Here is a 115,343-nt window from a genome sequence, read left to right as displayed (position 1 = left end):
GGAGCTACCGGAAGATTTGATACCGACTCGAGACTACCGGAACAAAACAATACGTTTTTCTACCCATCAGTTGGTTTAAGTGCCGTTATAAGTGAAATTATAGATATTCCTTTAGTCGATTTATTGAAAATCAGAACCTCGTATGCCAAAGTAGGTGGTTCTTTAGACATCTACAGCAATCTGGATACCTACCGTTTAAGAGATCCTTTTACTATTGGAGGAACAACTTATAATGCTGCTTATGTGGGTGAAATTCTGAACAATGCAAAACTGGAACCTGCTTTCAACTCTTCAAAAGAAATAGGAATAGAAACCAGAATGTTTAAAAACAGATTTGGTTTTGATGTTACCTATTATCAAAATACAAATGGTCCTCAAATTTTTGACTTAAAATATTCTGAAACTACAGGTTATCAGGGAAGCAAACAAAATGGTATTACAACACAGACAAAAGGTATTGAGGTAGCGCTGTTTGTGAAAGCTGTGAAGACGACCAATTTCAATTGGGATTTCAATGTGAACTGGTCTACTTATAAAGAATACTTAAAAGAGGTTTACGCCGGCATTCAAAATAATGGCTTAATTAAAATCGGAGATCGTGTTGATGCTTTTTATATCAATGATTTTATGAGAACCAATGACGGAAAATTAATTGTAGGTAAAGACGGAAAACCGCTTGTTAATTCGTACCAGACCAAAGTAGGGTACAAAGCACCGGACTGGTCTATGGGAATCACGAATAATTTGAGGTATAAAAATGTGGCTTTGAATTTTACATTTGATGGTCGCTATGGTGGGAAAATCGAGAACTACGTGAATCAGAAAATGTGGCAGAGTGGAAGACATGTTGATAGTAATACACCAGAAAGAGCCAATGATGTAAAAGGAATAAAATCTTATGTTACCGATGCTGTAGTGATTACAAGCGGACAATTGATCACAGACGGTCAGGGGAATGTGATTACAGATACCAGAACTTTTGCGCCAAACACGACAAAAATGTTTTATCAGGATTATGCAAAATCGTATCACGGTAATTATGCAGCGAATATTATTGACAAGACGTTTTTTAAACTAAGAGAAGTGAGTCTGACTTACAGTTTGCCAAATTCTTTCCTGAAAAAATCATTTATGAGTGCAGCTTCTATTTCATTGATTGGTCGTGACTTGTTTTATTTCTCAAAAAATAAAAATATCGACTTAGATCAGTTTTTAGACGAGAGTGCTTCTCCGCTGCAAACACCAACAGTAAAAAGTTACGGTATCAACTTAGACCTTAAATTTTAATCACAAACAAAAATGAAAACAATACAACACTATAAAAGCGTACTACTTCTTGCAATGGTTTTTATGCTGGGAGGTTGCACCAATTTTGAAGATCTGGCAGACGATCCCAATCGTGCGACAAGTGTACCACCTTCGATGTTATTGACCGAAGTTTTAAGAGTCATGAATAATGTAGATGACGAAGGTCCGTGGTCAGGTGCTCAGAGAGACAACCAGTTTTGGGCCATCTCTTTTGATTATTATGGAAATCAGGATTACAACTGGGGTTCAGCATCCTTACGTTACACCACACTGTCTAATGTTCAGGCCATGGAAAAAGAAGCCGGAAAATTGGATTCAAGAAACAAATACGGAGCATTGGCTAAATTTTTCAACGCCTACTTTTTAGATTATATGTCTAAAAGAATGGGGGATATTCCAATGTCTGAGGCTTTACAGGCCAAAAACAACAACCCGATTACAAAACCAAAGTACGACACCCAAAAAGAAGTGTACACTGAGGTTTTAAGACTTTTGGATGCTGCAAACGATCAAATCACTGTAGCAAAAGCAGAAATTGGAACGACAGCCGTGCAAGGAGATTTTTTATTCAAAGGAGATTTAGACAAATGGCAAAGAACGATCAATACTTTTCGTCTGAGAGTACTAATCAGTCTAAGTAAAAAAACAGGAGAATTAGATGTTGCCAGTCAATTCAATAAAATAATAAGCAATCCGTCAAAATATCCGTTGATGGAAGGAATCAAAGACAATATGACCCGTTATTTTTCAGATGAAACGGGGAATAATTACAAGATAAATCCCGGTAACTATGGTTTTAACAGAAACAGAAATATAATGGGAGGGACGTATTTGAATATTCTAAAACAAAATAATGACCCTAGAATTTATAAAGTTGCCGATCCTGCCTCTTTTTATTATAAAGCCAATGACCCTCTGAATTTGAATGCTTACATCGCCGCCAATACAGGTGATGAGCAGGGTTCTATGCAAGTAGCTTCCGATCAGGGGAAATTATCGTACCCAAATGAAAAGAGATATTACAGCAATTATATTGGTGAAGCCTACATTCTAATCGGTTATTCCGAGCAACAATTTGCAATTGCGGAAGCGATCAACAGAGGATGGATTAATGGTGATGCGGCAGCGTATTACAATCAGGGGATTAAAGCTTCCATGGAATTTTATGGAGTTGCCGCTGCCGATGTCACTACTTTTTTAAACCAGAGCATTGTAGTGTATCAAGGCAATAATGCAACAGGTTTGGAACAGATTTTAACGCAAAAGTATGTAGCGTTTTTTCAAAACTCAGAGAGAGAATCCTATTTCAATTACAGAAGAACAGGTATTCCGAAATTTGATGTTGGACCGGCAAATAAAAATGGCGGTAAGATTCCGACACGTTGGAAATATCCGCAAAGCGAATTCGAAACAAATTCCGAAAATGTAACGGCAGCTTTAAAGAGTCAATACGGAGGAACAGATGATATTAATGCTGTAATGTGGCTTATTAAATAGAAATTCTGATAAAAAATTGTTTAACACATAGAAACATAGAGTCATAGAATTGAAATCGTAAAAGGGAAGATATTTAAAGAAAATCATGATTTTTTTCACATAGTCTTATGTGATTTATGTAGAGTGAAACGTCTTTTTCCAGCGGTTTAAAACTATGTCTCTATGTGTTAAAAAAAAGCAATAAAAAGTTATTTACCACATAGAAACATAGAGATATAGAATTGAAATTGTAAATGGGAAGGTATTTCAATAAAATCATGATTTTTTCACATGGTCTTATGTGATTTATGTAGAGTGAAACGTCTTTTTTCAGCGGTTTAAAACTATGTCTCTATGTGTTAAAAAAAAACTAACCGCCAACGAGTTAAGTTCTATAAAAACAAAATCAATAATAATGAAAAAATCAATAATAATTTCGAGTGTCGCTTTTCTAAGTTTTTTTAGCGGAAACGCGCAACAAAAAGAAGCCGTAAAAAATCCAAAAGTAGTAGTAATCACTTTAGACGGATTTCGCTGGCAGGAATTGTTTACCGGCGCAGACCAGAAATTGGTAGCCGAGAAGAAGTATGTAGAAGACACAACCCATTTAAAAGAAAAATTCTGGAGAGCTACACCCGAAGAACGAAGAACCGCATTAATGCCTTTTTTCTGGAATGAAGTAACCAAAATGGGACAATTGCACGGTAACAGAAATCAGGGAAGCGATGTAAATTTAACCAATACCATGTGGTTTTCGTATCCGGGGTATAACGAAATATTAAGCGGAGTTGCCGATGATGTGCGCATTAAAAGCAACGATAAATTCAACAATCCCAATACAACGGTTTTAGAGAAAATAAACAGACTACCGAAATACAAAGGTAAAGTAGCCGCTTTTGGAAGCTGGGATGTGTTTCCGTTTATTGTGAACGAAGAACGTTCGGGAATTCCCGTAAATGCAGGTTTTGAGGAGGCTAAAGGAAAAAATCTTTCTGCAAGAGAAACTTTCTTAAACGAATTACAGTCCAAAGTACCTTCTCCTTGGGATTCTGTTCGATTTGATGCTTTTACTTCTAACTACGCCTTAGAATACATGAAAAAAGAACATCCGGAATTGATCTACATTTCTTACGGAGAAACAGATGATTTTGCACACGATGGGAATTATCAAGCCTACTTAAATTCAGCTCACGCCACAGATGGATTGATCAAACAACTTTGGAATTATACTCAGAGTGATCCTTTTTATAAAAACAATACCATTTTTATCCTTTCAACAGATCATGGTCGTGGTTCTGAACCATTGGACACCTGGAGAAGTCATGGTTCTAAAATAAATGGTGCCGATCAGGTTTGGCTGGTTGTTTTTGGTAATGGCGTTCAGGTTTTGGGAGAAGTAAGATCAAAAGAACAATTGTACAGCAACCAAATCGCACCTACTGTTTTGCAACTTTTAGACAGCAAAGCAAAAGACACTGAAATGAAAGGGAGCGCTTTACCGATCCTTAAAAAATAGTAGGAATGAGTAAGAAAAAATCAGATATTTCTTTTGTACTTACGGCTTCACTGGCTGCTTTCGGAGCGTACTTTTGCATGTATGCTTTTAGAAAACCCTTCAGTGTAGCCACTTTTGAAGGACTGGAAGTATTTCATATTGATTACAAAATCCTGTTGATTATTGCTCAGGTTTTAGGTTATGTGCTTTCAAAATTTATCGGTATAAAGGTTATTTCAGAACTAAAAGCGAAAAACAGAGTGTTTTATCTTTTAGGTTTAATAGGAATTGCAGAAGCAGCTTTAGTATTATTTGCGCTAGTTCCCAAACCGTATAATATTTTGTGCATGTTTATCAACGGTATTCCATTGGGGATGATTTGGGGCATTGTTTTTTCTTATTTAGAAGGAAGAAAATTTACCGAAATACTGGGAGTAGCGTTAAGCACAAGTTTTATCGTTTCCAGCGGAGTAGTAAAGTCGACCGGTTTTTTTGTAATGGAGTCCTGGGGGTTTTCACCCTTTTGGATGCCGGCCATAACGGGTTTAATTTTTATACCGCCCTTGTTGTTTTTTGCCTGGTTGTTAGAGAGAATTCCAAAACCAACAGCAGAAGATATAACGTTGCGATCAAAACGCATTCCGATGAGCAGTAAGGATCGCAAAAAAGTAGTCCTGAAGTTTTTGTTCCCGATCACCCTTTGGATTTTGTTTTATACGTATCTAACGGCTTTTAGAGATTTTAGAGACAATTTCGCAAGAGAATTGTGGGACAGTATCGGTTATAAGGGAGATACATCGGTTTATGCCAGTTCAGAAGTAATTGTGGCGGTGATCGTATTGTTGGTTTTGGGCGCTGCTTTTTATTTTAAAGACAATATGAAAGCCTTGTTTTTCTATCATATATTATTGATAATTGGCTCATTGTCTATTGGGTTTTCGACGCTTTTGTTTCACTTCGGAACTATAGGCCCTTATTATTGGATGGTGGTCTCCGGCTTCGGATTGTACATTTGTTACGTACCTTTTAACAGCCTTTTTTTCGATAGATTTATAGCTGCTTTCAAAATAAAAGGAAATGCAGGATTTCTAATTTATCTGGCCGATGCTTTTGGCTATTTGGGGAGTGTTTCGGTATTGTTGTATAAAAATTTCGGACAATCAACTTTGTCCTGGTTGAATTTCTTTATAGACGGAGCCTATATAGTGGCCGCTATGGGAGTGTTAGTTAGCATTGGTTCTATGGTGTACCTCACTAAAAAAAAGAACAAGAAGAAAAAAGAAAATGTAAAATACAACCCGTTAGGCGTGATTCAAAAGTCGACTAACGAGTTCGAAAATAATTTATTTTTAAATGAAAACAAGATATGATTTAATAGTTGTGGGAGGAGGGGTTTTAGGAACTTTTCATGCTTATCACGCTTTAAAAAAAGGATTAAAAGTGGCGGTTATCGAAAAAGATAAAATGCCTAAAAGTGCTACTATTCAGAATTTTGGACAAGTAGTACCGTCGGGTATGGATTCAAAATGGCAAGCTTATGGACGAGAAAGTCTATTGATTTACAAAGAAATTCAAAGCCAATTTGATATTTCAATCAGACAAAACGGCTCAGTTTATCTGGCTTCCAACGATGAGGAAGTGCAACTTATAGAAGAGCTGGCTGAAATAAATAAAGGGAATGATTATCAGTCCAATTTGTTGACTAAAGAGGAATGTCTGAGTAAATATCAGGGTTTACGCTCGGATTATGTAAAAGCAGGTTTGTTTTTTCCTGATGAAGTAACGGTAGAGCCAAGAACTATGATTTACCGACTTCAGGAATATATGCAGCAATTTTTGGGTTTAGAATTAATTACCAATACAGCAATTGTAAACTGCGAAAACACCGATGCCGGTGTAACAGTAGAAAGTGCCGCAAACGAAACTTTTTTGGCCAAAAAGGTGATTATTTGTAATGGCAGTGAGTTTAAAACGTTATATCCGGATTTGTTTTTCAAAAGTGATATTGAAGTTTCAAAATTGCAAATGTTGCAAACCAAACCACAAGCCAATTACAAGTTAGACAGCTCCATTTTAACCGGATTATCGATTAGAAGATATGAAGCTTTTTATGAATGTCCTTCGTTTAAAGCCATTAAATCCAAAGAAGATGCAGATTCTTTAGAAAAAAAATGGGGCGTTCATATTCTCTTCAAACAGGCAATGGATGGTTCTGTGATTTTGGGAGATTCACACCAATACGCTACCGCAGCAAACAGTGATGATCTGGGGTTTAATCTGGATATGGATATTGATAATTTTATGATACAGGAGGCAAAAAAGATTATCGATTTGCCGACTTACGAAATTCAAAACAGATGGTTCGGAACCTATTCTCAATGCAAAACCAAAGATGTTTTTGAGCACACTGTCGGTGACAATATTCATATCATTACCGGAATTGGAGGAAAAGGAATGACGGGGAGCGCCGGATTTTCAAAAGAGAATATTACTAAAATTTTTAACGTATAATAATGAAACAAAGAATAGAATTGGTGGTCTTTGATATGGCCGGAACAACTGTTGATGAAGGAAATGTAGTCTACAAAACAGTGCAAAAAGTAATTAATGAAGAGGGATTTATAATGTCATTGGAAGACGTTTTAAAACACGGTGCAGGTAAGGAAAAATACCAGGCGATAAGAGATATTTTAACAACCTGTACAAGTATAACAAATGTGAAGAGTGTGGCTGAAAAAGCATTCGCTAATTTTAAGATTGCTTTAGAAAAAGCATACAATGAACTGGACGTAAAAACTTTTGAAGGCACAGAAGAGCTGTTCAAAGATTTACAGGCCAATGATATAAAAGTGGTTTTAAATACAGGCTATGATAGCATTACAGCTAATAAATTACTGGATAAACTCGGCTGGAAAGTAGGAGTGACCATTGATGCATTAGTAACTGCCGACGATGTTAAAAACGGACGACCTGACGGCGATATGATTCTAAAAGCGATGGAGCTTATGGGGGTAAATGATCCTTTGAAAGTCCTAAAAGTAGGCGATTCGGCTATTGATATTGAAGAAGGAAAAAGTGCCCATTGTGGCATGACAGCGGGAGTTTTGACTGGCGCACAGACCCGTGAGCAAATTCAGGAAGCTGCTCCTACTTATATCGTTGAAAGTTTAAAAGAATTAAGAGTTATACTCTTATAATATATTGTGTTTATTTTTTTTTGAACTCTTCCTTTATTTCAGGTAAAGGAGGAGTTTTTTTGTTTTTACTTAAAAGTTGTTGTGATGACTCTGATAAATACTTTTTGGAGAGTATGAAAATTTTTATAAAGTTTTTCCTGGTTTTATGATTGTATTGTAAGAAAATTTATATTTTTGTTCAAAACAAATAACGGAAGAAGTAATTAAACGGTACGGACTGATTTCAATCTGTAGTGTATCCTGTTGTTTTGTTTTTTCCGTTGTGTAAATTTTTTAAATTATTATTTAGAACTTATGATCACAGTAGAAAAAACAATTTGCGAAGGGCAAAAAATAAGCCTTGTTCGTATACTTAGAGACATAAAGAAGAAAAACCAGGTTCAGGCTTTAGAAACAGTACTATCAGCTATAGAAAATGATGTACCAATAGAGAAAGAAAAACATCTTGAGAGTGTTAAATCTTTTGGCGTAAGTATAGAAACGATAGAGTTTGTCGAAGAGAAAACCACAATGAACCACAACATCACTTTTGCTGAAGCGGTTGAAATCGCTTTAATCATGATAGCGGTAATCGGATTATATCTATTTGCCGTTTTAATTCTTTTGATAAAATAATTTAGGCACTAGAATGAAATCGCACGCAGATTTAGCAGATTTAGCGGATTTGCGCCGTCTGTTCGCGATTGTTCTGGTAACGAATTTTTTTATCAGTTCTATTGTAAAAATCTGCCAGATCTGCTAAATCTGCGTGATAAAAAAGAACAATAAACCAAGAATGCGAAATAGAAATAACTCTTTACCAGTAGCCTAAAAAAGTATTACATAGAATTAAATTGACCCCTACAGATCAAATCCTTTTAATATGTGACAAAAAATAATTAGAGTCAATTGACGAAATACTAAACGAAAATAGCACGCAGATTTAGCGGATTTTGCGGATTTGCGCTGTCTGTTTGTTATTGTTCGGGTAACGGATTTTCTTATCAGTTCAATTGCAAAAATCTGCCTAATCTGCTAAATCTGCGTGATAAAAAAGATAAAAATAATCATGAACATGAAACATAAAATAGTTTTTACCAGTAACCTAAAAAATTATTAGATAGAATTAAATTGCCCCTACAGATTAGATCCTTTTAATCTTTTTAATCTGTGGCAAAAAATAATTAGAGCCAATTCGTGAAATTCGTGGCAAAAAAAGATCAAGAAAACTTAAGACTTGATTCCGTTTTTAATCTCTCTGGGTATTAAAAAAGAAGTATAATACCAACATTTTGGCAGTTGTTGTACTGCGATTTACAGGAACATGCGGAATTCTACCGTCAAAAAAGATCGAATCTCCTTCTTTTATCAATACTTCATCATCGCCTATGATATACACACATTCGCCCGAAAGCATGTATTTGTATTCGTAAGCATCCGTTTCGACTTTTTCTCTTTGTGAGTTTGGTTTTACTTCTAATAAAACAGCTTCAAATCCGATAGAGGAAAGTTGTTTACCAAAGATATATTGATAAGTAAAACCTTTTGCATCATCTTCTTTTTCGATAATGGAATTTTCCTCGGCACGGGATACCATATAATTTTGCCCCGAGGGTTTAGGCATTCCTTCAAAAAAGGCCGAAACTTCAATTTCTAATGCACTAATGATATTTAATAAAACAGGAAGGGAAGGAATTGTTCTTCCGTTTTCAATGCGCGATATTAGTCCATTACTAACTTCGGCAGCATTGGCAACGGTGCTAATTGTTTTTTTACTGTTCTTGCGAATGTCTTTTATTCGTTTACCAATTCCAATTAAATAATCATCCATTCTTTTTGTATTTCTTACGAATATGCAAATTTAACTTGAATTAAAAAAAAATAATTCGTGCTAGTTGGTGCAGGATGACTATATTTTATTCTTAAGAGTTTACTATTTGTAATTTTTGTATTGAATCTTAGTGGAACTGTTTTACCGGATCAAATGCAAAACCTGTGGCGTAGTAAAAAAGGAATGCGAAAATTTAGTTTGTCTAAAACATACATACCTCGTTTATACAATTACACTCTCCAGTTTGTCCTTTCGACGAAGGAGAAATCGCATCCAACATTCGACAAAGATTAGCGTTTTTCTTTGCGGAATTTCTTGTGTGATTTCTCCTTCGTCGAAATTGACAAGACTACAGAAAATAAGGCATGAGATTTCGATGATATAACTAGTTAAGCTTTTATTTTTTTTACCGCAAAATAGCAGATCAGAACAAATACAAGCCACAGCAGATAAACGGTAGCTAAAGAGTAGCCATAATTAAGTAATGGACTTTTAGCACCATACGAAGCAGTTGTTATGACCATATTTTGCAATGGTTTTCCATTAAAAAACAACCAAGCCATAGCCGCTAGATGTATAATAAGTGTACTGAAGAGATAAGTAAACAAAGGAAACTGTCCTAAAGTAAAAAAGAATTGAGCGACTCTGTTTTTCCAGTTTTCGGCATAGGCCAGAAACAGAAAAATTGGACCAAGTGTAATTGCGAGAAATTCCAGTGAAGCCGGATACTTTGTAAGATTGAAAAACGATAACACGCTCAGGAGTGAAGAACTTCCTGTTTTCCAGGGGATAGATTCTCCGTAGCCATTTAGGCCTCGCAACACAAAGAATACCGCTATCAGAATAAAACCACTGTACAACAATACCTTTTTTCGAAGTACAGGAGAACTTTCGGATCTGCAAAAGAACCCCCAAAAATACCCCAATAATAAAACACCCAACCAAGGAAGTAAGGTATAATTTACGATGTATAAACTCTGATTATGAGGTATAAATTTTTGTTGGTGTAACAAATACCAAAGGATAGCATTTGGCGAATCTCCTTTCATTTGTATAGAATCTAATACATGATGACCGATTAGAATAATTAAACTGATCCCTAAGATCCAATTTCTGTTTAAGTATTGCAAACCCGCCATAAAGTATAAGCATAACCCTAATGAACCGATGATAAAAACACCAATCGTGCGGTAATAAGGGTCAAACGTATACAAGAAATTGTTTATGAAAATTTCAATAAGGATCAGCACACTGCCCAACTGGAATAAAGGCCATATATTTTGTTTTTTTGTCTTTTTACCCATCCACTGGAATAATTCGATACCGGCTATAAAAAATACTGCCGGCGCAAAATAATGGGATATAAATCGCGTAAAAAACAAAGAGAAAGTAGTATGATCCAAATCTGCCGGATTGGTGTTCCAGTAATGGAAAAACAATCGGGTATGATCCAGAATGGCAAAAGTCATAATTACCCCCAACAGTATTCTACGGGATTGGAAAGTGCGCTGATCGATAGAATCCATTTAATTAAAATTTATAGGTAAAGTTGATCATAAAATTGCTCGGCTTTTGCGGACGTGCATAATAACCGTCACTTACCCAATATTGTCTGTCCAGAATATTGTTGGCTTTAATACCAATTCGATACTTCGGACGGTTGTAAAACAAGGTTGCGTCAAGAAGATTATAAGAAGAAAGGGTAAAGGTATTGGTATTGTCAATAAAGGCATCTGAAACATAAGAATTTCCTATTCCCATTCCTAAGCCCTGAGCCTTACCTTTCACAATAGTGTAACTTGCCCAAAGATTAACGACATTTTTTGGAGTACCTGCCGCTCTTTTACCCGGTGCACTAGCAGTTGATTTTGTTAACTCATTGTCATTATAACCGTAACTGGCTACATAGTTGAAACCTGAAAAAGGTCTTCCTATAACTTCAATTTCAACTCCCTTGCTTTTTTGTGTTCCGTCTTGTATAACAAAAGTTCCTTGTGGAGTAACTTCATTTCTCAAACTATTAGTGACATCAATCTGGTAATAACTTACAGTCGCATTGATTTTATCGGAGAAATCTAATTTAACACCACCTTCCAGTTGTGCGGCTTCCTGAGGTTTGAAAACAGAAACTGTTTTGTCTACCTGAATTTTTGGAGCTATGTTTTTAAAACCATTCATATAATTTCCAAAAACAGATAGTTTGTCTTCCAGAATTTGATACACCAGACCGAATTTAGGAGAGAACGCAGTTTGATTGTAGTTACCAAGAGTTACACGAGATTTTGTATTTGTTGTACCATCTCCAATATAACGATCGACACGTAAACTGGCCATAACTAAAAGTTGGTCTGTTACGTTGAAAACATCTGAAGCATAAACACTATAAGTAGATTCTTTTGTCTGGTTCTGACCTGTGTTTCTTTTGGCTAAAATAGATTCAACATCCTCTATTCTAATTACAGGTGTTGCACCTAGATCATCCAAATTTGCCGGTTCAAAAACCTTTCCTGCATAACCTAGTCCGTCGTATCGGGTAGATCTAAAGCTGGATAAATAGTCAAAACCAACTACAAGTCTGTTTCTGAAATTACCGATTTTAAAATCTCCTGTAAAATTTTGCTGGAAGTTTTTTCTAACATCCTTTTCGTCGGTGAATGTTCTAAGGATACGATCGACAGAGGATTTATTTTGCCAGATGAAGTCAAAAATATAGAGGTCGTCGTAATTCCCCGCACCGTAAGCATATCTGGATTGAGAAGTCCATTGATCAGAAATTTTATATTCTGCGTCAAGTAATACATTGGTAGAACCTTGTTTACTTACGAGAGAGTTATCGTTAAGTGAGATACGGTAATCGAGATTAAGATGGTTGAAACTGTTTACGCCTAATGTTGGTGAAACCATCCATCCAGCCGGAGTAATTCCCTGCATACTTTGGAAATCAGCATTCAACGTAAATTTTAAACGATCGGATACCTGATAGGTAATGCTTGGTGCAATAAGTAATGTAGTACTATTGCCCTGATCCTGAAAAGTGTTTTCGGTCTGACGGGCAACGTTTAACCTCACGAATAAACCTTCCGCATCTTTAACCGGAGTATTGATGTCTAAGGTCATACGACTCAGGTCCCAACTTCCCATTGTATAGGCAATTTCACCTCCGAAATGGTCATAAGGTCTTTTGGTGATATAATTTACAAGCCCTCCAAATGAGGTCATTTGTGCCCCGAAAAGTGTAGAACTTGGTCCTTTATAGGTTTCCACACGTTCTACAGCGGCAAGATCTACACCTGTACGCAGATAAGTCGCCATCCCGTTACGGAAATTTTCACTCGTTTGAAAACCTCTCGAGAAAAAAGAAGGCATTCCCGCTCCGGTTTTTGCAGGGGCAGCTCCCGGAACATTTCTAAAAGATTCTTCGACCGTTAAAGCCATTTGTTCTTTAATAAGTTCCTTGTCTACCACACTATAAACCTGTGAATTTTCCAGATTTTTGATTGGAAGTCGCGACACATATTCACTGTTCTTTTTAGAAGTGATTTTGTATTTGTTTCCGACAATAAAAACCTCATTTAAGGATTCAGCATCAGCGGTAAGGGTAAAGTCCAGAATAATTTCTTCTCCTGTATTTAGGGTTACCGTTTTTGTCTGAGAGGCTAATCCCATAATACTTGCTGTAACGGTATTTGTTTTAGAAGTAAGCTTATCAAATACATACCAACCGTCCTTATCTAATTTAACACTGTATTTTCCATTTAGGCTAACGGTGCCGTACAGCACTTTTTTTCCATCTTCGGTCATAACCTGACCTTTGATGGTGCCGGATTGGCTTTGTTGCGCTTGTGTATGTAAGGACAATAAAAAGAACACAGCAGTAAAGAGTAGGGTGGGTATGTATTTGTTTAATGTTGTAAAATAATTCACGAAAATTGATTTTTTATTTATTAGTGTAAAATGGAGTTACAGGGTTTTTTACAATACCTATATAAGGCAGGTTTTCAAATGGATTGGCACGATTTCTTAACTGTCTGTTATTATTCAGTTGTAACTTATTTAAGGCATCAGGGCTGAATTCATCAACAAACAAGTCGAATTTCTTGAAAGATTCACTGAATTCAGGATGTGCCGCTTGATAATCTAAGATACATTCTGCTACAAGTTTCCAAAACTCATCTTCCGGGAAATCGGCATGTTCAACAAGTATTGCAGCAATAAATCGGAAGATAGAATCGAATACTTGTGTAAATAAAGGCAATGTTTTGCGTTCGTCAGGAACAGTTACAGCAAGTCTTAAAGCTTCTTCAGGAATTTCTAAACTGCAGTTTAGTAACGAAACTTCCTCACCAATATCTTTCATAATAGCATTAACGACTTTATGATCTTCCAGAATCAGGATTAGATTTTCTCCATGAGGCATAAAGACCATGTCCCATTTGTAGAAACAGTGAAGTAATGGACTCAAATAACAGCTAAAGTATTGACGCAACCAATTAGAAATGGTCAAACCCGATGCTTGTATCAATTCTGGAAGATAGGCTTTCCCTTCATTATCAATGTGAAGCAGCGACGCCATGGTAACTAAACGTTGGTTACCGCTAATTTTGTCTGCCGGGCTTTCTCTCCACAAACAGGCAAACATTTTTTTGTAAGGCGTGTCACCCGGGACTGCTGTTTCATAATACTGATGAGCAAAACTTAAACTGGCAATCTCTCTTAAGATGATAAAACCTTTTGACTGTAAATAATGGTCATCCTTTACCAGGTTATAAATCCACTCGTTGATTGGCGGATTAGACAACATAAATTTAGGCGATAACCCACGTACATAGCCCATGTTCAGTACAGCGATTGCCGTTTTAACATAGAATTTTTCGGGATGTGTGATATTATAAAAAGTTCGTATAGATTGTTGTGGTTGGTATTTGTCTTCATTGTATCCCATACAAACCAAACGATTCGTAGCAATGTCGGCTGAGAAGATATTAGATAATTTATTAAACCATTGCCATGGATGCACCGGCATAAAGAAATAATCTTTTGGATTTAGCCCTTTTCCAAGGAGTTGATCGTTAAAGTTTTTTAAGGTTTCTTCGCCAAGTTCCTGTAGCATTACTTTATCATAATCTAAAGGTAATACGGCAGTAAAAACAGCAGTAGAGCGATGACCCGCAAGCCATACCAGAGAGAACGGCGCTGCTGCTTCGGGAGCGTATTCTCTATGATCACTGGAAGTAAAACCGATTCTTCCGTTATTGGCAATAAAACGTGGATGACCGGTCATCGTAGATTCCGTTTGCTGATAGCCGGCACTTAATAACTCTTTTGAGTTTGGTTTGCCATAATAATGCAAGTAAGCACTTCCGGCCAATGTACTGCAGACCTCTTCCAGGTAAACCGGTAAAGATTCCTCAGGAATTCCCAGCTCTGCCTTAAATTCGATGATAAAACTAAGCGCGTCTAATGCAGCAGTTTCACCCTCAGTAAATTTTTCAATAGAATCAGTATCAATATACCAATGGTTTAAAGCCAGTATTTTAGCATTAAATTGATAAGTGTTTTTTTCATCTGAACTGCTAAGTTGATAGATTCCCCAGCCGTCTTTGCTTTCGATTAAATTAGGAATTACAAGACGTTCATGAGAGAACTCGGCAAGTATTTTTCTAAGGTGCAGACGGGTTACTTTGTTCCAAACGGATTTTTCTAAATGTTCGGATGCTTGTATTGGAGAGATTAGCGTATCTATATTCATGGTTTTAGCGTATTATAGTTTTTAAAGAGGGACTAGATTAATTTGGTCTGATAAACAGAAAGTGGATTTTTTAAGGTACCGGCAAATTTTTGATTCTTGAAAGGATTGGTCGCATCAAGCATCTTTGAACTGTTTTGCATTTGCAGTCTGTTAGAGCAGGTTTTAATAATCTCTGAATCAAATAAATCATACTTTCTGAATTTATCCTCCAGTTCAGGATATTCGGATTGGTATTCGGTAATACAGTCCGCTACAAGACTCCAAAAATCTTCTTCCGGCAGATTAACATGTTCTACCAATACGTGGTTCAGGTATCGGAAAAAAGAGTCAAATATCTGTGTAAAAATAGTCAGGATTTTAAGGTCCTCAGGAACATTGATGATGATTCGTTTTACCGTTTCAGGCAATTCTTTTTCCTGATTTACAACGGCTACTTCTTCACCGATATCTTTCATAATGGCTCTGACCGGAACATTATCGCGGAATACCAAAATCAGATTTTCACCATGTGGCATAAAACGCATATCATGGTAGTAAAAACAATGTAAAAGTGGACTTAGATAAGCTTGCAAATAACTTTGAATCCATCCTTTTGCATCCAAAGGAGAAGATTTGATTAATTCAGCCAACAATGAGTTTCCTTCTGTATCGATATGCAGTAAAGCGGCCATAGTCATCAGACGTTCTCCGTTTGCTATTTTATCCATCGGGCTTTCTCTCCAAAGCGTAGACAGCATTTTTTTATAAGGAGAATCAATTTTTATTGCTTCTTCAATATAAGTATTGGTATAACCGACTGTAGCAATCTCTTTTAATGTAGTGAACCCTTTTTTCTGAAGGTAAGCATCATTCTCAACAAGGTTCGCAACCCATTCGCTAATCGGTGGGTTTGTTCGCATATAATAAGGAGATAACCCTCTCATAAAGCCCATGTTCAGAATAGAAAGTGCCGATTTAACATAAAAGCGTTTGTTATCGCTTACATTAAAAAAGGTACGCACCGATTGTTGTGGCATGTACAAATCTTTACTATCACCTAAACAAACTAATTTTGATGTGGCAATATCGGGAGCAAATAAATAAATCAGTTTATTGTGCCATTGCCATGGATGAATCGGGAAGTAAATATAATCTTGCGGATCAAGTTCTTTTTCTTTAAGCAACAAATCGAAAGATGCTTTTAGATCTGTATCTAATTCCTGTTCCATCACCTGATGGTAACTAAGGGGAGGGATGCTGGTAAATTCAGTGTGGCTTTTATGACCAGCAACCCAAACTAAAGAAAGTGGTTTTGCAGCTTCAGGGCTATAATTTTGATAATCTATTGCATCAAAACCTATCCTGGCGCTGTTGGCTATAAAACAAGGATGTCCGGCAGTCATGGCATGTTCAACATCGGCATAACTTGCTGTTGTCAAATCTTTGGCTGTAAGTTCGCTGTTGGTTTGCATATAAGCGCTGCCGTATAGACAACTGATTACTTCTTCCAGGTAAGTAGGCAGATTTGATTCAGAAAAGCCTAATTCTTCTGTAAATTCAAGTAAAAATGCTATAGCGTCAAGAGGCTCGGTTTGTTCGTTTGTTGTTTTAGAAATAGAGTTGTTGTCAATATACCAATGATCTAAAGCCAGTAGTTGTGCTTTAAACTGATATTCGGTTACTCCATCTTGGGTACTAAGGCTGTAAAGCCCCCATATTCCTTGAGTATCTTTTAATTCAGGGATAAGTAATAATTCATGTGAAAACTCGCATAACATTTTTCTTAGTTGGAGTCTGTTTACTTTTTCCCATATTTCCGGTTGAAGATGTGATGCGGCAAGTTGAGGATTTAATTGACCATTTTCATGTCTTTGTATTGTGGATTTTTCTTGCATTGTGGTGTAGTTTAATTGATATAATTGACTTTTCTGTGATGCTCTTTTTAGAGGAGAAAAGGTTTTTTTAAGTGGTATATCGGTTGGGGTTTACAGATTGTAGTTTGTTGGTGATCGACACTGTTGATAAGTAGGATCGGGCGGTTTTATTTTTCATAACTATAAAATAATTATTGACTATTTGACACTTGTTTTTTTAGGTGTTTAGCCTTTTTTTGGGTTAAGGAAACGGGTAGTTTTTTATTTCTGAGATAATTTCATTTCTATTGTTTTTATGAAAATTACTACATACATTTGTTTTATTCTTATTTATTCTAATTATAAATAACTAATTTTGCTCAGCAAAGCTATTTATAATAAATTTAAATAGCAAAATATATTTACATATTTTTCGTACTTAATTTATCTAATTATTGTTTTAATCCTCACAACATTCATGGAAAAAAGTGAAATAGCGGCTTCATCTGAAGTGGCAACCCAAATAATTCGTTCCAGAAAAAGTATTTATGCAGATTCCTATATAGGGGGTAGTCTGCCCGAAGTTGTATTGAATGAGATACTGACCAACGCCACATGGGCACCTACCCATAAAATGACTGAGCCTTGGAGGTTTATTGTGCTTACCGATAGCCAACTTGAAAAATATGGAGATTATATGGTTACTTATTACAAGCATCTGTATGAAGAACTCTCTGATGCCGACAAAAGAACGGCAAAGTATAATTATCTGAAAGGATACCCGCTTAAAGCAGCTTGTTTAATTGGGGTGGTACTTTCTAAAAGTACCAAAGTTACTATCCCGGAATGGGAGGAAGTGGCTGCAGTTTCCTGTGCCGTGCAAAACATGGCCCTAAGTGCCACTTCATTTGAGTTGGGTTCCTATTGGGATTCAAGTGGCGCTGCAGTAGAATACGTGAAAAGCTTTGGTTTGGAGACTAATGAGCAGTCGTTAGGACTCTTTTTTATCGGTTACCCGGATGCTTCGGCACTTTCTGTAACAAAGAGAAGAACCACGATAGACAAAAAAGTTTCGAGGTTCAGATAAGATCGGTTTCAAAGCGTCTTAAAAAACGGCCGAAACTTATCTTATACAGCTGTAACAGTACTGAAAGTGTCACAGATACTCACATTCAACAATAAATAAATTTTAATATTTTCTTTTAAACCCATAATTGTGCTAGTAAAAATACGTTCAATAGTTACTTTATTCAGGATTGCATTGCAAGGAACTGAAAAGAATTTTACTTCAGGAAATGTCAACAGAGCAACTTTCCTGTTATCAGTACCCACCATGTTAGAGCTCAGTATGGAGTCTTTATTCGTTTTAGTAGATCTTCTTTTTGTAAGTAGTCTTGGTGAAAATGCCATAACGGTGGTTGGAATTACCAATTCTGTCGTGATTCTGATCCAATCGGTGGCGATGGGTTTGAGTATTGCAGCCACAGCAATGATTTCAAGAAGAGTTGGGGAGCAGAAACCGCGCAGAGCGGGACAGGCAGCAATGCAGGTCATTTATCTTGGAATTTTTCTTTCCGTCATCTGTAGTGTTCTGGCCGTAATTTTTAATCAGGAGATTATGCGTTTTGCTGGTGGATCGGAACATCTGGTTACCTATGGCAATACTTTTTCTAAAACGATGTTCGCAGGACTGATCTTTATGATTATGCGTATCCTGATTAACGGGGTTTTTAGAGGATCAGGTGACGCTTCTATGGCGATGCGAACGCTGGCCTTTTCAAATATTCTAAACGGATTTTTGTGTGCCGTACTGATTTTTGGATTAGGGCCCTTTCCTAAATTAGGTTTACTAGGAGCTGCCGTGGCTATGGTGATTGCAAATGTCTTTAGCGTGGCCTATCAGCTGTGGTATCTTTTTAGAAACAATACCACAATTAGCATTGGAAAACGACAGTTAAAGATGGTTCCTGCCTTGATGAAACGCATATTAAAATTAGCAACAGCAGGGATGATTCAAAACCTGGTACCTTCTTCAAGCCGATTTTTAATGATTGTGATTGTCGCAAAACTGGGCGAGAATGTACTGGCGGGGTATATCATTGCTAACCGCATCATCATGTTTAGTGTTTTACCGGCATATGGTATTGCAAATGCTGCGGGTGTATTAACGGGACAAAATCTTGGAGCAAAACAACCGGAAAGGGCGGAAGCCTCGGTATGGAAAACAGGAACATTTAATATGTGTTTCCTTGGACTGATTGCTATTTTCTTACTGTTTTACGCTAAAGCGCTGGCCGGTTTTTTTACACATGATGAAGAAATTCTTTCCTATGCAAGTACCTACCTGCAATACATGGCTATTGCTTACTTTTTCTTCGGTTATACCATGGTGATTTCGCGTGCTTTAAATGCGGCGGGTAGTGTAAATACGGTAACGATGCTTTACATCCTGATGTTTTACATGATCCAGCTTCCTTTGTCTTATCTACTGGGTATGTATTACGAATGGGGACCAAAAGGAATATTTATTGCGATTCTGATCTCCGAAATTATACTCGCAACCAGTAGTATTCTTGTTTTTAGAACCGGAAAATGGAAAACGGTAGAGTTGTAAAATAGTTTGATCAATTAAAGGGGAGCGGGTGTTTGTGGTTGTTTTGCCACGAATTTCACGAATTGGCACGAATTATTTTTGCCACTGATTGAAAAGATTTACACAGATTATCTAATTGTTTTAATCTTATCACGCACTATTTTTAAGTTATTTATTAATAGGTTGTTTGTGGTTGTTTTGCCACGAATTTCACGAATTGGCACGAATTATTTTTGCCACTGATTGAAAAGATTTACACAGATTATCTAATTGTTTTAATCTTATCACGCACTATTTTTAAGTTATTTATTAATAGGTTGTTTGTGGTTGTTTTGCCACGAATTTCACGAATTTGCACGAATTATTTTTACTACTGATTGAAAAGATTTTCAGAGATTATTTAATTATTTTGATCTTGTCTTGCTCTGTTTTTAAGTTATTGATTAATAGGTTGTTTTACCATGAGTTACACGAATTTTCACGAATTATTTATTTGCCACCGATTAAAGGTTTAAAATGATTTCATCCATTTTGCGACGCAAAAAAAAAATAATTCGTGAAAATTCGTGTAATTCGTGGCGAAAAAATTCTATCCGTCTCCAAAACTTTTGAACTTGATCCATAACCATACGTTTACTTAATTTTACTGGACCTGATGAATTCTGAAAAGGCATTGGCATGCCCATTAAATACATCAAAATCATTTAATTGACCCTGCAACTTGTAGCTTGCAGATTTTTGCCAAAGTATCCAGCCTGTTGATCTCCATATAGTCGGTAAGGCTAAAGAGTCGCTGTAATCTGCAATCCATAAGTAGAAATTGGCAAATTCAGGATTAGTCAGGTATTTATTTGCGGTATTGTTGGTGGTGTATAAAATAGGTTTTCTCCCTGTTTTTTGCTGTAGTAAGGTTAAGAATTGTAATAAGTTGGGTTGGATATTTTCGCTATTAATTCCGGGATCGATACTTACCCCTTCAAAATCGACAATAGGAGGGAAGTCAGTATCCAAAATAGGTCCCACGGTTTGCAGATAATGAGCGGCTTGTTTTGCCGGATCGTCATTGCAATGATAAAAATGATAAGCGCCGCGAACATAACCTTTTGTTTGAATGGCCTGCCAATTGGTGCTGAAATTTGAATCTGTGTAGGTTATCCCTTCTGTTGCTTTACAAATTACAAAAGTGAGTTTATCGGTTTGTTTAGTAAGAAAACTGATTTCATTTCCTTGGTATCTTGAAATATCAATACCAAATACGGTAAAGTTATTGTTTACTGGCTCAGCTGTGCTCATTGTTATTGCTTTTATGGGTTTATTCTTTCTTCTCTAATAACAAGATGTGATGCATCATGATTACTTGTTCTAGGGTCGATTTGAACGGATTAAAAGTAATTAATAGTAAAATTATATTGGCAAAACGTATAAAGGTTAAAGAGAGTTAAACTATTAAAAATGAATGTATTTATGCAAGAGATCTTAACCTTTTTTTATTGTTTTGAATGTTTTTGTAAATAAAAGACTAATAACAGCAAGGTGAGTAAAGAGATGAATAATCGAAAGGATTTAATTTATAATTATGGAAGGGTCTCCTGAAAATTTTTATAAATAGCAAAGATGAGATCGCAGAACTATCGAAAGCATGTTCCTAATGATGAAATTGGGTATGATCTAACGAGAAGAAATTATAAAAAACATTTTGTTTTTTGATGTGAGACGCTGGATTCAATAGGTTTTTTAGGGTTAAGGTTTCTATTAAAATTCGAAGTATTTTCTGGGAATAAAAAGAAAAAATCCTTTGACAGTCTTACTTGCCAAAGGATGCTATAAAGTGTTTTTGTATTGGAGTTTACTTAATTGTAACAGGGCTATAGGTCTCTGTAGGATCAGAGTTCCCTCTTTTGTACCTCATCGCAAAGTATTCGCCAGGGGGTGTATTGGCAGGTACTTTAAAAACAGCTTTATAGGAAGTAACGTTTACAATTTCCAGTGGATAAACCACATTTGGATCCTCATAATTAAAAAGCTCTACTGCCGTAATGGTGTTCAATTGACTCCCTCTGACTTCAATAGTTTCTCCCTTATTTTTAGTGGCAGGAAAACCATATCTTTCGACGTTAAAATCCGGAGAATCTGCAATTTCAATTTTAAATCTGTTTTCGACAATTGAATTTTGCAACGTATAGGCTCCATTTTTTATACGAAGATCGTACTTACCATTAGGCATGTTTTCGGGAAGAAAGTAATAGACACCATAATTTAAAAATGGTGAAGTACCAGTTCCTTTACCTACATAAACGGTTTCTGCAGTATATTCTTTTTGGTCAGTGGTCGCAACGAAGTAAACTTTAGTTTCTTTTTGGCTTAGCCATAAATTGTCTATATGATCGGTCTGACCATTGTTTACCTGGCTTTGCAAAAGACCTTTATACAGTGTTTCGGGATGATGTGCTGTCCAGGCTCTGGGTTGTTTTTGTCTTAAGTCTATTTTTAGCGTATATTGTTTTTTTGTTCCGGCTTTTGAAGTAACGGTAAACAGAGTCCCTTCTTTAAAAGGAATTTCTGTACCTGACGCAGGAGCAATAGCAGCTTCCTGACCAAGAATAATAGTCGGTTTAATAGTTTCCGGAAGGGTCATATAATTGCTCCAGGTAATCACGATCTCGTTTTCTGTCAGCGCAGCACTCAAAGTATTGTTTTCTGCATCTTTTATGATGAAGGATTCAATTTGGTTGTATCCCGGAACTTTTATCACATCGCCCGGAATATCATTTACTTTATCTACGTATTCGGTGTCACAAGAGAAAAATAACAGTGCTGAAAAAAGTGTCGCAGCCTTACATAAAAGGAGGTTGGCAGTATTTCTTTTATTCATGATGGTATTGTTTATTTAATTTTTTAAATAATTTTATTAATTTTGCAGCTTATTGATTAAGTCTGTGTATTTTTTTAAATGCCTGCACTTACAATGTTTGCGGTAACTTTATAAAGCCGTTTTTAAGCCATGGGGGAATAAGTCGTTAAAGTAATTATGCAATGGATAGCCGGTCAGCTTTTATTACAATTTTCTCTAGCAGTTTTATGATCCCATGTTTTTTTATATTGTTATTAATTATTTTACTTGTGTCCAGTTATAAGTTACAACACTGTTTGAAGCTCCCGGAGTAACAGCAGTTACTTTAACAAGGTATGCTTCTGTTGCAGTTGAAGGACTTGTAACAGATTGTGAATTTGTACCTGAAGTCGTTTTCCAGATCACAATTGCTTTTGAAGGTGTCATAACGTGTGTAAGTATGTTATAAGAATAATATCCTAAACCGTAGTTAAATCCTGAAATAGTTCCGTTGTATCCTAATACATTGTATGGATCAGCTGGTGATGTACCAACATTTGTAGAAACGTTTTTAACCACAATACTTGAATTCCAGCTATTCCAGTTTGCACAAGTTTGGTTTAAAGCTACAGTACCTACATACCATCTGTCTGTATTACCTACAGGACGGATAGAACCTCCGTAGATACCTTCCCACTGTACATTTACGCCACCGATTGTAGCGGCAACAGGAGTCCAGTTGGTGTAAGTAGACGATGGTGCTGCCGTTCTGGTAACCGTAACAGTTGCATTAGTAACGGTACAAAGTGCTGCTATTTTAGACGTTTTATTAGTCGCTTCTTTTTGAGCACTTGCTTGTGATTGTAAATCAGTAGTTTGGTCGTCAGAGCTACAAGATGTAAGTGAAATAGCAGCCAATGCTATAATTGAAAAGATTATTTTTTTCATAATATATTTAATTTTAATAGGGTTAATTGGCTTATTTTTGTACCACTTGTAGTAAGGACAGGCATTTTTTATTTTAAAAAGTTTTAATTGGTTATCCTGAACGGAAGTTTCATTGTTTTCGTCGTTTGATAACTTTCCATCATAAACCAATAATCGGTATTGGGCTGAAGCGTTGGTAAATTGTTGAGATCGTCAAAGAAAACATACCATGCATAATAACTGCCAATGTCGACTCCATCATTATACTGTTTCATTTGCCACTTTTTGTTTCCCTGTGCATCTACTACAAATAATTTGGTTACCTGATAAGACGGAAGGAAATTTTCTCCAAGTACCGTTACCGAAGTATTCGTATTTATAGTAAAATCCGGGGATCCATCTGATACTTCCTCTACGATTAGCTTAGGTTGTTGTATTACAATTTTGACTGTGTAGACCGCTGTTGTACCATCTGCCGCTTTTGTGGTGTAGGTAACAGGCTCTTTACTAAAAACAGGAAGAAGCTCAGTGGTAGCCGGTGAAATAGTAGTTTTTGAAGGTAATGTTACCGCTACTTCAAGGTATTGATATTCGTAATAGGCCGGTAAATATACCGTAATGGTTTTTTCAAGGTTATTTACGGCGCTATGTATGGCTTGAGCTTCGCCGGGATTGGTAATGCGAAAAGATACAATTCGCCTGGCGTCAAGATCGGTTATAATTTCGGTTTTAGTTTCTCCTTTAACATCTGTCCATCGCTCTTCCTCATTATCACATGCGGTTAATAATGCGAGCAAGGTAAAAGACATCAAAAATAAAACTCCTTTAAAATGGTCAACTTTGGTTTTCATAGTAATTGGGTAGCTTATTTAATTTCAAATTTGGTACTTCCGGCCGGCACTAATACGTAATCGAAAGTGTAGAACATATGAGGGGTATCTTTAAACCATTCCGCCGGATTATAGACATCTTTATACACCGAAATCATTTTAATTTTTGCATAATTGCCATTTGCAGTTTTAAGGATAATGGTTCTTGCAGGAATCACGGTCCCTTTGGTTGTTTTAAGCGATTCTCCAAGGGCATAAGCCACGTGTGCTTTCTTTGGATCGTTGTTACCCAAAACATCGCCACCAAAATCATATAGATACCAGCCAATTCCATTACCAAAGGAGCCGGCATCATCTGTACCAATAAGGTCTACACCCGTTTTAAACTGACTGTCTGCCGGTATATCAACGACTTGATCGAAGTGTTTGGCAACGATCATAATTCCACCGGAACCGCCTGCCTGAAATCCATTGTTTTTGGTATCGCTGCCATTATTTCCAGACAAAAAACTGGCGTAAAGCCCACCAAAGGCTAAATCCCATTTGCGTGTTTTTACATAAGATCCATCTATCGCTTTGTTGTCCTCAAGGCTGTAATACAAAGTCGCTGAAGGTTTCGTTGGATTCTCATCGGAAGTACTACCCTGATAATTTTTTACTCGGGTTACTTTATAAAACAGGGCATTATTAGCAGGGGGTGTTCCCGGATTTCCTCCGGTTTCTTTTCCCGGTACTTCTGTTTTGTTTTCATCAGAGGAACAGGCCGCAAATAGGGAAGTAATCAGTAAGAGTGTCAGTATGCTTTTGGTGAATTTCTTTGTTGGAACTTCAAATTTTTTCATGGGATATTATTTTGTGTTTAAATTTTTGCTACCATCATTTTGCACGAAGTACTTGAAGGTAAAATAGGGGGCAGGCCAGTTAAGATCGGTCACTGCAGGGGGATTACCTTTATAGGCGTTTATAAGCTGCAATTTTGCATATTTGCCGTCCGGCAGTCTAATGGCATAGGTACGATTTGGTATCGCCTGCATGATGTGAGTACTTAGACTGTAGTAAAACCAGCCAAGTGAACTTTCTGAGGATGCCCATCCTATTTTAGTGATATCACTGTTGTTAAAATCAGCATCGGCAGGTGCTTTATCTACGTTTTGATACGCTTCGTTGATCAGTACTACTGCTGTATTTGCTGCTGGTCCTTCAAAACCGGGATTGTATTGATACTTCGCATTATTGATAAAGACCTCGCTATTGTAGGGTCCGGTGAATGCAAGATCCCAGTCGTTTGTTTTCATAAATTTTAAGGAGTCTGCTTTGGTATGCAACCAGATTTGTTTTTGGTCGCTAAAACGGAACAGAAACGTGTGAAAGTTTCGATTCTCTTTTCCTTTTGTACCATCGCCCATTGCAGCTCCGGTATCACCTGCAAGATCTTTTATTACGATGCTTTTACCATCTTCAAGACCGGAAGTTGTATTTTCTTCGTTACTACTGCACGAAGTCAAGCTTAGGACGGAGAGCATTAGGAGCGCAAAAGAGCATTTTTTTATAGTTCGGATTGTTGTCATTATAATTTTATTTAAAGTTGTGGAATTATTTTTATTACTCTTTAAAGAAACGATACGTTACGCCGGCGAGGATTATGCGTCCCGGTTGTCCCGGCATTAGCGGATCTGTATAGTTGAAAATATTATCGGCTGTAAGTCTGATTCTCAAATGATCTTTTAACAGCTGTTTTTCGAGACTGGCATTGGTGAGAAAGTAGTCCTTCACAAAAATGTCATATTTGTCTATGAACTGGTTTCCGTTGCGATCACCAAAAGGATATTTACCTCTGAAGTTTACTCTCACGTTGGCATTAAGCTTCCACGGGGCATGATTGTAAAAAAGAGTAGCATTAGCCATATGACGGGAACGGTTCTCAATTCCCCAATAGTCAGAAGGCCTTGGTTTATAAGATCTTCCCGTGGCAGGATCGTGTATGTTTTGACTATAAGGCCATTTTCCGGAGCTAATACTATCTTTAATACTCAGATCTTTGGCTATTAAATATTGATAACCTGCACTTATTTCCAGATTTTTTATTGGACTGGCTTTAAAGGAAAGTTCAAACCCTTTATTAACAGCTTCCGGGAGGTTTTGATACGTGTAAATAATGCGGTTGTTACTTCCGGTAGCTACTTGTATGCTGTTAATCTGATTAGTTATTTTATGATAAAATAAATTCCCTTCGGCCTTAAATCCTTTCGAAAGTTGCAGCGTTAATCCCGTATTGTAAGAAGTGCTTTTCTCGGCCTGCAGATTTCCCGCGGTCTGATTTAGTATATATTGTCTGATTTCGCTAATTTGCCCATCTTGCTGTAATTGTTGTAAGGTGGGTGCCAGTACGGCATTACCAATTACAAGATAGTTACCGGTAGAGTTATAAAAAACCAGATAATTGGTCTTGAAATCCGGAGCTTTAAAACCAGTACCGATACCTGCCTTAAAAGTTATTTTCGGACTGATAAAATACTGCAAACCAAAACTAGGATTTATCCTTCCTCCAAAATTATTAGTATGATCGTATCGCAGACCACCAACTGCTTTTAGTTTTTCAAATGGAGTCCATTCACCCTGAACATAAGAAAAGAAGGTGTTTAACGAATTTACGTTGGTAAGTGCATCGTCGTTCATATTTTCTGTACTACCACCAATTCCTGCCACGATTTGGTATGAATTAGTTGTACTGTATGAAAATTGCTGCTCAAAACGATGTAAGGTCTGTTTAAAGACGTCCTGACTGGCGGTAGAATTACTTTGTTGCCAGGCAACACTCATGTCTGCCCTGTAATTGGTGAGATAATAACGGGTATTACTTCTAAGATTTGGGCTAAATTTATGGTCTAACGAGACAGAAAGATTAATATCCTGCTCGTCTTGGTAATCTCCGGAGACATGCCCCAGTCCGAAGTCTTTCTGCATGTAGGAACGACGAAGTCCATAACGACCGCTTAAATTTAAAAAGCTGTTTTCATTTAACTCATAGCGGGATCTTCCCTGAAGACTGTAATTCTCATAGGGTGGGGAAGTAGTGCCTTTGATGTATTTTGAATTGGTATTAAAACCGTCTGTTCTGTAATAATTGGCGGCCATATTTGCGGTAGCCTTGTTTTTGAGAAATGGTGTTTCCCCCTCTAAAGTAGCATCTACTATATTTAGACTTCCATAACTAATGCCGGCCTGTAGCTGAGGATCAAGCACACCATTTCTTGTAATAATATTGATTGTTCCGCCAAGCGCTTCGCTTCCGTAAAGACTGGAGGAGGCTCCTTTTATGATTTCGATACGTTCAATATTAGAAACACTGATTCGCGAAAGATCAAAATTCCCGTTGTTGCGACCTACCATAGGCTGGCCATCAATAAGCACCATAATATACTCGCTGCCAAAGCCCTGCATTTGAACACCCACAGATCTTGCACCGCCACCAATATTATTGACGATAGCAATTCCGGTCTGCTCTTTCAGAATTTCATCCAATCTTCGACTGCCCATAAGTTCTATGGTTCTGCGGTCGATTACGGTTACGGGCATGGCACTATATTTTGCATTGATCAGGTTTTCCGGGTTACTTTTTGTTTTGTTACCAATTACATTTACTTCTTTTAAATCAATCGCAGCTTCCATTTTTATCTGCAGTGGTTTAATTGCTTGTCCGTTTAGTATAAGCTCTTGAACATGGTCTTTATAGCCTGCATTTGCAATTCTGATGGTATAAACCCCATTGGGCAATTCTGTAAACGAAAAAGAACCGTTAGTAGCAGACGTGGTGGACTTACCGATAGGCTGCAATTCCACGAAAGCGTCTGAAATCGGAGCACCATTATGCTGAATTATACCACTTATTGCTGTTTTGTTTTGTGCATGTGTTATACTGGTAAACAGTAGTACAAAAACATGGAGGGCTGCGTTTTTTAGGAACGTTGTAATTTTGTTGCTTTTCATTTCAATTATTGTTGTAGGAAAATAATCCTCCTACTATCTTTATTTAGACTGTGTAAAAATAATAATTAAAATAGTATTGATAGTCTTTTTTTTACATGTTTAATAAAATAGCGTTAAATTGTTAAATATTGAGCTTAAGTTAATAAATGAGATAAGATTGTTTTAATTGTTTAAAATCAATTTATTAGTTGTGTTGTTTCAAAATAGATAGAAAAATGTTTTTAAGAAAAAATTAACATAAATAGCTAAGGTCTAAAATCATTTTTCTAAGTTTGAAAGCGTCGAATTAATTATAGGATGTATTCAAAAATTAAATTTAGTGTAGCATCTAATCTTTAATTCTTCAGAAAACAGGAAGTTTTATTGCTTTTTCTTTATTCGAATAGCTGTGAAAGGGAGTAGAATATTGTAAGAATTTGAATTTTCAGAAGTACAAACCGGAACATCTTATATTATAGTTTAACCAGCGACATTGTTGCCTCGTCAAGCCCGATTTCTTGTAATTCTGTCATTTCGACGAAGGAGAAATCACATCCAATATTCGACAAAGATTGACGCTTTTCTTTATGGAATTTCTTGTGTGATTTCTCATTCTTCGAAATGACAAACTGGTTGTGTTTTTTAGATAACCTAAATTTTGAGATTCGTTTTTTTACCGCTTCAAAGGTTTTACACCTAATACCCCAAAACCCAAATCTGACAGGTTTCAAAAACCTGTCAGATTTACTTCAAAGAGAGGCTTTTCTCCAATCTAATTTCTTGTAATTTGTCATTTCGACGAAGGAGAAATCACATCCAATATTCGACAAAGATTGGCACTTTTCTTTATGGAATTTCTTGCGTGATTTCTCGACTTCGCTCGAAATGACAAACTGATGTTTTTTTTAGATAACCTAAATTTTGAGATTCGTTTTTTTACCGCTTCAAAGGTTGTAGACCTAATACCCCAAAAACCAAATCTGACAGGTTTCAAAAACCTGTCAGATTTACTTCAAAGAGAAACCTTTTCTTCTAATCTCAAAAACAGATTTACTTAATCCAAATCTCTTTAAAACTCGAATTATTCAGTAGGGAATAGTATTTTTTTGAAGGCATGTGCAGCAAGATGCACCTGTACAGTCCAGTCCTCAGCAGCGTTGTCTCCGGCATCATCTGAAATATACTTTAGACACAGAAAAGGGATGTTTTCCATTTTTGCGATTAAAGCCAGCGGATAAGCTTCCATATCGATTACATTGTAGGCATCATTGAGGTGATTCATCTCGAAACTGTCTCCTGTTCCGCAAATTCCTTCCTGCAGACCACCCATAGAATGACCGTGTTCAAGTACGACAGGAATACCCGAGAGTGGCGTTTCGTACTCCAAAAAACCAAGACCTCTAACATCCATATCACGCTGAATAAAATTTCTACAGCATATTACTTCACCTTTGTTAAAACGACTACTTCCGGCAGAGCCCAGATTAATGATCAATTTTGGCTTTTGATGGATTATAGCTTTGGTCAATGCTATCGAAGCATTTACTTTTCCAATACCGGTTATCAATTTATTCATTCCGTCAAAAACATTTCCAGCTTCTGACTCCAATGCAAAAACAAAAAGAGTTTCTGAAACATTAAAACGGTCGTTGTTATCTAGTAGTATCATTAATTTTTATTTCATTGGTTTTAGCGATGTGCTAAAAAAGTATCAGCCAAAGATATTAAAAAATGCAGCAGCACTCCATTTGATTCTACAGTATCAAAAGATATCTTAAAAAGGAGAAGTGCCAGACAAATAACAGGGAAGTGATTCTTGTATTTTAATCCAAAGACCACCTATTAAGATCGTTGTTTTTTAAAGTTGAAGTATAAAAATCAAACCCATTCCTCAAGTGTGATAAAATCATCAGGCAGATAAGTGAGATATTGTACCATTCGGGGGCTTTTTCCTTTGTTTGGTGTAGCACAGTGTGGCAAAGTATTGTTCCAGATTATAAAATCGCCGGCATCGCCAAGTATGGGTTCTGGCTTCAAGGTTTTAAATGCCTTTTCTCTTGGGTTTTCACCGGCTTTAAGGGTATTCAGCCAGTTATTTATATGATTATGAAACTCCGGCACACAATGAAAAGCACCATCATTTGCACCACAATCGGTGAGATAAAGCAGTCCCTGAAGTCCAAACGGAATGGGTTGTTTTAAATTAGTATCCCAATGAAGAGGACTTCCGATAAAAGTAAAATCTTCGGTCTCAGGAGGGTTAAAACTTACTTTATCAATGGTTTTGTATATTTTGGTTGTATTATAAAGTTGTTCGTAAGCCTTTTTAATTCTTGGAGATAATCGATTTCTGTTTAAGGTCTCATGATCCGAAAAATTAAGCATTAGTCCCTTCTGATTCTCATGCCTTTTGTACCAGGTTTCTTTAGTGTCGGGGTCCATTTTTAAAAAATCCCAAATGGCCTGCTGCGTAGCTTCACAATCCTTTTTTGAAATCGCATTTTTTACAATGACGTAACCGTTTTTGTTCCAAAACTGCAGATCTTCATCTGAAAGTACTTTGGTTGCCAAGTCTTCAAACTCGGAATTTTCGTTTTTCCGATTGGTGTTAATCCAAACTTTAAAAATTTCGAAATCAGGTTTTTCAAAGTATAAAAACTGTAGTACATCTTCGATACTAATGCCTAGCTGGTATAAGGTTTTAATTTCATCATCCCAGGTTTGCTTAGTATTTGTAGCAGAAGAACCGGATGGGTTTAAAGTGCGCTTCCATAGTTTTTCAAGAATAGTCCAAGGCATATTTTTTTAGCGTTTATGGTTTTGCAGATTTAAATTTACTTCGAATTTTAACCATTTTGAAATCTTATTTCACAGCACATAAATGAATTCTTCTTTTTAGGGTAAGATAGTTTTGATGCCGTAGTTGGATAAAGATTTTAGGCAGATTCAAAAATAGTTTTTTTTAAGTTTCCGATCTAAAGTATAAATACCTGTTTTATATGAAAGCAATGTAGCTTTATAGCGCTTTACGGCAAGTAAATTGACAAGTAGAAGTTTTTGTAAGTAACCGTTTGAGAGCAAAAACAATAATATTCTCTTCACTATCTTATCCCAAATGTAAGATAGGTGACAATCTCCTTTGTTTATAGTGTTTAATTTTGAAATATAAAGTATACGCTATGAAAAATACAATCTATCTATTGTTTCTAATTTCAGTATTGAGTTCCTGTGAATCAGAAGGAGAGCTCACCCGCAAACCGGTTGGCTCTGTAGAAATTCCGGAGACAGCTGTGGTTACTTCGTCAGGAAATTTTGCTCCCACATCAGGTCATTCCGTTTCCGGAAGCGCTAAAATTTATAGCGATGGTACACATCGCAATTTAGCTCTCGAGAATTTCACAGTCACAAACGGTCCTGACTTAAAAGTTTATCTTTCTAAAAGCAGTTCCCCTGTTAATTTTGTCAATTTGGGATCTCTTGGAAATGGTACTAATCAAGCCTTTAGAATTCCGGACAATGTCGATCTTTCCGTTTATCCCTATGTATTGATACACTGTCAGCAGTTCAACCACCTTTTTGCCTTTGCAAAACTTTAACTAAACCTACTATTATTATGAAATCAAAAAAAATCTATTTAATTGTTTGTATGTTTTTTTACGTAGGTATAAAAGCGCAAGGCTGTAGTGATGCGGGAGTTTGCAGCATAAACAATACGTATGCAACCGATAGTATTGCAAAAAATGCGATCGAAATTAGCACTGTGTTTGGTGCAGGAGAATCAGATGTAACTTATATTTCACCTTATGTTTCTTATACACGTAATTTTAATAAAAGATGGTCTGGAAGTGCTAAGATCACTTCCTCTTTTGCCAGCGGGAGTTTTGGAGACAGAGGCTCTATAGGTGATGCTTTTTTAACAGCACATTATAAAACACGCTCTAATAAAGTATACAAATGGAGTTATACAGCAGGGCTAAAGATCCCGTTTAACAGCTCTAATCTTAAAATAAACGATCACCCGCTTCCGTTGGATTATCAGAGTAGTTTGGGGACGTTTGATTTTATAGGAAGCGTCAATCTAACGTATAAAAAACTGGATTTTATCTCAGCACTGCAATTGCCTGTGATTAATATTAACACAAATTCATACATAGCAGAATATTCCGGAACAACCGATTTTCCGACTACAAATCTTTTTGAACGTAAACCCGATGTGCTTTTTCGTACTACTTATACTATTGAAACAAGAAATTCTAAGTTTAGTTTCAAACCCAATGTGCTGTTTATTTATCATTTAGGTGAAGATACCTACGAAGATATTTATGGGGTAAGACAAGCAATAAAAGGATCCGAAGGGCTTACGATCAACGGGAATCTTATTTCTGCCTATTCTTTTAAAGGAGGAAGTTTGGAACTCTCTTTAGCTACGCCATTTGTAGTCAGAGACGTAAGACCTGATGGTTTGACAAGAAAATATACGATAGGGATAGGGTACAAAACAACATTCTAAAAGTGGAATAGGGAAGGGTAATTTATATTCTAAAGGCCAGCAGCGATTTTCTGATATTTAGAATATATTTGCCTTGCAGTAACCGAAACCAAAATGAAGAAAATCTACTTAGCGCTATTAATTGCAATTACCAATTTATCTGTTGTTTTAGGACAATCAATCCAACAAGAATTGTCTGATACTCCCGAGAAAACAGCCGGAGTTAATTATGCTTATCCTACCAAAGATATTGCGACTACTACGGCCGCGCCAAAAGGATACCAAGCCTTTTACATAAGCCATTTCGGACGTCATGGATCGCGCTATTTGACAAGTGATACTGAATATAAAGAGGTATTAGATTTGCTTGAAGAAGCCAATAAAAACAATACGCTAACAAGTCTGGGTAACGATGTTCTAAAGCGATTACAGCAACTTTGGAAAGAGGTAGAATTTCGCGGAGGAGATCTTGCTCCTTTGGGACAGAAAGAACAGAGAGGCATTGCAGAGCGCATGTACAAACAATACCCAAAAGTGTTTGTCAAGGATGCTCAAATAGAAGCCAGCGCTACAACAGTAGTGCGCGTTGTACTCAGTATGGATGCATTCTGCGAAAGACTTAAAGAAATTAATCCGGATTTAAAAATTGACCGAAATGCCGGTATAAAATGGCAACGTTATCTCAACTACAACACTCCCGAAGCAACTGCCTTTAAAGCCGCTAAAGATACCTGGAAAAAAGAATACCAGGAATTTGAAGACAAACACATCCATCCCGATCGTTTGGTTAAGTCGCTATTTTCGAATACCGATTATGTAGCAAAAAAAGTAGATCCAAGTGCTCTTATGAAAAAACTATTCGCCATAGCAGGAGGAATGCAAAACGTAGAAACAAAGCTGAATTTCTACGATCTGTTTGAAAAACAAGAACTTTTTGATTTGTGGCAAACCACAAACTACCGTCAATATGTGAGTGATGCCAATGCTGCTGTAAACAAAGGAATCATGTTTGAAAATCAAAAGCCAACCTTAAAAAATATCATAGAAAGTGCCAATGCGATGATTGCATCTAAAGGCAAAGGCGCTACACTTCGTTTTGCGCACGATGGTAATTTAATCACACTGGCAATGCTTCTCCATTTAGACGGAAGTTATAACAGTGTCTCTGATCCCGCTACTTTTTACGAAGCATGGAATAATTTCAGAATTGCTCCCATGGCCGGAAACATACAAATGGTATTTTTCCGCAAACGAAAATCAGAGGATATACTGATCAAATTCTTACTTCATGAAAAAGAAATCCTTGTTCCGACTATAAAGACAGATCTAGAGCCGTATTACCATTGGAAGGATGTAGAAAAGTATTATAAAGGACTTTTATAGAGGAAAAATTGCCAAAGATTTAAAAGATTAAAAGGATTAAATAATCTGTGCAAATCTTTTTAATCTGTGGCAAAAAAAACATTTCGTGATAATTCGTGAAATTCGTAGCAAAAGATCAAAAAAACTAACGGCCAAATTCATAATCGAATTTGGCCGTTGGTTTTAGTCAAAAATTAAACTTCTAATTATCACAAAAAGAACCTATTTGTTGCAAGTGTCTTTCTGTTTGGTATTTATTAAAGTTGTCCCATTTTGGTGGAGAACTTGTTTTTTGTCCGTACATCGCATCCAGACAAACATTGTTGTCTTTGTATTTATCATGTAAAACAGCAAGAATCTTAAAGAAAAATTCATCTAATAAGACAATAGCTTCAAATTCAGCTTTTAATGTATTGTAATTGCTGTCTGATGGATTTAATAGTTGTAATAAATCTAAAATTTCTTTCTTTTCCTCCTCATTGATCTCAGTCAAATAACCCATTTTCAAGGTTTTAAAGACTAAATTATTCCAAGCTTTACTGTCGTGACCCCACTGTACATCAGGCAGGTTTAAAGAATGCTCACAAATTAAAATAATAGAAAAAAGAACATCATCCAGGTATTTTGCCGGAAACTCGTCAAAACTTCTGAACTCAAAACCACTTTGATACATTTTTTCCTGATTAAAATCAAGCCCCACTTCAGAAAGCATTTCGTATTCCATTTCTGCTTCAATCTGATCACGCCACCAGATGTTTTCTTCCTTTTCAAACTTTAGCAGTTTTCTGAAATCATCCACATTAAAGGTTAGAATTTTACCTTTAGGCATCGATTTATTATAAGTTCCAACGCCTATGTAACGAGACATCGCATTTCTCATAGAACCTAAAGTGAACTTTTTATCCAAACCATATTTGTCACTTATTACCCCCATAATGTCAGGACTACCAAGTGTTGCTATAAAAAACGGCTCAAACCATTGTAATAAATAGATGGCATTACCATGTGTTTTTTCAAAATCAGTATAATCTGTAATCCTGCTGTCTTCTGTCAGGGTTGGCAAAGTAATATGAAAATGATACGTTCCATTATTAAACAAAACCAGGTTTTCCTGATTGGTCATAAACATGTTAAGACCGTTGTTATAATCCGGAAAATTTAGTTTTCCTTTTAAAACAGAAGACTCATTGATTTTATCGATAAACAACTTTTTAGTTGCTTTTAGTTCTTTGCAGGAATCAACCACAGTTCGATTTTCAAAATATTTAGTCACAAATTCAATAGAATCGCCATCAAAGTGAACAGAACCCATCGTTTTGTTTCTTTGGCTGATCATACTTTGAATGTTGTAAGGCTGCGCTTCAAGGAAAAGCTCCATAATTGATTTCCCAAGATAATCTGGATTCTCAAGAGGTTGAGCGGTAACGGCATCCGTTTCTTCTGCATCAGCAAGTGCTTTTACAGCCGATAATGTTTTGTGCTGATAGTTTATATCCAGTTTTTCCAGCGAATGACTGTTGATCATTCGGCTTACTTTATAATTTTCAGTTACACCAAAAGCTTTCTTTAGAACAGGAGTAAGGCTTTCCGGTTTATAACATTTTCTATAGTCAATACTGTATTTTTCAAAGCCAATCTTTTCTTGTATAAATTCACCAGTAACTATTAGGGATTCTTCAAATTGCATGTAGGTTTCGTTTTCTAATCCTATTCCCCAATAATATTTTTTTGTCTGATTGTCTTTCATTTATACTAATTGTCTTTTTTTATGGTTAATTATATTTTTAAAGCATTGTCTTTTATTCGGAAAATAAGATTCAAATCAATTTAAAATCAGGCACAAGAAGTCTTTTAACGGATTAAACACAGTTGTAATATCCATTAAAAAAGTTATGTTTTACTTTTAAAATTATAGAATTATATTTTTTAGTCTTAGAAATTTCACACCTGTATCGACTGAAAGACTGATAAAAAAGTAAAATTTTATAATGAGGTTATAAAATCACTACCGTTATTAATCACTTTTATATCAATAATTTAGACAGATGAATAGCATTATTGCAACTTTGGCTATTCTTATTTTTTCCAAGTTGCGAAAGTAGTTCTTTATTTTGTTATTTCCAAGCAGTTAACCCATTGATAATCAATAAATTTTTAGAGGTTTGTATAACGAAGTTGATTATTTTCGGCTAGGGGTGGTAATAAAGCACATAAGAGGAGTATAATTCATCGTTCCACCAATCTTTTCTAACCTCCGAAAAGTAGTTGTAATTTAGTTTTCCTGCCTGTGATTGTAGTGGATAAACGACTACGCCATTCTCACGATACGCTTTGTGCAGAGCGGTTTCAGGAACAACGGGAACAATATGCCCCGAAAGTCCTTTTTCTCTTCTTTTAGCGCAAATGATTCCAATTCCACCGTTGGCGTTTACTTTATTCTGAATTTCATCGACTGTAGCTATTTGCTCCCATCCAAAATCGCCACCCCATTCAGGGAACCAATCGTGTAGAGCACTGGAATAAATGCGATCAACAGTTTCTTCAAAAACCGCTTCAACATCCTGTCCCTGTTCTAATTTTTCCAGAGATTCGGCTGTCCACCAAACCGTTGGAAGATATACTTTACTAAAATAGCAATAATCATAAGAGTATACATTGCAGTAAGTATCTTCTTCTGTTCTTTGGTATCTAAGATTAGTTTCAACATCCAACTTATCAATTAATCGGATAATACTTTCTTTTTTGCTGGCAGTATCGGTCAGATCTCTAAAAAGTATGCTGGAATCGCTAATAGGTGTTTCCTTCATTTCCATAGAATCCAACTGAGATTCCGGATTAGGTAACAAATCTGCTTTTTTAATCTTTTTGTTCGATATTGTATTGGTATCCAAAGATATCGGTGCTATTGGTACGGTATTATTTTCCATCTTAACTGCTTATAATTGATCGGCCAAACGTTGCGAGATTTCATTATTCGGGCAACATTATTCGGTTGGCTAAAAAGTAAATATAATAATTTTAAACTTTATCAGGGTATTATAAGGAAATAAGGTGCCATAGGAGGTAAGATTAACATTTAACGCGTTGACGTAACTAGTTTTAACACATAGAGACATAGTTATAAAATTACGGAAGACTTGTGTTTCTCTCTATTAAATCACATTTAAAGCGAAACACTTTTTTTTAAGTTTCAAAAACTATGTCTCTATGTGTTAAAAAAATATTCCAACAGAAATGCTCATAAAAAACAATATAGTCTTTCTTTTTTCTGAAGTTCAAGATTAAAGTTTTCTATAATACAATCAGCAAGACTTGTGTCGACCCCGTTGGTCGTGTTGTTAGTAAAAGCCGCAACCCGCATACCGGCACTTTTTGCTGCTCTCATTCCGGAGTAAGAATCTTCGATTGCGATACAGTCGTTTGGAGCGACACCAAGTTTTCTCGAAGCAGTTAGGTATACCGCAGGATCCGGTTTTCCATTTTCTTCATCATCCGAAGAAGAAACAGAATCAAATAGCGGTGTTAGGTTTAGTTTTTCCAGTACAATTGGTATAATACTGTATGGCGAATTAGTGGCCAGACCAATCTTAAAACCTTCTAATCGGAGTGATTCAATATAGGTTTTTATGCCTGAAATACCCAAGCCTTCGTTTTTGATGAGCTCGGTTACTTTTTCTATCACCAGTTGTTCCGTCGTTTCGAGATTGGTATTTGTCCATGGAAATTTTGTATACCAGAATTTAGCAACCTCTGCAGTGGTCATTGTTCTTGTAATTTCAGCCATTTCTTTTGTTACCGTAACCCCCAGTGAAGAAAACACTTCAAATTCAGCCTTTTGCCAAAGAGGTTCGGAGTCGATTAAGACACCGTCCATGTCAAAAATCACTGCTTTTATTTTATGTTTTTCTGCCATTGTTTGGGAGATTATTTGAAAAAAAATAGAGGTATGTTACACCGTTTTTGGATAAAAGAATCTTAATAATACAGTTGAATTATGCAAAGAAATACCATAGAAATCTAAGTTTAGGCCTATTCATTCTTTACGTTAGAATAGCACAATAAAATTTTATCAAATATAGGTTTTTGATTTTTCGATACGGAAGTTCTTTTTTATAAAATATTTTTTCTGCTTACCATTTTCAAACTTCGTACATTTGCGGCTTAGAAACTTGGCTACTTATGAGCCCAGAACCTCAAGAATATGATTGAAATAGGAAAATACAATACACTTACCATACTACGTGATACCAAAGTTGGTTTATTTTTAGGGAATCCCGAAAAAGACCCGGAAGGAATTCACGATATATTATTACCAAATAAATACGTTCCCAATGAATTTGAAATAGGCGAAGAACTTATTGTCTTTGTTTATTTGGATCATGAACAACGCCCTGTTGCCACTACACTCGAGCCTTATATTTTATTGAATGAATTTTCTCTTCTAAGAGTAAACTACATCAATCAGGTAGGTGCTTTTATGGACTGGGGAATGGAAAAAGACATCTTGGTTCCGTTTAAAGAACAAGCCCGTCCGATGGAAAAAGGAAAACGATACTTGGTTTATCTTTATATGGATGAAAAAACAAATCGTTTGGTGGCTTCAAGCAAAACGAATCAGTTTTTAAACAATGATTCTTTAACGGTTGAAAATGGAGAAGAGGTTGATTTAATCGTTTCGCACATTACCGAAATCGGGATCAATGTGATTATCAATGAAAAACACAAAGGATTGTTGTATAAAGACGAAGTATACGATGATGCGATCAGAACAGGTGACAGAATGCGCGGTTTTATTAAAAATATCCGTCCTGACAATAAAATTGATGTAGCCTTGCAAGTGCAGGGATATCAAAGCATCGAACCTAATGCAGATAAGATTCTGGACGAATTGAGAGCCAATCGTGGTTTCTTGCGTCTGAATGATAATTCACATCCGGAAGATATTAAAACCGTATTAAAAATGAGTAAAAAAACCTTCAAAAAAGCTATTGGAGCTTTATACAAGGAGCAACTTATTGAAATTAAAGAAGACGGTATTTACCTGATAAAAGAGAGTTAAAACCTTACGTTTAAATTCCAAATAAAAAAATCCAAATCCCAATACTATTATAGGGGATTTGGATTTTTTTTGCTCTGAACGAATTGATTAAAAGACCTATTTCTTGCAACCCTGTCATTTCGACGAAGGAGAAATCACACGCGCAAATCACCAAAGATTGGCGATTTTCTAAGCGGAATTTCTGGCGTGATTTTTCCTTCGTTGTTTAGGCTGGTATGGCTAGAGAATGAAAAGTTATTTTTCAGATTTTAGAGAATAGTGATTAGAGGAATGTTATTTCTCGCAAAGACGCAGAGTCGCAAAGTTAAAAAATCAGGGAAAAAACTTGGGGACTCTGCGTCTTTGCGAGATTTTTACTTCTCCAAAAGTTTTGGATTTGATCAAATACTAGTAACAAGAAAGGCTACTCATTACAAGTAGCCTTTCTCTTTTTTATTCTAGTTTTAAAAAAAATTGTAATTAAAAAAAAACAGAAATAAAATAATTCGAATCCATTAAAAAAATAATAGCTTTAAAAATTTTAGAAATTACTTCTTTATATGGGTATGTCTTTAAACAATTGATACATTCATCTTAAAAGCAAAAAATCAAATTCACGGCTAAGCCATTGGTTGTATAGAATAACTTTTGGAAAGTATTTAATTAGTATTTTTTCCTCTTTTCGTATTCATTTTTGTACTAACACGGATACATTTCCAGCATTTAACCTTAGGTGTTACTATTTCCTCCTTGAAGTTTTAACAAATGCATAAATCATTTGCTCATTAATTATTGGTTTACTAATAAAAACCGTAAAAAAATGAGCGACAAATTTTTTAAATTTTCTCAAAAAAAGTCATTTTTTAGGTTAATAAATCAGTGAAAGAAAATCAATCAAATAACAACAAAATAAAATGTATCTTGCTGATTATAAGGGTGTAAAATTACTTATTTTTTTTTAAAACAAATGTTAAATAGTGTTATTTTTTGTAGGGAAATACCAATTGTTAACATTTGAAGCCGGTTTTAGTAAACACCAAAAACCAAATAGAGTAGGTAAAAATGTAAAAATGGTTTATTTTTACACTATAAATTATTAAAATTAAACAAATAGAAATGGATTGGATCACTGCCAGAGAATTTGAAGATATAACCTATAAAAAATGTAATGGAGTTGCAAGAATTGCTTTCAACAGACCAAATGTTAGAAATGCTTTTCGTCCAAAGACAACTTCAGAATTATACCAGGCTTTTTACGATGCACAAGAAGATACTTCGATTGGAGTAGTGTTACTTTCTGCAGAAGGACCTTCGACTAAAGACGGAGTGTATTCTTTTTGCAGCGGAGGAGATCAGAATGCTCGTGGACACCAAGGGTATGTAGGAGAAGACGGTCAACACCGTTTGAATATTCTTGAAGTGCAGCGCTTAATCCGTTTTATGCCAAAAGTGGTTATTGCTGTTGTTCCGGGATGGGCAGTGGGTGGCGGACATAGCTTACATGTTGTTTGCGATATGACTTTGGCAAGTAAAGAGCATGCTATTTTCAAACAAACCGATGCCGATGTAACGAGTTTTGACGGTGGTTACGGATCTGCGTATCTTGCTAAAATGGTAGGTCAGAAAAAAGCACGTGAAATCTTCTTTTTAGGACGTAATTATTCTGCTCAGGAAGCAATGGATATGGGGATGGTAAATGCTGTCATTCCACATGACGAACTGGAAGATACCGCTTATGAGTGGGCGCAGGAAATCCTTCAAAAATCACCGACTTCTATAAAAATGCTAAAGTTTGCGATGAATCTAACGGACGACGGAATGGTTGGACAACAGGTTTTTGCAGGAGAAGCAACGCGTTTGGCGTATATGACAGAAGAGGCAAAAGAAGGAAGAAATGCATTTTTAGAAAAAAGAAAACCAAATTTTGGAGAAAACAAGTGGTTGCCATAATAAATTTTAGATTTCTGATTTTAGATTGTAGATTTTTTTCGATCCATAATTTAAAATCAGAATACAATAATCTAAAATCTACACTCTAAAATCTAAAATAATAAAAAGAATGAAACATTGGATTGAAGCCGCAAGATTGCGCACGTTGCCATTATCAGTTTCGGGAATTATAGTTGGAAGTATTTACGCTTTATCCAACCCAACAGAAGCTATTAATACACCAACAGAAGTTTTTAGTTGGAAAATTTTAGGTTTTGCACTTCTAACAACGCTTGGTTTACAAGTTTTGTCCAATTTCGCAAACGATTATGGTGATGGAGTAAAGGGAACGGACAATGAAGACAGAGTAGGACCCAAAAGAGCGATTCAGAGTGGTGTGATCACCCCTCAGGAAATGAAAAAAGCGATAATAATCACGTCGATTTTGACTTTATTATCTGCGATTACCTTAATTTATTTTGCTTTCGGGGAGTCGAATTTTGGTTATTCTATCTTTTTTCTTTTGCTTGGAGTTGCCGCTATCGTTTCGGCCATTCGTTATACAGTAGGAAATTCAGCCTATGGATATAAAGGTTTCGGAGATGTATTTGTTTTTGTCTTTTTCGGATTAGTAAGTACATTGGGCGTTAACTTTTTATATTCTAAAGAAGTTGATCCGCTTTTGATTCTGCCGGCTATTTCAATTGGTTTATTGAGTGTTGGAGTGTTAAACCTGAACAATATGCGTGACGAAGAATCAGATCGTAAATCGGGTAAAAACACGATTGTAGTTCAAATGGGAGGCAAAAAGGCAAAAAAATACCATTTTGCATTGATTGTTACAGCAATGATTTTAGTAGTTGTTTTTGCTATTCTAAGCGATTATAATTTTGATCAGTACCTGTTTTTATTGGCATATATCCCCTTAACAAAACATTTGATTACGGTTGCTAAAAATCAAGAACCTAAATTATTAGATCCGGAGTTAAAGAAATTAGCCTTGAGTACCTTTCTTCTTTCTTTGTTGTTAACAGTATGTATGATTTCTTTAATCTCAGACATTATTGTTAATCTTTTCTTAGGCGGAAGATAAAAGAAGTTCAACTTAAATTTTTATAAAAATGAAAATTACTTTTTACGGACACGCATCATTAGGAATTGAAGTTGGAGGGAAACACATTATTGTTGACCCTTATATAACAGCGAATCCGCAAGCTTCTGATATTGATATAAACACATTAAAAGCAGATTATATATTGCTGACCCATGCACATGGGGATCACGTTTTAGATGTTGAAGCTATTGCAAAGCGAACCAATGCCGTTATCGTTTCTAATGCGGAGATTGCAAATTATTATACCAAATTAGGTTTCACTGCTCACCCGATGAACCATGGCGGAAGCTGGAAGTTTGATTTCGGAAAAGTGAAATATGTAAATGCGATTCACTCAAGCTCTTTCCCAGACGGAAGTTACGGTGGAAATCCCGGAGGTTTTGTAATTGAAGGAGAGCATAAAAACATCTATATCGCTGGAGACACAGCGCTTACAATGGATATGAAATTAATCCCGCTGCGAACTAAATTGGACTTAGCGATACTTCCAATCGGAAATAATTTCACAATGGATGTCGAAGATGCTATTATCGCCTCAGATTTTGTAGAATGTGATAAAATCCTCGGGTACCATTTTGATACATTTGGTTATATCGAAATTGATCACGAAGAGTCTATTCGTCAATTTTTTGACAAAGGCAAAGATTTAATGCTGCTTGAAATCGGAGAATCAATCGAATTGTAAAATTAAAATGCTACTCGTATTAGCGATTTTTTCGAAGAATTAGAAATCAAATTGAAGCGTTTATTCAATTAAAATAATAAATGGATAGTACAAAATTTATTTGTGAATGTTGCGGAGAGCAGCATGAGGGCTGGCCGGCACTAACGTATATTTCACCTGATGCTTATTCCCGTCTTTCTGAGGTTGACAAGGAAGAAATAGCGGTGATTGATGAAGACTTTTGCGTCATTAAATCTCCGGATCATGTAGGGAGATTTATACGTTGTGTATTATTTCAGAAAGTAAATGATCATTGTGAAGATCTGGAGTATGGATTTTGGGTTTCTTTGAGTGAGAAAAGTTTTCAGGACTATCTTGATAATTTTGACAATGAAGAGCATGAAACAGAATATTTCGGATGGTTAAACAACGCTTTGCAAGACTATACTTTTTCAGAAAGTGTTCCAACAACGGTAGTCACTCAGAAAGGGAACTGCCGACCGGTAATTTTTCCACATAAGGATTACGATCACCCCTTTGTTAAAGATTTTTACGAAGGAATTACAAAAGCGGAGGCCGAAACGCGAATTCAGAATATGATTAATACCAGTGAGCAAAATGCTTAAAATGATGACTAAAAATATAATACTGCTTTTCGTTTCTGTTTGCTCTTTTTGCAATATTTACGCTCAAAAAGACGGCTATTGGGATAAAGAGCGTGCAACTACAAAAGAATTTTTGGTTTCTGCCGGTGACCGAATGACGGTAAACACCGAAGATTTTCCTGTCGGTACAACTGAGATTGTTTATAGAATAACGCTTTTAGACAAAAATCAGGAAATGGCAAGTAGTTTAGTTTCTGTGCTAAAAGCGATACCGGATCCTTACGGAATAGGGCAGGGTTCAGCAGGAGCTGTTTTCTTGATGTCAAAAATTTCAGGAGATGATCAATGTACTTATTCGATTTTCACTTCGAGCGAAAAAGCAAAGAAGTATGTAAGCGATGGGAAAACCGACGCAGCCTGTTTTGCTCAGGTCGAACCGGTTAGCAAAGATGCAAAACGCCTGTCTTTGGACAAATCTTCCTGTTTAAAAGAAAATACGACTACAATCTGGTTTGGTTTTGAAAGTAAAAATTGGATTTTAAGTCAAAAAATCGTTTTAGAAGTCGTGCCTTGGGTAGATACAAAGCTCAATCGTGGCTGGAATCAAGATAATAAAAATGAAATTATCAGTTTGTGTAAAACATCGACAATGGCTCAGAAAATGGCCAATTCGGATGATTTTTGTGTTTGCATACTGAATAAAATAATGAAGCAATATCGTTATGCCGAGTTTCAAAAGTTATTACCAATTGAAAGAACCAAAGTATACAAAGACTTTGGAGCGGCCTGTTACAATGATGCAGGAATCTCTAAAAATGTTTATAGTGATTTGCACAAACAGATTGCCACTTTAATCAAACAACAGAAGTACAACGAAGCCATTCCGAAATTGAATGGCATAATCAACGATGGAAAAGCAACCGCATTAGATTATGCTTCTATTGGCTATTGCTACATTTTGACCAAACAATACGCAAAAGCAATTAAGTTCCTGAAGGAGGGCGAAAAGTTAGACGACACAGAGTTAGCGGTAAAACTGAATCTGGCACACGTATACCTTTTAAGCGACGATTACAGTTCAGCTAAGTCTATCTACAAAAAATATCAAAATCAGAACGTAACAGACAGCTTAAGCTGGACAGATAAAACAAAGCTGGATTTTACAACCTTCCAGAAAGCAGGTATTAAATCAGAAGATTACGAAAGAGTTTTAAAGCTTTTGACCAATTAAATTTCACCATATAAGTGATGTAAGAAAATATAAGTTTGTTTTTCCGCCAACAATTAAATGAACTTACATGACTTACATGGTTAAAAAACACAAAGCTTTTGACTAATTAAAATTTCACCATATAAGTGATGTAAGAAAATATAAGTTTGTTTTTCCGCCAACAATTAAATGAACTTACATGACTTACATGGTTAAAAAACACAAAGCTTTTGACTAATTAAAATTTTACCATATAAGTGATATAAGAAAATATAAGTTAGTTTTTCCGCCAACAATTAAATGAACTTATATGACTTACATGGTTTAAAAAATACAAAGCGTTTAGCCAATTAAAATTTCACCATATAAGTGATATAAGAAAATATAAGTTAGTTTTTCCGCCAACAATTAAATGAGCTTATATGACTTACATGGTTTAAAAAACACAAAGCATTTAGCCAATTAAATTTCACCATATAAGTGATATAAGAAAATATAAGTTTGCTTTTCCGCCAACAATTAAATGAACTTACATCACTTATATGGTTCAAAAAAACACACACAGTATATTGAAAGCCACTTACCACAAATACATGCTAGAGTTTAAGCGCCCGTCTGGAACCTCAAGAGGCATTATGACAGAAAAAGAAACCTGGTTTATTGTTTTGGAAGAAAACGGTAAAAAAGGAATCGGGGAGTGCGGAATCTTAAGAGGTTTAAGCGCAGATGATCGGGACGATTATGAAGAAAAACTAAGCTGGGCTTGCGAGAACATTCATTTAGGTGAAACGAAACTTTGGGAAGCCCTATTGGAGTTTCCTTCCATACAATTTGGAATTGAAATGGCTTTTTTGTCCCTTAAAAGTGATAATCCATACATACTGTTTCCTTCCGATTTTACTAATCATAAAAAGTCAATTTCAATAAATGGTTTGGTATGGATGGGAGAACCGTCTTTTATGAAACAGCAGATAGAAGAAAAGCTGGCCGATGGTTTTAATTGCATAAAACTCAAAATCGGAGCGATTGATTTTGATAAAGAATTAGAGTTGTTACAGTTCATTCGAAGTCATTTTTCTGTGGAACAAATCGAAATTAGAGTAGATGCCAATGGTGCTTTTGGATTAAGTGAAGCTTTAGATAAACTAAATCAACTAAATAAATTTCAGTTACATAGTATTGAGCAACCTATTAAGAAAGGAAATGTAAAGGCAATGGCTGATTTATGTAAGGTAACACCATTTCCAATTGCACTGGATGAAGAGTTAATCGGAGTATTTTCAATAGAAGAGAAAGAAAAACTGATCCAAAAAATCCAACCACAATATATTATTCTTAAGCCTAGTTTTGTTGGAGGTTTTAGAGGAACACAAGAGTGGATTACGTTGGCCGAACGATACAATATTGGGTGGTGGATTACATCTGCATTAGAAAGCAACATCGGACTGAATGCAATCTCACAATGGACGTTTTTGCAAAACTCAAAAATGCCACAAGGCCTAGGAACCGGCGCACTATACACCAATAATTTTGATTGTCCATTAGAAGTTTTAGAAGGGCAATTGTGGTATAATAAAGACAAGGACTGGTCATCTGAATTTTTCGATAAAGCATAAAAAAACTGGCCGGAAGCCAGTTTTTAAGGTTATATAAATTGTGGTTTTATTCTTTTCCTCCAATATGACTGTCTTGCCAGTCTTTTAATTCCTGCCATTTTCCCTGGTAGGCAAGTAGCGCTTGTTTCGCCCAGCTACCCGGATTATGTATTGCATAATTTTCACCTGCGGCATCCAAAATAGATTGCAATTTTTCGGTTGTTGTTGCCGATAATTCCTGCCAGGTTTTGATTCCGGCATTATTAAACAAGGTTTCAATTTTTGGTCCAATTCCTTCTACAACTTTAAGATCGTTCTCCTTTACTTTTTTGCCAAAAACGGTTGCAGCGAGCTCATTGTCAAATAACAACAACGGAGCGGCTGTAGCAGCAAAGGATTGCGCTGTACTGTTAATAGTTGGTTTAGCAGCCAAATCAGCTTCTAAAGTAGCGATACGGGCATTCAGATTCTTGGTATTCGCTTTGCAGGCATCCAAATCAGCTTGTAAAGACAATGCTAGTGAATCATCATTTTTTGAGTTCATTCTTCCTAGTAAGTAACCTAAAATTCCACAGATTAATCCAACTAGCGCAGGTATTAAGATACAAGGTATATTCATGATCGTATATTTTGATTAATTATTTTATTGTAATTACAGTTCTTCTGTTAGATGCCTTACCTTCTCGGGTACCGTTATCGCCAATTGGTTCATCAGGTCCTTTTGATTCCGTTTCGATTTGCGCACCAATACCATTTTTAGACAGATAGTTTTTAGTGAACTCAGCTCTTTTTTGCCCCAAAGCAACATTCGAATCACGATTTCCCACATTGTCCGAATGACCAACAATTAAAACCACAGCGGCTTTATCATGTGCTGTATATTTGGCAATATCTGCTACTTTTTGCTTTTCATCTGCACCTAGTATATTACGAGATTTACTGGTACTAAAATACAGCGTTAAAGGATCAGTATTGATTTTTTCTTTCAAAAGGCTCCACTCGTCAGTAGCGACCGTAGTGGTGTCTGCAACTTCAAATTTATAGGAGACCGGACCAAAAAGAGTATCTGAATTGGTTTGCCATTTGTCCACAATTTCACCTTTGGTATCCAATTGAGAGCCTGTTAAGCCTTTCGTTACAAAGTAATTTTTGACATCATTTGCCCTGGCTACTCCAAGATTTTCAAATTTAGTGGTATTGGTTTCGTCACTTGTGGCATAACCGGTAATGGTTATTTTTTGCTTTGGATTTGAAGTTAAAAACGCTTTTAGTTTTTCAATTCCAATATTTACAGAATCGCCAATGGGGACCAGTACTGAAGCATTGTTTTTAAGGAATTTGATGTTATCAGTCGTGTGATAATCAATTCCCGAGCCATTTAGAACAAAGGGGACAAGAGAGGCCTCCGGAGTCGTTACAATTGGTTTTTCGATAGGATCAATTGTTTCGGGTTTCGTACAATTGCAACAAAATTTCAAGTACAAAAAAGTACCCAAAATAATGGTTATTGCAATGCCTAATAGATAAAGTGCTTTTTTAGACATAAGTATGAAGTTAAGATTCTATCAAATTTAACCAAAAAAATAATACGTAAAGCATTAATAATCAGTTATTTTAATGTTTTGTTTTTGATTGCGAGGGAGTTAGGATAAAAATGATATAAGGTAAGGAGTTTGTGATTTGTCAATTTTACTACTGAATTAAATTAAGTAACTTGCATTGAAATTTAATTGAAATATTAAAATGATTGAAATCGAAAGAAAGTTTCTTGTAAAATCGGATGATTTTAAAGAACAGGCTTTTACTCAAAATAAAATTGCTCAGGGATACTTAAGTTCAATCCCGGAAAGAACAGTTCGCGTTAGGATTAAAGGTCAAAGGGGATTTATTACCATTAAAGGGATTGGTCATCAAGGCGGAATGTCCCGTTTTGAATGGGAAAATGAAATTCCAATTGATGAAGCAGAGGAGTTACTCAAACTTTGTGAAAAAGGCAAAATTGAGAAAACCCGCTTTGAAATAAAAGCGGGAGATCATGTTTTTGAAGTGGATGAATTTTATGGTGATAATGAAGGTTTGGTAATGGCCGAAATTGAATTACAATCAGAGACAGACTCTTTTGAAAAACCGGAATGGCTGGGTGAGGAAGTGACTAATGATCCAAGATATTATAACGCGTATCTGAGTAAAAACCCTTTTAAAACTTGGGAAAAGTAATTGCTTTATGACAGAACAATACGATTTGATCATTGTGGGAGGCGGTCCGATTGGTCTGGCCTGTGCTATAGAAGCCCAGAAGAAGAATTTGAGTTATTTAATCATTGAAAAAGGAGCAATTGTAAATAGTATTTTTAACTATCCTTTGTACATGACTTTTTTTTCGACAGCAGAAAGGTTGGAAATAGGGGGTATTCCATTTAACTGTCTGCCACCAAAACCGGGTCGTCAGGAGGCTTTGGAATACTATCGAAATATTCACCGCTATTTTAATTTTTCAATTCATTTATTTGAAAGAGTTACTGAAATAATAAAAGAGGGTGTTGAATCATTTAAAGTTAGCACAGATAAAAAAGTATATCAATCAAAAAACGTCATTATTGCAACCGGATTTTATGACATTCCGATTAAAATGGAGGTAAAAGGGGAAGAGTTGCCCAAAGTTCGTCATTATTATAAAGAGGCACATGAATATGCTTTTAGAAATATTCTAGTAGTCGGTGCGAATAACTCTTCTGTTGATGCGGCTTTGGAATGTTGGAGAAAAGGAGCCAATGTAACAATGGTAATTCGTAAAAACGAGATCAACAATCGCGTGAAATATTGGGCAAAACCTGATATCGAAAACCGTATCAGCGAAGGAAGTATTAAAGCTTGTTTTGAATCGAATATTACCGAAATTAAAGAGAATACGGTTGAAATTGAAACTCCAAACGGAAAAGTAACTATCGAAAATGATTTTGTTTTAGCGTTAACGGGTTACAAACCGGATTTGGCTTTTTTGCGAAATGCAGGCATTCAACTGTCAGAAGATGCATTAAAAACACCAACTTACAATCCGGAAACAATGGAAACAAATGTAAAAGGATTGTTTCTGGCCGGAGTGGTTTGTGGAGGGATGCATACACACAAATGGTTTATTGAGAATTCCAGAGTTCATGCCAATCTGATAATTGATTCTATTACTGCGAAGTAAAAAAGGAGTTAAACACGAATTTCACGAATTGGCACGAATTAATTAGTTTAAGCTGTGAGATTCTTGATGAAAAAAAATAGCCACGGATTAAAAGGATTTCAAAGATTAATCATTGGAATCTTTTTAATCTGTGGCAGAAGAAGGTTTGACACGAATTACACTAATTTCCACTAATCAAGGTTGAATAAAAAAGAAATTAGTTTAATTGGTGAAATTCGTGGCGAAAAAAAATTAAGAACTACAAGAAAGCATAGAGCAACCTACTTTAGAACGAGCCCAATCCGGTCTTTTGGCAAACCATTTCTCCATTTCCGGTTGTTCGTCATATGGTTTTTGAAGTAGGGTATATAATTCATCAACCAATGAAAAATCGCCTTTGTCTGCTGCGTCAATACTTAGTTGCGCCATATAATTTCGCAATACATATTTCGGATTGATACGATTCATTTTTGTGGCGCGATCTTCATCTGAAAGGACTTCTGTCGCTAATCTTTTTAGATATAACGAAAACCAGATCGTCCAATTTTCTAAGATAGTATTGGTGATTTCTTCCGGAATATAGAAGGCATCTTTAATTTTTGCAATTGTATTTTCAATCGAATCTTCTTTTTTTATGAGACTTAAATTTCTAAAAAAGATCGTCATATCCGTTTCAGATAACTGTAAAGTTGCTTCTAAATTAGCAATTAATTCACTATCAGTTTCGGTTGAAGTAAACAATCCTAGTTTACTTAAAAACATTGTTTTGTAATCGGAATCAAACTCGTTTATAAAAGACTCCAAAATATCTTCTAAAGGCTTGGCTTCGTTGATTAACGGATAAAGCGCATTAGCCAATTGATACAAATTCCATTGCGCAATTTGCGGTTGGTTACCAAAACGGTATCTTCTGTATTGACTGTCTGTTGTATTTGGTGTCCAATTGGGATCGTAATTTTCCAACCAGCCATACGGACCATAGTCAATGGTGATTCCGTGGATAGACATATTATCGGTATTCATTACACCATGTACAAAACCAACTCTTTGCCAATGCAAAATCATTTCACGTGTGGTGTCGGCTACTTTTTGGAAAAACTGTACATATTGTTCTTTTGGGTCTCCTTTAATTTCGGGGAAGTAATATTTGATCGTATATTCTACAAATTGTTTCAGGTTTTTCAATTCATTGCGAGAAGTAAGCAATTCAAAACTTCCAAAGCGAATGAAAGACGGAGCAACGCGACAAACAATAGCTCCTTTTTCGAAAGCAGGATTTCCATTGTATAAAATATCGCGCAAAACTTCATCACCCGATAACATTAAAGAAAGTGATCGGGTAGTAGGAACACCTAGATAATACATAGCTTCGGCACACAGATATTCTCTGATGGAGGAGCGCAAAACCGCCAGACCATCAGCAGTTCGGGAGTAAGGAGTTTTTCCTGCTCCTTTTAGCTGAAGCGTAAAAAATGAATTATCATGTTCTACTTCTGTTAAGTTTATAGCACGACCATCACCCAATTGCCCGGCCCAATTCCCAAATTGGTGCCCTGCATACGCCATTGCGTAAGGACGTGTTTCAGGAAGAATTTCTTTTCCTGAGAATGCGTTTAGAAAGGATTCTGATTGAATTTCGTCTTCAGAAATTCCAACCAATTCAGCTACAGATTTTGAAGCATGAATCAGTTGTGGATTTGATGGTTTTGTTGGATTTACATAGGAAAAAAGCGCATTAGCAACCTGACGGACTTCATTTGTCTCGTTAGGATCTGCAGGTAATTCTGCTGTAAATCGGTTGTTTATTTTTAAATTTTTCATTTCGTATTATCTTTCTTTTTTTTTCACCGCGTAAAAGATTATTTGGATTTTCAACAGAGAGAAAATAATTTTTACCGGCGTAATCTGGTGGTAAAAGTCGTATTAACCAATCAATTTATCAGCGTACATCTTTTTTAGTTTTTGTACTTTAGGGTCAATCACCATTTGACAGTATCCTGCTTCTTGATTTTCATTGTAGTAATTCTGATGGTAATCTTCTGCTTCATAGAATACTTCAAAAGGTTTCAACTGTGTTACAATCGGATCCGCAAAAACGGGTTTTACTTCTTCGAAAACTTGTTCTGCAATTTCCTTTTGAGTGTCATTATGGTACAGGATAATAGAACGATATTGTGTTCCACTATCACCACCCTGACGGTTTAACGTTGTAGGATCGTGACTTGTCATAAAAACAGTAATTAAGTCATGGTATGAAATTATGTCAGGATTAAAGGTTACCTGAATTACTTCGGCATGACCCGTTCTTCCGGTGCAAACTTCACGGTAGGGTGGATTCTTAATAAAACCATCTGAATATCCTGATTTTAGGGATTCTACCCCCTTTAAACGCTGAATTACGGCTTCAATACACCAAAAACATCCACCACCAAAAGTTGCCACTGCTAAATTTTCCATAAAAAAGTATAGTTTAAGTTCTTATTGCCCTATTAATCCGATAGAATATTATGATAAATTTTTATAAAAAAGACTATTTAATTAAAGATACTAAAAGGTTATCTAATGTTTGAAGTTTATAATTGATAAATTCTCAGTTCTATAAAAAAGCAATATATTTGCAATCAAATACAGGCACACTAATGAATAGCAAAAATAGTACCATCAGTTTAGAAACATATTTTCAGGATTTTAGAAAGCATATTGTTGGTGTTGACCAGGAATTTACTTCTCCATACGGCAAAAAACAGATCATTTATACCGATTGGACTGCCAGTGGAAGGTTATATCGCCCTATAGAGGAGAAACTTTTGAATGAATTTGGTCCTTTTGTTGCCAATACGCATACCGAAACGACCGTGTCAGGTACTGCCATGACAAAAGCGTATCATCATGCCAGAAACATCATTAAACGTCATACCAATGCCAATCAGGATGATGTTCTGATTACGGATGGAACAGGAATGACAGGTGTTGTCAATAAATTTCAACGTATTTTAGGTTTAAAAATACCTGAAAATTTAAAAGATTGTACCATTGTACCAGCAGAGAAAAAGCCGATCGTTTTTATCTCTCATATGGAGCATCATTCGAATCAAACTTCTTGGTTAGAGACGATTGCAGATGTAGAAATTATCCCATCTTGTGAGAAAGGGCTTTTTTGTCTGGATAATTTGGAGCAATTATTAGAGAAATATAAAGAAAGAACTATCAAAATCGCTTCAATTACGTCATGTTCTAATGTGACGGGGTTAAAAACTCCATTTCACGAAGCTGCAAAATTAATGCACCAGCATAATGGGGTTTGTTTTGTGGATTTCGCCTGTTCAGGACCTTATGTAGAAATTGACATGCATCCGGAAGATCCGGAATCTTATTTAGATGCCATTTTCTTTTCTCCGCATAAATTTCTAGGAGGACCGGGGACTTCAGGTGTTTTGATTTTCAATAAAAAACTATACAACAACATGATTCCGGATTGTCCCGGAGGTGGAACGGTAAGTTGGACAAACCCTTGGGGCGAACACAAATATATTGATAACATTGAGGATCGTGAAGATGGCGGTACTCCTGGATTTCTACAAGTAATCAAAACAGCTTTGGCTATTGAGTTGAAAGAAGAAATGGGAATTGAGAACATCTTGCAACGTGAACACGAAATCGTTGATTTTGTTTTTAATGAATTAGATGCAGTTTCGAATATCAAAATCTTAGCAGGACAACATAAAAACCGATTGGGAGTTGTTTCCTTTTTTGTAGAAGATCTTCATTTTAACCTTGGCGTAAAATTACTGAACGACAGATTTGGAATTCAAACCAGAGGAGGATGCAGTTGTGCCGGGACTTACGGGCACTTTTTATTACATGTTGATCAGGAAACTTCGAATAAATTAGTCAATGAAATTACCATTGGTGATTTGATCAAAAAGCCGGGATGGATCAGAATGTCTATTCACCCAACTACTACCGATGAAGAGATTGCTTTTGTTTGTAAAAGCATTAAAGAAATGGCAGAAAACCATAAAACATGGGCTTTAGATTATTCTTATAATAAAAACACAAATGAATTTATCCATAAAGACGCGACTTCTTTTGAAGATGAATTAGTGGCGGGATGGTTTAAATCTTAATAATAAAAAATAAATATTTAAACCCGACAGGTTTCAAAAACCTGTCGGGTTTGATTTTTTTTTTAAGAACTACATTATTAAACGCACACCTCCTAAGTCGGAGACGCGGTAAGAAAATTTATTTCCGGGGGAACCTATGAACATAAAGTTCTTTGGGATTTTCCATTTTTCGGATAGTTCATCTATAATTTCGGGACCAAATACACCTTCAATTTCGAGGTATTCGATATCAATTTCGTCGTAAGCACGATCTAAAACTTCTAAATCTTTTCGCAACTCTTCATTGCTTGTCATGCCGTTTGTAACGTGTACAATTTTAAGTTTTTTGGTTGTTTCGTTTCCTTCCACATATTGCAGTACTCGATTTAGAATAGCCACGTCATCACCTTTGGTAAAAAAGACAAATTCTTGCGAGTTTATCTTTAAGCTCATTTTATGCAGGTAACGGTTACTTACGATAACCATTTTTCTTAATGGTTGGTAAAAATACTCTAAACCTTCAATCAGAACCCGAATCAAGAAGATACGGTTTAACATGATTCCAATAAACAATAGGGACGGCACCATATATTTCAAGAAAGTATAAAACGAATTGATGTTCAGTTGCATATTACCGATAAAGGCCGCAATAATACTGGAAACCGCGATAACCACAACAATTCCTCTGGCGCGTTCGGGTCTTGGTAGCTTTCTGCGTTTAAATTTTAGCAGTAAATTTCCAATTCCAAATAAGGCCATAACAGCTAAAAAGGAGAAGGTATAAACACCAGCCAATGACTCTAAATGTCCGTTTGTTACAAATAAAACTGATATGCAAAGAACCAAGAAACTGATTACGATTCGGTAATGAGAACCTCTTTTATTTTGCTTGAGGAAATAATTGGGAAGAATACGATCTAAGGTCATTCGGTTTAGTAATCCAGAAACCCCAACAAAAGAGGTTAATACGGCACCACAAAGCACTAAAACCGCATCTATTGAGATCAACCACGCAAGCCAGGAGCCTCCGGTTGTTTGTCCCAAATACGCTAAAAGAGATTCTTTGTTAGAACCAACTTCGGCTAATGGAATGATACTTATCAATAAAAGTGCAATCACAGGATTGAAGAAACTCACAATTGCCCACATGTTTCTCAAGGTTTTTGGAAAAACTCCCGGTTTTTGTTCTTCAACAAAATTTGCAGAACTCTCAAAGCCTGAAATTCCAAGCATTGCTGCCGAGAAACCAAGAAAAAGTGCTGTTTTTATGTTTCCATAAGCTATAGGCGTCTGCCAATTGAGGTGGAAGGTTTCTAATCCATTGTTCAGAATAAACCACAACGATGCCAGAACAAGCAAACTTAAGGTAACTAAATGTGTTATAAATATGATTACGGCAACAAAGGCCGATTCTCCAATTCCTAAAATAGCGAGTCCGGTAAAGAGTACCAAAACAACAATCGTGGCGGTGATGATGTTTAAACCGTCAAATATCCCATGTAGATAATGCATTCCTTCAGATGCTGAAATAACAGCAGTTGCCATGTACGATAAAACAGTCAATGTAGCCGCAAGAGAAGCCAAGCGTTTGGTTGACGTGTTTAATAAAACATTGTATGCGCCTCCGTTTAAAGGAATTGCACCCACCACTTCTCCGTAAATTCTTCTGAAAAGGAATAAAACAACTGCAACAATCAGTAACGAAATCCAGGCAAATTGCCCTGCATACAAAATGGTTAATGCCGATACATATAAGCAGGAGGAACTAATGTCATTTCCGCATATCGCTGTTGCTTGTAATTGATTTAATTTCTTGTGTACAATTTCTTTCATAATTAGTCATTAAGATTAAAAAACACAATTAACTTGATATCAAGCAGCAACAAGAAATAAAACTTTAAAAAAGGCGGATATATTAAATGAAGTTCAAAATAATTTTTAGCTATTGTGAATTATGTAATGTACAATTTAACTAATTTATTTGGATTCCTGAAACTTTTTGAGAGATAACAAAGCCTGTTTCCTTATTTTGTCCTGAAAAAAACCTGTCCAACCCAGCAGAAGACCTGTGAAACCAAAAGCCTGTTTGGACCATTTCCAAACATCAAAATTGTCCGTATGTTTGATGATTAAACCATCTTGAAAAATAAATTCAGCTACTATTTTATTGACTACAGTTCTGTTTGTTTTGCTGAAATTATATGTAGCAATCCAATTGGCTGAACCCGAGAATTCATCTGCTTTGATGTTTGAAAATTCAATTTTAATATTGCCTTTACTTCTTGAAAGCAACATTTCCCACATTGCAGAAACTTGTTCTTCTTTTAATAAGCCAAAAGCAGGGTCAATAAAATGTATTTTTGGATGATAACATTCGCTCATTGTCTTGTAGTCAGCATTTCCAAAAGCAGTATAGAACTTAGCGATTAAGTTTTCGTTTGAATTCATTTTTTTAGTACAATTAGAGCATAAATATAAGACTTATTCTATTAAAGTATATTTACAAAACGCTAATTTCTTTTGCAGTATCGTATGATTTTTTTGAAGTATCAAAAGCAGTAGAAAAATAAGCCATCTTATTCACTGTTGTAAAATGCCCGGTCTGATTCCCAAAAACATCGGTACCTCCAACAATTATAAATCGGATAGACTTGATATCTGTTTTCTTTAATTTTAGCATTTCTGCGGGCGTAAAATAATAGTAAGAGGTTGTTTTACCGGCTGTTGACTCTTTTACGTTTTTGTCCACACACGGAATAACATCTCCATTAGCCAGATCTACATAAACACCACCCAAAATTCTTGATTTTTCATTGGCGGTATCAATTGATAGTTTTAAAATCCCTCCTTTTTCTGTTTTCGCAAGCTGGACTTTTGTCTCACCTGTAAAAGCATATTTTTCGCAGATAAAGGTATATTCTTGTGTAGCCGGAAAAGGTTTAGAACCATTTACTATCATCATTTCCTGAGCATTTGCAAAGGCCGATATGAAAAGCAACACAAAAAAAGGCAATTTTAATTTCATACTATAATTTTTTAATCGTTTAATTTAGACTCAAAATTCGCTTCCCAATCCATTGATTTTATGGCAGAAATTAAATTCTCTTCATTCACAAAAACGCGCAGTTCTTTGTTTGCTACTTTTTTAGTGTAAAGGGCATGGTAGCGATAAATGACTTCGTGTTTGGTTTTGTAAACCCCATCTAATTTCAAATCAACAAAACTTCCGTAATACTGACGAAATCGCTGACAGGTTTTTGTCAATCGCTCTTCGGTTGTATTTTCCATTACCGATTGGGTAACTTCAGTTCCATTAAAAGGTTTAAATTTAGAAGTGTTACAAGTTTCTAAAACTCTTTTCCCCAAATCATACGCTTTTTTCTGTTGATTGGAATTCATTTCAGAAGCTCCCACTTTTGTGATTTTCAAATCTTCAGTATCTCTCTTGATTGTTTTAGATTTACATCCGACTAATAAGGACAAACATATAATCAATATTGCTTTCTTCATAACTATTTATGTTATTTTTAATAATAAGTTAGGGTCGGGGCAATTTTCTATGTAAAAATTTAAGTCGTTTATATTGCAAACTCCGGGGTAATCGCCATTGTAATTTTCAATATTGTTTATAATTTGAAAATGCAAATGTGGCGCATAATCCCCATTAACAGTCGAACTTCCAAAAGTCGCTAAATAGTCACCTTTTTTGAAAATGTCCCCAACGGTAAGGTTTTCTATACTTTCTAACGATAAATGTCCATATAAAGTATAAAATTTTTCATTTTCGACTTCGTGCTCCAAAATAATAGTAGGGCCATAATCACCCAAACCAATATTATTTTTAAAGCTGTGAATTTTTCCGTCAAGCGGAGCAATGATTTTTGTTTCTACTTTTCCCCATAAATCCAATCCAATATGAATGTTGCGTTCGGGGTTTGAGCCGTCTTTAAAAATACTGCTTCTTTGGTATAAATTTCGCCCTTCAATATAACCACCGAAGGCGATCTCGGCATCATTTCTTTCCAAATAATTTGAAATAAAATCTTCAATTTCTTCGACATTCGAAGGCTTATTTTTAACTAATTCTTTGTTAGTCACAGATAGATCTAATGGAATGTATTTTGAAAAATCAATACTGGCGTCAATGACTTTTGTTGGAGGCAAGGCTTTTAAAATAGAGACTAAGGTTTTCATAAAGGTAAATTAGGCAACTTTTTCGATGATTATTAATTCGTTATGAACTTCAATTCGGGGCAACATTTTTGAGGTAAACAATTTAGTATTTATTTCCGAAATGTACTTCCTGTTTCTTACATTATGTGCCTCGTCGAGAATCATGGTATTAAAAAGTACAAAACCACGATCTTTTAAAAGCGAGCAAATCCGGTTGCTAAAGAAGCTTTCAAACAGAAAGTTCGGCATTTTTATATCTTCAAAAACATCAATAATAATAAGGTCGTATTTGTCTTTTGTTTTTAAAACAAATTCGAAAGCATCGTCGATAATAAGGTCAAGCTGTTTTATTTGATTCAGGTTAAAGTATTCATTGGCAATCTGAATCATATCCGGATCAATTTCAACACCGGTAATTTTTCCTTTATATTCAATTTCATCAATTAAAGTTTTGATGACGCTGCCACCGGCCACTCCCAGGACCAGAACATGATCCATTTCAAGAATTGTTTTATAACCAATATTTCGCAGACCATATCTTAAAATACGCTGTAAACTGCCATAAGAATAATTGGTGTTTTCAGAATCTAAAACCAATTCTCCATTAGTCCAGGTCACTTCGATTATTTTACTTCTTGCCGATTTTTTCCTGAAAATTTTTATTGGAATCAGATAACTGATTATTTTTTGAATCATTTTGTCCTCGTTTTACTCAAAAATAACATTTAAATCTTTTATTTTGTGCCAAACAATAGAATTTAATGAAGAAACAGTTGTATAAATTTATCTTTTTTAAGCTAATGGGCTGGAAGATAGTAGGGATCGAAAATGCTGAAGTAAAAAAATGCATCTTGATGGTAATGCCACATACAAGCAATCATGATTTTTATCTAGGAATTTTTACCAGAGGAATTTCCGGATTGGAAATGAATTGGGTCGGAAAGAAAGAATTGTTCCGGTTTCCGTTTGGCTATTATTTTAGAAATGTAGGCGGAGAACCCTTAGATCGTTCCGGAGGATTAAACAAAGTAGATTCTATAGCTGCTATTTTCGAACGTAAAGAAGTCTTTCGTTTGGCAGTTGCTACGGAAGGGACGCGAAAAAAAGTGACAGAAATTAAAACAGGTTTTTATTATATCGCGCTTAAAGCGAATGTACCGATTGTTCCTGTAGCTTTTGACTGGGGAAGAAAAGAAGTGAATTTAGGAAAGCCTTTTTTCCCGACCGGAAATTATGAGGACGATTTACAGGTTTTGAAAAAACATTATGATGGAGTCGTAGGTAAAATTCCTGAAAACGGATTTGCACTCTAAATTGGCGCTATTTTTCAATCGACGTGAGAATCGCTTAAATGAAAAATATTTTTAAAAATTTTCAAATACAGCATAATTTTTTAACTACGGGACATATACTTTAAATGTTCCGTTTTTATAAAAAAATATGATTTTTTCAATTTCGTCTTCTTCCAGATCAGAATTTGAACTTTTAGCGACTGCACTGTATTTTTTTTCTTCTTTAGGAGCAGGTTCAGTTTGGAGTCCCGAAAACAAATCAGCCGAAAAGAGATTATCATTCGATGGAATAGGAGCGTGCACTTGCTCCGTTGCCGAAACAACCTCTGTTGTATTGTTTAGAGATTCATTTTCTTTTTTAGGGAAATTTCCTGTCCCGTTTAAAATCCAATACAGATCGACCTCTGGAAAAATGGTTGAAATTTTTAATACAAAGTCAAGACTCGGTTTGTTTCTTCCGGAAAGCAGGTGAGACATGCTGGAACGTTGCACGCCTATTTTGTCCGCAAATGCAGAGGCATTTAATCCATAATAATCAAGGAGTAGTTCCAGTCTTTTTACAAAATCATCGATGTTTACCATTGTAAATTTTATTAAAGAGGTTAACTATTTACAAATGTAATTAAAAGGAATCAGACAACCTATTTTACAGTTGGAAATTAGAATAGAAAGGTGAAAATATATAGTTTATTACTTTATGTTAAGTGTTTTAAGTAGTTGATTTTTAAATGTTTAATTGTAATAATTAACATTAGGAGTAATTGATAATACTGGAGTTGCAAGATTCCTAAACAAATTGATAAATTGTGTTTACATTTCTAAATTTATTCTTTTTTCGATTATTTACAATTGTAAAAATAAAGATGTTTACTTTTGTAAACTAATCAAAAGACAATGAAATTAGAAGAATTATTTAACCAATACAAAGAACAATCAATAGAAGGTCGTTATTTGACTTTAGACCATATTCAGCCTTTATTAGATAAGCTTAATACGAACAATCAGGTTAAGGTTATTGGCAAATCAGTTTTGGATAAACCCATCTATAGCTATGAAATTGGGACAGGTAAAACACGGATTTATCTGTGGTCTCAAATGCATGGAAATGAAAGTACAACAACAAAAGCACTTTTTGATTTCATCAATGTCCTTAACAGCGGATCTGATATTGCGCTTAAAATGCTTGAAACATTTACTTTTTATTGTATTCCAATTCTAAATCCTGACGGAGCGGCACTTTACACACGTGAAAACGCCAATAAGATAGACCTGAACCGTGATTCTCAGAATCTTACGCAGCCGGAGAGTATTGTTCTCAGAAAAGTATTTGAAGAATTTAAACCGGATTATTGTTTTAACCTGCACGATCAGCGTACTATTTTTGGAGCGGGAGATACCGGAAAACCTGCAACCCTTTCTTTTCTGGCCCCTTCTTATAATGAAGAAAGAGAAGTAAATCCCACCCGATTACAGGCGATTAATTTAATAGCCGGTCTAAACGATGTTTTGCAGGAATATATTCCCGGACAAATCGGTCGTTTTGATGATTCATTTAACATTAATTGCATAGGAGATACGTTTCAATTTTTAGGCGTACCGACGATTTTATTTGAAGCAGGCCACTATAGAAACGACTACAGCCGCGAAATCACTCGGAAGTTCCTATTTTTCTCACTTTTTTCAAGTTTTAAAATACTTTCCGAAAACGATTTAGTTCATAACAGATTTTATGATTATTTGAATATTTCACAAAATAAAGTCGTTTTTTATGATTTTATGTATAAAAATGTCAAAATAAATTATGATGGTATTGAAATAATTACGAATTTTGTCGCACAATACAGAGAAGAATTGATTGGAAATAAGATTGAGTTCAATGCCTATATAGTTGAAGTAGGTGAATTAGAGAATTATTTTGGACATTTTGAATATGATGCTGAAGGAGCGAGTTATTCTGATGACTTTAATAATTTTCCGAATTTGAATCAAAAAGCAGATTTTTATTTAAATAAAAATATTAAATTTGTTAACGGGTTGATAAAAACTTAGTTTTTATGTGAATTTGTTATTTTTTATGCATATTTTTATACTTTGTAATAGCAATTAGTAATATTAATTAAAGAATTATGAGTAAATTTCGTTTAGATGAAGTAGATCACCAGATTTTAGATATGTTAATAGACAATACGAGAGTTCCGTTTACTGACATTGCAAAAAAACTATTGATATCTGCTGGAACAGTACATGTTAGGGTAAAAAAAATGGAAGACGCGGGGATAATAATGGGATCTTCTTTAGCCTTAGATTATGATAAATTAGGGTATTCATTTATTGCTTATGTGGGGGTATTCCTTAATAACACGTCACAAACTAAATTTGTATTAGAGCGAATCAATCAAATTCCATTCGTAACTGTAGCTTCAGTTACTACGGGAAAATTCAATATTTTTTGCAAAATCAGAGCAAAAGATACCAAGCATGCAAAAGAAGTAATCTTTATGATCGATGATATCGAAGGAGTTTACAGAACAGAAACAATGATTTCATTAGAAGAAAGTATAAACGATAAGAAGCGTTTGATGCATACTATTTTTAAAAATATGTAATACTTTCTTGAATGCTATACTAAAATATAACCTCAAGTTTATTCTTGGGGTTTTTTTATGACTAATTAACCAACCAACTACAACACAATTATGTACACGTTACCTAAAATTGAACGTTTTAATCAGGACGTTCTCTCAAAATATCATATTTATAATAGTGTTTTTATAACATTACCTTTTGATTCTATTGATAATACAGGTGTTTTACTGCCTTTGTTTACAGAAACTTGTGAAACGGGTTTTAAAAAACAGGAGACACCAAAGGAAATTTTCGATTTCTTTTCTAATAAGTATTTAAACAACGGCTCTGAGAGTGAAAAAATCGACTTAATGTTTCGATTTATTCAATACATAGAACGTCAAATTGTACTTTTTGATGCTATTGAAGACGCCGCTTTTCCCGAAGTAAACAATATGGAAGGACGCGGATCGCTTCGTGATATTAAAGAAAGATCAGACGCGAAAGAGAAAGACGATGAACTTATTGAATTTCTTGAAAATTTTAACGTCAGAACGGTTTTAACAGCGCATCCGACACAGTTTTACCCTGGGCCTGTTTTAGGGATTATAAACGATTTAACAGAAGCGATTCGATTGAATGATTTGCTTAAAATCAAACAGCTTTTAGCACAGCTTGGAAAAACACCTTTTATTCAAAACGAAAAACCAAATCCTTATGATGAAGCGGTTAGTTTGATTTGGTATCTTGAAAATGTTTTCTACGAAACTTCAGGCGAAATTGTTCATTATTTACAAAAAAACCTCCTTCATGGTGAAGCCATACAAAACCAATTAATCAAACTTGGATTCTGGCCGGGAGGGGATCGAGATGGAAATCCTTTTGTAACAACAGAGATTACTTTAAAAGTAGCAGAGCGTTTACGTACTTCTATTTTAAAGTGTTATTATGTTGAAATGAGAAAGTTAAAACGAAAGCTAACGTTCTCAGGTGTTGATACTTTGGTAACGGAACTTGAACATAAACTTTACCGTTCTGTTTTTTATTCTAAAGGTGAAATTTACATTACATTAGAAGAATTATTGGCACAACTGAATAAAATCAGAAGCATCATTATAGAAAAACACCAGTCGTTATATTTAGATGAATTGGAAGCTTTTTTGGTAAAAATTAATCTGTTCGGATTCCATTTTGCAACTTTAGATATACGCCAGAATAGTAAAATTCACAATGTTGTATTTAAAGATGTCGTAGATCATTATTTAAATTCAGGATCAAAAGTATTCCCGGATAATTATTTTGACCTGTCTGAAAACGAAAAAATAGTAGTGCTCTCACAGGTAAAAGGAGCGTTAGATCCGAATGATTTTGAGAACGAAATCACAAAATCTACTTTAGAATCGGTGCAAACTATAAAAGCCATTCAAAATGCAAATGGCGAGTCGGGCGCTAATCGCTATATTATTAGCAACAACGAAAGTGCTTTGAATGTAATGGAAACTTTTGCCATGATCCGTTTAAATAACTGGGAAAATCCTACGGTTGATATTATACCGCTGTTCGAATCTGTGGATGATTTACAAAAGGCTCATGAAATTATGGAGCAATTGTATACTAATCCGGAGTATGCGAAACATTTACAAGCGAGAGGAAGCAAACAAACAATCATGCTTGGTTTCTCTGACGGAACTAAAGATGGTGGTTATTTAATGGCAAACTGGAGTATTTATCAGGCAAAAATCGCTTTAACAGATATTTCAAGAAAATACAATGTCAAAGTAATTTTCTTTGATGGTCGTGGTGGACCTCCAGCGCGTGGTGGTGGAAAAACACATAAATTTTATGCTTCTTTAGGGCCAAAAATTGAAAATAACGAAATTCAGATCACCGTACAAGGACAAACGATCAGTTCTAATTTTGGGACTTTAGATTCTTGTCGTTATAATATTGAAAATTTATTAAGCGCAGGAGTTACCAATCAGGTTTTTAGCAAAGAAAAAAATGAACTAAGTGCCGACGAAACAGCGATTCTGACACAATTAGCCGAGTTAGGCTATGATAAATATTTAAGTTTTAAAAATCACCCTAAATTTATTCCCTATTTGGAAAAGATGAGTACTTTAAAGTATTATTCTAAAACCAATATCGGAAGCCGTCCATCTAAAAGAAGTAAGTCAGAGCAATTGGATTTTGCTGATTTACGTGCTATTCCATTCGTGGGTTCATGGAGTCAGTTAAAACAAAATGTACCCGGTTTTTTTGGAGTAGGAGCTGCCCTGAAACATTTTGAAGATACAAATCAGTGGGATAAAGTATACGATCTGTATCACAATTCTTTGTTCTTTAGAACGCTGCTTGAAAACAGTATGATGTCTTTGGCAAAATCATTTTTCCCGTTGACAGCTTATATGAGAAAAGACCCTGAGTTTGGTGAATTCTGGCAAATTATTTACGATGAATTTGTAGAAACGAAACGCCTTTTACTTAAAATAGCAGACCACAAAACGTTAATGGAGAATTACCCTGACGGTATAGCATCCATTCAGATTAGAGAACGTATTGTTTTGCCTTTGCTAACGATACAGCAATATGCTTTATTGCGTATTAACGAACTGAATAAAGAAAACGGAGGCAATGAGGAGCTGATCAAAGTATACGAAAAAATTGTTACGAGATCGCTTTTCGGAAATACAAATGCAAGTAGAAATTCAGCGTAACAATAGGAGTGAAAAATTGATTTAAAAACAAAAAAGTATAGAAAATGAATTCAAGCGAATTATTAGAAAACGAATACTCAGGTGGGTTTGCAGGTTATGTCCGCGAAGCCGGAGAGGTGAATTTGATAGAAGAATTAGAAATTTCGCTTCATGCTTTTATCAAATTTGTGCAAAATATTCCAATGGATAAATTTGATTATCGTTACGCAGAAGGGAAGTGGACAATCAAAGACATTATTCAGCATATAATTGACACGGAGCGTATTTTTGCTTACCGCGCTTTGCGATTTTCAAGATACGATAAAACGCCATTACAAAGTTTTGACGAAAATGAATATGTGGAGAACACCAATTCTAACGGAAGAAGTATTCAGGATTTGTTAACTGAATTTTCGGCATTGCGACATTCAAATTTGTTATTTTATAAAAGTTTGTCCGCAGAGCAACTTAAAGCTATCGGAACAGCTTCAAATAACCTGATCTCAGTTCGTGCCTTAGGTTTTGTAATAATTGGGCATCAGAAGCATCACCAGAACGTTTTTCAGGAGCGTTATTTGTAAATGATATTATTTAAAAAAGAAGAGTTGTCTCGAGTATTGAGATGGCTCTTTTTTTTTGCCACGAATTTCGCGAATTGGCACGAATTATTTTTTTTGCCACAGATTAAAAAGATTCGCACAGATTGTTTAATCATTGTAATCCTTTATCTGTGGCTATTTTTTTCTTTACCACAAATTTTTCGAATTGATACGAATTGTTTTTTTTGCCACAGATTAAAAAGATTCGCACAGATTACTTAATCAATGTAATCCTTTAATCTGTGGCTATTTTTTTCTTCGCCACAAATTTCGCGAATTGGTACGAATTATTTTTTTTGCCACAGATTAAAAAGATTAGCACAGATTGCTTAATCATTTTAATCCCTTAACCTGTGGCTATTTTTTTCTTCGCCACAAATTTCAAGGCTTAAGCGAATTAATTCGTGTCAATTCGTGAAATTCGTGACAAAAACAACAGTCACAGTTTTAACCTGAAACGTGAAACCTGAAACCTGAAACAAAAACAACCTCTCCCTTAATTAGATTGCAACTCAAACAACTGCACCTGACTTTTCAAACGATCAATCACTAAATTCATCATTCTTTTATTTAAGCTGGAAGAATTCTGAATGTAGGTATTGTATTCGTCAACTGTAAAGAAAGCAATGACCATTCCTTTTAGAGAATTTCTGAATTTGATGTCTTTCTGAATGGAGTTTTCGATGGTTTGCAATTTTTTTTCGACGGTATACGAATAAAAATCAGCTTTGTTTTTATTCACATAATTGATAAAAACGGCTACAAAAAGATCGTTTTGGAGTTTTAAAACCGGTCGGATGGTCTGATTTTGGAACAGCTCATCTGGTGAAGACTGAGCACTTACTGTTCCTAAAGTTTCGCCTCTGAATTCTTTTAAAAAAGTATCTCTGTCCATCATGTTTTTTCTTTAAAATTAACGAAAAAATCCCGTAATAAAAACCTATTTTTGTTAATATACTATAAAATTTATGAGATTTCACACCAGAAAGTGGGTTAAACCCGAAGATCTAAACCCTAACGGGACTTTGTTTGGCGGACAATTATTAGCCTGGATAGATGAAGAGCTGGCGCTGTACAGCATTATCCAATTAGAAAATCAGAGAGTCGTTACGAAACACATGTCCGAAATAAATTTTAAGAGTTCGGCTAAACAAGGTGACATTGTGGAGATCGGAATTGATGTAGTTAAATTCGGAACTACTTCTTTGGTTTTGAAATGTGCAGTAAGAAATATGATGACGCGTGAAATCATCATTACAATTGATAATACCACAATGGTTAATCTGGACGAAAACGGAAAGCCGTTGGCACACGGAAAGACACAAATTGAGTTTGTAAAAGATCGTTTATAATAAAAAATTAAGTAATGGTAAAAGCCCTTAAAATTGTTTCTTTATTAGTTGTTGTCGTTTTATTATCCTGCAATTCAAAAGAAGGTCAGGACTCGTACAGAAGTGTTTTATACCGCGCTGTAAATAACAAAGACACTGCAATTCTGCGGTTAAAAATGAATAATAAGAGATTTTATGGGCGATACGAAATCTTGCATTACAAAATCGGAAAAGACTCCGGAGATGTAAGAGGAGATATTAAAGAAAATATCTTGCGCGGAGATTACCATTACATCACCTTTGGAGGTAGTTGGAAAAGGGTTCCTTTGGCACTCCTTAAAAAAGACAACAAACTGATTTTAGGAAGTGGAGTAGTAGGTACCTATATGAATCTCCCTTGTTATGTTCCCGATGTACCGATAGATTACAAGAACGGAAGATTTGTCTTTGAAGAGGTAAAACAGTAAGGAAAGGTTTTTAAATTTTAAACCATATAAGTTATATAAGTCCATTTAAGCTTTGCGCTTATTTTTGACTCCGGTTAATATAAGTTCATTTAAGCTTTGCGCTAATTTTTTGACTCCAGTTTACATGAACTTATATGACTTATAGAGAAATAAGATTAGAGAAAAGGCGAGGTTTTAAACCATATAAGTTATATAAGTCCATTTAAGCTTTGCGCTAATTTTTTGACTCCAGTTTACATGAACTTATATGACTTATAAAGAAATAAGATTAGAGAAAAGACGAGGTTTTAAACCATATAAGTTACATAAGTCCATTTAAGCTTTGCGCTTATTTTTGACTCCAATTAATATGAACTTATATAACTTATATGGTTTAGAAAAAAAATATCTAATCGAGATGTCCTATCTTAGAAGGCAGTTCGAAGATTTCAAGGTCAAAATATTCTACAGAAGCCATGACGTGGTCAAAAATATCGGCCATGATGTATTCGTAATTGGCCCAACGTTTATCACTTGAGAAAGCGTATATCTCTAACGGAACACCGTGAGCAGTAGATTGCAATTGACGGCACATCATATGCATGTCTTTATTAAGTCCTGGATGCGTAATTAAATACTGCATGATGTATTTGCGAAACAATCCAAGATTCGTCATGTTTCGGCCGTTTAGCGCTAAAGTTTTGTCTATACCGCGTACATCATTGTATTTTTCAATTTCTGCCTGTCTGCTTTCGATATAAGGGCTAATCAGCTGTACTTTTTTCATCTGATTCAGATCTTCATCGTTCAGAAAACGAATGCTGCTGCTCTTTATTAAAACATGCCTTTTGATACGTCTTCCATCTGATTTTTGCATCCCGCGCCAGTTCTGAAAGGAATCGGAACTCAAAGCGTAGGTTGGAATTGTGGTTATGGTATTGTCGAAATTTCGAACTTTTACCGTTGTCAGGTTAATTTCAATAACATCACCATCAGCGCCAAATTTATCCATTGTAATCCAGTCACCAATTCGAACCATGTCGTTTATGGCTACCTGAACACTCGATACAAATCCTAAAATAGTATCTCTGAATATCAAGATGATAATCGCCGAAAGCGTCCCTAAGATAGTCAGTAATTCGCCTTGTTTTATTCCGAATAATTTCGAAATAATAATGGCAACACCAAAAATCCAAAGTACGATCATGATGACCTGAACAAAACTGTCAATTGGCTTGTCGCTGTATTCCGGTTTTTGCTTTAAATAATCGCGTAGGGAATTAAAAATGGTGCGAACGATCCATAGACCCAGCAAAACAATATAAACCCCAACAATTTTTCCAAAAATAGATTCCCAGTATTCGTATTTATCTAAGATTACGGGAACGGCTTTAAAAATGAAAAAAAACGGAATCAGATAAGCGGTATATCTCGTTGTTTTATTCTGAATTAAATAATCGTCAAATTTTGTTTTGGTACGTTGCGCAAAAACAGCTGTCAACGTTACCAAAAGAAACTTGGCGGCATAATAAATAATATAAGCCAGCACCACCAAGATGATGATATTAAAAATCAGGCTGACATAAGACGCAAAGTTGCGACTCATTCCCCAATCTCTAAAAACAGGATATAAAGAATTAAATATTTTATCCAAAAGTTTATGCATTGTGCTCTAAATATTTTTTTTCAATATAAAAAGTTCCAAAAGGAATTAAAGAAGCGATTAGAATGATGGCGAAAGTTTTTAAATCCCAGTTTTGAGATTTTTTCAATAAAAAGGCTAAGACAACATAAGCAATAAATAACACGCCATGTCCCATTCCGAAAGGGCGCACTATAGTGTGGTAGAGTTCCGGATTGTTTGTTTTAAGAAAAAGCATATTGGCTATTAATACTAAAAAAGAGATTCCTTCTAAAATTGCGGTAACTTTAAAAATCTTGAGCATGTATTTGTTTTTTGAGTTTATACAGGCAAAATTAAGTATTATCGTCGGCATTATGAGTATGAAACCCAAAAGTAATTTACTTTTACAATCTTAAACTTTGATAATGAGTAAACGTGATTTAAAAAAATACTTGGCAGAATTAAATAAAGAACAACTCGAAGAACAAATTATCGAATTGTATGAGAAATTCAGTCCCGTAAAAACCTATTATGATTTTGCTTTTAATCCAAAAGAAGATAAGCTTTTACAGGAGTGTAAGGTTAAGATTTCGCAGGAATATTTTCCGATAAAAAAGCCACAGGCCAAGAGGCGGCCAAAAGCAAAAATGCGTCGCTCTGTGGCACAGAAATACATCAAACATTTTATTTCACTGGGAGTTGATCCGTTTGTAATTGCAGATGTGATGCTGTATAATATTGAAATCGCACAAACTTATTCCGCTCAAAACCCGATCAAGCAGGAATTGTTTTTTAAAAGCATGTTGAATTCTTTTGAGCAGCTCGTGCATTTTACCATTTCTAATGGTATTTTGAGTGAATTTAAGACCAGAATCGTTTCTGTTTACCAAGAAACAATGCAACAAAAGTGGAAAAACAGCTACGAATTTGAGATACTTTTGGAGAAAATCGACCAATAAAAACACTTCCTATAAAAAATCTTATTAAAAAGAATCATTTATTTTAAGTTAAAATAAGATGAAAAACTGTTTTTTAGGTGTACTTTTGCAAAAATCCAAAAATTTACAATGTCTCAAAACACTTTAGAAATAGAAAGAGAAGAGAAAAAAGAACTTTATGCATACCAAAAAGGTGACATCGATGCCATTTTTGATCGTTTAGACAATGCTCCTACTCAACATCACTTATTATATCAATTACCGACCGGTGGAGGAAAAACAGTAATTTTTTCTGAAATCGTTCGTCGCTATTTGGCTAATAATGATAAAAAAGTAGTTGTTTTAACCCACCGTATCGAGCTTTGCAAACAGACTTCGAAAATGCTGAAAGGCTTTGGAGTTTCAAATAAAATCATCAATAGTAAAGTAAAAGAATTACCGGATCAGAACGATTTTTCTTGTTTTGTGGCAATGGTTGAGACTTTAAAAAACCGTATCAACGACGAGAAGCTACACCTTGACAACATTGGTTTGGTTATTATCGATGAGGCACACTACAACTCATTCCGTAAGTTATTAAACTCATTCAAAAACGCTTTTATTCTTGGAGTAACAGCAACTCCTTTGAGTTCGAATATAAAATTACCAATGCACCAAAGTTATAATGAACTTATTGTGGGTGATACCATTAGTTCATTGATTGACAAAGGATTTTTGGCGCGTGCTACCACATACAGTTATGATGTAGGCTTAACGTCGCTTAAAGTGGGTATTAATGGAGATTACACCGTAAAATCATCTGACGATTTATATACCAACACCATCATGCAGGAAAAACTCTTGCATGCTTATACAGAACGTTCGTTAGGAAAAAAGACCTTGATTTTCAATAATGGTATTCATACCTCATTGTATGTATATGAAACGTTTAGAGAAGCAGGTTACGACATCAGACACCTTGATAATACAAGTAGTTCTGAAGAACGTAAAGACATCTTACAATGGTTCAAAAAGACTCCGGACGCGATTTTAACATCGGTTGGAATCTTGACCACAGGTTTTGATGAGCCAACAGTTGAAACTATTATCTTAAACAGAGCAACAAAATCATTAACTTTATACTACCAGATGATTGGTCGTGGATCTCGTAAATTACCTGGTAAAGACGAGTTTACAGTAATCGATTTAGGTAATAATGCTGCTCGTTTTGGTTTATGGAGTGAGCCGGTAAACTGGCAACACATCTTTAAATCCCCTGAGTTTTACCTTGAAAACCTTCGTGATGATACGGAAATTGAATTGTATTTCAAATACAGCATGCCACCGGAATTACGCGCAAAATTCAGTAAAACTGCAGATGTAACTTTTGATGTTGATGAAGAGCACAAACTAATCATCAAGCAAAACTTACGTTCAAAAGTAGTATTAGACAAATCACTAGAGCAACACGCTTCAATGTGTGTAGACAATACAGAAACTTTGCAAGAAGCAAAATCTCTTGGTAAAGAATTAGATGACGATATCGATTGCCGTATCAAACGTTACGCAAAATGTCTAAGTCAATGTAGTAAAAACTACCGCGAATGGCTGGTTGACGATTACAAACTAAAAATGGTTCTGCTAATCGGTAAAAAATACCGCGAGAAAATCATGAACGAGCCGGACTGAGAGTAGCGAAAGTTTCTAAGTTTCAGGTTTCAAGTTTCAAGTTTCAGGTTGTCCCGCTGAGCGAAGTCGAAGCGAGCGCCCCTCAGTTGGAATTTGGAATTTAAAAAATTGGAATTTCATTCAAGAATAAACCATTAAGGTATTTAGAAAAATTAAGTTCAACGCTTAATGAAACTTAATCCCTTAATGGTTCAATAATTTAGAGACCAGAGGTAAATCCGGAATCTAAACTCATAAATTTAAAATAAAAAAAACATGTCTAAACCATTCTCAGAATTAGGAATTTCAGCGCCAATTTTAAAAGCGTTAAGCGAATTGAATATTGTTGAGCCAACAGAAATACAACAAAAAACGATTCCGCTTCTTTTGGCTGAAACTCACGATCTGGTAGGTTTAGCCAAAACCGGAACCGGAAAAACAGCAGCTTTTGGATTGCCATTATTGCAATTGATCGATACCACATCGCCAATTGTTCAGGCTGTTATTTTGGTGCCAACAAGAGAACTTGGACATCAGATTTTCAGAAATCTGGAAGATTTTGGAAAACACATTCCAAATCTTTCTATTGCAGCTACTTGTGGTGGAATCCCAATAAAACCACAAATGGAACGTCTTGCACAACCAACCCATATTGTTGTAGCAACTCCGGGACGTTTAATTGATTTGATTCAACGCAAAGCTGTTGACTTAAAACAAACAAAATTTTTGGTTTTAGATGAAGCGGACGAAATGGTCTCTATTCTAAAAGAAAGCTTAGACGAAATCATTGCCGAATTGCCTAAAAAACACCGTACTTTATTGTTCTCAGCTACTTTGCCCGGAACAATTAAGCAACTGGTTCAGAATTATTTACACAAAGATGTAGTTCAGGTTAGTGCCAATATGGAGACAATTGGTAATCAGGGAATTGATCACGAATACATAGTGGTTGATCCGATTGAAAAATTGGATGTACTAATGCACTTTTTGAATTCCAGAGAAGGGGAACGCGGAATTATTTTCTGTAAAACCAAAGCAGCAGTAAACAAACTGGCTAAAAATCTGGCTATAAACCGTTTTTCTTCAGGAGCACTTCACGGTAGTTTGTCACAAGGAATTCGTGATCGAATTATGGAGCAATTTCGTGAAGGACATATCAATATTTTGGTTGCTACAGATTTGGCTGCCAGAGGAATAGATGTAAAAGAAATCTCTTATGTAGTCAACTATCATTTACCGGATACTTACGAAGCTTACGTTCACAGAAGTGGAAGAACAGCCAGAGCAGGTGCAAAAGGACTTTCTTTAACCGTTCTGCAAGAGGAGGAAGTGGCTGAAATTGCTGAATTTGAAAAAGAATTGGATTTAAAATTCATTGAATTTAAAAAACCAACAGCAGTAAGTTTAGAGGAGAACAATACACTTCTTTGGGCAAAACAAATTTTCAAAACCAAACCGAATCATGATCTTTCTGCTGAATTAAAAACAAAAGTGAAAACTGTTTTTCATCATTTAACCAAAGAGGAGTTGATTGAAAAACTGTTAGCAAATTATGTTTTGCAGAACAAAATCGATGTAGTTGAAAAACCTGTTAAAAAATTCAAAAAGTAAGATATGTTGGCTTTGTAGCTGTTTAATTATATTGTACTTTTAAGGTGATTTTTAAAAGAAAATTATCTTATTCGTAAAACAATATATATGAAAATAGTCATTATTGGAGGTGGGTTTGCAGGTATAAATCTGGCGAAGGAACTTGTAAATCAACCTCAAATTCAAGTTACACTTGTAGACAAGAACAATTACAATTTTTTCCCACCACTAATATATCAGGTTGCAACCGCTTTTCTGGAACCTTCCAGCATTAGTTATCCCTATAGAAAGTTTTTTGCAGGCAAAAAGAACCTTCAATTTCGTTTAGGAGAACTGGTTTCTGTAGTTCCTGCAGAGAATAAAGTAATCTTAAACAATGGCGAATTGAGCTACGATTATCTGGTTTTTGCCACAGGAGCAGAAACTAGTTATTTTGGCATGGAAAACGTGATGAAAAACGCCATTCCGATGAAAACCTTAAATGATGCCATCGAAATGCGAAATACGTTGCTTAAAAACCTCGAAAAAGCCGCTATAACCAAAGATATTCGCAAACGCCGTAAATTACTAACGATTGTGGTAGCCGGTGGAGGACCTACCGGAGTGGAAGTTTCAGGAATGTTTGCTGAAATGCGTAAAAATATATTACTCAAAGAATATCCGGAATTAGAAACATCTGCCAGCAATGTCTATTTAGTAGACGGAGGAGATGCTTTACTGGCTCCAATGAGTGTAGCTTCACAAAAAGATACTTTAGAAGCGTTAACCAAACTGGGAGTTGTAGTAAAACTAAACAGCCGTGTTACCGATTATATTAATGATACCGTTCATTTTGCTAACGGAGAAACGATTCAGACCAAAAATCTAATTTGGGCAGCCGGTGTTTCGGCTAAACTTTTTGAGGGTATTCCAACAGAAAGTTATGGTCGTGGCAGACGTATGGCAACGGATCAATACAATAAAGTGAATGGTCTTGAAAATGTATATGCCATTGGCGATACTGCTATTTTAGCCGGAGATCAAAAATTCCCCGACGGGCATCCTCAGGTAGCTCAGGTTGCCATTCAACAAGGGTTAAATCTGGCTAAGAATTTTAAAGCGATGGTTCACAACAAACCTCTTAAAGCTTTTACTTACAACGATAAAGGCTCGATGGCTATTATAGGGAAAAATAAAGCGGTAGTAGATTTACCAAGTCCAAAATGGCATTTTAAAGGATTTTTCGCCTGGATTATTTGGTTGTTTATACACTTAATATCGTTGATTACTTATAGAAACAGACTGAATACGTTCTGGAACTGGATGGTGGCTTATTTTGCACGAGATCAGTCTTTGAGAATGATTATCAGACCGGATAAGAGGAGTTAAAATTTAATATTTGAAATTCCAAATTCCAAACGCTAATTTGTTTTTTTTTGTCATTTCGAATTTAGAGGCATTATGTTTAAAAGATAGGCGATTTCGGGAATAAGCCTTCGACTTCGCTCAGGGTGACATTTGGGAGAAGTATGGAACTTGGAATTTTAGTATTGGAATTTCAGCCCCTTTTTTTGTCATTTCGACAAAGGAGAAATCACACACGTAACTCGACAAAGATTTTCCTTTCTTAAGCGAAAATACTATTGTGATTTCTCGTACCTAGAAATGAATAGTCTGAATTCCAAATTCCAAACGCTAATTTGTTTTTTTCGTCATTTCGACGAAGGAGAAATTACATCCAATATTCCATACAGTGCGTGCTCAGCGTGTGTGATTTCTCCTTCGTCGAAATGACAATAATGTGAATTCCAAATTCCAAAAATTTAAAAAGCCGGAAACTTACGTTTTCGGCTTTTTGGTTTTATTTTTTTTTGTTGTTTTCTACTTATTTGGATTCAATAAGATACCAGTAATTAAAAGTCTTTTCACTCGGAAGATGTTTTTATTTTATTAGGGTAAGAGCAATTGTATTAAATAGTTCTTAATATTATAAAGATAATTGTATATTTGCCGCAGATTTTGGTCTATTTTTCTAAGTTTTTTTAGAGAATAGTTAAAAGGGAATCAGGTGTAAATCCTGAGCAGACCCGCTACTGTAAGTTCTATATAAGTCTTTAAACGTTTCTAATGCCACTGTTTGCTACAGCGATGGGAAGGCTGATTTAAAGATAGAATAAGTCAGGAGACCTGCCATAATCACATAGTTTAAGACTTTCGTGGTATAAAGTTGAAGAACAAGAATATTCCCTGCTATTTTTATAGTCGGAATGTGTCTTATTGCTTCTTGTTATTTACATCTCTGAAAGTTTATTTAATAAAATCAGTGATGCATAATACCACAAAAACGCTTGTATTCTTTTTTATTGTATTGATCCCGTTTTTACCTCAAGCTCAGGTAAAAAAGGACAGTTTACGGGTTTTAAAGGAGGTAATCTTAAAATCAAAACCCTATCAGGAGGTAATTCCCGTACAAACGCTTTCAGGGAAATTACTCGAAAACCTGGCCAGTCATAACGTTGCCGACGCACTACGGTATTTTGCAGGAACCCAAATCAAAGACTATGGCGGACTTGGTGGCCTTAAAACGGTTGATGTACGTAATATGGGAACCCATCATGTAGGTGTTTTTTATGACGGAATTCAACTGGGTAATGCACAAAACGGAGTTACAGATTTAGGGAAATATTCCTTAGACGACATGGAATCTTTAACCATGTACAACGGACAAAAAAGCGAAATATTTCAATCTGCCAAAGACTTTGCTGCGGCTTCTACGATTTACTTAAGAACGAAACGACCTGTTTTTGAAGGCACAAAAAAAACGAATCTTTTAGTACGTTACAAAACGATGTCTATCAACTATATCAATCCTTCATTCCGATGGGAACAGAAGTTGAGCGATAAAGTAAGCATGAGTGTAAGTTCGGAATACATCAAGTCTAATGGGCAGTACAAATACAGATACACCAGAAACAATCAGGATGGTTCTTTGGCTTATGATACTACAGCGACCCGAATGAACAGTGATATTGAAGCTTTAAGAGTAGAATCAGGGCTTTACGGGAAAATAAATAAAGGTTCCTGGGATGCCAAGGTGTATTATTACGATTCAGATAGGGGAGCACCGGGAGCTATTGTGGCGAATAAGTTCAAAGACGGTTTCAGGCAATATGATAAGAATTTTTTCGCTCAGGCTTTCTTAGTGAAAGAAGTTAGCGAGAAGTATAAATTTCAGGCCAGAGCAAAATACGGCTACGATTACACACATTATGTTGCTCGAGATACGACCAAAATTTTAGGAGAAACAGTAACCGAAGGCGCCCAATCCGACGATAGTTACTACCAACAGGAAATCTATTTCTCCGCTGTTAATATGTACAGTATAACGCCAACGTGGGATGTGTCATTATCCACAGATTTGCAATACAACCGATTAAATGCAACAAGAAAAGGAATCCAAACCTTATTTTCTTATCCACAACGTTATACGGCCTTAGTTTCTCTTGCCAGTTCGTACCGACTTGGAGGACTTAAAGTCTTGGGAAGTCTTGTAGGCACGCATGTACAAGAAGAGGTCCGCTACAATGCAAAAGCTCCGGATAAAACAGAAGTAACACCTGCGTTGTTTTTGGGTTACACTCCATTTAAAGGACATGATTTTAATCTAAGAGCGTTTGCAAAACGTATTTTCAGAATGCCCACTTTTAATGATTTGTATTACACCATGGTTGGCTCCAGTACTTTGAGACCGGAATATATGAACCAGTACGACCTTGGTTTTACCTACAATTTGCCTGTAGGGAAAGGTTTTTTTGATGCCTTTTCGATTCAGGTTGACGGTTATTATACCAATACCAAAGATAAGATCGTAGCAGCACCAACCGGAAATTTATTCCGCTGGATGATGACCAATATCGGACAAGTTAAAGGAAAAGGAGTCGAATCTGTTCTGAATATGGGAACTCATTTTAACAAACTAAACTTAGTCGCCAATCTGACTTATACCTATTCTGAAAGCAGAGATTATACAAAATTCGCAGGCTTAGAAATTTCATCTTACGGAGACCAAATCCCCTATACGCCTTGGCACAGCGGATCGGGAATACTAAACGCCAACTACGAATCATGGAACTTCAACTACAGTTATATCTATGTAGGGAAACGTTTTAATGGAAACGTAAACAACATAAAGGTTAATGAAGTACAGCCTTGGTACACCCACGATTTTTCGGTACAGAAAGCTTTCGCAGTTAAAAATTATAAAATTAAAGGAACTGTAGAAGTTAACAATGCATTCAATCAACACTATGAGGTGATCTACAATTACCCTATGCCGGGTCGTACGTTTAAATTTATAATAAGTATTGCGCTATGAAAAAGAACCTTTCAAAAATACTGCTAAGTTTATTTATCGCTCTTGCTTTTACTTCCTGCAGAGAAGACGAAACCATTTTTCTATCCTCAGACAAAAATGTTGCCGCACCAAGAAATGACGGAAAAATAGAAGGTTTTTACCTCCTTAACGAAGGTAATATGGGGATGAACAGGGCCAGTATAGACATCTTTAATTACAGGACCGGAAACTATACAACCGATATTTATTCTGAACGCAATCCGACAGTTGTAAAAGAGTTAGGAGACGTAGGTAATGATATAAAAATATACGGGAACAAGGTTTACGCCGTGATAAACTGCTCGAACAAAATAGAAGTAATAGACAAGTGGACAGCAAAACGAATCAAAAAAATTGATGTCCCCAATTGCCGTTATATGGCTTTCTACAAAAATAAGGCTTATGTGAGTTCCTACTCAGGCCCCGTAGCTATTGATCCCAATGCCGAAATTGGCTTTGTAGCCGAGATCGACACTACGACATTAGAAATAAAAAGAAAAGTAAAAGTGGGCTATCAACCGGAACAAATGGTCGTACACAATGGCAAATTGTATGTAGCAAATTCAGGAGGTTACCGTGTACCTAATTACGACAGAACTGTATCTGTAATTGATCTGGAAACCTTTACTGAGGTCAAAAAAATAGACGTGGGTATAAATCTCTTTAGTATGCAAATAGACAGTCGTGGTGATATTTATGTGAGTTCCCGCGGTGACTATTATGATACACCTTCAAACCTTTTTGTTATCGACACCAAAACTGACGAGAAAAAAATGCAATTGGACTTTCCGGTTTCCGGAATGTGTATCGTCGATGATTTGCTCTATTTCTATGGTGTTTCATGGAGTTATCTCACGAATAGTAATAAGGTAAGTTATGGCATATTAGACACGAGAACTAAAAAGATCATCAGCAATCAGATCATCACAGACGGAACAGAGAAACAGATTATGATTCCGTATGGGCTTCAGGTAAATCCGGAAACCAAAGAAATATACATTTCAGACGCTCAGAATTATGTGGTGACAGGCTACATCTATTGTTTCACGCCTGAAGGCAAATTAAAATGGAAAACAACAGCAGGAAATATTCCCGCGCATATTGCTTTTATATTAAAAAACTAAAACAACCAAATTATGTTAAAAATAGCTTTAAAACAGTTCCGATTGGTGTTGCTTTTGCCGGCAGTATTGTTGCTTGTAAATTGTTCCGGTGGTGACGAAAGTAAAGAGAACGGGAATACAGGACAAGATGATTCCGGGTATAGCGTACAAAGGGCTGCAATAGTAACGGTAACTTCTAAAGGGATCGTAAGCACAGAAGCCACCTATAGTTGGAGCGTAACCACAGCACCATCAGAAAATTATTCTTTAGCTAACGCAACTGCAAAAGAAGCCTTATTTGCAGCAACAGAAACGGGTACTTACGAATTAACAGTAACTATAAACGATAAAGGGAATGTACAGACCCAAAAAGCGAAAGTAAATGTAAGTAAAGAAACCAAAGAACTTAAAACGTACATCGCCAAAGTATTTGATTTCAAACCCGCTCCGGGACAATTCATAAATGATTTACCAGCCGCCAATGACGGAGAACCTTTTGAAAAGATCCTGAGCAGAGCCAATAGTTATCTGGCTAAGAAAAATGGAGACTTGCTTTCGCTGGGTGCCTTTGGAGGTTACATTGTTTTCGGCTTTGACCATACTATTGTGAACATAAAAGGCAAACGTGATTTTAGAGTATTAGGAAATGCATTTTGGGCAGAAGCGAATCCAAAACCAGACGCTACTATGCGCGGAGGAAGCAGTGAAGCTGGCGTAATAATGGTTTCTTATGATAAAAACAAAAATGGTCTTCCTGACGACGAATGGTACGAAATAGAAGGAGCAGGTCATAAATTGGAGAAAGCGATTCACAATTACGAAATCACGTATTTCAGACCTGATCCAAACAAAATACCAGTTCCGGGTGGTACAACAGGAAGTGTAGGATTTGTAGATATGGAATACATCTACTGGAAAGACAATCAGGGAAAAAACGGGTATCTAGTGCAAAATAATGCTTATAATCATTCTTTAGATTACTGGCCAAAATGGCTTAGAAATCAGGAGTCGATCACTTTTAAAGGCACCAGATTACCGGATAATGCCGTTGATGAAAGTGGTAAAGGAAGTTACTTCGTGCAATATGCCTTTTTATACGGCTACGCAGATAATGCTCCAAACAACGACAATGATTCCGGAATTGATATTGACTGGGCAATCGATAAAGACGGAAAGAAACTTCATCTTCCAGGGATAGATTTTGTGAAAGTATACAACGGTCTTAACCAACAAGCCGGATGGTTAGGCGAAACTTCGACAGAAATAATGGGTGCCACAGATTTGCATCTTTTGGGTGAAAATATCGCAACCAGACCTTAAACAAAGAATATAAACCAAAATTATTATATCAGAAATTATGAAAAAAAATGTTAGCCATTTATTGTTGCTTGCCTTTGCCTTCTTGTGCATAGGATGCAGTAACGATAATGACAAAGCTGAAGCAGAGGTTGCAAACCCAATAGCAATTACACTTCAGGATAAGTATGAAGTAGCCGCGTTTAATGTTTTAGATATTACAGCTTCCGCTAAAGGCAGTGCTCCGACTTATGAATGGGTAATGACAAAAAATCCAGTCAATCAAAAGACAGATTCTATCGTTGGAAATACAAAAGACTTAAGATTTATTGCCATATACGCTGGGGCATATGAATTTACTCTAAACGTAAAAGAAGCAGATAAAAAAGCAAGTAAAAAAACGATTGTAAACGTAACCAATGAAGTTAAAAATTACAATCCTTATATAACTGCTATTTATGATTTTAATCCTGCACCGGGCATGTTTGCCAATGATTTGTATACGACCGGATTCACTAAAGCTGACGTAATGAAAATTGCCTTGGGAAGGATAAACGAAACCAGTGTTGGTTATCCGATTGATTTAGGTGGATTTGGAGGATCGATTACAGTTGGATTTGACCATACAGTTGTAAATGTTCCGGGACAAAAAGATTTTAGAGTTTACGGAGGTGTTTTAACCGATAAAGGAAATCCACCAGCACCCGGACTTATTTATATCGCTTATGATAAAAACAAAAATGGAAAACCGGACGAGGACGAATGGTTTGAAATTGCAGGAAGCAGTCATGCTAAGGAAACTACCATCAAGAATTTTAAAATTACTTACCATAGACCGGCAGCAGGCAAACCTGTAGTTGTAAGTGGTCCGAATGATCCTTTTTCAGATCGTGAACATTTATTCTGTGAGAACAATCAGAACGAATCGTATTACCTGCCAAGAGCCAAAACTAAAAAAGAATACTACCCAAGCTGGATTGCCGAAGGAACGACTGTTTTTGAAGGAATTAGATTGAATGTTGATTTCAAACCGGTACGTCCTACACAGACTACTTTATGGAATTTCACAGCTCCTGAGTGGGGTTATGTGAATGCAATAAACCCGGATATAGACATTGATTGGGCAGTTGATAAAAAAGGAAATAAAGTAAATCTTCCCGGTATAGATTTTATAAAAGTAGTGAACTGTGTGAGTGAACCAATGGGATTATGCATTCAACAGTCTTCTATGGCGACTAAATTTTCTGGAGCAGGAGATCTTCATTTATTAAAAAAATACAACCTAAAAAGAGTAAAAGAAAAAGAATAAGGATATGAAAAAGTATATAAAATATAGTTTGTATGTGTTGGCTTTCAATGCTTTTTTCGGCTGTAGTTCCGACGACCCAAAAGAGGATCCTGTAAGTATTGATCCAAAACCAGCTGTGGATCCCACCATCAAATTAAGCTTAAAAGCAGATTACACCGTAGAAAGATACAAAGCAGTAGAGGTAAATCCCGAAGTTGTAATCGAAAACGGTAGTGGACTCACTCCGCAATACAAATGGACCTTAAAGGTAACCGATAAAGCCGGAGCGACTAAAGATTCGGTTATCGGTGATGCGAAAATTTTACATTTTATAGCTCCTTTAGCAAACAACTACACCGTAGATTTCACAGTAACGGTAGATAAAGTAGTCAAACAAGCTTCGACTAAAGTTACGGTTTCGGAAACGGGTAAAACTTACAATTCAAAAGCATTAACGCTTCTGGATTATTTGCCTTCTCCACACTATGGCATGGATAATTATGAATTTGCAACAAAGGCAGAAGTTTTAGAAAGAGTTCGCGAAGAACTTATGGAAGAAAGCATGATCCCCCTGGGTACTTTTGGTGGTTCTATTAGTGTTGGTTTTGACCATACGGTAATTAATACCTACGGAAAACGTGACTTCACAATTAGAATGAACAGCAGTTCAACTGTAAAATTTACTCCTGTTAGCGTATACGTTGCCTACGATGCTAATAAAAACGGACTCGCTGACGATAATGAATGGTATGAAATTGCAGGAAGTGAATACCGCAAATCTTCAACCGTTAAGAATTACGAAGTAACCTACCACAGACCTAATCCGGATAAAGTACCTGTAGCAGGCGCTTTAGACTGGCAATTTGACAAAGAGTATCTTAAGTGGAACGACAATAAGAGCGCCAACGGCTTTATCACAAAAACAGCAAGAGGGGAGTATAACAATTACTATCCGCAATGGATGGGAGATTCTTATACGGTAAAAGGTACAAAAGTGTCTTTGCCTGTAAAAGATGTAAGTGACGGTTCAGGAAAAGCATTTAATGTAGGCACTTTTGAGTGGGGGTACGGCGGAATTAAAGACCCTTCAATTGATATTAGCTGGGCTGTTGACAGCAACGGAAACAAAGTGCATTTACCGGGAGTCGATTTTGTAAAAGTGTATGTGCCGACATTAATAGAAATCGGAGCTTCAGATTTACTGACCAATTTCTTTAAAGAAGTGGAAGATTTGAATTTTACAACAGGCAAATAATTTAAAGAGCTCCCTATTTTAAAAAAAAAGATTTCAATACAATTAACCATGAATATTAACCTTAATTTTTATAAATAATGAAAAAAGTAGTTTATTTTTTGACCGTAGGATTGCTTTTAGGGCTTTCGTCTTGTAACAATGAAGACGATGCCTTAATGAATGACAGCTCAAGTGCTGTAAAATACAATACAAGTGTAACAGGAAAGAAAGCGGTTACAGATCCTGCAATAGGAACCACAACCACTCTTAATCTTACAAGTGCCTTATTAACCAACGGTACAACAACAAGCGGTGGTAAATACTGGGAGAATACGTATGTGTCTAACACCAAACTTACTGTAGACATCTTTACATTTGCTCACACTGCCGTATCATCAGGATATAATTACTGGGATGGATTTATCGTGTCAAACGTAAATAATATTACCAATTTCGGATCAGGTGCAGGTTCAGGCGGATCTAACGGATGGGTAGCGAATCAATGGGGAACTATGGCAGGAAGTGGTTCAGGAACTGCTGGTACAATTGCTGCAGGAACTCCGGGAACAACAGGAGATCCATTTATTTTAGCGTACTGGTCTAGTTATACAGATCCTAAAAATCCGGCAGGTACTACTTTTAGTGAAGCTAATTTCTCTAACTGGATTAAAATTGGTAACACAGCATCATACCAGGTGAAAGGACTAAAAGTAAACATGCACCCATGGCCTTACTACGGTTGTCTGTACGGAGATGGTTTCGCAAGAGCTTTTGCATCAGGAGATCATTTTGAATTGTTAATCTATGGAGTTAACGCAAGCGGAGTGGTGACAAGCCCAATCGTACGCTCATTAGCTGATTATACTGGAGGATCTTTAGTAATGCCAACAGGTTGGATCAATGTAAGTACATCAGATCTTCAAAGTTTAGGGAATGTTAAATACCTTGTTTTCCAAATGGCTTCAACTGACTCTGATTTAGTGTATGGAATGAATACAGCAGCTTATTTCTGCTTAGACAAACTTTCTGTAAAACGTGTGAACTAAGAAACACATCGTTTTTATTGCAAAAACCATTTCAAGATTTTATTTTGAAATGGTTTTTTGTTTTTAAACAATTCTCAGATTGCATTTGAGAATTAGTAAACATCTTTGGCCTTTTTTTTGTTTTTGCCACAGATTTCACAGATCAAATAGATTTCATTATATCATCCAGAGTGAACATTGAATAGTATAATTAATTGAAGTTGTAGTTAATTATTCTTATTTGAATCTGTTACCATTTGAATTGCCTCCTGCTTTAGCTGGAGGTAAATGATTTAGGGGTTAGAGTTGGCTTTAGCCGAAAGAAACACAGTATATTTTGGCTAAAGATATTTAATGTTTGATTTTAACTATATTTCTTAGGAGAAAAGACAATGTCATTTTGTTGAGATAATTTTTCACGCAGATTCTGCAGATTTTGCAGATTTTTTATTCATTTCACCTGCGCTAGAATCTGCGCGAGACTTTTTTTGATGATTCTTAACGTTCTCCTATTTTGTCTATGAATAAGCAAACAATAAAAAAATCCATTTAATCTGTGAAATCTGTGGCCATTTTTTTTTGTTTCTGCCACAGATTTCACAGATTAAATGGATTTCATTCTATCATCCAGAGTGAAATCGAATAGTATAATTAATTGAAGTTGTAGTTAATTATTCTTACTTGAATCTGTTACCATTTGAATTGCCTCCTGCTTTAGCTGGAGGTAAATGATTTAGGGGGTTAGAGTTGGCTTTAGCCGAAAGAGACAAAGTATATTTTGGCTAAAGTTATTTAATGTTTGATCTTAACGATATTCCTCAGGACAAAAGACAATGTCATTTAGTTGAGATACTTTTTCACGCAGATTTTGCAGATTTTGCGGATTTTTTTATGCTATTCGACTAAAATCTACGTGAGATTTTTTTTTGATATTTCTTAATGTTCACCTGTTCTGTCAATAAATCAGCAAACAGTAAAAAAAATCCTTTTAATCTGTGACTCGAGCAATAGCGAAAAAGCGAAGCAAATCTGTGGCAAAAAATAATTGGTGCCAATTCGTGAAATTGGTGGCAAAAGATTTATATTTTTCAAATTACACCATGCCTGTATTTCAATAAAAAACTTTATTTTTAATTTATATTTTGTAAGACAACTATTTGATATATGCACATATAAGTTTTAAATCTTAGTAGCGTTAAGATTTTTATACATGGAGTTTTAAGTATTGTTTTATAAAAGCGAAAAAAAAATATTAACTAAACTAAAACTATTTTTAGATATGGAAAATTTTGATTGGACATCCTTTACAAAAAAAATTGCAATCAAGGCAGATCTCGCTACGATTTATAATGCTTGGACTAAGTCCGGTGAATTGGAAAAATGGTTTCTCAAAGAAGCTGATTTTTTTAATGCAGCTGATGAAACAATAGATAAAAACAGCAATGCCTCTCAAGGAAACGGGTACGAATGGTTGTGGTATCTTTATGATGATAATATGAAAGGAACCCTAAAATCAGTTAATGGAAAAGACCAATTGCAATTTACTTTTGAAGGAAAATGTTTGGTAGATGTTAATTTGAGTGAATTTAACGGCTATACCATAGTCGAATTAAAACAACACAACATTCCAACGGATGATTCTTCTAAGAAATTTATCAGATTAGGCTGTTCAAATGGTTGGCATTTTTACTTGTGTAACCTGAAATCAGTTTACGAAGGCGGTCTGGATTTACGTAATAAAGATGCCGATTTGAATCCGATGATTAACAATTAGGATCGATTTTGGTTGTACCCTATGTGAAATACATTTTTTAATTATGTACCACTAAAAGATAAAAAATGATTTTTGATATTGAGATTTTAATTCGCTTTTTTCTCGCTCTGTTATGGGGTGGACTTGTAGGCGCTGAACGGGAGTATCACGGTAAAGTGGCTGGATTTCGCACAACGATTATGATTTCGTTTGGAGCCTGTTTTTTCACCATCATGTCAATTGCTATTGGAGGTTCAGGAAACCCCGATCGCATCGCATCAAATATCGTGACCGGTATTGGATTTTTAGGGGCAGGAGTGATCTTTCGCGGAAACAATCGCATTAGCGGAATCACTACCGCAGCCACCATTTGGACTGTAGCTGCTGTGGGAATGGGAATAGGAGCAGGCTACTATTTTGCCTCAGCTTGCGCAAGTTTGTCTATTTTATTTATACTGGCCGTATTGCCTTCTTTACAAAAACGAATAGACCGTCTTAATCAATCGCGTAGCTTTTATATTCGCAGTAATAGAGAATCGAATGCTCTTGCGCTTTGTGAATCAGAAATGAAAGCGCTTAAAATTAAATACAAATTGGTACGTCAGGTTCGGGATGGCGAAAAAATACATTTAACCTGGATGTTACATGGGAAAGCAGAAAATCTGACTGCTTTTTTTGACGGTATGTTTAAGGCAGAGTATATCGATTTTATGGAATCTTAAAGGATTGTACGATTTATACTTACGAGGATTTTTTAAAGATTTATCAGAGTAAAATCAGAGCAACATTAAAATAACATTAGAAGATAATTAGAACAAGATTAGAAGTTTAGCTTCCGGATCGTGTTGCTTTTTTGTAAAAGTTTGATAATAAGCTGTTTTAAGAAAGTGTTGACCACTCGCTTATATTAAAAATTATTTTTACATTTGTTTAACTTTAACTATTCTAAATAAAAACAAATGAAAAATGTATACCCTAAAGTTGCTCTTGGTTTATTGGCCGGATTAACTTTTTTTGCCTGTAGCAATGATGATAAAAAGGAGAATAACGATACTAATACCCCAACTGCCGTTACAAAAAAACAGGTGATTACAAATTATGCAGATATCGTATATGCCAATTATAAAAAAGCATATGATGATGCGGTACTTTTAGAAACAGCGATTACCACTTTTACAACCACTCCGACAGCTGCCAATTTTACAGCTGCAAAAACAGCATGGAAAACTTCAAGAGAGAGTTACGGGACTACAGAAGCATTTCGTTTTGCAAACGGACCAATTGATGATGATAATGGACCGGAAGGACTTTTGAACTCATGGCCTTTAGATGAAAACTTTATTGATTATGTAGACGGAACTCCAGCTTCAGGAATCATTAATAATACAACTGATTTCCCGGTTTTATCGAAAAAAGTTTTAGCTGATGAAAATGCTTTAGATGAAGACGAATTAAATGTAAGTGTTGGATATCATGCTATCGAGTTCTTATTATGGGGACAAGATTTAACACTACCATCAGCCAATTTACCAGGACAAAGACCTTATACAGATTATGTAACGGGTGCTGGAGGAACAGCTGCTAACCAAGGTCGCAGAGCTGATTATTTGAAATTTTGTGCTGATTTGCTAACTGATAATCTGGATTATTTAGTGCAACAGTGGAAAGTAGGAGGTGTATACAGAGTTAAGTTTTTGGCTTTATCGGAAGATACAGCGATAAAAAATATTTACCTGGGAATTACAACTTTAGTTCTTACTGAATTACCTGTGGAACGCATGATTACAGCGGTAGAAAACGCAAGTCAGGAAGACGAACATTCTTGTTTCAGCGATAATACACACCGAGATATTGTTCTGAACATGCAAGGCGTTATCAATGTATATCAAGGTAAATATGGAGCTATTGATGGCCCGTCTTTAGAAGATTTAGTCAAACAAGCGGATAGTAAAGTTTACGATGATACTGCAACGGCAATAGCTGCATCAACTACAAAAGTGGGTGCTATTTTGATTCCGTTTGATTTAGCGATTTCGGGAGGACCGACATCTGTAGAAGGTGCAAAAGTAAAATCTGCTGCGCAACAATTGCAAAATTTAGGAGCTAATTTATTGGCCGGTGCTGTAAAAATTGGTATTATCGTTAACGGATAATCAATTTTAATGATTAATTAAAACAAAAAGTGTTCCTTTGTAGAACACTTTTTCTGTAAATAAAGATGAAGAATTTTAAAGCGTATTGGTTTGTTATTGTTTGTATTGCACTTTTTAGTTGTAGTGATAATGGTAATGATAATGATAACGAGGAAAGTTATATTCCTTTAACGGCTGAAGATGGTGAGCAGTTTTCTGGTGGTGAAGCAACCGTTTTTAATACCAGTGAGGAGGCCTTTGGTTTTTTTATGCCCACACTTACTTTTGACCAACAAACAGATTTCGGTGTCGGAAATTCATTTTTCAGACAAAGCTGGGTTACCGCACCTTCTTCTACTACCGCTCGTGATGGTTTAGGCCCCTTTTTTAACGCCCATTCCTGTTCAAGTTGCCATTTTAAAGATGGACGCGGCAGACCTCCCTTGTTTGATGGGGAAGATAGAGCCGGATTGCTTTTCCGCATTTCAGTGGCAGGGCAAGATACTAACGGAATTGGTTTTCCTGACCCGGTTTACGGTTCGCAATTGCAGGACCACGCTATTTTAGGTCAAACAGCAGAAGGTCAGTTTACCATTAGTTATCAACCCATAAAAGAGACTTTAGACGATGGGACTGTAGTGACGTTGCAAAAGCCGATTTACACCATTACTAATTTAGGATATGGTCCATTAGCTACTGTTCAAATTTCACCCAGAATTGCCAATCAGATAATTGGTTTAGGATTGCTTGAAGCGATTTCTGAAAGTACAATTTTAGGTTTTGCCGATGAAAATGATACGAACGGTGATGGAATTTCCGGAAAACCCAATTATGTATATGATTTCGCCAGCAATTCAAGCAAATTAGGACGATTTGGATGGAAAGCCAATCAGCCCAATGTAAAACAACAGGTAGCTGCTGCTTTATCGGGTGACATGGGAATTACATCGAGTTTATTTCCGTACGAAAGTGGACCAAAAGGAGTTGATTTAACAGCAATTCCAAACGGTGGAATGCCTGAAATTACAGAAACTAATTTAGACCGAATGGCAATGTATTCCAGTACTTTGGCGGTTCCGGCAAGAAGGAATTATACTGATCAAAACGTATTGAAAGGCAAGAAAACTTTTGAAACTATTGGATGTACAAGTTGTCATATTCCAAAAATTCAAACCGGTACCACGCATCCTATAACCATTTTACGCAATCAGACGATTCGCCCTTATACCGATCTTTTATTGCACGATATGGGAGCTGGTTTAGCAGATAATGCAACTGATTTTAAAGCATCGGGATCCGAATGGAAGACTCCTGCTTTATGGGGAATTGGATTGATTAAAATTGTAAACGGTCATACCAATTTACTGCATGACGGAAGAGCCAGAAATGTAGAAGAAGCTATTTTATGGCACGGTGGAGAAGGGCAGAAGGCCAAAGAGAAGTACAAGAAATTAAGTGCTTCAGAAAGAGAAAATCTGCTAGCCTTTATTAATTCATTTTAAAAAAACATCCGCAAGATCAATTGATTCTGCGGATGTTTTTTTTAGTTACCGATTCTATTGAGAAGTTTTGGATACTATGTTTCTATGTGTCAAAAATATTACGCTAATAGGTTATGATTTTTCTTTAACACATAGAAACATAGATTTTGATTTGTTTTAAGTGTAACGCTTTTTTTAAGCTTTGTGAACTATGTCTCTATGTGTTAGAAATAAGCGCCAACGGTTTAAAATGAGTTCCCTAATCTTAAAATTTAAATTCTAAAGTAGTATAAAACGTCCTTGTGTCAGAAGGGATAATTCCGGGGCCGGGATAACCTGTAGCACGACGTGTAAAATATTTACTGTCCGTAAAATTCGTAATTCCCGCTTCTAATTTCCAGTTTCTCCATTTATAAGAACTGGAGAAATCTGCAACAAAATAAGCAGGTATCTGACCCGTAATACCATCACCGATATTATTCTCTCCTGTTTTTAAATTTTCAGCATCTGTATATTGCGAAGTAACATAAGTGATTTGGATACTGGACATGAAGTTTTTATATCCAATCCCGCTTCCACTTTTAATATTAAAAAGCGGCACAAATTCTACCGAATTACCTTCAACCCCAGGTACTTCTGACTTTAGATATTTTGAATTTGTTACAGCTACATTGGCAAAAAGATTCCACGACCAATCTGGATTTTCGTTTAGGAAGGTATTGGTTAAATTCCAATCAGCCATAGTTTCAAAACCATAGGTAAAGGCAGTTCCAATATTGTCACGGACGCGCACATACGCACCACCTATTTCGGCAGGATATTCCCCAATTTTATCATTATAGTACAAACCATAAATACTAGAGTCAAAATTAAGTATGTTTTTATACTTACCACGAATACCAATATCTGAAGTAAATCCTTTTTCGTCCGAAATATCAGGAGATATGTACTGACCTGCATTAACGGTTCTAATATCATTAAAAGTAATTGAACGATAGTTCTGTGATATATTACCATAGAATTCAATACCGTTTTGTGGTTTGTAGCTCAAGCCAACACCAAACAAAACAAAATTTCTGTCTTTTACATTGTCTTCATACTTGGTTTCATCTAAAAGAACATTTCCGGCAAGATCAAGATTTATTCTTCGGAAGGAACCGACCGCTTTTGTTTTTATTTTTTCAATTCTAAAGCCTGGTGTAATAGAAAAACTTGGTGAAATTCTAAAGATATTTTCTCCGAATAAGGAATAGTTTAGATTTGGAAAGCGATAATCGGATTGGTTTGGATAAAGTGGAAATTCATCTGTTGCCAGATTAAAATTGGCGTCACTACCTGAGCTACCCGGGCCTTGAATTCCAGTGTTATTAGACTGATAGTATTTGGCTCCAATTAAAAACGTACTTGTATTTCCTTTTATTTGATATTTTTGAAGATATCTGACTTCTGTACCCCAATTCACAAAATCTCCTTTAATTAAATCTCGAACCGTTCCTTCCTTATCATTCGTTGAAATGCGGTTTGGACGGAATCCTACCGTTTTTCTACTGGCATCCAGACCAAATAGCTGTATAGAGAAGTCGGCATCATGGTTAAAATGATGTTTGAAGCGCAAAGCAAATAAGTTCCAGTTGACACCAAACCAATTTCGCGCTCTGTTACTTTGAGTAGGGTCTTCATTAAACATTTTATCTGTTAATCCACCTGCTTGCTGTGCGAGGTAAGTAAAATAGGTGTAGTCAAAATGTAAGGAAGTATTTTCAGTAAACTGATAGTTTAAATTAGCAAAGAAGTTTTTACTGTCAAATCCGGAGTTCGGTCTAAAACCATCCCCTTGTTTGTAGTTGTAAAAGCTGTAATAGCTGAATTTTCCATTTGTTCCGCTTAGACTTGTAAAATTAGTAAACAAACCATAAGAGCCAATGGTGTTTCGGGTCACAAATTCAAATGGTTTTTTAGTTGGACTTTTTATTACAAAATTCACGAGTCCTCCAAATTGAGTTCCGTATTGTAAAGAGGCGGCACCACGCACAATCTGAATTTCTTCCAGTGCTTCGGTAGGAGTTGCATAATAACTCTCCGGATACCCCAGTACATCCGCGCTAATGTCGTAATCGTTCTGGCGGGTATTAAAGTTCGCCGTTCTGTTTGGATCTAGTCCACGGCCCCCAATACTCAATTGCAGACCTCCATCTGAGCTTTCATTAATCGTAAGACCTACAACCTGTGCATAGATCTGACGAGGGTTGTTGGCCGCTTTGTTTGCGGTTATTTTATCCAAAGAAATTACTTCTGTTTTTTTTCCGGCGTAAATGGCTGTTCCTTCAACGTCTTTTAGTTTACGTAGGGCAAAAACTTTATCTCTTTCTTTTTGTATGACTACTTCTGAAAGATTGGTCATTTTATGAAGAACAATTTTAACTGTCGTAGTTGGTGCGGTAAAAGGTTCGTCTAAAGCGGCATAGTTTTCCTTGTAAAATAAAAGCGTGTAATCTCCGGGATTTGGAACTGTCAAGGAAAAATGCCCTTGCTTGTCGGTATATACTTTTTGTGTGCCAACAGTTGTAAATACTTCGACATAAGGCAATTTCTCACCATTTTGATCTGTTACTGTTCCTGCTATTTGTGTTTGTGCAAAACCACTAATCGTAAAAAGTAGTACTATAATAAGGTTAAAGTCCTTTAATTTCATCGTTGAAAGGTAAGATCCATGTTTTACGACGGAATGATTCATATTCTTTTGCGAGATCGATATTGGGATCAATGTATTGTTTGCTTAATCTTCCGTTGAGAGCAACATAACTGTCTACTCTGACTTCGGGATTGACAATACCTTGTTTTTGATAATAATCATGTAGAAAATGGGCATACTCGAGTATAAAATCGGGTTGAAATGCCATTTGTTTTTCCTGAAAAGTCGTCAAGAAATGACGGTTATTTATCTGGATTGTCTTTTTTGTAAGACTGTCGGTTACGGTAAATTGTGTATAACCGGCTTTTTCCATTAGCATAACGCGCCAGGAGAAACGAAATCCTTCCTCAGTCCAGAATAGTTCTCCGGGATAGAAAAGATAACGGAAAGGGAATGTCAATTGAAAAACCAGAAAGATTGTGAGTAATGCCAGTTTTGTTTTATAGAGAATAGAGAATGTCGGTTTTTTTTCTTTGCCATTATCAAAAATAGCATAATCTAGTTTGAAAAATCGGCTTAAAAAAACCAGAACTCTTTTGTGAAAATTACTTTCAAAAAAGAGGAGGGAACTGATGATCATTACATAAGGGAATACACCAATTGGAAACAAAATTTTGGTTAAAATATGGAAAACAACAACCAATACAAAGGCAAAAAGGCGTGTGCGTCTGTACAATAATAAAAACGGAATCGTGAGATCGTATAACATCCCGGTCCAGCTAAAAGTAAAATGCACCCAATTCTGATTTAAAAAACCGCCAATCAAAGGCAAATTATGATTGGTTGGCAACCATATTTTTAACGGCATAGCCTGAAAGAGCCAATCTGAATTGAGTTTGGCTAAACCCGCATAGAAATAAACTATGGCCAATAACAGCTTTAAAATATCAGTGTTCCAACGTGGAATTTTCTCAAAAGCCAATTTAGGATTCCTAAAAGCATCTATTGAAAAAGTTGCATTTGCAGGCAAAAAAATCAAAACGAAACTAATGATCGAAATAAAATAGTAATGATTAAGATACGTGGTCTTATCCATCAATTCGATATAGGTAAAGCTTAGAAAGAAAACGATCGCTGAGAAGCGGTACAAAAAGCCTACAGCCACAAAGACTGCAGAGATCAGAGCGCTGATAAAAAGAAGGTAAGTTAATGTTCCGAAAGGTTTTATCCACTCAAATCCGTAATAGGTGAAGTGAAAGAGAGGCTCGATATAAAATTTTTCGATCCAGCCATAACTCATAAACCGGAGCAAACTAAGAAGCATCATTAAACCAAACGCTAGCCTGAAAAAAGCTAGCGTTGTGGCCTGAGTTGTTTTATTAATATAGTTTTGGATATAATGAGTCATAATTAATCTCCATCACCATCTACATAATCAATTGTAATATTCAATGCCTGCATCATATCTAATTTGGTGTAGATTACATTTTTTTGCAAAGCATCATAAGAGGTGAGCATTTTTGTATTGTCATTTATAACCTGTTGAGATAAACTATTGCTTAGCGCCTGATTGGTTGTATAAATAGTAGCAAACTGTGTGTTGATGATATCGCTTAGTTTTTTTCCATCACGTGTGGCATTCACAAAATCCAAATACGATTTTAGTGATGGGCCTGTGGTTTCAGATGCAAAATATTTTCCGTTGAAAAAATCTTGTGATGCTTTTACACCAATATTCAATAAGTCTTTCGAAACATCATTTTTGTAATAAGCTTCTACTTTTTCAGGGAAAGTTGTTCCATTGGAGAATTTTCCGGCAGGAATACCCAGTTTTCCGGTTCTCACATCTTTCTCAAAATTCTTTACAAAATTATTGGTAGTTTCCGCTACAGAGGATCCTACTGAAGTTCCGTTACTTTTGATGTAAGCTTCACGATATCCGGATTTCCAGTCGGTAAGAACTGCATCACTATTTTGTTTTAATTTAGTAATAACCGCAGCTAGGTAGGTTTTATACTTGGCTGCATTTGCATTAGTGGTATAAAAAACAAGAATACCGGCATCATCGCTAGCCAGACCATTCAACAGATAATCTAAACCCGGAAAACCCTGTCTGCTGTACTGCGAAAGTAAATCAAGGTTATAGGTTCCTGTGATATTGGCATTGATACCATTGACATCTGCAGGGTAGGTATTGCTCATGGCATTAAAATTAATATCAAGTGCTTTACCAAAATTATAAATTGCGGTATACTGAAATGCTTTGTAGGCATCAAGCCATGAAGCACGAACTATTTTTAGGTTTGCATCATTTGGAGTGGTATTAAAAGCGGTAGCTGCGATCTGCAATGTGGCTACTTTTGTTTGATAGTTGGTGTAGCTCGGGATGATGATATTGTCGGCCCAATTGGTCAACATTGCTGTCCTGTCGAAGTTACTCTCTCCTCCGGTATCCTTATTATCATTACTTGAAGAACAGGCATAAATACCAACAATAAGACCTAGAATTAAAACTATTTTTTTCATAATCGTAAATTTTCAATATAAAAGCTATTTTATTGAGAGTCAAATTTATGTAAAATTAGTTTACTTTTGAAGCTTGCGCTACAGTAAAACCAAATTTTGTTGCAATTTGAGTAGAAATCTCATCTAGTTTTGGAGATAGTCCGTCAATATCCCATAAACCGTTTGTACCGCTTAATAATTTAGCCAACATCGCGTCAACTTCTGCTTTAGTAAAGTAAGGACTGTTTGTACCCGGTTTGTTTGTATAACGCAAACTCATGATAAATCCATAACCTTCAGATAAAGAGTGTAATGCTTTTGCTCCTTGGTCTCCTGCAGTTAATTTTGCTTTTCCGTCTTGAAGGTAGTAAACCGCACGAACAGCAGGAACTATCGATAAGTTGGTTTTAATAATGGCAATCTGCGCATCACGTACGGCATAGTCATTGGCTATAATGGCAGCTCTACCGGTTCTGAAAGCCAACTCAATAGCCGCTTTTGTTTTATTGAAATCAGCATCAGCATTTACCTGATTGATATAAGAGCTCCAGTATTTAAAAACATTAGGCGTAACAGTAAGATTGTCAGTGCCGTAAATGTATCCGTAAGCCTCATCCCACGCATGTTCCATTGTAGTGTACTTAGTTCCGGCTTCTAATACTTTTTTAGTATTGTTTTCTTTATTTGAAGCCTCATCCAGTTTGTTTGTACTCAAATAGTTGTTCAGAATCTGATCTAAAAGACAAGCTCCCATTAAACCTTTCAATAAAAGTTGTTGTGGCTCCATACCGTTTGCAGCAAATACTCTTTTGCTTGTTCCGTCCAGATAAACTCCCGCAATACCCGGCGCTGCAGTAGTACCTTGTGTTCCAGCCTGAGCATCTGCAAATGAATTTTCAAATACTTCACGTACAGCAACCTGCTCGGCACTTGAACCACCTCCTTGGTTTAGTACAAAATAATCTTTAGACGCGGCTGTTTTGTCTTTTAATTGTTTTCCGGATCCATTTAATCCTGCTCCGGTGAAACGTGCGTTCTTGTTAGAATACATATCAGATAAAAAGGTTTTGTCGGCCACAGTTCCGTTAGTTCCAGCATTTTTGATATAATTACCCAATTCATCAAGCATTACTAAACGAGTTGTTTGTCCTGAATAATCAACAGATGTAGCACCTTCTCTTGTAAAAGTGTAGGTTGCCGGTACCGTGTAAGGAGCGATGCCTTGTTCTTGCGGTTTATTATCGTCATCGTTTGAGCAAGAAACTGCTGTAAGCATTAAAGTCGAAAAAGATCCAAGTAAAATTAATTTTTTAACATTCATTTTTATATTTATTTAGATTGAATTAACGTATGTGATTTGCAAATATATTTTAAAAATGCTATGAAGCAAAATTATTAAGAACTTATTCGTCAGCTTGTTGCTTGTTAGATGGGAAATGATGCGATCTGAATTTTGAAAATGATTTGTGATTTGACGCTTCAAAAGAGGTGCAATTCAACACTTTTATTCGAGGAATTAATGAAGTTAAAAAGGATGAAAAATACTTGTATGATTATAGTTCGTTGGACAAAGTTTCCAGGTGTTAAAATTAATTGTATACAAGGAATTCTATGTTGTTGAACAACATTTTTTGAGTACTCCATAAAAAGCAAAAATCCCAAAAGTATATTTGAGATTTTTGCTTTTAAAACAATAGTAAAAAAAGTCTACTGTGGTGTAATATCTGTTAAAGACAATGTAAACGGAATCTGTAATATTGGAACATAGCTGTCCGTTACTGAATAAGCTGTTAACATGAACGTAAATGTTCCGGCATTACTTTGTGGAGTACTGTTTAGCATCCAGGTGTTTATTCCTTCGGTGATCATGTCGGCGATAGCTTTTCCGTGATCCGCAACAGTCAATGTAGTAGGAGTAACCAGTAAAACCGGTACGTCTACAGAGAAGGTTGTAGTTGGAATGACATAGGTATAATCACATTGCATTTTTATGGTGAATTCCGTAACAGCAGCATTGATATTTTCTGTTAAAGAATCGAACAACGCCAGCATCTGAACACTAAGGGTACGCGTTGGCTGTACCGGATAAGTAGTAGTTCCGATGGTATTAATAGCTATTGCGTTATCGGCATTTAAGAACGGAATCAGTTTATTATAGAACATCACTTGCGGAGTCTGATAGATAAACAACGGATTAGTTGTTTCCCATGTTCCATCCTCATTTTGTAATAATTCTTCGTTTCTGATTACGGCGACACTGCTCCAGGCATTTTGCGCACTTAAGATATCAAGACCATTGATTAAAACAGTTCTTGAAGGATCATTGTTTCGGTCATCATACATCAAATAAACTTTCTCACCGGAGTCGTTTAGCTTGTAATACAGGAATTCATTTTTCTTGCCGTCTACCAATCCAATACTATAACCGTTAATTCCGACATTGATTTCGACATCAGCAGATTGTGGGTTATTATAATCAACAGTGACAATTAGATGATCCGTTCCATCCTGAGGACTTTCGGTGATGGTATAGGCCAACGTAAATGGTGGTGCAGGTGCAGGAGTACCAACCATTGCCTTCAAGAATTGGTTTCTTGGATTGACCTGATTGGTTAATGACCATTGCTCTGCTACTTCATTTACAATATCTATAAAGGCCAGCATAGCATAACGAGCATTGATTGCCAAAGGTGAAGTTGCTTCTAAAGTTGCAGGTGTAAGTAGTGCCAGGTAATTATCAAAATCAGCACTGATTTGCGGATAGGAATCAATAAACTGAGCTAACGCTTGGTATAACGGCAGATTCGGTGTATTCGCAGTGGCATAATAGCTCTGATTTTCATCAGTAACATTAAATTGAATTTCAGTTACTATGGTATCCTGTGCCGCAGATGGGTTTTGATACGTGTAATAGTACTCCCAAATACGAGCGTTTTGTATTGTTATGGCTTCTTGTTGGTTGGATTCGTTCACAGGATAATCAAAATTCTGCGCAGATATTGACGGTGGCGTCGGATAGGCACGCAATGGTACCGGTATTGTGGTTTCGCCAACATCGGTCATACCTGCCAACGGACTGTCTTTGTGATCGATATCACCATCAAGCGGAATAATAAAAGTCAACCAGGAAGAAGCAAGATAATCATCTAAATCCGGTATATCGGTAATATCAAATTCCAAATGACTTACACTGTACTCCATATCTCCAAAAGCGAAACTACGACTTTCTGCGGCATCTTTGGCTTCAAACATATACGTCAACCAAGAGTCTCCATTGGCAGTCGGTACTTTGGCCGTTGACAAAGAGTACTCAGTAGACTTAAGAACAGTGTCAGATCCGGCAGTAGTAGGATCAAGCCCTAACATTTTTCCGTATAGGGCAGGAACGTATGGAGCCTTCGGTGGCACGTTGTTTGAATTGGCATACTCGCTACCGGAATAGGCTGAATTTATACTCGCAGTTGTTTGTACAGAAGCAATATAACGATAAGCATTTGCTAATTGTATCAGGATTTGTTGTTTCCATTTGTCCTGTGCATTACCAATATTTGAAGGCCCTTTTCCTGCGGTTGGTTCAATAATAAAGTCGATAGTACCTTCAATCGCTTCAGCCAGTTTTTGTTTGGCATCCAGTATTAATTGTAAATAATCAGGATCTCCGGCAAAGACATCACTTGCAGTCAATAAAAAGGCAGGGACCGAATAAGATGGACTTAGGAATTTATCAACAGCCTGTAAGAACTGTAAGCCCCAGCTGTCCATGTCAATACTCGTGTAATTTTTGGTTACACCGCTATCAGCAGGATACGCTTTACCTTGTTGGTATGTTTGTATTTTAGCGGAGAAGGACTGTAAACTGGTTGCCAACGGAATAGGAGCAAAGTAGTAGACCTGTTCTTTATTGAAACCAAATTTAAGACCATTGGCACCTGTGCTGTCAAAACGCACCATCCAAAGAGGAGCATTTGCAGTGGTATCACTGTTTCCTTTGGTTAAATTGGCTCCGGTTGCGGCTTTAAGCACTATGCCTGCAGTAGGCTGATTGATAAAAGCGGCTTCAAATTGTTCCGCAAAATAAGAAAGTGCCAGCATACTGTTTACACCATTGTCTGATGAAGGCTGTATAACGGTATTGGATAAAGCCACTCCTGCAACAGTTGCAAAATTAGGATCCAAATTAGCAATACGTTTCATCGTTATACTGGTAGAAACCAATGAAATTTCGGGTAACGTTATGATGTTGCTTGTTGTTACTTCGGCATTTATTGTATACGTTGTCACTGCAGCCGGCTGTTGTCCGGCGATGATTGCTTTTAAATAAACAATAATCGGATTGATAAAATTAGTCAATAAATCAGTCGTTGTAATAACATGATCTGTTGAAGTAATTACTCCTTGTGCATTGGCCTGATCTTCTACGGTTGTAGTGTAATGAATAGCCATATCATTACTACTAAGCTGATAGTAGATATTCATATAAGTGATCATATCGATCTGAGCGTTATTCTGCGCTCCTTCACCTACATAACGAACGGTATTGAAATTAAAATTAAGGTTGATGTTTGGTTTGCTGTTTACCGGACTGAAAATATACGATACCGATACAGATGGCCATTGGCTTATCGCTATAATCGCATCGGCATACAATAACTGCATTGATGCATTTAACGGAGTGGTTCTGTTAGGTGGCACATTCCCAAACATATCCTGCCAGTTCAATACCATTTGTACCGTTGTACCTATGCCCGCATACGGATTCGGATATAACGGATCTGTACCTGCAGGTTGGATGTATTTGTAGTAAGGCACCACCGCATTGTAGTTCCAATCTTCAACATCAACATTAGGTGAAGGGGTTCCGTTTTTGGTATTCGCAATGGCATCATCATCCATCGAGTCTACCGGTCCTGTAGGGGTTGGATTGATATAGGCCGGTATGGCCGGAACTGTTAATCCAATCAGATTGAATTGCGTTTCCAGATAGATTTTGTCTTCTGCTATTGTTGGTACCGGTTGTGTCGGAACATAATCCCCTGGGTTTTTGCGGGTTACTTCATAACCGACTGTTCCCGGCAATAAAGTGGCTACACGGGTAGTGTATTGTTGTGCAGCTGGCGCGGTATCGGGTGACTGTACATAAACAGAAGTATTGGAAGTATCAATAGAATCTCCAACAACAACACTGTTCACAAATGGACTTAGTATGAGGTCATCGTAAGTTACTACCAATGCCAGATTCGCTACTCCGTTACCTGCAAATAAGGTGTCAGGTAATCCTTTATTTTCACTGTTGTTGTAATAGAAGTAGAAGCCGCCACTGCGAACAATACTGCATTCCCATAAAAGCTTAATAAAGTCTCCGGCATCGTTTAGCGTATTGTAATCTCTAACAGGAGTTTCGACAAAAGCAGCACTGAAAAAGGCTTCTGCCGGATTGGTTTCTGTTGAAAGGTTGGCTTGTACGATAGCAGTTTTAAAACCACCATTGGCATCCGATATATAACCACCGTTTGAATTTGTTGTCGGATCAGGTTGATACAATATCTGAATCTGCTGTATGGTTTTGCTTCCATCTTTATCACCATGTGTATTGAGGTAAGTCAACAGTTCTTGTAGATAAACTGTTCCTGCATCATCGGCACCTACCAGATTGTACATGTTATTTGATAATGGCGTTACTTGTCCGTCGACTGCTGTAATTTTCTGTAATGAAAAATTAACAACGGTACCCCAAGTGTAATTATTGACTTTTGCTTTGGTAGTTCCTGTACTGGTTGTGGTCAAGGTTTTGACATCAAAAAGCCAGTCTTTTCCATCCGAAAAGATAGTGGTTAAGTTAGACGGTAATTTCCATAAGTAAGGTTTATTGTCTACGCCACTGTAATAATCTCCCGGATATTGCCATAACGCTGGAGCTCCCAATGAGAAAGTTTGCGGCGTATCATTATAGTTGATAAGTGCAGCTGGTCCGTACGAAAGAGTAGGCGACAATGTAATCGCTGCTACATCATGTATGTGCTGAATCTCGCTGTCATTAATCGTTATGGTAAGCGTATTATTAGTACCGGATACCATAGTAATCCAGGCCACATTTGGATTTTGCAATAAAACTGAATATTGATCACCCGCTTTCAATGTAGACGGAATCGCAATCTGCTGACCTGTTAATACATACAAAGGCTGTGTGATTCCTTTTGCTGCATCCGGTGGTTGTGGTAAGCGCAAACCATGAAGCATAAAACGAGACGCCATACCTCCAATTCCCTGTACACTATCAGCTACTGCGGCGGTAACCACATCACTTACTTTGCCTTTAAGAGTATCTTGTTTAGTCAGATAGTCTGAAGCAGCCTGAAGTGCTTGTTTCGCCAATAACGCTACAAAATCGGTAAAGATAAAGGTAGGAAAGGAAAGGTTATGCTGCTCCTCATAAGTCGGATCGGTTACATTACTGCAATCGGTCGAATCGTAATATTCTGCCGTAATACCGGACTGGTAATCTACTCCGGCTGAAGCTAGTAATACCGTTATATCACTGATGTAATTTTGGGTACCAGTCATGTTTTGGGTAGCAAAATTTACAGCAGTACCGGCAGTACCGTTCAGATTTGTATTCAGAGTTAACTCCGGGACTACAGGGAAAACGGCAGCATCCATACTTCCACTTTGTGTAGCATCAACTGCACGTATATTTAACTGGAAGTACGTACTGAAGAAAGTCTGTATATCGTCATGTGCCGCATTTATATAATTGAATGGCGCTACATTATTGGGTCTTGTATTAAAGTAGCAAAGCAAGATAGCAATTTGATCTGCTGTGATTTCTTGTGCTTTTAACCAATCCAGACCGGTATTTTCACTTGTATTACCAATTAGAGCATTAATTGCCCAGTATAATACACCTTCTGTTAACGAAGAAAGACTGTTGCTGTTAACATCTGTATTGATGTAAAGCATAGAAGCATATTGCGGTCCTGAAGCTCCTGTTTCTCCCGATACCGTAAGTTGCGGGAAGAACAGTAAATCCAAAGGTACTTTTGCGGCGGGTTGAATTGGTTGCCATTTCAGTACTATTGGCGTTGTGGTCAGGCTTAACAGTCTTGCATTTCTGCTACCCATGTCTAGTGCCGCTATAGCATTTGATCCTTTTACCGGACAATTAATCCAAGGCGCATTATACGAGGTGTCGCTACCAATGATAAACGAGGCACTGATCGTAGCACTAAAGTGTAAGGATACTTTAATAGAGAATAAACCTAAATTAATTTTAACGGTAAGTTTTACCGAAACACCTGCTTCAAAAGTAATTGGTATTGGTTTGTAACTTTCAATGACCATCGTGATATAGGCATAGGCCATGATATCTAATCTGGCCGATATAATGGCAAAATTAATCTCACCATAGATATGTCCTGTCAGACCAAAAGTTCCCGTGATTTTATAATAGGTTTCGTCATGGGTATCCCGAGAAGTATTAGCACTGAAAAAGCCTAATACACCCTGAAAAATACCAACAGCAGTAAGCGAAAGACCAGCTTTCATTATACCTGAATCAACCGTTTTACCAACTCCTAAAGAGAGTCCTAAACCGAATTCAATAACAGGATTAAAAACCCCGCAAGTAGTAGTCGGTACATTGCTCGATGTAGCTCCGCTCAGATAACCGAAATAGAATCCACCGAATCCCAGAAAAGGGAATACCTGCACAGAGAAGGAGCGGGAGAAATCGGTAATACTGGCCGGGAAACCAAAGTCCAGATAAAAATTACCATTGGTGTATACTTTTACTCCAATAATAGGAAGCGTAATCGACACTTCTCCAAATTCGAGATGTCTGAATTGATCCGGCAATTGCAGATCAATCTGATACATTCCGATGGAGTCGTTTATTTTTTTATAAAGAATTTCAAATTGAAGGTTTTTAAAGGCTCCTGCGTCTTTACTCACTCCAACTAACAATCCATACATGTTAGGGTCGTTAAAAACTGCGGCGATACGATAAAATTTAGCCACCGTAAAGTCAGCTCCAATAAGCCAGTTGCTGTTCTGATCAAATATCAACGTACCCGGTTTAGTACTTTCAGCGGGTACCGGTATAGCAGTCGAACTTTCGTCTGATGTGGTGGTGAATGCTGCTCCCAATGCTGTAATAGCTGCGTCTACGGAGTCGAGACTTGGTACATCATACATCGTAACATGCTGCCCCATAGCGAGTAATTTCAAATCAAAAAACTCACTACCCATTCCCGGTACTGCCGGCATTTTGGTAGCATCACTTCCTTTACCGTCTTTTTGTAATGGGGAATCGGGTAAGATTGGAAGACCTAAGAAAGTACCATCAATAAAGATGTAAACACCACTGCCGCCAATAGAATCGTCTTTGGTGATTTTTAGGGCTTTTATATTAATGAAGCCTAAGTCTACTTTTATCGGTATACTGGCTTCAATAGTGCTTTTTGCCGAAGTTTTGTATCGGGTGTATTTAAATTCAAAATCAGAGAGATCGATGCTGTTTAATATACTCCATGGTGAAGACAAACTGAAGCCCGGGCTGAAGGTGCCAACCAAAGTGCTGACAATTTCGCCCAATGAAATTTTATCAAATTTAATATCGATGATATCATTTTCTGTACCGCTTGTATAGGTAATGGTACTGGCAAATTCGGGTATTTTTAAATAGACTTCTGTATCTGCTGTACCAAATTTATAACCAACTATAAAAGTCAGTCCAAGCATTTGTTTGGCATCAGCGGTTCCTGTAATAGTTCCTGACGTTTTACCATCCGTGTAAGTAATATCAACATTAGCACTCAGTTTCAAATCAAAAGAACTGTATTGCAAATGCCATGCGACATCTCCTTTTACGTTGTAAGTGGATGATTTCGCCTTATCATTCGGCAAAATATCAGTAAAGTTTACATTACTGATACTTGGCAGATTATCTTTTACCCAACTAGGAATGGTGTCATAACCCATACCAAAGGCTTGTAAAAAGGTAACGGCAATGTCTCCCAGTGAGATAACCTGATCGGTTCCGGTACTGGCGCCAAAGGTCCACGCATCACCATCGTATTTAGCAAACGTGGTCAGATCAACACCGCTGTCCGGTGTATTTGGTCCTATATGGAATTGCCCGCTTATTTCTCCCGTAGTCTCACCTTGCTGACTGCTGATGTCTAAAGCCAAACCAGTCATAGTAAAACTTAAATTTGGATTACTTATGGTAAAGAAAACCCAGTCGGTTACCACAGTGCAATTAAGAGTATAGTTTTTGGCATTTGGATCAATTTGAACCTGCAAAACGGTTATTTCCGATTGAAGGTTGATCTTGGTCCCAGTCCAAAACATGGTAAGTAAATCACCCAGTTGTATGGTTCCATCTATTAATTCTACACTTGCTTTAAAATTGGGAGCTTGTGCAGTTAGCAGTACATTGTTTGCCCCTGGTAATCCTATCGTAAAGTTGCCTGTAAAGGTAAACTCAGTAGTGATACCACCCGTTTTACCAAAACCTAAAACAAGACAATTAATATCAATAGCAGAAACCGCAAGACCGGGCAAAATTTGCCACTTATACTCAGGTGGTGTACTAATATTGACGGCGATATACTCTACTATGGTTTTGGATGAATTGTAACTAATGTCAATAGATTTTAGACCAAGTGTAGATAAGGTACTAAAAGGTTGCGGTAATGCAGCGGTCAGATTAACACCTCCAACTAATTGATAAAAATTAGAAATACTTGGGTACGGTGTATTAAAGTTTCCTTGTAACAACCAGGTATTATTGACGATAGGATAGACCATTTGTAAGGCTACATTAACAGCAGAACTTACCGCAATTGTTCCTCCCATTGCCCCAATCACCGGCATATTATTATCATAGACCTGCACCCCTATAAAAGGACTGGAAATTGAAAACCAATCAATTCCGCTAATAGCCCAAGTGCCATTTGAAAGTATGGCATTTAATTTTGAATACAAACCAACATCATCTGTAGCAAAAATAATAGCAACACTCATATCACCAACTCCAAAAGAAGTAGTGTCACCGGAAAGTGTAAAAGAGGTAAGCTTGTCATCCCAAGCCGCAGGAGATAAAGTAGCTTTATCTATGGTAAGTGTTCCGGAGATGGTTATATCTGAATAGAATTTACCGATAGTATCTGAAGTATCTAATACGTCAGGGACAAGAGTACATGTTCCATTTCCCTTTTCTATGTTTGCTTGTATCTCCTGATATAAAGTTTTCAGGGTTGGTGTTTTATCTTCAGTCATCTTTTTGCGGAATTACTTGTATTAATTACGTACAGATTAATCTTTACACTTGTTAGTTATTGGTATTTATAAAAACAAACAAACTCAACAATAATTTATCATTCAGTTCATCATGGTAAAATTGCTGCGTTCTAAAAAAATACTGCGAATATTCGTTTTGAGCATCTTTTGTTTGAATGGTAAAATCTCCCATTTTAACCGGAGATGATGGATCATCATTTTGTGGCCATGATTGAGGTCTTTCCTGCATTGAATTGGCAATAGCCTGAATTGCTTTAGCGTCAGGGTCGGTTTCTACAGCGCTTAATGGTAAAGTTGGGTATACAACTCCAGCGCCGGCTTTAGCTAAATAATAATAAGGGTTGGCAAAGTTAATGGCGAGGTTGGCTGTGTTTTTTCCCTCAAATACAAAGGGTATATTAGAGGCATACATCATTTGATTAAATACCGGAGGAGGCAAACCAGGCAAGCTGACAACCAGAACTTGTCCATCTTGAAGCTCATCAATGGCTTTTACCAGAGCATTATTTGCCAGTGAAGTAATTGTTTTTGCGTTGCGAGGAACGTTATAGTCTTTAAGAAATGCCAGTAGTTTTGGATTGGTAAAGGGACCACCATCAGTATCTATACCTAAAAAGTAATTCTTTAAATCATTATAACTGTCATCAGTAACATTGGCAAGTACAAGTAATACAGCTCGGGTTTTGAGAGTACCTGTACCGTTTTTTTGTACGTATAACATTGAAAGTGCCAAATTAAAAAGAAGACTGGCGGCTGTCGTGGGTAATGTAGTGAGACCATTATAAGCATCACTCATCCCGTAAGCACTACACAGGTTTATATTTTTGTATTTAGGACTTTGATTGGTTGCAAGTGAATAAATATAATTAGCCTGTTCCGACCTAATGGCTACATTTGGATTATCCATGTATAAGTCCCATTGCTGATCCGTTAATGTCGGATCACTCATGTAAAAGCCCCTATCTCCAAAACGAGGACCAATAGCCTGTACATCTTCTAAGGGCAATGTAGTGCTACCTCGCAGGATGCTGTTGTTATAAACCGCTTTTCCCCATTGGAAAGGTTGTAGTACAATAAAACAATTGGTAAGATACTTTGTAGACAAATTGGTCCCATCATCATACCCTCCGGTGATACCAAAATCTATTTGGTTGGCGGGTTTGTAAGTGGATGTAGGCTGAAAAGATATAGTAGCCCCACCAATTGTTATGGGTTTGGGTACCTCTGTGCCTATTAAAACAATTTCAGGCAAAAGTAAGGCGAGTTTTTGTATCGTAGGTAAATCTGCAGCACCATCATCGTAAATACAGACCATGTCTTTATTAAAGCCGTAGCCAATTAAACGCAACATGATATTTACAGTCGAAACCTGATGACCAAATCCATTCGTATTGGTTACATAAGTACGAATTTCATTTTGAGCTTCAAAAAAAGCCGCAAGATTTTCTTTGTTTATTCCGGAGATTAGTTCCTGGTGTGAATTTGCGACACTAAGAACTTTGGCAGCTAATGTTTCAAACATATACTTTAATTTTTTACATATGATCCGTACCAGCCCAAACTCTCAGGTTTTGCATTGGCAGCTGGATTGCCAAATAGCATAAAACAAATGTTCCCTCCCGGAGGAAAGGATAAACTGAACAATTCTAAAGCAATATTATTTATTTTCATCAGATAGGCAGTCTCTGTAGTACCCGTTGCTTTTTGTAACAGTATAGAACCAATATTTAATTTTAATACGCCTTGCAAACTAAAGGAAGGAGCTTGTGGATTTACACCCGGTAATTTTACTCCTGCCCATGCACCATCTGCACCAACACACCAAGCCATCATAAAAGTAGAGGTAAACCCGGCTGAACTTGCCAGTGAACCCAGTGTTCCCATATTCAAGTTAAACACCAAAGCAAACCATTGACCACTTACACTTTGCTGTTGTTGCAAAGAAGGTATAGCTACATTAAGATATCCTTGAGAAGTTGGACTGTTGGTCGCATCTCCATTGGTAATACCGGACAATTGCAAAGGAAAATGAGAATACAAACTGTCTTTTCGTGGTGTACTTTGCCCCACATCAAATGCCATCTGACTAATATCAAATACAAATGTTTTGGTAGTAGGAGTTTCCAACTGAAAGGTCAGATCTACATACATATTGGAGTAGGATAATCCTCTGAAATTATTTACTGTACTGTCGGGTTCTGATCCAAATGAAAACAAATCAAAACCCGACAGATCGTTAAAATTGATGAATCCCCAAAAAGAAAATTTAGCATTAACCGTAGTACTGGTTTCGTCGTTTTGAGGAACTACCGTGACAAAGGCAGATTTTATAATTTCTACCTCTGTAATGATGTTGTTGTTTACCGGATTCAGAAGATTATCAGCTGTATTGGTAAAGGTGTAAGAAGGTACACCATTGCTGTTTTCGTAGGTTCCGGTAAGTATAATGAGATTGGCTCTGTTGGCGGCGTCAATTTTTTCTCCGAACAATTTATTAACGGTTAAAGCCAAATAACTGTTGTAATTGTATATTTTACTATTCGTAAAGACTATTTTTAATTGTAAAACCACAAAGTCATAATCAACAGCACCATTTATAGGCGCTTTTTCTTTGTAAACTATCGGATCGGATCCAAAACCTTCAAATGTCGGATCTTCATAATCGATCAGCGCAAACATCGAACTGGAATGTTTCATGGCTACCACGCCAGCCTCGTTGTTTACGATACTGATATCAATTCCAAAATGATGAGCATAAAATTTATCTAAATCAATACCTGCCAACAACCCTTGTAATTCTTTAGGGAAATCTTGTACACTGATGTCAACGCCAAGTGAAATTACACCTTGCCAATTGGGATCTGTGGCTATTTTGTAAAAGTTATAGTAGTCATTATCGTGTTGTACGGTGTATTTGTCCATCCCGTTTTGTATGTATTGTTGTAACCACATACTAAGGTTGGGCAGTCCGTTACTGCTCGTATCGTTAAAGGTGTCCGGTGAGTTCCATCCCTGAATATTCTGAACTTTGTCGGTTAGTTTTCCATTGCAGAATTTAAAAATGATGACGTTTTTATACTTCCCATTGGTTGGTTCTTTGGGTACATTTAAGATAAAAGGCCATTCTGTAATTTCCATTTCATTGCTAAAATTATCCAGCACATAAGTACCGTCACTCAGTTTTTCATTATAAGAAATGACAAGAAACAACTGATTCGATTGTAGAGCGGTTTGGAGTACGGAACTTGGCGGAGTAAACTGTAAATCAAATATTTTTGAAAGCACCCCTTTTGAGGTTAAAAATTGATTACTGGCCAGTTGCAAAGTGTTCCATTTTCCGGTTGCGGGGTCTACATTAACATAAAATCCTTGCGGACTAGTAGAGGATATACCGTCATTAGTTGCTCTGGAACTTAATAATCTGGATGATGCAGGTGATATATTTTGCGTACTCATTGCATTGGCAATAATAGCTTTTCTGGTAGGGTTAAGGATCTGTTTTTCAAACAATGAAAAATAAACATTCTCTGATGGTGTTGCCGTTGTGACCCCATAAGGTACCAAAGGAAAAAATATAGTAGCCGCTGCGTCCGACAATACGCCCGATCCCGTGGTAAGATGGCTAAACAAAGGGGAATGAGAATCTTTATCCGGTGCGAATAACGGTGATCCCTGAGGTTGTGCATGATATACTACCGGTATATTTTCTGTATTAGCCAATACAACACCATTCCATGCTGTTATATATTTGTTAGCGAGCCATTCCTGAGTGGTATTGCTGCCAACCACATTTTGAGTAGTCTGAATAGGGAACTGGGGTGCAAATGCATTTTGGTTGGTCTGGTAGAAAAGCCAGTCCCCGGTACCTGTAATTACATTATTAATATCAATAAACTGTGGCGTAAAACTAACGGTTTCTGTAGAACCCAGTCCACACATTAATTGTACCTGTTTGTTGGTGTCTATATTTTTCTGATATGATATGTCGAGCGTAAGTGATAAGCCTCCCTGAGGAACCATATACCAAACCGCATTTGGATCGTCTGGAGTTTGTTCACTAAATACTAACAGCGAACTGTTTGCTGTCGGATAGTTTAGAGAAGTATCGTGATTTATAAAATTAAAATAAGGGATTAAAGTTAAGGGATAACCAAAATTAGTCAGATAATAGGAGGGCAGTATGGTAATTGTTTTTAGTTGGGTATGCGTATTATAGGTTTGTCCTAAAAAAGCAAAATAGGTGTTTACTCCGGTTTTGTTTAATAAGTCGCAAGGATAGATACTGCCTTGCATGGTTACTAAGTCGTTCAAATTCCCATCTAGTAAAAGAGAATAAGTAACTCTCGTCAAGAGGCCATTGTTGGCATTATTATTAAAGCTGTATTGGTTGCTGAGATTAAAATTTCTAAAATCAGAGGAGGAATATAAACCATAGGTAAACCTGATGCGTCCTTGTCCAACTCCTGTTAATGGAATTTCGATAGTGCCCATAATCTCACTTTTAGAAGAGGGGGTATTAGGTAGGAAAGTATAATTATCACCGGATATGGTCATACTGTTATTGGTCGTATCCAAAGTCAGCGCAACACTGTTATTACTTATGAATAGGGTAGCATAATTATTTCCAAAATTATAATTAAGTCCCGTTAGAACAGTATAGTTTCCATTGGTGCCTCCTGTCAAAATCAGTTGAGTTGTATTGCTGGCAGTTAATGCTGTATTAGGATTTTCAAACCAAACAACCGATGCCGACTGATACGTTTGCAACGGACCAAGAAAGGTATATACATTACCTACAAACGTTGTAATGTCAATAGTTGGCGCATTCAAAGAAAATAAAAAATAACCATTGTAAGCGGACAGTTCGTCCAGACCTATTGTACCACTTTCGGGTCCTGTCACTCCTTTTGCCAAAAGATAAGCGAACCAATTAGAGTCCTTTGCAGCCAGATACAACGAAGTGTTGCCTGACGAAGTATTTGTGAATTGTAAGGTTGCCATAAATTCTACTTAGTAAGGTTAATGTTAAATTCCAAAAAATGGAAATTCCAAATTCCAAAAAATCTAAATTCTAAAAAACGAAAACTCTAAATTCCAAATTGCAGAATCTTCAATCAAAAATCTAAAGTCTAAAATCTTCAATCTAAAATCTTCAATCTAAAATCTACAATCTAAAATCTTCAATCTAAAATCTTCAATCTAAAATCTACAATCTAAAGTCTCTACTCATAAACATACCAGCCTACTAAATCACCTTTAAAAGGAAAGCTGGTGTTGTTGGCTTTAGCGGTGTAGGTCAGATCTGCTTTGAGGGTCGAAATTGATGGTGAAAAATTCAGAAAAATGCTGAGACTTCCGCTAGTGGTGCTTTCTCCGGATTTTAAATCGAATTGGTAAATAGGATCAGTCGCAGTTAAAGAATGTATGCCTACCAAAACGGTAGCTAAATATAAAGTGCAGACTACAACAGTACCTTTTGAATCGATGGAGTACTCTATGGCCAAGTCACCAAAATAGCGCTCTCCGGAAGTTCCACATTCGACAATAGGCGGCGTTATTTCCTGCAAGGGTACCGTAGTGAGATCCTGAGCAAATGTCGCTATAGGAAATGCCATAAACGCACTTATAAGCAGCACTTTTATTAACGTATTTATATTACAAGCTCGATTTCTGAATACTGTTTTTGATTTCATAACTCTATTTTGTCCCAGGGAATTACCGTGGTGTTTTTAATTAAGACCAGGCAGCAATTACTTTATCAAAAGAAATTCGATTATTATCCTGCAGATCTGAGACAAATCCGTGACAGGTAACTTGACCTGTATCTAGTGCGAATTGCGCTCTGAAAGTGATTAGCTCTATGTTAATTTTTAGTGATCCCACTACAAATTTTATATCTACGGCTTTTGACTGGACTGGTGAAAGCGTGACAGATCCTAGTGCTCCGACTGGAGGATCAGATGCTTTTAAGGAGGAGCCAGGTACGGAGTTCATTGCGCCTAATGAGGAAGAAAAAGTGGTAACAGATACTTCCATTCCATTTTCAATAGAAACGACAGTGGTTGATTTAATGTTATTCGTTAACATTATCTCTTGGGTATAAGGATAGGTTGCCATAATTTTGAGGAGTGATTTGAGGAAGTTTCCTGGGGTAATGTCAATATAGGAAGTATTGGGGCATACTTATAAATAGTACTTTTAATAGGTTATTTATATGTTAAAATTAGATTTTTATATGCTGTTCTTGGACTTTCTAAATCTTTTATCCCAGGAAATTACCCTGATATTTTAATTAAGACCAAGTAGCAATTTGTTTAGCAAAAGCAGTCTCGTTATTACCGTCTTGATCCGTTGCACGTCCGCTACAAGTAACCTGACCGCTGTCAAGTCCGAATTGTGCTCTAAAGCTAATAAGGTCTATTTGTAGTTTTTGTGCTCCTGCTTTAAACTCAACATTTGTAGCTGTTGGCTGTACAGGCGAAAGAGTGATTTTACCTAAATCTCCTGCTGGTGAAGTAAAAGTAGTAACAGATACTTGCATTCCTGATACAATAGATACTACAGTTGTTGCTTTGATGCTGTTAACTAACAGTGCATCCTGCGAATAAGGATAAGTTGCCATAATGAATTCGTTTGTTTGTTTTTCCTACTCATAAGGCTTTTCGGAATCCGCCTCGTTTTTTTAAGTGGGTTCTGACTCCACTGCTTTAAATTGTTGTACAATATTATGAAAAATCCGACTTTTGGTATCGAGTAGAAATACTTGTTTTTGAAGATATTGCGTAAATTTATGCCGTAATGTCCTATTTGTTATAAATGTTTGATTTTCTGAAAAATTTGTTTTTTTTGAATGTCAAAAGCACAAATACAAGTAGAAATACGGATATCCGCACAGAGAAATTCCTTTAATTTTGTTTCTCTGAATACCGAATAAAGCTTCATATAAAACCAAATAGATATGACGGATTTTAACAAAAAATGGATGAGATACATTCCGGATCATAAAAAATTGAATGATCTTACCATTCCCGGAACTCACGACAGCGGAACATATCCGGCTTATGCTTCTAGTTTTTTAACCAAATGTCAGTCCATGTCGATCACAGAGCAATTAAATACCGGAATTCGGATTAGTTAATACCGAAGAATTAAATTTCTTTTCTATTTTAGCGAACTATAGCTACTGCTGTAAATACCGCTTAGTTTTATGGTATTAACTGTTTTTTGTAGTGGTATATCAATTTCGCAACAGTTTTACGGGGATCCGAAACATAAAAATAGAAAGATTTATAATGAAAGTATTTATAATTGACGCCTTCACAGACCAAGCGTTTAAAGGCAATCCTGCAGGAGTTTGTCTGGTAGAAAAGGAAATCAGTACCGCAACAATGCAAGCTATTGCCAGCGAACTCAATTTATCGGAAACCGCATTTCTGAGAAGATCCGAAACTAGCGATACAGACTATTCGATACAATATTTTACCCCAACCGTTGCGATCGATTTTTGCGGACACGCTACACTGGCAGCTGCAAAATTGGTCCTACACCATTTAAACAAACCCTTTGTAAATTTCACCACATTTCACAATCTAAAAGTACATGCCGGTAGCGAAGGTGAAAATATAAAAATGAAATTTCCCTTGTACGATGCCATCGACTATACTCCAAATAAAGAACTATATGAGGCGTTTGGTATTGACAATCCTATTGCAACAAAGTTTGCAAAAGAGTTAGATATGTTAATTATTGAAGTTTCAGACAAAACAACCTTAGAGAACATTACTCCCGATTTTGCAAAGGCAATCCAATCTTCAGATGTTATAAAAGAAGTTGTGGTAACGGCAAAATCAGAAGATGCGTACTATGACTTCTATTCCAGATGTTTTTGTCCCTGGATCGGAATCAACGAAGATCCGGTTACGGGTGCTTCTCATTCTGTTTTGGCTAAATATTGGAGTCAAGTTTTAGGAAAAACAGAAATGCGAGCCTATCAGACTTCAAAAAGAGGAGGCTTTATGCAACTAAAAATTAGTAGCAACACTGAACTTGAAGTAATCAGCAATGCCAAAATAATAGTCGAAGGAAAGATAAATATAGACTAGAAAAAGGAAAGTTGTAAAATCTCACGCAGATTTAGCAGATTAAACCAAAAAATCCGCACAATCTGCAGAATCTGCGTGAAAAAACACGTCAGCTTAGTAAAATTGCGCTTTAGTCCAATGTCATTTAGGTAAAAGATTATCAAAAAAAGTCTCACGCAGATTTAGCAGATTAAACAAAAAAATCCGCACAATCTGCAGAATCTGCGTGAAAAAACACGTCAGCTTAGTAACATTGCGCTTTAGTCCAAAGCCACCAAGTAAAGGATTATCAAAAAAATTGCCACACAGATTTTAGCGTAATGAAATAAAAAAAATCCGTAGAACCCGCTTAATCCGTAAAATCCGCGTGCAAAAACATCCTAACTCAATAACATTCAGTTTTGGTGTATTCTCATTAAGTGAGGAATTATCAAAAAGGTTTCAGGTGTTTGTTGCCGATAACCTAAAGGATTAAAATAGGGCAGTACAAGATTATGAAGCCAAAAGATTATATTTGCGCTCTTTTTAAAAAGAATTAGTTAATATATCGACTAAGTTTTTTATTATCGAAGAAAGTCATGATCAAATGAACCAAAATGGAAGTGAAAAAAGTGGAAGATGTAAAAGGAAACTGGACTAGTTGTCAGGAATGTCAGGGGCGTGGTAAAAAAAGCCAAAGACTCAGTAAAAAAGTACGACTTCGCTACCAGTCAGAATTAGATCTTTTTGAAAAATCAAAAGGTGAGGGGACAGCTCCGGTACGTCCTAAAGCCCATTTGGTCCTTTGTTTAAAGTGTAACGGCTCGGGATTAGTTCGCTCTCCTGAGCCTTCGATAATCGATACCGAAAACTATCCGCATGTTGCAATTATTGGTGGCGGCATCGGTGGAGTAGCTCTGGCAGTAGCTTGTTTGCACCGCGGAATTCCTTTTACTCTTTTTGAACGCGATAACAGTTTTGATGAGCGCTCTCAGGGTTACGGACTCACTTTGCAACAAGCTAGTAAAGCAATCGAAGGATTAGGTATTTTTTCTTTAGAACAAGGAGTCATTTCTACCAGACATGTGGTGCATACTACCGAAGGAAAAGTGATCGGAGAGTGGGGCATACGAAAGTGGTTGCAGACCGAAGAAAATACGTTTACAAAACGAACCAATGTGCATATTTCCAGGCAATCTTTACGTTTAGCCCTATTAGAGCAACTCGGCGGACCGGATAAGGTACAATGGGGACATCAGCTTTTGGATCTTAAGCAAGCTGATGGCGAAGTCACGCTAAACTTTCAAGTTGACGGCCAAATCAAAAACGTTAAAGCAGATGTTGTAGTGGGAGCTGATGGTATTCGCAGCTCAGTACGAAAGTTACTTATTGATGAGGAAAGCAGCCCTTTGCGTTACCTGGGCTGCATTGTGATATTGGGTATTTGTCCTTTGAAAGCTCTTGAAGATCTCAATAGTTCTCTATTAGATTCCGCTACGGTATTTCAAACTGCTAATGGCAATGAACGAATTTATATGATGCCTTATGCTTCAGACTCGGTGATGTGGCAACTTAGTTTTCCAATGTCCGAAGAAGAGGCGAAGGAGCTAAGTGCTCAGGGGCCTCAAGCTCTTAAAGAAGAAGCATGTCGCAGAACACAATGGCACAGTCCAATACCTCAAATTTTAATAGCAACTAAAGCAGCACAAATTTCCGGTTATCCTGTATATGATCGCGAATTACTCGACTCCGAAACGTTGGCAAAAGCCGGACAAGTAACATTAATTGGTGACGCAGCTCATCCAATGAGTCCATTTAAAGGGCAGGGAGCCAACCAAGCTTTATTGGACGCACTTAGTCTGGCGAGAGGCATTACAAGAGGATGCAGACCTTTGTCACAATGGCGAAAAACTGGAGTGAGAGAAAGTGTCCTTACAGAGTTCGAAGCCGAAATGTTAGAACGTAGCGCTACCAAAGTAAAAGATTCAGCTGATGCAGCCCTTTTTTTACATTCAGAAATTGTACTTCATGAAGGTGATGAGCCAAGAGGAAGGTGTCTGAAAAAAAGTGATTCTTAAAGACCGAGTTTAAAAACTATTTTTTTAAATTAATTGAAGTGGCTAGTTGTTTTAGGTTTGAAATTAGACCGCCTATACCTCGTTTCTGAATTGTAATAATCTAAATTTCTAATAAAAATTAAAATATTTGGAAAGATATCCTTTTGAATAGTCTCCTGCTTCAGCTGGAGGATTACAAGTAGTTCAAGATTTAAGGGCTTTAGCCGAATTATATCCCAGTTCTTTCGACTATAGCCAATGATACAACTTCTCAATCATTTATCTGCAGCTGAAGCACAATCTCATTAAGTTAAGGATTGTTAAAAAAAGTCTCACGCAGATTTTAGCGGAATCAAATAGAAAAACCCGCGTAATCCGCTTAATCCGTAGAATCTGCGTGAAAAATTTCCGTAACTTTAGTGACATTGTGCTTCAGCAGGAGGTAAACCAATCCTTTTGTGCTTTCATCAAATAGAATCAACTAATTAGTAACCAGTAACTTGAATTAATTAAAATAAAGCTAGAAGGCATAAGTTATTTTTGTTTTCAAAAAGAAGGGAGTTCCAGGGGTAAAGTGGATTTCTTCAACACTTTCCGGCTCATTTTGCAATCTGGATTCAGTGGCAAACTGAGTTTCATTCCATGCTGAATTAAACAAATTCTCTATTGAAATACCAAACGTTATTTTTTTATGCGTGTAACTCACATTGGCATCGGCAATGAAATATCCTTTGGCTATGATCGAATTGTCTTCGTTTGCAGGACGGCTGTCTAAGTAACGGTATCTGATGCCACCCGAAAAACCATTCCATTTTTGAAAGCTAATTCCACCCGTTGTAGTAAAATCAGGCGCTAACGGAATATAATTTTCTCCTTTCGGATCATCAATACTTCTTGCGTGTGTGTAGTTGGCATCGAAATCAAAAAACAGATAATCTGTCAATTGGTATCGTATGCCCAAATCACCACCAAAACGTTGTGTTTTTCCACTAGGCTCAATAACGCCCGCATCACCCACATACACAAATTCTTGCTGTAAGTATAAACACCAAAGCGCAGAGTTGATAATTAATCGGGGGAATGGCTTCCAAATAGTACCCAAATCGCCTCCAATTGCAGTTGGTAAGATCTCTTTTCCACTATTTTGCACCACTACACGAGCATCATTGGAATGAAAACCCATTCCGGTTTTTAAGTAGAATTGCAAATTGTTGTTTTGAGAATAAATGAAATTTAGTTTAGGAGAAATTTTAGCCTTATTTTCGGTTTGTGTCTTATAGGCAGGAGCTAATTTATCCTGATAATTGAATTTGAAATAATCAATACGAAGTGCTGGATTTACAATCAATTTCCCGAAATGTAATTCCGTATTCAAGTAGGCAAACAAGTTAGATTGATCAATATCTCCCAATTTAATTTGATTTAAAACAGTACTTCTGTTTAACGTATGTGAAAGTTCTGTATCTGTAGTGGCATCAGCACGAACCCCAACACCAATTTGATATAAAACATCGAAAGTATCGAAATCTTCTTTTTTGTTCAACTCGGCATTTATACCATATATAGAGCGATTTTCTTTTTGTTTTATTTGATCCCCATTTACAGGATCTTCGAGAAAAAAAGTAAAATTGGAGTACAATTCAAAGTTATAAACACTATAGAAAGCATTGGTTTTAATGAATGTATTTTGGTCAATTGGTTTACTAAAAGAGGCATTAAAATTTGTTCTTGAAGTTTTACCGCCTTCCGTATCGTCAACAGATCCAAATCTGGAGATTAAACCGGCATCGACTAAACGTTGCGGAATCTGCCCCGAAGCATCCCATTTGCTTGCAAAATGAGAAGCCAAAATCGAAAACGAGCTGTTGTTTTCTAAAATTGCCGAATATTTCCCCAATAAGTTTATAC

At 36.3% G+C, this 115,343-nt stretch carries 88 protein-coding genes and 1 riboswitch (2 of these 89 running past the window's edge); of the genes, 46 read left to right on the top strand and 42 right to left on the bottom strand.

Translation table 11 applies throughout. From position 1 onward, the window contains the following. The 7 genes from LNP23_RS17085 to LNP23_RS17055 form a co-directional block, all read left to right on the top strand. A protein-coding gene (locus LNP23_RS17085; RefSeq protein WP_230002108.1) for a SusC/RagA family TonB-linked outer membrane protein crosses the window boundary here: on the top strand, nt 1-1,287 show its 3' portion. The gene continues 1,797 nt to the left of window position 1, outside the view; the window shows 1,287 of its 3,084 coding nt (coding positions 1,798-3,084); the start codon falls outside the window, past its left edge; its stop codon occupies nt 1,285-1,287. A 12-nt stretch (nt 1,288-1,299) separates the two neighbouring features. Then, nucleotides 1,300-2,805: a SusD/RagB family nutrient-binding outer membrane lipoprotein gene (locus LNP23_RS17080; RefSeq protein ID WP_230002107.1), complete on the top strand. Its 1,506-nt coding sequence runs from the start codon at nt 1,300-1,302 to the stop codon at nt 2,803-2,805. 394 nt (nt 2,806-3,199) lie between these two features. Further along, a complete protein-coding gene (locus tag LNP23_RS17075) occupies nt 3,200-4,300 on the top strand; it encodes a sulfatase-like hydrolase/transferase (RefSeq protein WP_230002106.1) in 1,101 nt (366 codons plus the stop codon). A gap of 5 nt (nt 4,301-4,305) precedes the next feature. Continuing rightward, nucleotides 4,306-5,649, top strand: coding sequence for a DUF5690 family protein (locus LNP23_RS17070; protein WP_230002105.1), 1,344 nt, complete (start codon nt 4,306-4,308; stop codon nt 5,647-5,649). After that, the gene (locus LNP23_RS17065; protein WP_230002104.1) at nt 5,633-6,790 is read left to right on the top strand and encodes a TIGR03364 family FAD-dependent oxidoreductase; all 1,158 of its coding nucleotides are present in this window, start codon (nt 5,633-5,635) and stop codon (nt 6,788-6,790) included. Before LNP23_RS17070 ends, LNP23_RS17065 begins: the two co-directional genes overlap by 17 nt. Before the next feature lie 2 nt (nt 6,791-6,792). Then, on the top strand, nt 6,793-7,476 hold the full coding sequence (locus LNP23_RS17060; RefSeq protein ID WP_230002103.1) for a phosphonatase-like hydrolase: 684 nt from the start codon (nt 6,793-6,795) through the stop codon (nt 7,474-7,476). A gap of 294 nt (nt 7,477-7,770) precedes the next feature. Beyond that, nucleotides 7,771-8,091, top strand: coding sequence for a hypothetical protein (locus tag LNP23_RS17055; RefSeq protein WP_230002102.1), 321 nt, complete (start codon nt 7,771-7,773; stop codon nt 8,089-8,091). 613 nt (nt 8,092-8,704) lie between these two features. Here LNP23_RS17055 and LNP23_RS17050 read toward each other — a convergent pair. From LNP23_RS17050 to LNP23_RS17030, 5 genes are all read right to left on the bottom strand, one after another. After that, nucleotides 8,705-9,286 (bottom strand): helix-turn-helix domain-containing protein, encoded by a 582-nt coding sequence (locus LNP23_RS17050; RefSeq protein WP_047777391.1) that lies wholly within the window; start codon nt 9,284-9,286, stop codon nt 8,705-8,707. Between the two features lie 389 nt (nt 9,287-9,675). Next, on the bottom strand, nt 9,676-10,812 hold the full coding sequence (locus tag LNP23_RS17045; RefSeq protein ID WP_230002101.1) for an acetyltransferase domain-containing protein: 1,137 nt from the start codon (nt 10,810-10,812) through the stop codon (nt 9,676-9,678). 4 nt (nt 10,813-10,816) lie between these two features. Further along, nucleotides 10,817-13,210, bottom strand: a complete 2,394-nt coding sequence (locus tag LNP23_RS17040) for a TonB-dependent receptor (protein ID WP_230002100.1) — start codon at nt 13,208-13,210, stop codon at nt 10,817-10,819. A 13-nt stretch (nt 13,211-13,223) separates the two neighbouring features. Beyond that, on the bottom strand, nt 13,224-15,035 hold the full coding sequence (locus LNP23_RS17035) for an IucA/IucC family protein (protein ID WP_230002099.1): 1,812 nt from the start codon (nt 15,033-15,035) through the stop codon (nt 13,224-13,226). 32 nt (nt 15,036-15,067) lie between these two features. Continuing rightward, entirely contained in the window at nt 15,068-16,909 is a 1,842-nt protein-coding gene (locus tag LNP23_RS17030) for an IucA/IucC family protein (protein ID WP_230002098.1), read from the bottom strand. A gap of 436 nt (nt 16,910-17,345) precedes the next feature. Here LNP23_RS17030 and LNP23_RS17025 point away from each other — a divergent pair, with 436 nt between their 5' ends. Beyond that, nucleotides 17,346-17,954: a nitroreductase family protein gene (locus LNP23_RS17025; protein WP_230002097.1), complete on the top strand. Its 609-nt coding sequence runs from the start codon at nt 17,346-17,348 to the stop codon at nt 17,952-17,954. A gap of 129 nt (nt 17,955-18,083) precedes the next feature. Next, nucleotides 18,084-19,481, top strand: a complete 1,398-nt coding sequence (locus LNP23_RS17020; protein WP_230002096.1) for an MATE family efflux transporter — start codon at nt 18,084-18,086, stop codon at nt 19,479-19,481. Between the two features lie 612 nt (nt 19,482-20,093). On the opposite strand, the gene LNP23_RS17015 is transcribed toward LNP23_RS17020, so the two are convergent. From LNP23_RS17015 to LNP23_RS16975, 9 genes are all read right to left on the bottom strand, one after another. Continuing rightward, nucleotides 20,094-20,753: a GH25 family lysozyme gene (locus LNP23_RS17015; protein ID WP_230002095.1), complete on the bottom strand. Its 660-nt coding sequence runs from the start codon at nt 20,751-20,753 to the stop codon at nt 20,094-20,096. Between the two features lie 553 nt (nt 20,754-21,306). After that, complete coding sequence (locus LNP23_RS17010) at nt 21,307-22,332, bottom strand: hypothetical protein (RefSeq protein ID WP_230002094.1); 1,026 nt, start codon at nt 22,330-22,332, stop codon at nt 21,307-21,309. Between the two features lie 237 nt (nt 22,333-22,569). Further along, entirely contained in the window at nt 22,570-23,238 is a 669-nt protein-coding gene (locus tag LNP23_RS17005; protein ID WP_047777398.1) for a YajG family lipoprotein, read from the bottom strand. Between the two features lie 83 nt (nt 23,239-23,321). Next, nucleotides 23,322-24,068 (bottom strand): DUF5018 domain-containing protein, encoded by a 747-nt coding sequence (locus tag LNP23_RS17000; protein ID WP_230002093.1) that lies wholly within the window; start codon nt 24,066-24,068, stop codon nt 23,322-23,324. Between the two features lie 14 nt (nt 24,069-24,082). Next, nucleotides 24,083-24,889, bottom strand: a complete 807-nt coding sequence (locus LNP23_RS16995) for an HmuY family protein (RefSeq protein WP_230002092.1) — start codon at nt 24,887-24,889, stop codon at nt 24,083-24,085. A gap of 6 nt (nt 24,890-24,895) precedes the next feature. Beyond that, complete coding sequence (locus LNP23_RS16990) at nt 24,896-25,615, bottom strand: HmuY family protein (RefSeq protein ID WP_230002091.1); 720 nt, start codon at nt 25,613-25,615, stop codon at nt 24,896-24,898. Between the two features lie 34 nt (nt 25,616-25,649). Beyond that, a complete protein-coding gene (locus tag LNP23_RS16985) occupies nt 25,650-28,034 on the bottom strand; it encodes a TonB-dependent receptor (protein ID WP_230002090.1) in 2,385 nt (794 codons plus the stop codon). 1,060 nt (nt 28,035-29,094) lie between these two features. Beyond that, complete coding sequence (locus LNP23_RS16980) at nt 29,095-29,682, bottom strand: 5'-methylthioadenosine/S-adenosylhomocysteine nucleosidase family protein (protein WP_230002089.1); 588 nt, start codon at nt 29,680-29,682, stop codon at nt 29,095-29,097. Between the two features lie 209 nt (nt 29,683-29,891). Then, nucleotides 29,892-30,812 carry a phytanoyl-CoA dioxygenase family protein gene (locus tag LNP23_RS16975; protein ID WP_230002088.1) on the bottom strand — a complete coding sequence of 307 codons (921 nt, stop codon included), beginning with the start codon at nt 30,810-30,812 and terminating at the stop codon, nt 29,892-29,894. A gap of 380 nt (nt 30,813-31,192) precedes the next feature. Here LNP23_RS16975 and LNP23_RS16970 point away from each other — a divergent pair, with 380 nt between their 5' ends. The 3 genes from LNP23_RS16970 (at nt 31,193) to LNP23_RS16960 (ending at nt 33,885) form a co-directional block, all read left to right on the top strand. Beyond that, nucleotides 31,193-31,609 carry a DM13 domain-containing protein gene (locus LNP23_RS16970; RefSeq protein ID WP_230002087.1) on the top strand — a complete coding sequence of 139 codons (417 nt, stop codon included), beginning with the start codon at nt 31,193-31,195 and terminating at the stop codon, nt 31,607-31,609. A gap of 17 nt (nt 31,610-31,626) precedes the next feature. Next, nucleotides 31,627-32,523: a hypothetical protein gene (locus LNP23_RS16965; RefSeq protein WP_230002086.1), complete on the top strand. Its 897-nt coding sequence runs from the start codon at nt 31,627-31,629 to the stop codon at nt 32,521-32,523. 93 nt (nt 32,524-32,616) lie between these two features. Beyond that, nucleotides 32,617-33,885 (top strand): histidine-type phosphatase, encoded by a 1,269-nt coding sequence (locus LNP23_RS16960; RefSeq protein WP_230002085.1) that lies wholly within the window; start codon nt 32,617-32,619, stop codon nt 33,883-33,885. A gap of 181 nt (nt 33,886-34,066) precedes the next feature. On the opposite strand, the gene LNP23_RS16955 is transcribed toward LNP23_RS16960, so the two are convergent. The 3 genes from LNP23_RS16955 to hxpB form a co-directional block, all read right to left on the bottom strand. Then, nucleotides 34,067-35,611 carry a hypothetical protein gene (locus tag LNP23_RS16955; RefSeq protein ID WP_230002084.1) on the bottom strand — a complete coding sequence of 515 codons (1,545 nt, stop codon included), beginning with the start codon at nt 35,609-35,611 and terminating at the stop codon, nt 34,067-34,069. Between the two features lie 442 nt (nt 35,612-36,053). After that, complete coding sequence (locus LNP23_RS16950; RefSeq protein ID WP_230002083.1) at nt 36,054-36,791, bottom strand: hypothetical protein; 738 nt, start codon at nt 36,789-36,791, stop codon at nt 36,054-36,056. 311 nt (nt 36,792-37,102) lie between these two features. Then, nucleotides 37,103-37,777 (bottom strand): hexitol phosphatase HxpB, encoded by a 675-nt coding sequence (hxpB, locus tag LNP23_RS16945; RefSeq protein ID WP_230002082.1) that lies wholly within the window; start codon nt 37,775-37,777, stop codon nt 37,103-37,105. 288 nt (nt 37,778-38,065) lie between these two features. On the opposite strand from hxpB, the gene LNP23_RS16940 reads away from it, so the two are divergent. The 7 genes from LNP23_RS16940 to LNP23_RS16910 all read left to right on the top strand — a co-directional run bounded on the left by LNP23_RS16940 (nt 38,066) and on the right by LNP23_RS16910 (nt 46,040). Next, nucleotides 38,066-38,923 (top strand): CvfB family protein, encoded by an 858-nt coding sequence (locus LNP23_RS16940; protein WP_047777419.1) that lies wholly within the window; start codon nt 38,066-38,068, stop codon nt 38,921-38,923. A gap of 1,095 nt (nt 38,924-40,018) precedes the next feature. Further along, on the top strand, nt 40,019-40,852 hold the full coding sequence (locus LNP23_RS16935; protein WP_035681238.1) for a 1,4-dihydroxy-2-naphthoyl-CoA synthase: 834 nt from the start codon (nt 40,019-40,021) through the stop codon (nt 40,850-40,852). Nucleotides 40,853-40,961: 109 nt separating this feature from the next. Continuing rightward, a complete protein-coding gene (gene menA / locus LNP23_RS16930; protein ID WP_047777421.1) occupies nt 40,962-41,924 on the top strand; it encodes a 1,4-dihydroxy-2-naphthoate octaprenyltransferase in 963 nt (320 codons plus the stop codon). A 28-nt stretch (nt 41,925-41,952) separates the two neighbouring features. After that, nucleotides 41,953-42,630 carry a metal-dependent hydrolase gene (locus LNP23_RS16925; protein WP_047777423.1) on the top strand — a complete coding sequence of 226 codons (678 nt, stop codon included), beginning with the start codon at nt 41,953-41,955 and terminating at the stop codon, nt 42,628-42,630. An 80-nt stretch (nt 42,631-42,710) separates the two neighbouring features. After that, complete coding sequence (locus tag LNP23_RS16920; protein ID WP_230002081.1) at nt 42,711-43,235, top strand: DUF2199 domain-containing protein; 525 nt, start codon at nt 42,711-42,713, stop codon at nt 43,233-43,235. Nucleotides 43,236-43,239: 4 nt separating this feature from the next. Continuing rightward, nucleotides 43,240-44,445, top strand: coding sequence for a tetratricopeptide repeat protein (locus LNP23_RS16915; RefSeq protein ID WP_428979178.1), 1,206 nt, complete (start codon nt 43,240-43,242; stop codon nt 44,443-44,445). 548 nt (nt 44,446-44,993) lie between these two features. Continuing rightward, nucleotides 44,994-46,040 (top strand): o-succinylbenzoate synthase, encoded by a 1,047-nt coding sequence (locus LNP23_RS16910; protein ID WP_230005165.1) that lies wholly within the window; start codon nt 44,994-44,996, stop codon nt 46,038-46,040. Nucleotides 46,041-46,086: 46 nt separating this feature from the next. On the opposite strand, the gene LNP23_RS16905 is transcribed toward LNP23_RS16910, so the two are convergent. Then, nucleotides 46,087-46,638, bottom strand: coding sequence for a hypothetical protein (locus LNP23_RS16905; RefSeq protein WP_047777426.1), 552 nt, complete (start codon nt 46,636-46,638; stop codon nt 46,087-46,089). Between the two features lie 19 nt (nt 46,639-46,657). After that, nucleotides 46,658-47,563, bottom strand: a complete 906-nt coding sequence (locus LNP23_RS16900; protein WP_230002079.1) for an OmpA family protein — start codon at nt 47,561-47,563, stop codon at nt 46,658-46,660. Between the two features lie 199 nt (nt 47,564-47,762). Here LNP23_RS16900 and LNP23_RS16895 point away from each other — a divergent pair, with 199 nt between their 5' ends. Both LNP23_RS16895 and LNP23_RS16890 read left to right on the top strand, forming a co-directional pair. Further along, nucleotides 47,763-48,236, top strand: coding sequence for a CYTH domain-containing protein (locus tag LNP23_RS16895; protein WP_047777430.1), 474 nt, complete (start codon nt 47,763-47,765; stop codon nt 48,234-48,236). 7 nt (nt 48,237-48,243) lie between these two features. Continuing rightward, nucleotides 48,244-49,212 carry a YpdA family putative bacillithiol disulfide reductase gene (locus tag LNP23_RS16890; RefSeq protein WP_230002078.1) on the top strand — a complete coding sequence of 323 codons (969 nt, stop codon included), beginning with the start codon at nt 48,244-48,246 and terminating at the stop codon, nt 49,210-49,212. A gap of 231 nt (nt 49,213-49,443) precedes the next feature. Here the strand turns inward: LNP23_RS16890 and LNP23_RS16885 are convergent, their stop codons facing one another. Then, on the bottom strand, nt 49,444-51,012 hold the full coding sequence (locus LNP23_RS16885) for a protein adenylyltransferase SelO (RefSeq protein ID WP_230002077.1): 1,569 nt from the start codon (nt 51,010-51,012) through the stop codon (nt 49,444-49,446). A 102-nt stretch (nt 51,013-51,114) separates the two neighbouring features. Further along, nucleotides 51,115-51,648 (bottom strand): peptide-methionine (S)-S-oxide reductase MsrA, encoded by a 534-nt coding sequence (gene msrA / locus LNP23_RS16880; RefSeq protein WP_230002076.1) that lies wholly within the window; start codon nt 51,646-51,648, stop codon nt 51,115-51,117. A gap of 182 nt (nt 51,649-51,830) precedes the next feature. On the opposite strand from msrA, the gene LNP23_RS16875 reads away from it, so the two are divergent. Next, nucleotides 51,831-53,318, top strand: a complete 1,488-nt coding sequence (locus LNP23_RS16875) for an aminotransferase class V-fold PLP-dependent enzyme (protein ID WP_047777436.1) — start codon at nt 51,831-51,833, stop codon at nt 53,316-53,318. 69 nt (nt 53,319-53,387) lie between these two features. Here LNP23_RS16875 and LNP23_RS16870 read toward each other — a convergent pair whose 3' ends face one another. From LNP23_RS16870 to LNP23_RS16845, 6 genes are all read right to left on the bottom strand, one after another. Next, entirely contained in the window at nt 53,388-55,130 is a 1,743-nt protein-coding gene (locus tag LNP23_RS16870; RefSeq protein ID WP_230002075.1) for an APC family permease, read from the bottom strand. Between the two features lie 144 nt (nt 55,131-55,274). Beyond that, nucleotides 55,275-55,745, bottom strand: a complete 471-nt coding sequence (locus tag LNP23_RS16865; protein WP_047777439.1) for a nuclear transport factor 2 family protein — start codon at nt 55,743-55,745, stop codon at nt 55,275-55,277. 52 nt (nt 55,746-55,797) lie between these two features. Further along, nucleotides 55,798-56,322, bottom strand: coding sequence for a hypothetical protein (locus LNP23_RS16860; protein ID WP_230002074.1), 525 nt, complete (start codon nt 56,320-56,322; stop codon nt 55,798-55,800). 11 nt (nt 56,323-56,333) lie between these two features. Then, the gene (locus tag LNP23_RS16855) at nt 56,334-56,807 is read right to left on the bottom strand and encodes a hypothetical protein (protein ID WP_230002073.1); all 474 of its coding nucleotides are present in this window, start codon (nt 56,805-56,807) and stop codon (nt 56,334-56,336) included. A gap of 6 nt (nt 56,808-56,813) precedes the next feature. Then, nucleotides 56,814-57,491: a peptidoglycan DD-metalloendopeptidase family protein gene (locus LNP23_RS16850; RefSeq protein WP_230002072.1), complete on the bottom strand. Its 678-nt coding sequence runs from the start codon at nt 57,489-57,491 to the stop codon at nt 56,814-56,816. A gap of 9 nt (nt 57,492-57,500) precedes the next feature. Beyond that, on the bottom strand, nt 57,501-58,166 hold the full coding sequence (locus tag LNP23_RS16845) for a spermidine synthase (RefSeq protein WP_230002071.1): 666 nt from the start codon (nt 58,164-58,166) through the stop codon (nt 57,501-57,503). A 65-nt stretch (nt 58,167-58,231) separates the two neighbouring features. Between LNP23_RS16845 and LNP23_RS16840 the strand changes: the two genes are divergently transcribed. Beyond that, on the top strand, nt 58,232-58,783 hold the full coding sequence (locus LNP23_RS16840) for a 1-acyl-sn-glycerol-3-phosphate acyltransferase (RefSeq protein WP_230002070.1): 552 nt from the start codon (nt 58,232-58,234) through the stop codon (nt 58,781-58,783). Nucleotides 58,784-58,867: 84 nt separating this feature from the next. On the opposite strand, the gene LNP23_RS16835 is transcribed toward LNP23_RS16840, so the two are convergent. Next, nucleotides 58,868-59,344 carry a helix-turn-helix transcriptional regulator gene (locus tag LNP23_RS16835; protein WP_230002069.1) on the bottom strand — a complete coding sequence of 159 codons (477 nt, stop codon included), beginning with the start codon at nt 59,342-59,344 and terminating at the stop codon, nt 58,868-58,870. 312 nt (nt 59,345-59,656) lie between these two features. Here LNP23_RS16835 and LNP23_RS16830 point away from each other — a divergent pair, with 312 nt between their 5' ends. From LNP23_RS16830 to LNP23_RS16815, 4 genes are all read left to right on the top strand, one after another. Further along, nucleotides 59,657-60,811: a M14 family metallopeptidase gene (locus tag LNP23_RS16830; RefSeq protein ID WP_047777451.1), complete on the top strand. Its 1,155-nt coding sequence runs from the start codon at nt 59,657-59,659 to the stop codon at nt 60,809-60,811. A 77-nt stretch (nt 60,812-60,888) separates the two neighbouring features. Continuing rightward, on the top strand, nt 60,889-61,368 hold the full coding sequence (locus tag LNP23_RS16825; RefSeq protein WP_007805990.1) for an Lrp/AsnC family transcriptional regulator: 480 nt from the start codon (nt 60,889-60,891) through the stop codon (nt 61,366-61,368). A gap of 90 nt (nt 61,369-61,458) precedes the next feature. Further along, entirely contained in the window at nt 61,459-64,044 is a 2,586-nt protein-coding gene (locus tag LNP23_RS16820) for a phosphoenolpyruvate carboxylase (RefSeq protein ID WP_230002068.1), read from the top strand. A 44-nt stretch (nt 64,045-64,088) separates the two neighbouring features. Further along, nucleotides 64,089-64,604, top strand: coding sequence for a DinB family protein (locus tag LNP23_RS16815; protein ID WP_230002067.1), 516 nt, complete (start codon nt 64,089-64,091; stop codon nt 64,602-64,604). 514 nt (nt 64,605-65,118) lie between these two features. On the opposite strand, the gene LNP23_RS16810 is transcribed toward LNP23_RS16815, so the two are convergent. Further along, nucleotides 65,119-65,520 carry a hypothetical protein gene (locus LNP23_RS16810; RefSeq protein WP_047777458.1) on the bottom strand — a complete coding sequence of 134 codons (402 nt, stop codon included), beginning with the start codon at nt 65,518-65,520 and terminating at the stop codon, nt 65,119-65,121. Nucleotides 65,521-65,590: 70 nt separating this feature from the next. Between LNP23_RS16810 and LNP23_RS16805 the strand changes: the two genes are divergently transcribed. After that, the gene (locus tag LNP23_RS16805) at nt 65,591-65,974 is read left to right on the top strand and encodes an acyl-CoA thioesterase (protein ID WP_047777460.1); all 384 of its coding nucleotides are present in this window, start codon (nt 65,591-65,593) and stop codon (nt 65,972-65,974) included. Nucleotides 65,975-65,988: 14 nt separating this feature from the next. Further along, a complete protein-coding gene (locus tag LNP23_RS16800; protein ID WP_230002066.1) occupies nt 65,989-66,420 on the top strand; it encodes a hypothetical protein in 432 nt (143 codons plus the stop codon). Nucleotides 66,421-66,808: 388 nt separating this feature from the next. Here the strand turns inward: LNP23_RS16800 and LNP23_RS16795 are convergent, their stop codons facing one another. Both LNP23_RS16795 and LNP23_RS16790 read right to left on the bottom strand, forming a co-directional pair. After that, nucleotides 66,809-68,065: a mechanosensitive ion channel family protein gene (locus LNP23_RS16795; protein WP_230002065.1), complete on the bottom strand. Its 1,257-nt coding sequence runs from the start codon at nt 68,063-68,065 to the stop codon at nt 66,809-66,811. Further along, the gene (locus tag LNP23_RS16790; RefSeq protein WP_047777466.1) at nt 68,058-68,345 is read right to left on the bottom strand and encodes a DUF3817 domain-containing protein; all 288 of its coding nucleotides are present in this window, start codon (nt 68,343-68,345) and stop codon (nt 68,058-68,060) included. The genes LNP23_RS16795 and LNP23_RS16790 overlap by 8 nt, the downstream gene beginning before the upstream one ends. A gap of 103 nt (nt 68,346-68,448) precedes the next feature. Here LNP23_RS16790 and LNP23_RS16785 point away from each other — a divergent pair, with 103 nt between their 5' ends. The 14 genes from LNP23_RS16785 (at nt 68,449) to LNP23_RS16720 (ending at nt 87,903) form a co-directional block, all read left to right on the top strand. Then, complete coding sequence (locus LNP23_RS16785; RefSeq protein ID WP_230002064.1) at nt 68,449-68,982, top strand: DUF6155 family protein; 534 nt, start codon at nt 68,449-68,451, stop codon at nt 68,980-68,982. A gap of 108 nt (nt 68,983-69,090) precedes the next feature. After that, entirely contained in the window at nt 69,091-70,629 is a 1,539-nt protein-coding gene (locus LNP23_RS16780) for a DEAD/DEAH box helicase (protein ID WP_047777470.1), read from the top strand. Between the two features lie 255 nt (nt 70,630-70,884). Next, nucleotides 70,885-72,219: a DEAD/DEAH box helicase gene (locus LNP23_RS16775; protein ID WP_047777471.1), complete on the top strand. Its 1,335-nt coding sequence runs from the start codon at nt 70,885-70,887 to the stop codon at nt 72,217-72,219. Nucleotides 72,220-72,306: 87 nt separating this feature from the next. Next, on the top strand, nt 72,307-73,566 hold the full coding sequence (locus LNP23_RS16770) for an NAD(P)/FAD-dependent oxidoreductase (protein WP_047777475.1): 1,260 nt from the start codon (nt 72,307-72,309) through the stop codon (nt 73,564-73,566). A gap of 614 nt (nt 73,567-74,180) precedes the next feature. Then, nucleotides 74,181-74,386, top strand: a riboswitch (cobalamin riboswitch). A gap of 117 nt (nt 74,387-74,503) precedes the next feature. Beyond that, nucleotides 74,504-76,552, top strand: a complete 2,049-nt coding sequence (locus tag LNP23_RS16765) for a TonB-dependent receptor (protein WP_230002063.1) — start codon at nt 74,504-74,506, stop codon at nt 76,550-76,552. After that, complete coding sequence (locus LNP23_RS16760; RefSeq protein ID WP_230002062.1) at nt 76,549-77,694, top strand: DUF5074 domain-containing protein; 1,146 nt, start codon at nt 76,549-76,551, stop codon at nt 77,692-77,694. The genes LNP23_RS16765 and LNP23_RS16760 overlap by 4 nt, the downstream gene beginning before the upstream one ends. A 12-nt stretch (nt 77,695-77,706) precedes the next feature. Next, on the top strand, nt 77,707-78,993 hold the full coding sequence (locus LNP23_RS16755; RefSeq protein ID WP_230002061.1) for a cell surface protein: 1,287 nt from the start codon (nt 77,707-77,709) through the stop codon (nt 78,991-78,993). A 37-nt stretch (nt 78,994-79,030) separates the two neighbouring features. Further along, nucleotides 79,031-80,278, top strand: a complete 1,248-nt coding sequence (locus LNP23_RS16750; RefSeq protein WP_230002060.1) for a hypothetical protein — start codon at nt 79,031-79,033, stop codon at nt 80,276-80,278. A 4-nt stretch (nt 80,279-80,282) separates the two neighbouring features. After that, nucleotides 80,283-81,512 carry a hypothetical protein gene (locus tag LNP23_RS16745; protein ID WP_230002059.1) on the top strand — a complete coding sequence of 410 codons (1,230 nt, stop codon included), beginning with the start codon at nt 80,283-80,285 and terminating at the stop codon, nt 81,510-81,512. Between the two features lie 77 nt (nt 81,513-81,589). Further along, nucleotides 81,590-82,537, top strand: a complete 948-nt coding sequence (locus LNP23_RS16740) for a DUF4465 domain-containing protein (RefSeq protein ID WP_230002058.1) — start codon at nt 81,590-81,592, stop codon at nt 82,535-82,537. 1,258 nt (nt 82,538-83,795) lie between these two features. Next, nucleotides 83,796-84,290, top strand: a complete 495-nt coding sequence (locus LNP23_RS16735; protein ID WP_230002057.1) for an SRPBCC family protein — start codon at nt 83,796-83,798, stop codon at nt 84,288-84,290. Between the two features lie 65 nt (nt 84,291-84,355). Further along, nucleotides 84,356-84,991: an MgtC/SapB family protein gene (locus tag LNP23_RS16730; protein ID WP_230002056.1), complete on the top strand. Its 636-nt coding sequence runs from the start codon at nt 84,356-84,358 to the stop codon at nt 84,989-84,991. Between the two features lie 237 nt (nt 84,992-85,228). Continuing rightward, nucleotides 85,229-86,422: an imelysin family protein gene (locus LNP23_RS16725; protein ID WP_230002055.1), complete on the top strand. Its 1,194-nt coding sequence runs from the start codon at nt 85,229-85,231 to the stop codon at nt 86,420-86,422. Nucleotides 86,423-86,487: 65 nt separating this feature from the next. After that, complete coding sequence (locus LNP23_RS16720) at nt 86,488-87,903, top strand: di-heme oxidoreductase family protein (protein WP_230002054.1); 1,416 nt, start codon at nt 86,488-86,490, stop codon at nt 87,901-87,903. Nucleotides 87,904-88,147: 244 nt separating this feature from the next. Here the strand turns inward: LNP23_RS16720 and LNP23_RS16715 are convergent, their stop codons facing one another. The 10 genes from LNP23_RS16715 to LNP23_RS16670 form a co-directional block, all read right to left on the bottom strand. After that, nucleotides 88,148-90,574 (bottom strand): TonB-dependent receptor domain-containing protein, encoded by a 2,427-nt coding sequence (locus LNP23_RS16715; protein ID WP_230002053.1) that lies wholly within the window; start codon nt 90,572-90,574, stop codon nt 88,148-88,150. Further along, on the bottom strand, nt 90,555-91,922 hold the full coding sequence (locus tag LNP23_RS16710) for an HTTM domain-containing protein (RefSeq protein ID WP_230002052.1): 1,368 nt from the start codon (nt 91,920-91,922) through the stop codon (nt 90,555-90,557). Before LNP23_RS16710 ends, LNP23_RS16715 begins: the two co-directional genes overlap by 20 nt. Before the next feature lie 2 nt (nt 91,923-91,924). Beyond that, nucleotides 91,925-93,040, bottom strand: a complete 1,116-nt coding sequence (locus LNP23_RS16705) for an imelysin family protein (protein ID WP_230002051.1) — start codon at nt 93,038-93,040, stop codon at nt 91,925-91,927. 55 nt (nt 93,041-93,095) lie between these two features. Continuing rightward, nucleotides 93,096-94,340 carry a DUF4856 domain-containing protein gene (locus tag LNP23_RS16700; protein WP_230002050.1) on the bottom strand — a complete coding sequence of 415 codons (1,245 nt, stop codon included), beginning with the start codon at nt 94,338-94,340 and terminating at the stop codon, nt 93,096-93,098. 386 nt (nt 94,341-94,726) lie between these two features. Beyond that, the gene (locus LNP23_RS16695; RefSeq protein ID WP_230002049.1) at nt 94,727-103,297 is read right to left on the bottom strand and encodes a hypothetical protein; all 8,571 of its coding nucleotides are present in this window, start codon (nt 103,295-103,297) and stop codon (nt 94,727-94,729) included. 52 nt (nt 103,298-103,349) lie between these two features. Continuing rightward, the gene (locus LNP23_RS16690) at nt 103,350-104,840 is read right to left on the bottom strand and encodes a hypothetical protein (protein WP_230002048.1); all 1,491 of its coding nucleotides are present in this window, start codon (nt 104,838-104,840) and stop codon (nt 103,350-103,352) included. A gap of 5 nt (nt 104,841-104,845) precedes the next feature. Next, nucleotides 104,846-108,319 (bottom strand): hypothetical protein, encoded by a 3,474-nt coding sequence (locus tag LNP23_RS16685; protein ID WP_230002047.1) that lies wholly within the window; start codon nt 108,317-108,319, stop codon nt 104,846-104,848. Between the two features lie 221 nt (nt 108,320-108,540). Further along, the gene (locus tag LNP23_RS16680; RefSeq protein WP_047777493.1) at nt 108,541-108,933 is read right to left on the bottom strand and encodes a hypothetical protein; all 393 of its coding nucleotides are present in this window, start codon (nt 108,931-108,933) and stop codon (nt 108,541-108,543) included. Nucleotides 108,934-109,051: 118 nt separating this feature from the next. Further along, nucleotides 109,052-109,435 (bottom strand): hypothetical protein, encoded by a 384-nt coding sequence (locus LNP23_RS16675; protein WP_131701548.1) that lies wholly within the window; start codon nt 109,433-109,435, stop codon nt 109,052-109,054. A gap of 175 nt (nt 109,436-109,610) precedes the next feature. Further along, entirely contained in the window at nt 109,611-109,940 is a 330-nt protein-coding gene (locus tag LNP23_RS16670) for a hypothetical protein (RefSeq protein ID WP_047777496.1), read from the bottom strand. A 336-nt stretch (nt 109,941-110,276) separates the two neighbouring features. On the opposite strand from LNP23_RS16670, the gene LNP23_RS16665 reads away from it, so the two are divergent. The 3 genes from LNP23_RS16665 (at nt 110,277) to LNP23_RS16655 (ending at nt 113,456) form a co-directional block, all read left to right on the top strand. Further along, complete coding sequence (locus LNP23_RS16665) at nt 110,277-110,456, top strand: hypothetical protein (protein ID WP_230002046.1); 180 nt, start codon at nt 110,277-110,279, stop codon at nt 110,454-110,456. Nucleotides 110,457-110,610: 154 nt separating this feature from the next. Beyond that, nucleotides 110,611-111,420 carry a PhzF family phenazine biosynthesis protein gene (locus LNP23_RS16660; protein WP_230002045.1) on the top strand — a complete coding sequence of 270 codons (810 nt, stop codon included), beginning with the start codon at nt 110,611-110,613 and terminating at the stop codon, nt 111,418-111,420. Nucleotides 111,421-111,995: 575 nt separating this feature from the next. Beyond that, complete coding sequence (locus LNP23_RS16655) at nt 111,996-113,456, top strand: FAD-dependent oxidoreductase (protein ID WP_230002044.1); 1,461 nt, start codon at nt 111,996-111,998, stop codon at nt 113,454-113,456. Nucleotides 113,457-113,955: 499 nt separating this feature from the next. Here LNP23_RS16655 and LNP23_RS16650 read toward each other — a convergent pair whose 3' ends face one another. Further along, nucleotides 113,956-115,343, bottom strand: partial view of a TonB-dependent receptor gene (locus tag LNP23_RS16650; protein WP_230002043.1) — the 3' portion only. The gene runs 826 nt beyond the window's last position; the window shows 1,388 of its 2,214 coding nt (coding positions 827-2,214); its start codon lies off the right edge, out of view — the gene reads right to left on this strand; the stop codon is at nt 113,956-113,958.

The organism is Flavobacterium cupriresistens, from assembly GCF_020911925.1.
Taxonomy (GTDB): Bacteria; Bacteroidota; Bacteroidia; order Flavobacteriales; family Flavobacteriaceae; genus Flavobacterium; species Flavobacterium cupriresistens.
This window is presented reverse-complemented; position numbering and strand designations above follow the sequence as displayed.

Excerpts from the sequence above, each read along its gene's own strand:
- LNP23_RS17080 (WP_230002107.1), top strand. The coding sequence starts at position 1,300 with ATGAAAACAATACAACACTATAAAAGCGTACTACTTCTTGCAATGGTT.
- LNP23_RS17075 (WP_230002106.1), top strand. The coding sequence starts at position 3,200 with ATGAAAAAATCAATAATAATTTCGAGTGTCGCTTTTCTAAGTTTTTTT.
- LNP23_RS17070 (WP_230002105.1), top strand. The coding sequence starts at position 4,306 with ATGAGTAAGAAAAAATCAGATATTTCTTTTGTACTTACGGCTTCACTG.
- LNP23_RS17065 (WP_230002104.1), top strand. The coding sequence starts at position 5,633 with ATGAAAACAAGATATGATTTAATAGTTGTGGGAGGAGGGGTTTTAGGA.
- LNP23_RS17060 (WP_230002103.1), top strand. The coding sequence starts at position 6,793 with ATGAAACAAAGAATAGAATTGGTGGTCTTTGATATGGCCGGAACAACT.
- LNP23_RS17055 (WP_230002102.1), top strand. The coding sequence starts at position 7,771 with ATGATCACAGTAGAAAAAACAATTTGCGAAGGGCAAAAAATAAGCCTT.
- LNP23_RS17050 (WP_047777391.1), bottom strand. The coding sequence starts at position 9,286 with ATGGATGATTATTTAATTGGAATTGGTAAACGAATAAAAGACATTCGC.
- LNP23_RS17045 (WP_230002101.1), bottom strand. The coding sequence starts at position 10,812 with ATGGATTCTATCGATCAGCGCACTTTCCAATCCCGTAGAATACTGTTG.
- LNP23_RS17035 (WP_230002099.1), bottom strand. The coding sequence starts at position 15,035 with ATGAATATAGATACGCTAATCTCTCCAATACAAGCATCCGAACATTTA.
- LNP23_RS17030 (WP_230002098.1), bottom strand. The coding sequence starts at position 16,909 with ATGCAAGAAAAATCCACAATACAAAGACATGAAAATGGTCAATTAAAT.
- LNP23_RS17025 (WP_230002097.1), top strand. The coding sequence starts at position 17,346 with ATGGAAAAAAGTGAAATAGCGGCTTCATCTGAAGTGGCAACCCAAATA.
- LNP23_RS17015 (WP_230002095.1), bottom strand. The coding sequence starts at position 20,753 with ATGAGCACAGCTGAGCCAGTAAACAATAACTTTACCGTATTTGGTATT.
- LNP23_RS17010 (WP_230002094.1), bottom strand. The coding sequence starts at position 22,332 with ATGAATAAAAGAAATACTGCCAACCTCCTTTTATGTAAGGCTGCGACA.
- LNP23_RS17005 (WP_047777398.1), bottom strand. The coding sequence starts at position 23,238 with ATGAAAAAAATAATCTTTTCAATTATAGCATTGGCTGCTATTTCACTT.
- LNP23_RS17000 (WP_230002093.1), bottom strand. The coding sequence starts at position 24,068 with ATGAAAACCAAAGTTGACCATTTTAAAGGAGTTTTATTTTTGATGTCT.
- LNP23_RS16995 (WP_230002092.1), bottom strand. The coding sequence starts at position 24,889 with ATGAAAAAATTTGAAGTTCCAACAAAGAAATTCACCAAAAGCATACTG.
- LNP23_RS16990 (WP_230002091.1), bottom strand. The coding sequence starts at position 25,615 with ATGACAACAATCCGAACTATAAAAAAATGCTCTTTTGCGCTCCTAATG.
- LNP23_RS16985 (WP_230002090.1), bottom strand. The coding sequence starts at position 28,034 with ATGAAAAGCAACAAAATTACAACGTTCCTAAAAAACGCAGCCCTCCAT.
- LNP23_RS16980 (WP_230002089.1), bottom strand. The coding sequence starts at position 29,682 with ATGATACTACTAGATAACAACGACCGTTTTAATGTTTCAGAAACTCTT.
- LNP23_RS16975 (WP_230002088.1), bottom strand. The coding sequence starts at position 30,812 with ATGCCTTGGACTATTCTTGAAAAACTATGGAAGCGCACTTTAAACCCA.
- LNP23_RS16970 (WP_230002087.1), top strand. The coding sequence starts at position 31,193 with ATGAAAAATACAATCTATCTATTGTTTCTAATTTCAGTATTGAGTTCC.
- LNP23_RS16965 (WP_230002086.1), top strand. The coding sequence starts at position 31,627 with ATGAAATCAAAAAAAATCTATTTAATTGTTTGTATGTTTTTTTACGTA.
- LNP23_RS16960 (WP_230002085.1), top strand. The coding sequence starts at position 32,617 with ATGAAGAAAATCTACTTAGCGCTATTAATTGCAATTACCAATTTATCT.
- LNP23_RS16955 (WP_230002084.1), bottom strand. The coding sequence starts at position 35,611 with ATGAAAGACAATCAGACAAAAAAATATTATTGGGGAATAGGATTAGAA.
- LNP23_RS16950 (WP_230002083.1), bottom strand. The coding sequence starts at position 36,791 with ATGGAAAATAATACCGTACCAATAGCACCGATATCTTTGGATACCAAT.
- hxpB (WP_230002082.1), bottom strand. The coding sequence starts at position 37,777 with ATGGCAGAAAAACATAAAATAAAAGCAGTGATTTTTGACATGGACGGT.
- LNP23_RS16940 (WP_047777419.1), top strand. The coding sequence starts at position 38,066 with ATGATTGAAATAGGAAAATACAATACACTTACCATACTACGTGATACC.
- LNP23_RS16935 (WP_035681238.1), top strand. The coding sequence starts at position 40,019 with ATGGATTGGATCACTGCCAGAGAATTTGAAGATATAACCTATAAAAAA.
- menA (WP_047777421.1), top strand. The coding sequence starts at position 40,962 with ATGAAACATTGGATTGAAGCCGCAAGATTGCGCACGTTGCCATTATCA.
- LNP23_RS16925 (WP_047777423.1), top strand. The coding sequence starts at position 41,953 with ATGAAAATTACTTTTTACGGACACGCATCATTAGGAATTGAAGTTGGA.
- LNP23_RS16920 (WP_230002081.1), top strand. The coding sequence starts at position 42,711 with ATGGATAGTACAAAATTTATTTGTGAATGTTGCGGAGAGCAGCATGAG.
- LNP23_RS16915 (WP_428979178.1), top strand. The coding sequence starts at position 43,240 with ATGACTAAAAATATAATACTGCTTTTCGTTTCTGTTTGCTCTTTTTGC.
- LNP23_RS16905 (WP_047777426.1), bottom strand. The coding sequence starts at position 46,638 with ATGAATATACCTTGTATCTTAATACCTGCGCTAGTTGGATTAATCTGT.
- LNP23_RS16900 (WP_230002079.1), bottom strand. The coding sequence starts at position 47,563 with ATGTCTAAAAAAGCACTTTATCTATTAGGCATTGCAATAACCATTATT.
- LNP23_RS16895 (WP_047777430.1), top strand. The coding sequence starts at position 47,763 with ATGATTGAAATCGAAAGAAAGTTTCTTGTAAAATCGGATGATTTTAAA.
- LNP23_RS16890 (WP_230002078.1), top strand. The coding sequence starts at position 48,244 with ATGACAGAACAATACGATTTGATCATTGTGGGAGGCGGTCCGATTGGT.
- LNP23_RS16885 (WP_230002077.1), bottom strand. The coding sequence starts at position 51,012 with ATGAAAAATTTAAAAATAAACAACCGATTTACAGCAGAATTACCTGCA.
- msrA (WP_230002076.1), bottom strand. The coding sequence starts at position 51,648 with ATGGAAAATTTAGCAGTGGCAACTTTTGGTGGTGGATGTTTTTGGTGT.
- LNP23_RS16875 (WP_047777436.1), top strand. The coding sequence starts at position 51,831 with ATGAATAGCAAAAATAGTACCATCAGTTTAGAAACATATTTTCAGGAT.
- LNP23_RS16870 (WP_230002075.1), bottom strand. The coding sequence starts at position 55,130 with ATGAAAGAAATTGTACACAAGAAATTAAATCAATTACAAGCAACAGCG.
- LNP23_RS16865 (WP_047777439.1), bottom strand. The coding sequence starts at position 55,745 with ATGAATTCAAACGAAAACTTAATCGCTAAGTTCTATACTGCTTTTGGA.
- LNP23_RS16860 (WP_230002074.1), bottom strand. The coding sequence starts at position 56,322 with ATGAAATTAAAATTGCCTTTTTTTGTGTTGCTTTTCATATCGGCCTTT.
- LNP23_RS16855 (WP_230002073.1), bottom strand. The coding sequence starts at position 56,807 with ATGAAGAAAGCAATATTGATTATATGTTTGTCCTTATTAGTCGGATGT.
- LNP23_RS16850 (WP_230002072.1), bottom strand. The coding sequence starts at position 57,491 with ATGAAAACCTTAGTCTCTATTTTAAAAGCCTTGCCTCCAACAAAAGTC.
- LNP23_RS16845 (WP_230002071.1), bottom strand. The coding sequence starts at position 58,166 with ATGATTCAAAAAATAATCAGTTATCTGATTCCAATAAAAATTTTCAGG.
- LNP23_RS16840 (WP_230002070.1), top strand. The coding sequence starts at position 58,232 with ATGAAGAAACAGTTGTATAAATTTATCTTTTTTAAGCTAATGGGCTGG.
- LNP23_RS16835 (WP_230002069.1), bottom strand. The coding sequence starts at position 59,344 with ATGGTAAACATCGATGATTTTGTAAAAAGACTGGAACTACTCCTTGAT.
- LNP23_RS16830 (WP_047777451.1), top strand. The coding sequence starts at position 59,657 with ATGAAATTAGAAGAATTATTTAACCAATACAAAGAACAATCAATAGAA.
- LNP23_RS16825 (WP_007805990.1), top strand. The coding sequence starts at position 60,889 with ATGAGTAAATTTCGTTTAGATGAAGTAGATCACCAGATTTTAGATATG.
- LNP23_RS16820 (WP_230002068.1), top strand. The coding sequence starts at position 61,459 with ATGTACACGTTACCTAAAATTGAACGTTTTAATCAGGACGTTCTCTCA.
- LNP23_RS16815 (WP_230002067.1), top strand. The coding sequence starts at position 64,089 with ATGAATTCAAGCGAATTATTAGAAAACGAATACTCAGGTGGGTTTGCA.
- LNP23_RS16810 (WP_047777458.1), bottom strand. The coding sequence starts at position 65,520 with ATGATGGACAGAGATACTTTTTTAAAAGAATTCAGAGGCGAAACTTTA.
- LNP23_RS16805 (WP_047777460.1), top strand. The coding sequence starts at position 65,591 with ATGAGATTTCACACCAGAAAGTGGGTTAAACCCGAAGATCTAAACCCT.
- LNP23_RS16800 (WP_230002066.1), top strand. The coding sequence starts at position 65,989 with ATGGTAAAAGCCCTTAAAATTGTTTCTTTATTAGTTGTTGTCGTTTTA.
- LNP23_RS16795 (WP_230002065.1), bottom strand. The coding sequence starts at position 68,065 with ATGCATAAACTTTTGGATAAAATATTTAATTCTTTATATCCTGTTTTT.
- LNP23_RS16790 (WP_047777466.1), bottom strand. The coding sequence starts at position 68,345 with ATGCTCAAGATTTTTAAAGTTACCGCAATTTTAGAAGGAATCTCTTTT.
- LNP23_RS16785 (WP_230002064.1), top strand. The coding sequence starts at position 68,449 with ATGAGTAAACGTGATTTAAAAAAATACTTGGCAGAATTAAATAAAGAA.
- LNP23_RS16780 (WP_047777470.1), top strand. The coding sequence starts at position 69,091 with ATGTCTCAAAACACTTTAGAAATAGAAAGAGAAGAGAAAAAAGAACTT.
- LNP23_RS16775 (WP_047777471.1), top strand. The coding sequence starts at position 70,885 with ATGTCTAAACCATTCTCAGAATTAGGAATTTCAGCGCCAATTTTAAAA.
- LNP23_RS16770 (WP_047777475.1), top strand. The coding sequence starts at position 72,307 with ATGAAAATAGTCATTATTGGAGGTGGGTTTGCAGGTATAAATCTGGCG.
- LNP23_RS16765 (WP_230002063.1), top strand. The coding sequence starts at position 74,504 with ATGCATAATACCACAAAAACGCTTGTATTCTTTTTTATTGTATTGATC.
- LNP23_RS16760 (WP_230002062.1), top strand. The coding sequence starts at position 76,549 with ATGAAAAAGAACCTTTCAAAAATACTGCTAAGTTTATTTATCGCTCTT.
- LNP23_RS16755 (WP_230002061.1), top strand. The coding sequence starts at position 77,707 with ATGTTAAAAATAGCTTTAAAACAGTTCCGATTGGTGTTGCTTTTGCCG.
- LNP23_RS16750 (WP_230002060.1), top strand. The coding sequence starts at position 79,031 with ATGAAAAAAAATGTTAGCCATTTATTGTTGCTTGCCTTTGCCTTCTTG.
- LNP23_RS16745 (WP_230002059.1), top strand. The coding sequence starts at position 80,283 with ATGAAAAAGTATATAAAATATAGTTTGTATGTGTTGGCTTTCAATGCT.
- LNP23_RS16740 (WP_230002058.1), top strand. The coding sequence starts at position 81,590 with ATGAAAAAAGTAGTTTATTTTTTGACCGTAGGATTGCTTTTAGGGCTT.
- LNP23_RS16735 (WP_230002057.1), top strand. The coding sequence starts at position 83,796 with ATGGAAAATTTTGATTGGACATCCTTTACAAAAAAAATTGCAATCAAG.
- LNP23_RS16730 (WP_230002056.1), top strand. The coding sequence starts at position 84,356 with ATGATTTTTGATATTGAGATTTTAATTCGCTTTTTTCTCGCTCTGTTA.
- LNP23_RS16725 (WP_230002055.1), top strand. The coding sequence starts at position 85,229 with ATGAAAAATGTATACCCTAAAGTTGCTCTTGGTTTATTGGCCGGATTA.
- LNP23_RS16720 (WP_230002054.1), top strand. The coding sequence starts at position 86,488 with ATGAAGAATTTTAAAGCGTATTGGTTTGTTATTGTTTGTATTGCACTT.
- LNP23_RS16715 (WP_230002053.1), bottom strand. The coding sequence starts at position 90,574 with ATGAAATTAAAGGACTTTAACCTTATTATAGTACTACTTTTTACGATT.
- LNP23_RS16710 (WP_230002052.1), bottom strand. The coding sequence starts at position 91,922 with ATGACTCATTATATCCAAAACTATATTAATAAAACAACTCAGGCCACA.
- LNP23_RS16705 (WP_230002051.1), bottom strand. The coding sequence starts at position 93,040 with ATGAAAAAAATAGTTTTAATTCTAGGTCTTATTGTTGGTATTTATGCC.
- LNP23_RS16700 (WP_230002050.1), bottom strand. The coding sequence starts at position 94,340 with ATGAATGTTAAAAAATTAATTTTACTTGGATCTTTTTCGACTTTAATG.
- LNP23_RS16695 (WP_230002049.1), bottom strand. The coding sequence starts at position 103,297 with ATGACTGAAGATAAAACACCAACCCTGAAAACTTTATATCAGGAGATA.
- LNP23_RS16690 (WP_230002048.1), bottom strand. The coding sequence starts at position 104,840 with ATGTTTGAAACATTAGCTGCCAAAGTTCTTAGTGTCGCAAATTCACAC.
- LNP23_RS16685 (WP_230002047.1), bottom strand. The coding sequence starts at position 108,319 with ATGGCAACCTTACAATTCACAAATACTTCGTCAGGCAACACTTCGTTG.
- LNP23_RS16680 (WP_047777493.1), bottom strand. The coding sequence starts at position 108,933 with ATGGCATTTCCTATAGCGACATTTGCTCAGGATCTCACTACGGTACCC.
- LNP23_RS16675 (WP_131701548.1), bottom strand. The coding sequence starts at position 109,435 with ATGGCAACCTATCCTTATACCCAAGAGATAATGTTAACGAATAACATT.
- LNP23_RS16670 (WP_047777496.1), bottom strand. The coding sequence starts at position 109,940 with ATGGCAACTTATCCTTATTCGCAGGATGCACTGTTAGTTAACAGCATC.
- LNP23_RS16665 (WP_230002046.1), top strand. The coding sequence starts at position 110,277 with ATGACGGATTTTAACAAAAAATGGATGAGATACATTCCGGATCATAAA.
- LNP23_RS16660 (WP_230002045.1), top strand. The coding sequence starts at position 110,611 with ATGAAAGTATTTATAATTGACGCCTTCACAGACCAAGCGTTTAAAGGC.
- LNP23_RS16655 (WP_230002044.1), top strand. The coding sequence starts at position 111,996 with ATGGAAGTGAAAAAAGTGGAAGATGTAAAAGGAAACTGGACTAGTTGT.